Annotated in this window: 80 protein-coding genes, 1 other RNA gene and 1 pseudogene; 39 read left to right on the top strand and 43 right to left on the bottom strand. The window is 69.8% G+C overall.

From position 1 onward, the window contains the following. Together VF592_RS04750 and VF592_RS04755 are read left to right on the top strand one after the other, a co-directional pair. Positions 1 to 643 (top strand): ACT domain-containing protein (locus tag VF592_RS04750; RefSeq protein ID WP_331004466.1); only part of this gene is annotated, 643 nt, incomplete at its 5' end. A 307-nt stretch (positions 644 to 950) separates the two neighbouring features. Continuing rightward, entirely contained in the window at positions 951 to 2048 is a 1098-nt protein-coding gene (locus tag VF592_RS04755) for an ATP phosphoribosyltransferase regulatory subunit (RefSeq protein ID WP_331004467.1), read from the top strand. 23 nt (positions 2049 to 2071) lie between these two features. Here VF592_RS04755 and VF592_RS04760 read toward each other — a convergent pair whose 3' ends face one another. After that, positions 2072 to 2716, bottom strand: a complete 645-nt coding sequence (locus VF592_RS04760) for a hypothetical protein (RefSeq protein WP_331004468.1) — start codon at positions 2714 to 2716, stop codon at positions 2072 to 2074. Positions 2717 to 2971: 255 nt separating this feature from the next. Between VF592_RS04760 and VF592_RS04765 the strand changes: the two genes are divergently transcribed. Beyond that, positions 2972 to 4276: an adenylosuccinate synthase gene (locus VF592_RS04765; protein WP_331004469.1), complete on the top strand. Its 1305-nt coding sequence runs from the start codon at positions 2972 to 2974 to the stop codon at positions 4274 to 4276. A gap of 49 nt (positions 4277 to 4325) precedes the next feature. Continuing rightward, positions 4326 to 4721, top strand: coding sequence for a hypothetical protein (locus VF592_RS04770; RefSeq protein WP_331004470.1), 396 nt, complete (start codon positions 4326 to 4328; stop codon positions 4719 to 4721). 129 nt (positions 4722 to 4850) lie between these two features. Here VF592_RS04770 and aroC read toward each other — a convergent pair whose 3' ends face one another. From aroC to VF592_RS04795, 5 genes are read right to left on the bottom strand one after another with little or no spacing between them, the layout of a single operon-like run. Beyond that, on the bottom strand, positions 4851 to 5918 hold the full coding sequence (aroC, locus tag VF592_RS04775) for a chorismate synthase (protein WP_331004471.1): 1068 nt from the start codon (positions 5916 to 5918) through the stop codon (positions 4851 to 4853). Then, positions 5918 to 6331, bottom strand: a complete 414-nt coding sequence (locus VF592_RS04780; protein WP_331004472.1) for a hypothetical protein — start codon at positions 6329 to 6331, stop codon at positions 5918 to 5920. Before VF592_RS04780 ends, aroC begins: the two co-directional genes overlap by 1 nt. A gap of 20 nt (positions 6332 to 6351) precedes the next feature. Continuing rightward, entirely contained in the window at positions 6352 to 7155 is an 804-nt protein-coding gene (fabI, locus tag VF592_RS04785; RefSeq protein ID WP_331004473.1) for an enoyl-ACP reductase FabI, read from the bottom strand. 14 nt (positions 7156 to 7169) lie between these two features. Continuing rightward, a complete protein-coding gene (locus tag VF592_RS04790) occupies positions 7170 to 8099 on the bottom strand; it encodes a YihY/virulence factor BrkB family protein (protein ID WP_331004474.1) in 930 nt (309 codons plus the stop codon). An 8-nt stretch (positions 8100 to 8107) separates the two neighbouring features. Further along, positions 8108 to 9052, bottom strand: a complete 945-nt coding sequence (locus VF592_RS04795; protein ID WP_331004475.1) for a DnaJ C-terminal domain-containing protein — start codon at positions 9050 to 9052, stop codon at positions 8108 to 8110. 127 nt (positions 9053 to 9179) lie between these two features. Between VF592_RS04795 and VF592_RS04800 the strand changes: the two genes are divergently transcribed. Continuing rightward, positions 9180 to 9449, top strand: coding sequence for a hypothetical protein (locus VF592_RS04800; protein ID WP_331004476.1), 270 nt, complete (start codon positions 9180 to 9182; stop codon positions 9447 to 9449). Here VF592_RS04800 and VF592_RS04805 read toward each other — a convergent pair. Beyond that, on the bottom strand, positions 9446 to 10330 hold the full coding sequence (locus VF592_RS04805) for a transglutaminase family protein (RefSeq protein ID WP_331004477.1): 885 nt from the start codon (positions 10328 to 10330) through the stop codon (positions 9446 to 9448). The two genes, VF592_RS04800 and VF592_RS04805, sit on opposite strands and share 4 nt — an antisense overlap. Then, positions 10331 to 12679 (bottom strand): circularly permuted type 2 ATP-grasp protein, encoded by a 2349-nt coding sequence (locus tag VF592_RS04810; protein WP_331004478.1) that lies wholly within the window; start codon positions 12677 to 12679, stop codon positions 10331 to 10333. Positions 12680 to 12777: 98 nt separating this feature from the next. On the opposite strand from VF592_RS04810, the gene pdxH reads away from it, so the two are divergent. From pdxH to VF592_RS04840, 6 genes are all read left to right on the top strand, one after another. Next, entirely contained in the window at positions 12778 to 13371 is a 594-nt protein-coding gene (gene pdxH, locus VF592_RS04815; RefSeq protein WP_331004479.1) for a pyridoxamine 5'-phosphate oxidase, read from the top strand. Then, positions 13368 to 14315 carry a cation diffusion facilitator family transporter gene (locus tag VF592_RS04820; RefSeq protein ID WP_331004480.1) on the top strand — a complete coding sequence of 316 codons (948 nt, stop codon included), beginning with the start codon at positions 13368 to 13370 and terminating at the stop codon, positions 14313 to 14315. The genes pdxH and VF592_RS04820 overlap by 4 nt, the downstream gene beginning before the upstream one ends. 17 nt (positions 14316 to 14332) lie before the next feature. Then, complete coding sequence (locus tag VF592_RS04825; RefSeq protein ID WP_331004481.1) at positions 14333 to 15130, top strand: PhzF family phenazine biosynthesis protein; 798 nt, start codon at positions 14333 to 14335, stop codon at positions 15128 to 15130. 189 nt (positions 15131 to 15319) lie between these two features. Next, a complete protein-coding gene (locus tag VF592_RS04830) occupies positions 15320 to 15970 on the top strand; it encodes a hypothetical protein (RefSeq protein WP_331004482.1) in 651 nt (216 codons plus the stop codon). Positions 15971 to 16048: 78 nt separating this feature from the next. Then, on the top strand, positions 16049 to 17923 hold the full coding sequence (locus VF592_RS04835) for an AI-2E family transporter (RefSeq protein WP_331004483.1): 1875 nt from the start codon (positions 16049 to 16051) through the stop codon (positions 17921 to 17923). Further along, positions 17920 to 19182, top strand: a complete 1263-nt coding sequence (locus tag VF592_RS04840; protein ID WP_331004484.1) for a YihY/virulence factor BrkB family protein — start codon at positions 17920 to 17922, stop codon at positions 19180 to 19182. Before VF592_RS04835 ends, VF592_RS04840 begins: the two co-directional genes overlap by 4 nt. Here VF592_RS04840 and mscL read toward each other — a convergent pair. Next, a complete protein-coding gene (gene mscL, locus VF592_RS04845) occupies positions 19148 to 19597 on the bottom strand; it encodes a large conductance mechanosensitive channel protein MscL (protein ID WP_331004485.1) in 450 nt (149 codons plus the stop codon). The genes VF592_RS04840 and mscL overlap by 35 nt on opposite strands. Before the next feature lie 104 nt (positions 19598 to 19701). Here mscL and VF592_RS04850 point away from each other — a divergent pair, with 104 nt between their 5' ends. The 4 genes from VF592_RS04850 to VF592_RS04865 are packed head-to-tail and all read left to right on the top strand — an operon-like array spanning position 19702 to position 22316. Further along, on the top strand, positions 19702 to 20274 hold the full coding sequence (locus VF592_RS04850; RefSeq protein WP_331004486.1) for a LemA family protein: 573 nt from the start codon (positions 19702 to 19704) through the stop codon (positions 20272 to 20274). Positions 20275 to 20314: 40 nt separating this feature from the next. Next, positions 20315 to 21133, top strand: a complete 819-nt coding sequence (locus VF592_RS04855; RefSeq protein WP_331004545.1) for a TPM domain-containing protein — start codon at positions 20315 to 20317, stop codon at positions 21131 to 21133. Then, positions 21133 to 21801: a TPM domain-containing protein gene (locus VF592_RS04860; protein ID WP_331004487.1), complete on the top strand. Its 669-nt coding sequence runs from the start codon at positions 21133 to 21135 to the stop codon at positions 21799 to 21801. The genes VF592_RS04855 and VF592_RS04860 overlap by 1 nt, the downstream gene beginning before the upstream one ends. After that, a complete protein-coding gene (locus VF592_RS04865; protein WP_331004488.1) occupies positions 21798 to 22316 on the top strand; it encodes an NUDIX hydrolase in 519 nt (172 codons plus the stop codon). Before VF592_RS04860 ends, VF592_RS04865 begins: the two co-directional genes overlap by 4 nt. Here the strand turns inward: VF592_RS04865 and VF592_RS04870 are convergent. Next, positions 22309 to 22596: an NADH dehydrogenase ubiquinone Fe-S protein 4 gene (locus VF592_RS04870; RefSeq protein WP_331004489.1), complete on the bottom strand. Its 288-nt coding sequence runs from the start codon at positions 22594 to 22596 to the stop codon at positions 22309 to 22311. The two genes, VF592_RS04865 and VF592_RS04870, sit on opposite strands and share 8 nt — an antisense overlap. Positions 22597 to 22606: 10 nt before the next feature. Beyond that, entirely contained in the window at positions 22607 to 25090 is a 2484-nt protein-coding gene (hrpB, locus tag VF592_RS04875; RefSeq protein WP_331004490.1) for an ATP-dependent helicase HrpB, read from the bottom strand. Between the two features lie 166 nt (positions 25091 to 25256). On the opposite strand from hrpB, the gene VF592_RS04880 reads away from it, so the two are divergent. Both VF592_RS04880 and VF592_RS04885 read left to right on the top strand, forming a co-directional pair. After that, positions 25257 to 26192 carry a cation diffusion facilitator family transporter gene (locus tag VF592_RS04880; RefSeq protein ID WP_331004491.1) on the top strand — a complete coding sequence of 312 codons (936 nt, stop codon included), beginning with the start codon at positions 25257 to 25259 and terminating at the stop codon, positions 26190 to 26192. Beyond that, entirely contained in the window at positions 26189 to 26506 is a 318-nt protein-coding gene (locus tag VF592_RS04885) for a helix-turn-helix transcriptional regulator (RefSeq protein WP_331004492.1), read from the top strand. Before VF592_RS04880 ends, VF592_RS04885 begins: the two co-directional genes overlap by 4 nt. A gap of 342 nt (positions 26507 to 26848) precedes the next feature. On the opposite strand, the gene VF592_RS04890 is transcribed toward VF592_RS04885, so the two are convergent. Further along, positions 26849 to 27859 (bottom strand): polyprenyl synthetase family protein, encoded by a 1011-nt coding sequence (locus VF592_RS04890; protein ID WP_331004493.1) that lies wholly within the window; start codon positions 27857 to 27859, stop codon positions 26849 to 26851. A 108-nt stretch (positions 27860 to 27967) separates the two neighbouring features. Between VF592_RS04890 and VF592_RS04895 the strand changes: the two genes are divergently transcribed. Then, on the top strand, positions 27968 to 28246 hold the full coding sequence (locus VF592_RS04895) for a chorismate mutase (protein WP_331004494.1): 279 nt from the start codon (positions 27968 to 27970) through the stop codon (positions 28244 to 28246). Positions 28247 to 28369: 123 nt separating this feature from the next. Here VF592_RS04895 and VF592_RS04900 read toward each other — a convergent pair whose 3' ends face one another. Then, on the bottom strand, positions 28370 to 30169 hold the full coding sequence (locus tag VF592_RS04900) for a DUF885 domain-containing protein (RefSeq protein WP_331004495.1): 1800 nt from the start codon (positions 30167 to 30169) through the stop codon (positions 28370 to 28372). A 65-nt stretch (positions 30170 to 30234) separates the two neighbouring features. After that, complete coding sequence (locus VF592_RS04905; RefSeq protein ID WP_331004496.1) at positions 30235 to 30666, bottom strand: Rrf2 family transcriptional regulator; 432 nt, start codon at positions 30664 to 30666, stop codon at positions 30235 to 30237. A gap of 40 nt (positions 30667 to 30706) precedes the next feature. Here VF592_RS04905 and ssrA point away from each other — a divergent pair. After that, positions 30707 to 31078, top strand: a transfer-messenger RNA (tmRNA) gene (gene ssrA / locus VF592_RS04910). Positions 31079 to 31185: 107 nt separating this feature from the next. On the opposite strand, the gene VF592_RS04915 is transcribed toward ssrA, so the two are convergent. Then, positions 31186 to 32607, bottom strand: a complete 1422-nt coding sequence (locus VF592_RS04915; RefSeq protein ID WP_331004497.1) for a hypothetical protein — start codon at positions 32605 to 32607, stop codon at positions 31186 to 31188. Positions 32608 to 32679: 72 nt separating this feature from the next. After that, positions 32680 to 33129, bottom strand: a complete 450-nt coding sequence (locus VF592_RS04920; RefSeq protein ID WP_331004498.1) for a hypothetical protein — start codon at positions 33127 to 33129, stop codon at positions 32680 to 32682. Positions 33130 to 33300: 171 nt separating this feature from the next. Between VF592_RS04920 and VF592_RS04925 the strand changes: the two genes are divergently transcribed. Next, entirely contained in the window at positions 33301 to 34242 is a 942-nt protein-coding gene (locus tag VF592_RS04925) for a cell wall hydrolase (RefSeq protein ID WP_331004499.1), read from the top strand. On the opposite strand, the gene VF592_RS04930 is transcribed toward VF592_RS04925, so the two are convergent. From VF592_RS04930 to rimP, 12 genes are all read right to left on the bottom strand, one after another. Beyond that, on the bottom strand, positions 34194 to 35750 hold the full coding sequence (locus tag VF592_RS04930) for an aminotransferase class I/II-fold pyridoxal phosphate-dependent enzyme (protein ID WP_331004500.1): 1557 nt from the start codon (positions 35748 to 35750) through the stop codon (positions 34194 to 34196). The two genes, VF592_RS04925 and VF592_RS04930, sit on opposite strands and share 49 nt — an antisense overlap. Positions 35751 to 35872: 122 nt before the next feature. Beyond that, a complete protein-coding gene (pnp, locus tag VF592_RS04935; RefSeq protein WP_331004501.1) occupies positions 35873 to 38269 on the bottom strand; it encodes a polyribonucleotide nucleotidyltransferase in 2397 nt (798 codons plus the stop codon). Positions 38270 to 38428: 159 nt separating this feature from the next. Then, complete coding sequence (gene rpsO / locus VF592_RS04940; RefSeq protein WP_331004502.1) at positions 38429 to 38698, bottom strand: 30S ribosomal protein S15; 270 nt, start codon at positions 38696 to 38698, stop codon at positions 38429 to 38431. Positions 38699 to 38714: 16 nt separating this feature from the next. Continuing rightward, positions 38715 to 39620 carry a tRNA pseudouridine(55) synthase TruB gene (gene truB, locus VF592_RS04945; protein WP_331004503.1) on the bottom strand — a complete coding sequence of 302 codons (906 nt, stop codon included), beginning with the start codon at positions 39618 to 39620 and terminating at the stop codon, positions 38715 to 38717. A 5-nt stretch (positions 39621 to 39625) separates the two neighbouring features. Next, complete coding sequence (locus VF592_RS04950) at positions 39626 to 40309, bottom strand: site-2 protease family protein (protein WP_331004504.1); 684 nt, start codon at positions 40307 to 40309, stop codon at positions 39626 to 39628. Between the two features lie 24 nt (positions 40310 to 40333). Beyond that, on the bottom strand, positions 40334 to 40912 hold the full coding sequence (locus tag VF592_RS04955) for a thymidine kinase (protein ID WP_331004505.1): 579 nt from the start codon (positions 40910 to 40912) through the stop codon (positions 40334 to 40336). Between the two features lie 10 nt (positions 40913 to 40922). Next, the gene (locus VF592_RS04960) at positions 40923 to 41675 is read right to left on the bottom strand and encodes a hypothetical protein (RefSeq protein ID WP_331004506.1); all 753 of its coding nucleotides are present in this window, start codon (positions 41673 to 41675) and stop codon (positions 40923 to 40925) included. Between the two features lie 240 nt (positions 41676 to 41915). Further along, the gene (gene rbfA, locus VF592_RS04965; protein ID WP_331004507.1) at positions 41916 to 42302 is read right to left on the bottom strand and encodes a 30S ribosome-binding factor RbfA; all 387 of its coding nucleotides are present in this window, start codon (positions 42300 to 42302) and stop codon (positions 41916 to 41918) included. A gap of 87 nt (positions 42303 to 42389) precedes the next feature. Then, the gene (infB, locus tag VF592_RS04970; RefSeq protein ID WP_331004508.1) at positions 42390 to 45140 is read right to left on the bottom strand and encodes a translation initiation factor IF-2; all 2751 of its coding nucleotides are present in this window, start codon (positions 45138 to 45140) and stop codon (positions 42390 to 42392) included. A gap of 9 nt (positions 45141 to 45149) precedes the next feature. Further along, positions 45150 to 45899: a DUF448 domain-containing protein gene (locus VF592_RS04975; protein WP_331004509.1), complete on the bottom strand. Its 750-nt coding sequence runs from the start codon at positions 45897 to 45899 to the stop codon at positions 45150 to 45152. Beyond that, positions 45880 to 47547, bottom strand: a complete 1668-nt coding sequence (nusA, locus tag VF592_RS04980; RefSeq protein WP_331004510.1) for a transcription termination factor NusA — start codon at positions 47545 to 47547, stop codon at positions 45880 to 45882. Before nusA ends, VF592_RS04975 begins: the two co-directional genes overlap by 20 nt. After that, positions 47547 to 48119, bottom strand: coding sequence for a ribosome maturation protein RimP (gene rimP / locus VF592_RS04985; RefSeq protein ID WP_331004511.1), 573 nt, complete (start codon positions 48117 to 48119; stop codon positions 47547 to 47549). Before rimP ends, nusA begins: the two co-directional genes overlap by 1 nt. A 178-nt stretch (positions 48120 to 48297) precedes the next feature. Between rimP and VF592_RS04990 the strand changes: the two genes are divergently transcribed. From VF592_RS04990 to VF592_RS05000, 3 genes and pseudogenes are all read left to right on the top strand, one after another. Next, a complete protein-coding gene (locus VF592_RS04990; RefSeq protein WP_331004512.1) occupies positions 48298 to 49437 on the top strand; it encodes a PQQ-dependent sugar dehydrogenase in 1140 nt (379 codons plus the stop codon). A 227-nt stretch (positions 49438 to 49664) separates the two neighbouring features. After that, a pseudogene (locus tag VF592_RS04995) lies at positions 49665 to 50637 on the top strand (PQQ-dependent sugar dehydrogenase). A gap of 150 nt (positions 50638 to 50787) precedes the next feature. Then, positions 50788 to 51270 carry a hypothetical protein gene (locus VF592_RS05000; RefSeq protein ID WP_331004513.1) on the top strand — a complete coding sequence of 161 codons (483 nt, stop codon included), beginning with the start codon at positions 50788 to 50790 and terminating at the stop codon, positions 51268 to 51270. Between the two features lie 185 nt (positions 51271 to 51455). On the opposite strand, the gene VF592_RS05005 is transcribed toward VF592_RS05000, so the two are convergent. Next, positions 51456 to 51848: a PaaI family thioesterase gene (locus VF592_RS05005; protein ID WP_331004514.1), complete on the bottom strand. Its 393-nt coding sequence runs from the start codon at positions 51846 to 51848 to the stop codon at positions 51456 to 51458. Continuing rightward, positions 51845 to 52267, bottom strand: a complete 423-nt coding sequence (locus VF592_RS05010; RefSeq protein WP_331004515.1) for a PaaI family thioesterase — start codon at positions 52265 to 52267, stop codon at positions 51845 to 51847. Before VF592_RS05010 ends, VF592_RS05005 begins: the two co-directional genes overlap by 4 nt. Positions 52268 to 52360: 93 nt before the next feature. Between VF592_RS05010 and VF592_RS05015 the strand changes: the two genes are divergently transcribed. Beyond that, positions 52361 to 53140: a crotonase/enoyl-CoA hydratase family protein gene (locus VF592_RS05015; RefSeq protein ID WP_331004516.1), complete on the top strand. Its 780-nt coding sequence runs from the start codon at positions 52361 to 52363 to the stop codon at positions 53138 to 53140. A gap of 193 nt (positions 53141 to 53333) precedes the next feature. On the opposite strand, the gene VF592_RS05020 is transcribed toward VF592_RS05015, so the two are convergent. The 3 genes from VF592_RS05020 to VF592_RS05030 form a co-directional block, all read right to left on the bottom strand. Further along, complete coding sequence (locus tag VF592_RS05020) at positions 53334 to 53780, bottom strand: acyl-CoA thioesterase (protein ID WP_331004517.1); 447 nt, start codon at positions 53778 to 53780, stop codon at positions 53334 to 53336. Positions 53781 to 53904: 124 nt separating this feature from the next. Further along, on the bottom strand, positions 53905 to 54699 hold the full coding sequence (locus VF592_RS05025) for an SDR family NAD(P)-dependent oxidoreductase (RefSeq protein WP_331004518.1): 795 nt from the start codon (positions 54697 to 54699) through the stop codon (positions 53905 to 53907). A gap of 22 nt (positions 54700 to 54721) precedes the next feature. Then, the gene (locus VF592_RS05030; RefSeq protein WP_331004519.1) at positions 54722 to 55891 is read right to left on the bottom strand and encodes an acetyl-CoA C-acetyltransferase; all 1170 of its coding nucleotides are present in this window, start codon (positions 55889 to 55891) and stop codon (positions 54722 to 54724) included. Positions 55892 to 55963: 72 nt separating this feature from the next. On the opposite strand from VF592_RS05030, the gene VF592_RS05035 reads away from it, so the two are divergent. Further along, the gene (locus VF592_RS05035; protein ID WP_331004520.1) at positions 55964 to 56629 is read left to right on the top strand and encodes a nitroreductase; all 666 of its coding nucleotides are present in this window, start codon (positions 55964 to 55966) and stop codon (positions 56627 to 56629) included. 1 nt (position 56630) lies between these two features. Here the strand turns inward: VF592_RS05035 and VF592_RS05040 are convergent, their stop codons facing one another. The 4 genes from VF592_RS05040 to VF592_RS05055 all read right to left on the bottom strand — a co-directional run bounded on the left by VF592_RS05040 (position 56631) and on the right by VF592_RS05055 (position 60639). Then, positions 56631 to 56897: a hypothetical protein gene (locus VF592_RS05040; RefSeq protein ID WP_331004521.1), complete on the bottom strand. Its 267-nt coding sequence runs from the start codon at positions 56895 to 56897 to the stop codon at positions 56631 to 56633. Between the two features lie 48 nt (positions 56898 to 56945). Next, the gene (locus VF592_RS05045) at positions 56946 to 58307 is read right to left on the bottom strand and encodes a DEAD/DEAH box helicase (RefSeq protein WP_331004522.1); all 1362 of its coding nucleotides are present in this window, start codon (positions 58305 to 58307) and stop codon (positions 56946 to 56948) included. A gap of 176 nt (positions 58308 to 58483) precedes the next feature. Further along, complete coding sequence (locus tag VF592_RS05050) at positions 58484 to 59344, bottom strand: ATP-grasp fold amidoligase family protein (RefSeq protein ID WP_331004523.1); 861 nt, start codon at positions 59342 to 59344, stop codon at positions 58484 to 58486. Then, positions 59341 to 60639 carry a NupC/NupG family nucleoside CNT transporter gene (locus VF592_RS05055; protein WP_331004524.1) on the bottom strand — a complete coding sequence of 433 codons (1299 nt, stop codon included), beginning with the start codon at positions 60637 to 60639 and terminating at the stop codon, positions 59341 to 59343. Before VF592_RS05055 ends, VF592_RS05050 begins: the two co-directional genes overlap by 4 nt. 394 nt (positions 60640 to 61033) lie before the next feature. Here VF592_RS05055 and VF592_RS05060 point away from each other — a divergent pair, with 394 nt between their 5' ends. From VF592_RS05060 to VF592_RS05095, 8 genes are all read left to right on the top strand, one after another. Then, a complete protein-coding gene (locus VF592_RS05060; RefSeq protein WP_331004525.1) occupies positions 61034 to 61684 on the top strand; it encodes a queuosine precursor transporter in 651 nt (216 codons plus the stop codon). Then, positions 61681 to 62475: a thymidylate synthase gene (locus VF592_RS05065; RefSeq protein ID WP_331004526.1), complete on the top strand. Its 795-nt coding sequence runs from the start codon at positions 61681 to 61683 to the stop codon at positions 62473 to 62475. Before VF592_RS05060 ends, VF592_RS05065 begins: the two co-directional genes overlap by 4 nt. A 74-nt stretch (positions 62476 to 62549) precedes the next feature. Continuing rightward, the gene (locus VF592_RS05070; protein ID WP_331004527.1) at positions 62550 to 62681 is read left to right on the top strand and encodes a hypothetical protein; all 132 of its coding nucleotides are present in this window, start codon (positions 62550 to 62552) and stop codon (positions 62679 to 62681) included. Positions 62682 to 62685: 4 nt separating this feature from the next. After that, positions 62686 to 63156 (top strand): dihydrofolate reductase, encoded by a 471-nt coding sequence (locus VF592_RS05075; protein WP_331004528.1) that lies wholly within the window; start codon positions 62686 to 62688, stop codon positions 63154 to 63156. Positions 63157 to 63219: 63 nt separating this feature from the next. Continuing rightward, positions 63220 to 64146 (top strand): bifunctional riboflavin kinase/FAD synthetase, encoded by a 927-nt coding sequence (locus VF592_RS05080; protein ID WP_331004529.1) that lies wholly within the window; start codon positions 63220 to 63222, stop codon positions 64144 to 64146. Between the two features lie 171 nt (positions 64147 to 64317). Then, positions 64318 to 67209 (top strand): isoleucine--tRNA ligase, encoded by a 2892-nt coding sequence (gene ileS / locus VF592_RS05085; RefSeq protein WP_331004530.1) that lies wholly within the window; start codon positions 64318 to 64320, stop codon positions 67207 to 67209. Then, positions 67202 to 67702: a signal peptidase II gene (gene lspA, locus VF592_RS05090; RefSeq protein WP_331004531.1), complete on the top strand. Its 501-nt coding sequence runs from the start codon at positions 67202 to 67204 to the stop codon at positions 67700 to 67702. The genes ileS and lspA overlap by 8 nt, the downstream gene beginning before the upstream one ends. Next, positions 67695 to 68144 carry a DUF3035 domain-containing protein gene (locus VF592_RS05095; protein WP_331004532.1) on the top strand — a complete coding sequence of 150 codons (450 nt, stop codon included), beginning with the start codon at positions 67695 to 67697 and terminating at the stop codon, positions 68142 to 68144. The genes lspA and VF592_RS05095 overlap by 8 nt, the downstream gene beginning before the upstream one ends. Positions 68145 to 68185: 41 nt before the next feature. Here the strand turns inward: VF592_RS05095 and VF592_RS05100 are convergent, their stop codons facing one another. The 4 genes from VF592_RS05100 to VF592_RS05115 form a co-directional block, all read right to left on the bottom strand. Beyond that, positions 68186 to 69079, bottom strand: coding sequence for a TorF family putative porin (locus VF592_RS05100; RefSeq protein ID WP_331004533.1), 894 nt, complete (start codon positions 69077 to 69079; stop codon positions 68186 to 68188). A 161-nt stretch (positions 69080 to 69240) separates the two neighbouring features. Continuing rightward, complete coding sequence (gene metC, locus VF592_RS05105) at positions 69241 to 70440, bottom strand: cystathionine beta-lyase (protein ID WP_331004534.1); 1200 nt, start codon at positions 70438 to 70440, stop codon at positions 69241 to 69243. Next, positions 70437 to 71276: a sulfurtransferase gene (locus tag VF592_RS05110; RefSeq protein ID WP_331004535.1), complete on the bottom strand. Its 840-nt coding sequence runs from the start codon at positions 71274 to 71276 to the stop codon at positions 70437 to 70439. Before VF592_RS05110 ends, metC begins: the two co-directional genes overlap by 4 nt. A gap of 28 nt (positions 71277 to 71304) precedes the next feature. Then, the gene (locus VF592_RS05115; protein ID WP_331004536.1) at positions 71305 to 72867 is read right to left on the bottom strand and encodes a cryptochrome/photolyase family protein; all 1563 of its coding nucleotides are present in this window, start codon (positions 72865 to 72867) and stop codon (positions 71305 to 71307) included. A gap of 21 nt (positions 72868 to 72888) precedes the next feature. Here VF592_RS05115 and queF point away from each other — a divergent pair, with 21 nt between their 5' ends. From queF to VF592_RS05145, 6 genes are all read left to right on the top strand, one after another. After that, the gene (queF, locus tag VF592_RS05120) at positions 72889 to 73335 is read left to right on the top strand and encodes a preQ(1) synthase (protein WP_331004537.1); all 447 of its coding nucleotides are present in this window, start codon (positions 72889 to 72891) and stop codon (positions 73333 to 73335) included. A gap of 114 nt (positions 73336 to 73449) precedes the next feature. Further along, positions 73450 to 75708, top strand: a complete 2259-nt coding sequence (locus VF592_RS05125; RefSeq protein WP_331004538.1) for a glycosyltransferase family 4 protein — start codon at positions 73450 to 73452, stop codon at positions 75706 to 75708. A 36-nt stretch (positions 75709 to 75744) separates the two neighbouring features. Beyond that, the gene (locus VF592_RS05130) at positions 75745 to 77028 is read left to right on the top strand and encodes a glycoside hydrolase family 130 protein (RefSeq protein WP_331004539.1); all 1284 of its coding nucleotides are present in this window, start codon (positions 75745 to 75747) and stop codon (positions 77026 to 77028) included. Between the two features lie 153 nt (positions 77029 to 77181). Continuing rightward, entirely contained in the window at positions 77182 to 77904 is a 723-nt protein-coding gene (gene gntA, locus VF592_RS05135) for a guanitoxin biosynthesis heme-dependent pre-guanitoxin N-hydroxylase GntA (protein ID WP_331004540.1), read from the top strand. After that, positions 77901 to 78497, top strand: coding sequence for an urea carboxylase-associated family protein (locus VF592_RS05140; RefSeq protein ID WP_331004541.1), 597 nt, complete (start codon positions 77901 to 77903; stop codon positions 78495 to 78497). Before gntA ends, VF592_RS05140 begins: the two co-directional genes overlap by 4 nt. A gap of 118 nt (positions 78498 to 78615) precedes the next feature. Next, positions 78616 to 79905, top strand: coding sequence for a homoserine dehydrogenase (locus VF592_RS05145; RefSeq protein WP_331004542.1), 1290 nt, complete (start codon positions 78616 to 78618; stop codon positions 79903 to 79905). 10 nt (positions 79906 to 79915) lie between these two features. Here the strand turns inward: VF592_RS05145 and VF592_RS05150 are convergent, their stop codons facing one another. Beyond that, on the bottom strand, positions 79916 to 80302 hold the full coding sequence (locus VF592_RS05150) for a hypothetical protein (protein ID WP_331004543.1): 387 nt from the start codon (positions 80300 to 80302) through the stop codon (positions 79916 to 79918). Between the two features lie 84 nt (positions 80303 to 80386). After that, on the bottom strand, positions 80387 to 81148 hold a 762-nt coding region (locus VF592_RS05155; RefSeq protein ID WP_331004544.1), incomplete at its 5' end, for a PDZ domain-containing protein.

Genomic DNA, 81148 nt, shown 5'->3' on the forward strand with positions numbered 1-81148 from the left:
CATGCCGTCGCTGTCGGCGGAGGAAGCGCCCAAGCTGAAGCCGTACATGGCGCTCGCCGAGAAGCTGGGGTCGCTGGTCGGCCAGCTGACCACGGGTGCGATCCCGCGCATCTCGATCCACAGCGAGGGCGCCGCCGCCGAACTGAACCAGAAGCCGCTGTCGAGCGCGGTGCTGGCGGGCTTCCTGCGCACCCAGACCGACACGGTGAACATGGTCAACGCCCCCGTGCTCGCGCGCGACCGCGGCATGGAGGTCCGCGAGGTCCGCACCGAGCGCGAGGGCGACTATCACACGCTGGTCCGCGTCTCGGTCCGGACCGACGCGGGCGAACGCTCGGTCGCGGGCACGCTGTTCGGCGACCAGGCCCCGCGCCTGGTCGAGCTGTTCGACATCAAGGTTGAGGCCGATCTGGCGGGCCCCATGCTCTACGTCGTCAACGAGGACGCGCCCGGTTTCATCGGCCGCCTGGGCACGGCGCTGGGCGAGGCGGGGGTCAATATCGGCACCTTCCACCTCGGCCGCCGTCAGGCGGGGGGCGAGGCGATCGTGCTGTTGTCCCTGGACGAGCCCGTCACCCCGGAACTCCTCGCCCGCGTCAAGGCGCTGCCAGGCGTGAAGACCGCGATGGGGTTGTCGTTCTAGGGTGTCACGCGAAGGCGCTAAGCCGCAAAGAAGTCTGGTTCACGCGGAGGCGCGGAGGCGCGGAGAAGAAGGGGGAGGCGGAGCTTCGGGTCGTGCCCCGCCGCGCGAGCGGGCTTCCTCATATGATCGCCGGATCGAATGCTGCCGCGGACGCGGCGGGTATGCGTCCGGCCGGGCGCGCACCCCCTCCGCGTCTCCGCGTGAACCAGACTTCTTCGCGCCTTCGCGCCTTCGCATGAACAAATTTCCTAACCAGCCGCCAAGCCGGGCATGACGGGAACGAGATGCCGCACTACGACCCGCCATCATGACCGCTCTCCTCCCCGAAGGTTTTCGCGACCGCCTGCCCCCCCACGCGGACGCCGCCGCCGCCGTGGAGCGCCAAATGCTCGAGGTCGCGCGCCTGCACGGCTATGAGCGCGTCGACCCGCCGCTCGCCGAGTTCGCCGAGGCGCTGGGTACCCGGCTCAAGGCGGGGGCGCTCCGCGACGCGGTGCGCTTCGTCGACCCGGTGTCGCAGCGGACGCTGGCGATCCGGCCCGACCTGACGGCCCAGGTCGCCCGTATCGCCGCCACGCGCATGGCCCATCACCCGCGCCCCGTGCGGCTCAGCTATGCCGGCCCGACCCTGCGCCTGCGCGCGCCGGAGCTGAGCCCGGCGCGCGAGCGGCGGCAGATGGGCGCGGAGCTGATCGGCCTCGACACCGTCGCCGCCGCGCGCGAGCTGGTCGGCGTCGCCGCCGAGGCGCTGGCCGCGGCGGGCGCCACCGGTTTGAGCATCGACTTCACCCTGCCCGACCTGGTCGAGACGCTGGCGCGGGGGCCGCTGCCCGTCGATCCGGGCGCGGTCGCGGCGCTGCGCGACCGCCTCGACGCCAAAGACGCGGGGAGCGTCGCCGCCATCGCCCCCGCCTATCTGCCGCTGATCGAGGCGGCTGGCCCGTTCGACGCCGCGCTCGTCCGTCTACGCGCCTTCGACCGCACCGGCATCCTCGCCGCGCGGCTCGACGGCCTCGCGGCGATCGCGCGGGGGCTGTCCGGCCTCGCCCAGCTCACCCTCGACCCGACCGAGCGCCACGGCTTCGAATACCAGTCCTGGCTCGGCTTCTCGCTCTTCGTCGCGGGCGCCGCCACCGAGGTCGGGCGCGGCGGCACCTACATGATCGTCCACGAGGACGGCGCGGAGGAGGCCGCCACCGGCTTCAGCCTCTACGCCGACGCGCTGACGGGCGCAGCCCCCGATCGCCGCCGCCTCTTCCTGCCGCTCGGCACGCCCGCCGGAGAGGGCCGTACCCTCCGCGCCCAAGGCTGGGTCACCGTCGCCGCGCTGGAGCCGGAGGACAGCCCGCAAGCGCAACTCGCGACGCATCTGTGGCGAAACGGTGCGGTGGAGGCGATCGGATAGGGTGCGTCGGCGGAGGCACGACCTCAGTCCATGTCGAGGCCGAGCAGCGTGAAGCGAGCGGGACCCGTCGTGTAGACACCATGGCTGCGGCGCGGGGACGAACCGAATGCCAGCCCGATACGCGCGGTGTTCCGCAGCGCGGCGGCATATTCCTCGGGCACCTGGCTGTTCGGCTGGCCGTTCACGTTGGTCCAGGTCTCGTCCAGCCGCACGGTGACGCTGTGCTCGCCCGCGGTCAGCGGGATCACCGCTCGCCCGGGCGCATACCAGCGATAGGAGGCGAAGCGACCCCGCCCGCTCCAGCTGTCACCCGCCTGTTGGAAATATAGCGACACAGTGGCCGGCTCGTTCGGCGTCTCGTCCGCGACGAACCGCGTACCGCGGGCGGCGGCAACCCGGTATCGCAGCGTGATCCGCCGCGCGTCGGCCAGCGGGCGGATGGCGGTGGTCAGCGCATCCACCTGTCCCGAGCCGGCGATCGGGAAGTCCATCACCACCGAACCGCCAGGGCCGGGTCGCGGTCGCGCCGGCATGCCCACCGAATAATTTCGTCCCCGCACCCAGGGTCCGATCTCCCATGCGCTGGCAGGCGGCATGGCGGCGAGCCCAACGGGTAGCGCGGCGGCGGCCAGGAGCGTCCCGGCGAGAAGGGCTGTCTTCGGCTTCATGACACCCGTATAGACCGGGAATCATGACACCGACCTGAACTCGCGCGCAAGGTGACGGAAAATCCCGGCTTCCAGGCGAACGGCCGCGCGCGAGGCGGTCGGTGGCGACATGGTCCCGGACCGGCTTGCGGTGGCAAGCGGACGGCCGATGAAATCCTGTCCTACACGGACGGCTTCCGATCCGCACGCCGCCAAACCCGTGGACCCCCCGGCCGTCCCGTCCTAACGCCCACCCGAACGGCATGGAGTGTGTAAGTGGCCAATGTAGCGGTGATCGGCGCGCAATGGGGCGACGAGGGCAAGGGCAAGATCGTCGACTGGCTCGCCGAGCGCGCCGACATGGTGGTGCGCTTCCAGGGCGGGCATAATGCCGGCCATACGCTCGTCGTGGGCGACCAGACGTACAAGCTGTCGCTGCTCCCCTCCGGCATCGTGCGCGGCACGCCCTCGGTGATCGGCAACGGCGTCGTGCTTGACCCCTGGGCGCTCAAGGACGAGATCGCGCGGCTGTCGGGGCAGGGGGTGTCGGTCACCCCCGAGACGCTGCGCGTCGCCGACACCTGCGCGCTGATCCTGCCCTTCCACCGCGATCTCGACGCGCTGCGCGAGGACGCGTCCGGCGCGGGCAAGATCGGCACCACGCGACGCGGGATCGGCCCCGCCTATGAGGACAAGGTCGGCCGCCGGGCGATCCGCGTCTGCGACCTGGCGCATCTGGACGATCTCGAACCCCAGCTCGACCGCCTCTTCGCGCATCACGACGCGCTGCGCGCCGGCTTCGGCGTCGATCCGGTCGACCGCGCCGAGCTGCTGGCCGAGTTGCGCGGGATCGCCGATTTCGTGCTGGCCTTCGCCAAGCCCGTGTGGCGCGACCTGAACGAGGCCCGCGGGCGCGGGCGGCGCATCCTGTTCGAGGGGGCGCAGGGCGTGCTGCTCGACATCGACCACGGCACCTACCCCTTCGTCACCTCGTCGAACACCGTCGCGGGCGCGGCGGCGGCTGGGTCGGGGATCGGCCCGTCGGGGGTGGGTTTCGTGCTCGGCATCGCCAAGGCCTATACGACGCGCGTGGGTTCCGGCCCCTTCCCGACCGAGCTGGCCCCGGGAACCGAACATGGCGCGGTGGGCGAGCGACTGGGCGTCACCGGGCGCGAGTTCGGGACCGTCACGGGACGCAAGCGCCGCTGCGGCTGGTTCGACTCGGTGCTGGTGCGCCAGTCGGCTTCGGTGTCGGGCATCACCGGCATCGCGCTCACCAAATTGGACGTGCTCGACGGCTTCGACGAGGTGCGCATCTGCACTGGCTATCGCCTGCGCGGCGCCGATCTCGACTATTTCCCCGCCCATGCCGCCGACCAGGCGGCGGTCGAGCCGGTCTACGAGACGATGGAAGGCTGGGGCGAGACGACCGCCGGCGCGCGCAGCTGGGCCGAGCTGCCCGCTCAGGCGATCAAATATATCCGCCGCATCGAGGAGCTGATCCGCTGTCCGGTCGCGCTGGTGTCGACCAGCCCGGAACGCGCGGACACCATCCTGGTCCGCGATCCCTTCGCGGACTGAGGCAGAGCTGACGGGCCGGGATCGCTGTCCCGACCCTTCAGGAACTCAGTTGGGCGTAGTGCCCATCGGGGGCGTGGTGCCGGTCGTCCCCATCGTCGTGGTGCCGGTCGTGCCGCCAAGGGTCGACCCGGGGGTCGTGCCCAGCCCGCCGCTCGCCGTGCCGGTCGTGCCCGGTGTCCCGGTGCCGAAATCGTCGCCGGTGGTGCCCGTCGTGCTGGTGGTGTCGCCGCCGACCGTGGTGCTCGTCGAACCCGTCGTGCTCGTGGTCGAGCCTGCCGTGCCGCGCGTCGTCCCGCGGCTGCGCGTCGTGCTGCCGCGCGTGGTGGTCGTGGTCGTGCTCTGGGTCCCCGACGCGCCGGGGCTCGTCTGCGCGCCGGTCGTGGTGCCCGTGCCGGTAGCCGACCCCATCGACCCGCCGGCGGTGCCGCCGGTCGTGCCCGTCTGAGCGATGGCGGCGGTGGCGAACAGGGTGGATGCGGCGATCGAGAACATGATCTTCATGAATGCTACTCCGTTGGAATATAGTGAATTGCCAACGGCTTGCTTCGGCGCTCGTTCCTCCACCCGTCCCGAATCAGCCACATTGCGCCCGGTGCAGCAGCGCCTGATCGGCGAGCACCAGCGCGACCATCGCCTCGATCACCGGGGCCCCACGAATCCCGACGCACGGGTCGTGCCGCCCCTTGGTGGCGATCTCCGTTTCCTCGCCCGTCCGCGCGATCGTATCGACCGGGATCAGGATCGAACTCGTCGGCTTGAAGGCGACGCGCAACCGGATCGGCTGCCCCGTCGCGATCCCGCCCGCGATCCCGCCCGCATGGTTGGCCAGGAACATCGGCCCCTCCGCGCCGCTACGCATCGGGTCCGCATTGGCTTCCCCCGACGAGGCCGCGGCCGCGAAGCCGTCGCCGATCTCCACGCCCTTGACCGCGTTCACCCCCATGCACGCCGCCGCCAGCTCGGCGTCGAGCTTGGCGTAGAGGGGCGCCCCCCAGCCGGCGGGCACCCCCGTAGCCTCGCACGCCACGACGGCGCCGAGCGAGGAGCCGCGCTTGCGGGCATCGTCGACCAGCCGCTCCCACCGTGCCGCCGCGCCCGCATCGGGGCAGAAGAACGGGTTGCGATCGATCTCCGCATCGTCGAACGCCGCCGCGTCGATGCCGTCGCCGCCGATCGCCTCCACCCAGGCGCGCACCCGCACTTGCGGAATCACCAGCCGCGCCACCGCGCCCGCCGCGACCCGCGACGCCGTCTCGCGCGCGGAGGACCGCCCGCCGCCGCGATGGTCGCGAAACCCGTATTTCGCGTCATAGGCATAATCGGCATGGCCCGGCCGATAGGCGCGCGCCACTTCCGAATAATCCTTGGACCGCTGGTCGACATTGTCGATCATCAGGCTGATCGGCGTCCCCGTCGTCCGCCCCTCGAACACGCCCGACAGGATGCGGACCTGGTCGGGCTCGCGCCGCTGCGTCGTGAAGCGCGACGTGCCCGGCCGGCGCTTGTCGAGCCAGGGCTGGATGTCCGCCTCCGACAAGATGATCCCCGGCGGGCACCCGTCCACCACCGCGCCGATGGCGGGGCCATGGCTCTCCCCCCAGGTCGTGAAGCGGAAGACGCGGCCGAAGCTGTTCCAGCTCACTAAATGCCGTTCATAGCGTTAATCATGCGCTTCGTTAGAGCTTCAAACTCGCGATACAGCCAGTCGCAGTTCGCTCGTGAGTTGAAGCACGCAATTGAAGTCTGGATTGTTGATCCACCGCTTTGCGTCGCGACGACCTGACGACATGCTACTGCCGGATGAGCGCGATTACTCTTTCTTGTAAATGTTATTTGACGCATTTTGCCGATGGCATACGCTGAGTATTCCGCCGTCTGATCGAGAGCCTCGACGTCGCTCCGAGATTTAATCTGATTTTCAAGCTCCGTGACGCTTGACGCTTGAAGGCCACAGACATCGGGCCTGCCGTCGCCACTGGAGTGAATACCTTCCGGAACCGGCTTTAACTTCTGAGCCGGCGAAGCGACGGGAGCGAAGGTGGTCGCGAGCATCACGACGGCTGCTATGAAACGCCTCACGCCAGCGCGATGTCCGGGGCGTCCTCCGCCTTCATGCCGATCACGTTGTAGCCCGCGTCGACATGATGGACCTCGCCCGTCACGCCGCTCGCCAGGTCCGACAGCAGGTACAGCCCGGCGCCGCCGACATCCTCGATCGTGACGTTGCGGCGCATGGGCGAATTGAGCTCGTTCCATTTCAGGATGTAGCGGAAATCACCGATCCCGCTCGCCGCCAGCGTCTTGATCGGCCCCGCCGAGATGGCGTTCACGCGGATCTTCTCCGGTCCCAGATCCATCGCGAGATATTTGACGCTCGCCTCCAGCGCCGCCTTGGCCACGCCCATGACGTTGTAATGCGGCACGACCTTTTCCGCGCCGTAATAGGTCAGCGTCAGCAGCGATCCGCCCTCGGGCATCATCGCGCGCGCGCGCTTCGCCACCGCGACGAAGCTGTATGCCGACACGTTCATCGTCAGCAGGAAATTGTCGAGGCTGGTGTCGACGAACTTGCCGCGCAGTTCGTTCTTGTCGGAAAAGCCGATCGCATGGACCACGAAATCGAGCGTCGGCCAGTCCGCGGCGAGCGTCTCGAACGCGCGGTCGAGCGCGGCCATGTCCGACACGTCGCAATCGATCAGCCGCGCCGTGCCCAGGCTTTCGGCGAGCGGGCGTACCCGCTTCTCGAGCGCTTCGCCCTGGTAGGAGAAAGCGAGTTCCGCGCCCGCTTCGCCCAATTTCCTGGCAATGCCCCATGCCAGCGAGCGGTCGTTGGCGAGCCCCATGATGAGCCCGCGTTTCCCCGCCATCAATCCCGTCACCAAGCTCAGCTCCTCTACGTCGCGTCGCTCTCTAGCGCCGGTTCGGGCGGTTCCGCCAGCGCCGCGTTTAGATGCGCGCCGAACACCAGCCCCAGCCCGATGAGATAAAAGAAGGTCAGCAGCACCACCACCCCGGCCAGGCTGCCATAGGTCAGGTCGTACCCGCCGAGCTGCGCCAGCGCGAGCGGCAGGCCCTGCGTCATGCCCACCCACCAGGCGGCGGTGAAGGCGGCGCCCGGCCAGACGGGGCAACGGCGATATTTGCCGGGCGTGACCGAATAGAAGAGCGCGAACAACGCCCCGAACATCACCAGCGCCGGCACCAGCCGCGACAGCCCGACCCAGCCCGCCACATCCTCGGCGAAGGGGAACAGCCGGTAGATTATCTGTTCGGCGGCGGTCATGACGCCCTGGATCAGGAAGGACAGCAGGGCGAGGATCACCGACGCGACGATGACGAGCGACGAGCTGAGCCGCGTCTTCCAGAAGGGCGCGGCGCTGACATAGCCGTAAGCCTGGCGCACGATCTCGCGGATCGTCTCGACGAAGCTGCCGACCGTCCAGAGCCCGACCAGCGCGCCCAGCCACAGCAGCGACCCGGTGCGCGCCGCGATCACGTCCGCCAGCGGCTTGCGCAGCAGCTCGGCGGTGTCGGGGGGCAGGGTGCGCAGGAACGACATGACGGTGCGCTGCGTCTCGTCGTCCTGCCCGAACAGCGCCAGGATCGCCGCGGCGACGATGAAGAAGGGAAAAAGGGCGGTCAGCGCCAGATAGGCGAGGTTGCCCGCATGGATGAAGCCGACATTGTACACGCCCAGCAGCGATCGCTTGAGCACCTCCCAGGCGCGTTCGCTCGGCCGCATCCGGTCGAGATAGGCGCGGGCACGGCCATGTCGGCGTGCCAGGGCACGTGCTTCGGGGGTGAGACCGTTGGGATCGTCCATGCCCGGCGTCAGACGCCCATGGACGCTCTGGGGTTCCGGTGCTCGCGACCCGCCCAATTCTCTACGAAGCGCTCCAGCTCGGCATCGTCCGCCGGCAGGTCGACCATCAGGGTGACGAGCTGGTCGCCGCGCCCGCCGCCTTTCTTGTGGAATCCCTTGCCCTTCAGGCGCAGCACGCGGCCCGAACTGGTGCCCTTGGGCACGGTGAGCATCACGGGCTTGTCGACGGTGGGCGCGCGCACCTGGCCGCCCAGCACCGCCTCCGCCAGCGTCAGCGGCAGGTCGACGCGCACATCGTCGCCGTCGCGCACGAAGAAGCGGTGCGGCTGGACGTCGATGGTGACGATCGCATCGCCGGGGCCGCCCGGCCCTTCCTCACCGCGCCCGGCCAGGCGCATCTGCGTGCCCGTCTCTACGCCGGCGGGCAGTTTCAGGTCGAGCGACTTGCCGTCGGCCAGCGTCACGCGTTGCGGGGCCAGCGTGGCCGCATCGACAAAGGGCACCGCCAGCCGGTAGGCGATGTTGGCGCCCTTGGCGGCGGTCCGGCGGCTGCCGCCGAACCCGCTCGCAAAGCCCCCCCCGCCCGAGCGCGCACCGCCGAACAGCCCCTCGAAGATGTCGCCCATATCCGCCGTGTCGCCGCCGAACTCGAATCCCTGCGACCGGAATCCGCCGCCGCCGGCGCCCCGTGCGCCCCCGCCGCCTTGGCCGAAGCCGAAGGGCGAGGCGGGGTTGCCGTCGCCATCGATCTCGCCCCGGTCGAAGCGCGCGCGTTTGTCCTTGTCGGTCAGCAGGTCATAAGCCGAGGTCACCTGGCTGAAGCGTTCGGACGCCTTGGGATTGTCCTTGTTGCGATCGGGGTGCAGCTCCTTGGCGAGCTTGCGATACGCCTTTTTTATGTCCGCCTCGTCGGCGCCGCGCGCCAGCCCAAGCGTCGCATATGGATCGGCCATCATTCCCCCATACGGTGTGTTACCCGCCTATGTAGGTCGCGTCCGACCCGGCGCAATCGGGCCTAGCGCAATTGCGATTGAACGTCACCGCCCCCTGCGCGTTACCCGGGCGAAGAGGAGCGCGACGATGAGCGACAAGCAACCACAGCAGGCGATGCCGAGCGACGGCCGCAAGGGCGCTCCCGACGGCGTCTCGACGGCGCCCAGCGGGAAGGACGCGGCGGGCGAGAGCGGGGGCGGGGCCTATCCCAACCCGCAGACGGGCAAGGAGCCCGAAGGCGGCGGCTTCATGGGTCATGGCGGGCAGACGAAGGTCGCCTATCACGGCACCGGCCAGGGCGGGACGGACGTCGACGCGGACGTGGGCAACGCGAACGCGGTCACCAAGCAGGATTAGCCCTCCTCGACCGGCTCCATGTCCACCGCCACCGACATCTGCTGGGCGCCGGAGCCCAGGACCACCCCGTCGACGGGCGCGATCTCCCCATAATCGCGGCCGACCGCGATGAGCACGTGGTCGCCCGCCATCCAGATGCCGTTGGTGGGATCGAGACCGACCCAGCCCAGGGTCGGGCCGCACCATAAGAGCACCCAGGCATGGGTCGCGTCGGCACCCTCCAGCCGCGCCTCGCCGGGCGGGGGCAGGGTGCGGATATAGCCCGACGCATAAGCCGCAGGCAGGCCGACGGCGCGTAGCCCGGTGATCATGATCTGCGCGAAATCCTGGCACACGCCGCGGCGGTGCCGGAACGCCTCGGCGGGCGGGGTGTCGACCAGCGTCGCGGCGCCGTCGAAGGTGAAATCGCGCTGTATCGCGCGCGCCAGCGCGATCCCCGCCTCCAGGCTGCCGCGGTCGGGATCGAGCTCGACGCGGCACCAGTCGCCGATGTCGGGATCGAGGGGGATCAGCGCGGACGGGTAGATATAAGGCGCGGGCCCCGCCGCCGAGGGGTCACGGCTCTCGCGGGCCCAGGCGGCGATCTGGCGCAACGTCGGATCGTCGGCGGCAGGAAAAGGGATCAGCCGGTCGACCGCGACGCGCGCGCGACTTTCGATCGTCAGCTCGCGTACCGGCGTGTCGACCAGCAGACGCGTCACGTGCGCCAGGCCGCTCCCGGTCCGCGCGGGGGCCATGCGTCCGCCCGGCGCGACCGTCAGCGCGTGATGTTCGACCCGCTGGCCGGGCCAGTCGATCGGCTTGAGCCGCAGATTGCACCGCGCGAAGCCGACCGGATCGGCATAGCTGAAATGCGTGACGTGGCGGATATCGTACAACATTCAGGCGAACAACACGCGGCCGGCGCGCATCGGCTCCGCCCCCTGGAGGAAATAGCGCCGCGCGACGAGGTCGGACAGATCGTGGAGCCGCGCCATCGCCTCGCCCAGCGCCGCCGCGTCCAGGGTCTCGGCCCGCGCGCCCGCCATCAGCGCGACGAGCGCCCCCGCGGCCACCTGTTGCGGTTCGGCCATGCCGTCATCCGCCAGCACCGGCAGGCGCAGCAGATGCTCGCCGATCCGCGCGAGTTGAAACGCCAGCCCGCGCGGGTTGCCCGCATCGAGCGCGACGAGGTCGACGACGGCGACGCGCGCGATGCCGGTCTGGTAACGCTGGCGATAGCTGATCTGGCTGTCCGACAGGTCGAGCAGCGTCTGGAGGTCCTCCGCGTCCGCCCCCGCCATGCCGAACCGCGCCGCCAGCCGCGCGGCCGACAGCGCGCGCTCCACCCGGCGTCCCAGGTCGTGAAAGGCCCAGGCATCGGTGCGGCTCATATGCTCGGCGGCGAGCCCGGCCAGCGCGGCATAGCGCCGCTGGAGCGATCCCGCCCGATCGAGCAGCCCCGGCCGGTGCGGAAAGGGCGCTTCCAGCAGCCGCATCGTGTCGGCCGACAGCCGGTCGCGCGCGCCGTCGCCGATCCGCCGCGCCCGCGCGTTGATCGCCGCCACCGATTGCCGGTCGGGGTCGCCCATCGCCGCCTCGGCAAAGGCGTGAAGCTCGGTGCGCGCATGGCCGGGGGGCCAGGGCGCCGCGCCCGCTTCGGCGATCAGCGCGACGAGTTTGGCGGTCGTGCCCGCCCGCGCGCCCGATCCCTCGTCGACGGTCGCGCCGCCGAGCACGCGGATGGCGGCGAGCAGCGCCTCGCCGCGTTCGAGATAGCGCCCCAGCCAGAACAGATCGTCGGCCGCCCGGCTGGGCAAGGTTCCCGGATTGCGCCGGACGCGAACCCCTTGGGCGGCGGGGAGCAGGGTGGCGGGCGCGACCGGTTCCGGCCCGTGAACGCAGACGTCCGCCGACCAGCTTTCTCCACCCCGCTCCCCGATACGCGCCCAGCCGCCGGGCAGCACCCGCCATCCGCCCTCGGCATCGCGCGCGGCGAAGACCCGCAGGGCGAAGGGCCGCGCGACCAGCCCGCCCATAGCCGCGACCGGCATCGTCGACGGCGCCGCGATCGCGCGGACGACATGATCCTGCGGCCGCGCGTCGAGATCGGGGGGCATCGGCGCGGCCCCGAAGGCGGGCGCGACCTGGAGGTCGGCCGATCGCGCGGCCAGCACCGCGGCCGTCCCCGGATCGCCGCACCACCATGTCGGTATGCCGGGCAGCAACAGCTCCTCGCCCAGCAGCGCAGCCGCGACTTCCGGCAGGTAGGCCGCCATCGCCGCGGCTTCCAGCGCCCCCGCGCCCGGCGCGTTGGCGAGGACGAGTTCGCCCGCCAGATAGGCGTCGATCGATCCCGCCACCCCGCAAGTCGATCGGCTGTCAAAGGCGAGCGGATCGAGCAGCCGGGCGTCGCCGCGTCGCCACAGCGCGTCCAGCCGTTTGAGGCCGCCGATCGTGCGCACGTAAAGCCGCTCGTCCAGTGCCGTCAGGTCCGCCGGCTCGACCAGCAGAAAACCCAGATAGCGCGCCAGATGCGCCTGTTCGGCATGATCGGGATCGTGACGGCCGGGCGTCAGCAGGCCGATGCGCGGGTCCGCGCGACGGCAGGAGCGCGCCAGCCCCTCGCGAAAGGCGGCAAAGAAGGGCGCGTGCCGCTCCACGTTCAGCCTGGCATGAAGCCCGCCTGCGACGCGTCCCATCGCCAGCCGGTTCTCCAGGGCATAGCCCAGCCCGGCGGGCGCGTTCAGATCGTCGCGCGTCACCCGCCAACCACCCCCGGCGTCACGCTGCAGGTCGAAGGCCACCAGATGGAGATAGCGTCCGTTCGGCGGCGGCAGGCCGACCAGGGGCCGCAGGAAACCCGGGCTTCCCGCCACGACCGCCGCAGGGAGCAGCCCTCGATCGACCAGGGTCGCCGAACCGTATAGATCGGCCAGCACCAGTTCCAGCAGCGCCGTCCGTTGCGCGATCCCGGCTTCGATCCCGCGCCACTCGGCCGCGTCGATAAGCAGGGGTATGGGCGACAGCGACCAGGACCGCGGCGCCACCTCGCCCGTGACGCGGCGTCCCAGTCCTGCCTCGGCGGCGTGACGCTCCGCCTGTTCGCTCAGCGTCGCCAGATCGCCCTGGCCCGCCAGCTCGACCAGCGCGGCGCTCCAGGCGGGGTCGGCGCGGACCACGTCTTCGCACCCCGCGCCCGCGCGATAGGCGGCGATCCAGTCGCGGGCGGTTTCGTCGGGCGGGGTCACCGGAACAGGGTTCGCGGCGCGGACGGACGAAAGCAAGCCCCCCAAGCTCGTCGCGCATCCGAAACGGCCGGATGTTCCCCTCCCCGGTCGCATCCGCTATGACCGGGCGCGTGAACGAAGACCCCCATGCCCTGTTCGAGTCCTGGTTCGCCGAGGCCAGGGCCAGCGAGCCGAACGATCCGGAAGCCGTCGCGCTCGCCACGGCGGATGCCGATGGGCATCCTTCGGTCCGCATGGTGCTTCTGAAGGGGCATGACGCGCGCGGCTTCGTGATCTACACCAACCGCGAAAGCCGCAAGGGCAACGAGCTAGACGCGCGAGGCCGGGCCTCGCTGCTGTTCCACTGGAAGAGCCTGCGTCGCCAGGTCCGCATCGAGGGCGCGGTGACGCGCGTCTCCGACGCCGAGTCGGACGCCTATTTCGCGACGCGGGGCCGCGACTCGCGTCTGGGGGCCTGGGCGTCCGACCAGTCGCGCGATCTCGATTCGCGCGCGACGTTCGAGGCGCGTTTCGACGAGGCTGCCCGGCGCTTCGAGGGCGGCGACGTGCCCCGCCCGCCGCATTGGGGCGGATACCGCGTCGCACCCGAGCGGATCGAGTTCTGGCGCGACCGCGAGCATCGGCTGCACGAGCGGCGGCTGTTCACGCCGGACGGGCAGGGCGGCTGGCGCGAAGGATTGTTGTTCCCATGACGCTCGACGAACGCCGCCGTTTCCTGCCGCTGGCGACCCGCGCCGCGCTCGCCAGCGTCGCGGTGGCGGGCTTCCTGCTGCTGCTCAAGGCCTTCGCCGCCTGGCATACGGGGTCGGTGGCGATGCTGGGGTCGCTCGCCGATACCGGGCTCGACCTGCTCGCCTCGCTGGTGACGCTCTACGGCGTCCGGCTCGCCGCGACGCCCGCCGACGACGATCACCGTTTCGGGCATGGCAAGGCGGAGGCGCTGGCCGCCTTGTTCCAGGTCGCCCTCATCACCCTGTCGGCGGCGGGCATCGCCTGGCGTGCGATCGAGCGGTTCGGCAATCCCGTGCGCAACGAGGATGCGGGCTTCGGCATCCTGGTGTCGCTGATCGCGATCGCGGTGACCTTCGCGCTGCTCGCCTATCAGCGCTCGATCGTGCGGCGGACCGGGTCGGTCGCGATCTATGCCGACAATGTCCATTACCAGTCGGACGTGCTGCTCAACTGCGCGGTGATCGCCGCGCTGGTGCTGGAGCAATATGCGGGGCTGGCGGGCGCCGATCCGGTGTTCGGCATCGCCATCGCGCTGTGGCTCGCCTGGGGGGCGTTCAAGGCGTCGTCCAATGCGATCGATCAGTTGATGGACAAGGAATGGCCCGAGCAGCAGCGCGCCGCCTTTCTCGACATCGCCGCGCGCGAGCCGGGCTTGCGCGGCATCCACGATTTCCGCACGCGCCGCTCGGGCACGCACGACTTCGCGCAATTCCACATGGAGGTGGACCCGACCATCTCCGTCGCCGCCGCGCATGATCTGGTCGAAGGGGTGGAGGCCAATCTGAAGCGCGCCTTTCCCAAGGTCGAGGTGCTGATCCATCTCGACCCCGAGGGTCATGTGGATACCGATAACCCGTTGGTCGAGGCCGATGTCACGCCGCATTGGTTCGGCAAGAGAGTTTAGGGGCGCGGCAAGCGGGTATGAGAATCCCCTTCACCCAGGTCGACGCGTTCGCGAGCGCGGTGTTCGGCGGCAATCCGGCGGCGGTGATGCCACTTGCCGCATGGCTGCCCGACGCGACGCTCCAGGCGATCGCGGCCGAGAACAACCTGTCGGAAACCGCGTTCATCGTCCCCGCGACCGGCGGCGAGGTCGATTTCGAGCTGCGCTGGTTCACCCCGGCGGTGGAGGTCGCGCTATGCGGCCACGCCACGCTGGCGAGCGGGCATGTGGTGCTCGAGTCGGAGCCGACGCGCGACCGCGTGACCTTCGGCACGCGCAAGGCGGGAATGCTCGCGGTCGCGCGCGACGGGCTGGGCTACCGGATGGCGCTGCCGGCCTATCCGGCCGACCCCAGGCCGATGCCCGCCACGCTCGCGGCGCTCGGTATCCACCGGGCGGTCGACACGCGGTGGCACCCGAACGACTATTCGCTCATCGTGCTCGACGACGAGGCGGCGGTGCGCGCGCTGCGTCCCGACTTCGTCGCCCTGACGCGCGCGGGGGACGTGCTGACGATCGTCACCGCGCCGGGATCGGACACCGATGTGGTCAGCCGGGTCTTCGCCTGTGGGGCGGGGATCGACGAGGACCCGGTGACCGGCTCCGCCCACTGCGTGCTGACGCCTTATTGGACCGAGCGCCTATGCCGGGACCGCTTCACCGCACACCAGGCGAGCGCGCGGGGCGGGCGGCTGACCTGCCGGGCGGAGGGGGACCGGGTGATGCTCGGCGGTTCGTGCGTGACGGTGATCGAAGGGACGTTCCTGCTGCCATAGCGGGCGCAGGCGCGGCGGCGTCCGCGCCGCCCGGCGCCCGCTCGGCCGACGGGGAACCCGTTCGACGTCCACGCCGGCGGCTTTGCCGTCGGCCGGGCTCCCCCCAGCGAATTTCCCTTCCTTTAACGCCCGATGGTCCAACGCTGCGACCGGGGTCGCCGAACCGGGCGACCGACGGGAAGGCGGCGCATGAACAAGGACGAGATCAAGGCGATCATCCTGGACCAGGTGCGCGCCGCCGCCGAGCCGGTCCGTCCGGTCGTGATCGCGGACTTCCCCTTGCCGCCCGGCGCGATCACGGCCGACCTGGCCATCGTCGAGGACGAGTTCATCGGGGTCGTCGTCGGCGACGCGGCCGACCCGCTTCATGGCCTGCCGCGACGGCTTGTCGTCCTGGCGCGCTATTTCGAACGGGTGATCCTGGTTGTCGCGCCCGCACGGCTGCCCGATCTCGATCCGGGCACCCTGGCCGGGGCGACGGTCTGGACCTGCGACGGGCGCGGGCGGCTGGCCGAGCGGCTGGCGGGCGCGGACAACCGCATCGGCCTGAGCGCGCGCTTCGACCTGCTGACGGTCGACGAGCGGCGCTGGTTCCTGGAGCAGCTCATCGTCTCGGGCGCGATCGCGCCGCGCGGCCCGCATTCGGTGTCGACCGGACGGCTGCGCGAACTCTTCGCCGCCGCCCTGACCGCGCGTCACGGCGCGGCGAGCGCGGCATTCTGGAGAGCGGTGTCGGGCCGGGCAATCGCGCCGGACGACCTGACGGTCGCGGGTCGCGCCGGGAATGACGACCCTGTTCACCCGCGCTCCTTCATCGAGGGCCGCCGCGCGCTGGGCTGATCCGTCCGGCACGAAAACGGAGGCGCCGCGTTACGCTCATCACCGGTCATCATGGCCGGGGTGAACAGGGGTGTTCCGTTGATCGCAGACCGCGAGCCGATCCTGCCGGGATCGCCGCTCCCATATGGGCCGCTCGCCGTCCCGCCCGCCAATGTGCCGGGTTTACGGGGGCTGCTCGGGCTCGCCATCGGGGTGGTGGTCATCGCGGGGCTGTATCTGGGCCAGGAGGTGCTGATCCCGGTCACTCTGGCGATCCTGCTCTCCTTCGTGCTGTCGCCGGTGGTGGCGCTGCTCCGCCGGTTGCGCATTCCCCGCGCGCCCGCCGTGCTGGTGTCGGTGTTGTTCGCGCTGGGCGTGCTCGGCGGCATCGGCACCGTGGTCGGAACCCAGGTCGCGAGCCTCGCCGACGAGGCGCCCGCCTATGCACGCACCATCGAGGGCAAGATCGCCCGCGCCCGCGCCTATGCGCTGGAACGCGCCGCCATCTTCACCCGCGAGGCCCCGCTCCGTTCGGCGGAGCCGGCCGCGCGCGGGGCCGCGGGACCGACCCCGGTCACCGACGCGGTGGTGTCGCGCGCCCGCGCCGTGACCTCGGTGCGCATCGTCGGCGAAGAGCCGAACACGCTGACGGTCGCCCGCGACGTGCTCGCCCCCGTGCTGGCGCCGTTCGAGACCTTCGTGATCGTGCTGGTGGTCGCGATCTTCATCCTGCTGCAGAAGGACGATCTGCGCGACCGCATGATCCGGCTGTTCGGATCGTCCGACCTGCACCGTACCACCACGGCGATGGACGACGCCGCCGATCGGCTGGGCCGGTATTTCCTGTCGCAGCTGGCGGTCAACACCGCGTTCGGGCTGGTGGTGGGCATCGGCCTGTGGCTGATCGGGGTGCCCGTGCCGGCGGTGTGGGGCATCCTGGCGGGGGTGCTGCGCTTCGTGCCCTATATCGGGGCGGTGCTCGGCGCGGTGCTGCCGATCGCGGTGGCCGCCGGGGTCGATCCGGGCTGGACCATGCCGCTGATGGTCGTCGCGCTGTTCCTCGTCGTCGAGCCGCTGGTCGGTTATGTGATCGAACCCTTTCTCTACGGCCATTCGACCGGGCTCTCGCCGCTGTCGGTGATCCTGGCGGCGGTGTTCTGGACCTGGATATGGGGGCCGGTCGGGCTGGTCCTGTCGATGCCGCTGACGCTCTGCCTCGTCGTGCTCGGGCGACACGTCCCATCGCTCGAATTCATGGAAGTGCTGCTCGGCGACCGCCCCGCGCTGACGCCGGTCGAGAGTTTCTACCAGCGGATGCTCGCCCATGATCCCGAAGAGGCGCTCGATCAGGCGGAGCTGCTGCTCGCCGACCGTTCGCTGGTCGATTATTATGACGAGGTGGCGCTCGCCGGGCTCAAGCTCGCCGCCTTCGACGCCCAGCGCGGCGTCGTCGACCGCGCCCGCGCGACGCGGATCGTCGATTCGATGCTGGCCGTCATCCACGAGCTGGACGACCGCGCGGTCCAGGGCGAAGCGCTCCCGCCCGAGTGGCGCGCGCCGGGTGCGGTGACCTGCGTCGCGGGGCGCGGCGTGCTCGACGATGCGGTGACCGCGATGCTCGAGCAACTGCTCCGCCATCGCGGCTTCGGGGTGCGGCGGATCACCAACGAGGAGGTCGGGCGCGACCGCATCGGCGGGCTGGACTTCACCGGCACCCGGCTCGTCTGCCTGTCCTATCTGGAGCTGGGCGGCACGCCGAGCCATCTGCGCTTCCTGGTCCGCCGCCTGCGCCGATCCGCCGGCGCCGCGCGGATCATGGTCGGCCTGTGGCCCGAGGGCGAGGCGGCGCTGACCGACAGCCAGATCCAGCAGACGCTCGGCGCCGACCTGTATGTCGGATCGCTGCGCGCGGCGGTCGATGCCGGCCTGGCGCTGGCCGACGAGACGACGATCGAAGAAAGGGAAATCGCATGACCGACCCCAAGGGTCGCGACGCGCCCAGCCCGTGGCAGATCCCCGCGGGCGGCTGGTGGGCCGCGCTGAAACGGACGCGGACCGAGATGAACGACGACAATGTCGGGCTGATCGCCGCGGGCACCGCATTCTACGCCTTCGCGTCGATCGTGCCCGTGCTGGCGGCGGTGGTGCTGAGCTATGGCCTGTTCGCCGACCAGCAGACGGTGGTGAGCAACATCGAGGCGCTGTTCGGGTCGCTGCCCCAGGACGCGGCCAAGCTGATCAGCGATCAATTGCTGACGGTGGTCCAGACGGAAGGCGGCAAGAAGGGTCTGGGGCTGCTCGTCGCGCTGGCGCTGGCGCTGTACGGCGGCACCAAGGCGGCGGGCGCGATCGTGACCGCGCTCAACATCGCCTATGAGGAAAAGGAGACGCGCGGCTTTGTCAAGCTGACGCTCCTCAACCTCGCGATCGTCGTCGGCGCGGTGCTGCTGATCTTCGGCGCGATCGCGGCGACCGGGGTGCTCGCCTTTCTGGGCAGGCTGATGCCCAACGCGCCGGGGATCGTCGTCGCGCTGATCCGTCTCGCCGGCTACGCCGTCATCGCCGCGCTGGCCGTGTCGGCGGGGGCGGCGCTGTATCGCTACGGCCCGAACCGGCAGAACGCGAAGTGGAAGTGGCTGACACCGGGTTCGGCGGTCGCGACGCTGTTGTGGCTGGTCGGCACGGCGCTGTTCGGCGTCTATGTCGCCAATTTCGGCAATTACGGCGCCACCTACGGCGCGCTGGGATCGGTGATCGTGTTGCTGACCTGGCTGTGGCTGTCGGCCTATGTGTATCTGTTCGGGGCCGAGCTCAATTCGGAGCTGGAACGCCAGACCGCGCGCGACACGACGTCCGGGGCGGCCCGGCCGATGGGTAGTCGGGGCGCGGTGGCGGCCGATACGGTGGCCGGGGAAGGCGACGAACACGCGACGGCGCGGACCCCGGCGGCGCCGCGCGACCGGGCTTCGGACAGCCAAAGTCGTAGCGGATCGGGCGTGGCCGCGACCGCGTTCGGGCTGCGCGCCGCGGGCCGGGTGACGGGTCGCAAGCCGGGGCTGCTGCCGACTTTGCTCACCGCCTTCGGGCTATCGAGGCTGGAGGCCGGGACCCGTGCGAGCGGCGCGGCGCTGGTCGCGGCCGGCGCCGCGCTCGCCTGGTTCGGTCACGACAAGTCCAGGGCGAAGCCTCGCCCCAAGGCTAGGAAGAAGGCCGTGCCCGCAATTCGTCCCTGATCTCGCGGAGCAGCGCGACATCGGTCGGCTCGGGCGCGGCCTGGTCGGCGGTCCTGGCTTCGCGTTCGAACACCCCCGCCATGCGGTTCACGGTGCGCACCAGCATGAAGATGATGAAGGCGACGATCACGAAATTGACCGCCTGGGTCAGGAAGGCGCCGTAGCCGAGCAGCGGCACCCCGGCCTTTTTGAGCGCCAGGTAATCGGTCGAGCCCGCAAGCGCGGCGGGCACGGGGCCGAGCGCGACGAAATAGGAGGAGAAGTCGAGCCCGCCCAGCACGCGCCCGATGATCGGCATGATGACGTCCTCGGTCAGCGAGGTGACGATGCGCCCGAACGCCGCCCCGATGATGACCGCCACCGCCAGGTCGAGCACGTTGCCGCGCGCGATGAACGCCCGGAATTCCTTCACCATCGATCGCTCCCCGAACCGGCCCGCGCGACGGCTAGGGAACGATTGGGCTTTCGCCAAGTCGGTCGGACAATCTATATCGCGTCCGTCATCATCTGGAGGTCCGCATGTTCCGTGCTCTCGCGCCGCTTTCCGCCGCCATCGTCCTTGCCGGGTGCGGGCTGAACAGCGTGCCCACGTCGGAGGAGAACGCCAAGGCGCGCTGGGCCGACGTCCAGGCCGCTTACCAGCGCCGCGCCGACCTGATCCCCAACCTGGTCGCGACGGTGCGCGGCGCCGCCAAGGCGGAGAACGAGACCCTGTCCAACGTCGTCAACGCCCGCGCCCGCGCCACGTCGGTGCAGCTGAGCGGCGACGACCTGACCGATCCGGCCAAGATGCAGCAATTCGCGGCGGCGCAGGGCGCGCTGAGCCTGGCGATCCGCCCGCTCCAGGAAGCCTATCCCGAGCTGCGCAGCCAGGCCAATTTCAGCACGCTGATGAGCCAGCTCGAAAGCACGGAGAACCGCGTCACGATCGCGGTGCGCGACTACAACAGCGCCGTGCAGGAATATAACACGCGCATCCGCACCTTTCCCGACGCGATCGGGGCGCGGGTGATCCACGGGGCCAAGCCGCTGACGCCCTTTCAGGCGGTGACGCCGGGCGCCGAGCGCGCGCCCCAGGTGAATTTCGGCTGAGGTGACCAGCCAGCGCGTCGCCCTGCTGCTGTTCCTGGCCATGGTGGCCGGGACGGCGCGGGCGCAGACCTTTCCCAAATTCACGGGCTTCGTCGTCGACGCGGCGAACGTGCTGCCGCCCGCGACCGAGGCGGCGCTGACCGCCAGGCTCGACGCGCTCCAGCGCGACAGCAAGCGCCAGCTGGTGGTCGCGACGGTGCCCGACCTGCAGGGCTATCCGATCGAGGATTACGGCTATCGCCTGGGCCGCGCCTGGGGCGTCGGCCTGCGCGACGTGAACAACGGCGCGATCCTGCTGGTCGCGCCCGGCGAGCGCAAGGTACGAATCGAGGTCGGTTACGGGCTGGAGCCGGTGGTCACCGACGCGCTGGCGAGCGTTATCGTCAGCGAGCGCATCCTGCCGCGCTTCAAGGCGGGCGACCTGCCCGGCGGCATCGTCGCGGGCGCCGATGCGCTCGCCGCCCAGCTGCGCGCCGGCCCCGACGAGGCCAAGGCGCGCACCGACGCGGCGATCGCGCAATATGACCGGACGCACCGGCGGCAGGCGCAAGGCGGGGGTGGGGGCGGGGGCGGGGTGCCGGCGTCGCTGATCTTCTGGGTGATCGTGTTCGCGGTCGTCGTGCTGCCCATGCTGCGCGGGCGCGGCGGGCGGGGCGGGCGGCGTTATCGCGGCGGCGGGGGGAGCAGCCTGCCGATCGTGCTGTGGTCGATCGGCAACGAGCTGGGGCGTGGTGGTGGCTTCGGGGGTGGCGGTTTCGGGGGCGGCAGCTCGGGCGGCGGTGGTGGCTGGGGCGGCGGCGGGTTCGGCGGCGGCGGCGGCGGGTCCTTCGGCGGCGGCGGGGCGTCGGGGAGTTGGTGATGCGGTTGAGCGAGGCCGATCACGCGGCGGTCAGCGCGGCGGTCGCGGCGGCGGAGGCGCTGAGCGACGGCGAGATCGTGACGATCGTCGCCGGGCGGTCGGACGCCTATCACGACGTGGCGCTCCACTGGGCGGTGCTGGCGATGCTGGGGATGCTCGCGCTGCTGGCGGCGTTCCCCCGGATCGCCGAGCGGGGATGGGCGCTGGTCGATCCCTGGGCGACGCGGTCGCCGACGGGCGGGCTGCTGGCGGCGGCGCTGGTGCTGGTCGCGGCGACCTTTCTGCTCATGCGGCTGCTGCTCGCCTGGATGCCGCTCCGGCTCGCGCTGACGCCGGGCGCGACCGAGGCCAGGCGGGTGCGGCGGCGCGCGGTCGAGCTGTTCCGGGCCGCGGCCGAGCATCGTACCAAAGCGCGGACGGGCGTGCTCCTCTATCTGTCGCTGGCCGAGCGCCGGGCCGAGATCGTCGCGGACCAAACGATCCATGCGCGGGTGACGCCCGAGGTCTGGGGCGAGGCGATGGCAGTGCTGCTGGCGGCGACCCGCGACGGGCGGCCGGGCGCGGGGATGGCGGCGGCGGTGGAGCGGATCGGCGCGGTGCTCGCCGAGCATTTCCCGCGCACCGCAGGCGACGCGAACGAGTTGCCCGACCGGCTGGTGGAGCTGTGAGCGCGCGCGTCTGGGCGGGGCGCTACCTCGCGGTCGAGGTCGAGGGGACATGGGAGTACGCGGTCCGCGCCCGGGGCATCGAGGCGGCGGTGATCGTCGCGATCGACGAGGGTCACCTGCTGCTCGTCGAGCAATATCGCGTGCCCGTCGGGCGGCGCTGCCTGGAGCTGCCCGCGGGGCTGATCGGCGACGACGGCGCGGGCGAGACGATCGAGGCCGCGGCGGCGCGCGAGCTGGAGGAGGAGACGGGCTACCGCGCCGCACGGGTCGAGCGGCTGGGGCGGTTCCACTCCTCGCCGGGGATGACGTCGGAGGCGTTCACGCTGGTGCGCGCGACCGGGCTGACGCGGGTCGGCGCGGGCGGGGGCGTGGACGGCGAGGCGATCACCGTCCACCGGGTCGCGGTGGCGGCTCTGCCGGCCTTCGTCGAGGCCAAGCGGCGCGAGGGGCTGGCGATGGACGCCAAGCTGCTCGTGGTGCTCGGCGGCGCCCTGCTGGGAAGCGGCCTTATTTGAAGTTGTCGGCGTAGCTTTGCAGCTGGAGGCGACGGGGCGGGTCCGGCACGACCTCGAACTGCAGGCCCTGGCGTTCGCAATAGGCGATCGCCTCCTCGGGCGAGTTGAAGGTCAGGCGCACCTGGTCGGCGCGGGTGTCGCCCCCGCCGCCGGCCCAGCCGGTCAGCGGATCGGCGCGGAGCGGCTGCGCCCGGTCGAAGGAGAGCTGCCACTGGCCGACGCGGCTGCCGCCATGTTCGGTGCCGAGCTGGGGGCGCTTCTGGATGATCGCGACGGACATGCCGACCCGTCTAGCGCGGTCCGGCGCCGCGCGCATCCGCCTTTTTGGTGCGGAGCGTCGCAGGGGCGGCGGCGGGATCGTCGGGCCAGGGATGCTTGGGATGGCGACCGCGCATCTCCTTGGCGACGGAGGCCCAGCTTCCCGTCCAGAATCCGGGCAGGTCGCGCGTGGTCTGGATCGGGCGCCCGCCGGGCGAGAGCAGGCTGAGGACGAGGGGCACGCGGTCGGTGCCGACCACGGGGTGGACGGCGAGGCCGAACAGCGCCTGGGGACGGAGCTCGACGCGCGGGCCACCCTCCGCCAGCCAGTCGATCGGGTGACGAGACCCGGCGGGGCTGACGAAGTCGGGCGGGGCGAGCGCGTCGAGCCGGCGCTGGCCGTCCCGGCCGAGCAAGGCGCGTAGCGCGTCGGTCAGCGCGGCGGGCGGTAGCTGGTCGAGGCGGCGGCGGCCGGCGAGCAGCGGGGCGAGCCATTCGTCGAGTCGCGCGAGCAGCGTCGCGTCGTCCAGGCCGATCCCGGCAAAGGTGCCGCGCGTCCGCAGCTCGGTCGCCGAGGCGGGCCAGGGCAGGAGCGCGAGGCCGTGGTCGCGGACGCCTTGCCCCAGCGCGGTGGCGACCGCCGCCGGATCGGCGTCGCCGTCGGGACCGGTGGTCAGGCGCAGGCTGCCCAGGCGCCGTTCGCGCCGCGCCTGGACCGCGCCGGTGGCGGGATCGAAGGCGAGCGTGCGGCGGAGTTCGATGCGGTCGGCGAACAGCGTCTCGACCTCGGCTTGCGTGATCGGCGCGGCGGCGAGGATACGGGCGCCGGCGGCCGACCCCTGCGTCTCCGCGACCGCCAGCCAGTCGGCGCGGGCGAGCGCGGCGGCGGCGTCGAGGCGGAAGCCGCGTCCGCCGACCGAGGCCCAGTTCTCGCCCGAGGCGTCCCGGCGGCGCGCGACGCGGTCGGGATAGGCGAGGGCGAGGCAGATGCCGATCTTGCTTCCAGATTCACCGTATCCCGTCCACCCACCCCCGACCCCTCCCTTTCCAGGGAGGGGAGATGTGAGACGTTCCCAGCGCTCGGCTAGCTTGCGCGCGGCCTGGGCCTTGGCGCCGCGATCGGTGTGCCAGCGGCGCAGGCGTGTTTCCAAGTCCGCGTCGGGGCCGCCGAGTCCGCGTTCGGCGAGGAGCACGGCGGCCCGGGCGGCGGTGTCGGCGAGGCCGAGCGCGCCCGCGCGCAGCAGCATATGGGCGAGGCGGGGCGGCATGGGGAGCGCGGCGACCGCGCGGCCGTGCGGGGTGGGACGGTGGTCCGCGTCGATCGCGCCCAACGTCGCCAGGCGGGAGCGCGCCTCCGCGACCGCGGCGGCGGGGGGCGGGTCGAGCCAGCGCAGGTCGCGCGGGTCGAGCACGCCCCAGATCGCGGTCGCCAGGGTCAGCGCCGACAGATCGGCTTCGAGGATCTCGGGCGGGTCGAAAGCGGCCAAGCCAGCGGTCGCCGCCTCCTCCCACAGGCGATAGGCGACGCCGGGCCCCTGGCGCGCGGCGCGGCCGGCGCGCTGGACGGCGGCGGCCTGGCTCGCCCGTTCGGTGTGGAGGCGGGTCAGCCCGGCGGCGCGGTCGTAGCGGGGGCGGCGCGCAAGGCCCGAATCGACCACCACGCCGATACCGTCGAGCGTCAGGCTGGTTTCCGCGATCGCGGTGGCGAGGACGAGCTTGCGACGGCCCTGCGCGTCGGGCGCCACGGCGGCGCGCTGCGCGGCGGGGTCGAGCTGGCCGTGGAGGCGGTGGAGGACGATGTGGTCGGGCAGGCCGGCCAGCCGCTCCGCCACGCGCTCGATCTCCGCGACGCCGGGGAGAAAGGCGAGAATGCCGCCCGCGGTCTCGGCCAGCGCGCGGCGGATCGCCCCGGCGACCGAATCCTCGATCCTGAGCTCGGCGGCGCGGCCGAGGTGGCGCAGCTCGAGCGGGTAGCTGCGGCCCTCGCTCTCGATCAGCGGCGCGTCCCCCATCAGCGCGGAGAAGCGCGCGCCGTCCAGGGTGGCGGACATGGCGACGAGGCGCAGGTCTGGGCGGAACCCGCCCTGCGCGTCGAGCGCGAGCGCGAGGCCGAAATCGCCGTCGAGGCTGCGCTCATGCACCTCGTCGAACAGCACCGCCGACACGCCTGCCAGTTCCGGGTCGGCGCCGATGCGGTTGGCGAAGACGCCTTCGGTCAGGACGGTGACGCGGGTCGCGGCGGAGCGTTTCGAATCGAGGCGGGTGGCATAGCCGAAGGTGCGCCCGACCGGCTCGCCCGCGAGGGCGGCCATGCGCTCGGCGGCGGCGCGGGCGGCGAGGCGGCGCGGGGAAAGGAGCAGGATCTCGCCGGCGCACCAGGGCTCGGCGAGCAGGGCGGGGGCGATGGCCGTGGTCTTGCCCGCACCGGGCGGAGCGACGACCACCGCATTGGGGCGATCGCGCAGGGCGGCCAGGAGGTCGGGGAGAACCTGTTCGATCGGCAGGATGGCGGTCATGGAGATCGTAACTTCACTGGAAGTTCAGGCGAAACGGTCGATTCCGGTTGCGAACGAGTAGCGATAGCGGGTTCGCCGACGGACATGATCCGCTCTTGTCAGAAGCGGGGCTTGTAGGACAGCCTGCGCGACGGTGCCGCGCGGGGCGGTGGCCGGGAGGTGGCGATTGAGCGCGCATCACGATCATCATGCCCATGGCCATCATCACGGGCCCGCCGACCACGACCGCGCCTTCGCGATCGGGATCGGGTTGAACATGGCCTATGTCGTCGCGGAGACGGGAGCGGGGCTGTGGACCGGATCGGTCGCGCTGCTGGCGGATGCGGGACATAATCTGTCGGACGTGCTGGGGCTGGCGGTCGCCTGGGGCGGGGCGGCGCTGGCGCGGCGGCCCGCATCGGGTCGGTACACCTATGGGTGGAAGGGGTCGACGATCCTGGCGGCGCTGCTCAACGCGGTGCTCCTCATGGTCGCGTTAGGCGCCATCATTTGGGAAGGGGCGCGGCGGCTGGCGGAACCCGCGCCGGTGATGGGCGGGGTGGTCGCGGGGGTGGCGGCGGTCGGCATCCTCGTCAACGGCGCGACCGCCCTGCTGTTCGCGCGGGGGCGGCACGGCGACGTCAACGTCCGTGGCGCCTTCCTGCACATGGCGGCGGACGCGGCGGTGTCGGCGGGGGTGGTCGTCGCGGGGCTGGTAATCTGGCGCACGGGCGCGCTATGGATCGACCCGCTGTCGAGCCTGGTCATCGCGGCGCTGATCCTGTGGCGGACGGGCGGGCTGCTGCGCGAGACGGTCGAGATGGCGCTCCATGCGGTGCCGCGCGGCATCGACCCCGAGGCGGTGCGGGCCGCGCTCATGGCGATGAAGGGGGTCGCCGGGGTCCACGACCTGCATATCTGGCCGATCTCGACCACCGAGCCGGTGCTGACCGCGCATCTGCTGATGCCGGGCGGGTCGCCGGGCGACGGCTTTCTGGAGGAGGCGCGCGGGGTGCTGCGCGACCGGTTCGGGATCGGCCATGCGACCTTGGAGGTGACGGTGGGGCAGGTGGAGGCGTCGGCACTGTTGAGCAATCATCCCGCGTCCGGTATCGATCGATGATGCAGACGCATGTGACGCCCCCGGCACATAGCGTCTTGGACGAGCTGCGGCTGGAGCCGGGCTATGTCGTAAAGGCCAAGCTCGCGCTCCGTATTCAGAAGACGATCGCGGAAATGGGACTGACGCAGCGCGAGGCCGCGGCGATGATGCCGATCTCGCAGCCCAAGCTGTCGCTGCTGACCCGGGGCAAGCTCGACGACATCAGCCAAGTCAAGCTGGAGGAATGTCTGCGGGCCTTAGGGCACGACATCGAGGTGGTGATCGAGCCGCGTCATGGTGGGGCGGGGCGGATCGAGGTTCGCGAGGCGGCTTGATCCGGGGCTAGGCCGGATCGACATTCATCCGAGCCGTCGGGCGGGTATCGTCGTCGGCCGAAATGTTCACGCGAAGGCGCAAAGGCGCGAAGAAGACTCGGGCCGCACGGAGGCGCGGAGGATGCCGGGATTTACCGATTATCGGGCGCGCTCAAGCCGCGATGCCGTTCGCCTTCCATCTTCGCGGCTTCGCGTGAACCTCGTCACGACACCATGCCGAATGTCGATCGGTCCTAGCACGACAACGGCAAAGCCGCCGTCGTGACGTCGAACGGGATCGGCTGCGCCGACCCGTCGGCCGAGCCGGGCCTTGCGCGTCGCGCAACTTAGCGGGCCTGGCCGCTAATAGGCCCGGCTGACCGCGAACTCCACAGCCTCGACCATCGCGTCCTTGGCCCGACCTCCGCCGAACCCCGCAATCGCGTCGATCGCGCGCTGGCCGTAATGGCGCGCGCGGGCGAGCGTGTCGTCGACGGCGCGGGACTTGCGGACCAGGTGGACCGCGTGAAGGAAATCCTCGTCGGAGGCGCGGCGGCCCTCGACCGCGTCCTTCCAGAAGCGGCGCTCCTCGGCGTCGCCGCGCGCGTGCGCCAGGATGACGGGGAGCGTCATCTTGCCTTCGCGGAAATCGTCGCCCGCGTCCTTGCCCATCACCCCCGCCTCGGAGACATAGTCGATCGCGTCGTCGACGAGCTGGAAGGCGATGCCCAGGTTGCGGCCATAGGCGTCGAGCGCGCGCTCCTCCGTTTCCGGGCGCTCGGCGACGACGGCGGCGATGCGGCAGGCGGCGGCGAAGAGCGCGGCGGTCTTGGCGCCGATGATGTCGAGATAGCGGTCCTCGCCGATGTCGATCCGCCGCGCGGCGGTGAGCTGGTTGACCTCGCCCTCCGCGATCACCGCCGACGCGTTGGACAGGATCTTGAGGACGGTCAGGCTGCCGTCCTCGACCATCAGCTCGAAGGAGCGCGAGAAGAGGAAGTCGCCGACCAGCACGCTGGCGGGATTGCCCCAGATGATGTTGGCGGTGCGCTTGCCGCGCCGCAGGTCCGAGCCGTCGACCACGTCGTCGTGGAGAAGGGTCGCGGTGTGGATGAACTCGACCGCGGCGGCGAGCCGGTGGTGGCGGGTGCCGGTATAGCCGATCAGCCGGGCCGAGCTGAGCGTCAGCATGGGCCGCATCCGCTTGCCCCCGCCCGCGATCAGATGGCCGGCGAGTTCGGGGATGAGCGGGATTTCCGACTGCATCCGGTCGAGGATGACGGTGTTGACCGCGTTCATGTCACCCTGGACGAGCGCCATCAGGGGATCGAGCGAGGGCTGGCCCGGGCGGAGGCGGTGAACGGCGGCGGTCATGGCGTGGCCGCGATGTGGCGGGCGCGGGCGGCGAACGCAAGCCTTGCGCGGTGCACGCGCACGGGCGCAAAGCGCATGCGAGTGTCATGTGTCACCGGGAGGGACGGGATGAGCGACGAGCTGTTGCGCGGATATCGCCGGAGCATCGACAATATCGACGCGGCGCTGGTCCACCTGCTCGCCGAGCGGTTCAAGGTCACGCAGGCGGTCGGGCGCCACAAGCGCGAGGCGGGGCTGCCCGCCGCCGATCCCGGCCGCGAGGAGGCGCAGATCGCGCGGCTGCGGCGGCTGGCGGAAGAGGCGGAGCTGGACCCGGCCTTTTCCGAGGCGTTCCTGCGCTTCATCATCGAGGAGGTGATCCGCCACCACGAGCGGATGCGGGGGTGATGTTTTCTCCTCCCCCGCCAGGTGGGGGGGGACCGCTCGACGTCGGGGAGTCCTCTCCCTCCACCACTCGCGTGAAGAACGCGAGCGGTCCCCCTCCCCCTGGCGGGGGAGGAGAAAGGGAAGTCACACCATGCGTTCCGCCGCCAGGCGTTCCAGGATCGACAGCGGCATCGCGCCCTCCTTGATGAGCGCGTGGAAGCGTTTGGCGTCGAAGCGCGGACCCATCGCCTTTTCGGCGTTCCGGCGCGCGCGGACCCAGGCCATGTGGCCGACCTTGTACGAACAGGCCTGGCCGGGCTGGGTGCAGTAGCGCTCGACCTCGCGCTGCGAGCGGGGCTCGGCGAAGCCGGTCGTGTCGACCATGTAGCGCGTCGCCCGTTCGCGGCTCCAGCGTTTGGTGTGGATGCCGGTGTCGACCACCAGCCGCGCGGCGCGGAACAGGAAGCTCTGGAGATAGCCGGCGCGCTCCAGCGGGGTCTTGTAGGCGCCCAGTTCGGCCGCGACCTCCTCGGCATAAAGCGCCCAGCCCTCCGTATAGGCGCCGAAGAAACCGATCTTGCGCAGCGTCGGGATATCCTTGGACAGCTGCGAGGTCGAGATCTGGAGGTGATGCCCCGGATCGCCCTCGTGATAGGTGAGCGCGGGCAGGCTGTATTTGGGCCAGTCGCCCGTGTCCTTCAAGTTGATGAAGTAGATGGCGGCGCGCGACCCGTCGAGCGCGGCGCGGCGGTAATAGCCGTTGGACGCACCGTCCTGGATCTCGACGGGCACCGCGCGGATTTCGAGCGGCTGGTTCGGCAGCTCGGAAAAGGCGCGCGGCAGGCGGGTGGTCATGTCGCGCACCCCCTCGTTGAGCGAGGCGATCAGCGCGGCGCGGCCTTCCGCGGTGTTCGGATAAAGCTGGTCGGGGCGCTTGTTGAGCTGGGCGAGCCGCTGGCCGACGCTGCCCTGGGTCAGCCCCTCGGCGCGCAGGATCGTGTCGAGTTCGGCGCTGATCTGCGCGACCTGTTCGAGGCCCATCTTGTGGACCTGATCGGGGGTGAAGTCGGTGGTGGTCGCCTGTCTGAGCGCGGCGGCGTAGATCGCGTCGCCGCGCGGCACCCGCCAGACGCCGTCGCCCGCCTGGGTCTTGCCCATGAGGTCGCGGATCAGCGCGATCTGGCGGTCGAGCGCGGGGTGGACCCGCGCCTCGACGATGCGCGCGGCGCGGCCGGCCCAGTCGCCCGCGACATTCTTCGCGGCGGCGCGGCGCGCGAGCGAGGTGACCATGTTGCTGTCGCGCGCGGGCACCCCGCGCAGCTTGGCGATCTGGCCCAGGGTCAGCTCCAGCGACCAGGCCGGCGCGACATAGCCGCGCGCGGCGTCGGCGCGCTGCACCTCGATATCCTGGTCGAGCACGCGCGCGAACTGGTCGAGCCGCGCCAGATAGGCCTCCGCGTCGGCGCCGTTCTCGATCGTGTGGGTGTCGTTGAGGAAATCGGGGGTCTCGAAATAGGCGCCGCCCTGCTGGAAGATACGATAAGGGCGGATCACCGAGTCGAGGCCGAACTCGCCCGACGCGACGGTGCCCGCGCGCAGGCCGTAAAGCACGATCTCGCGGTTGAGGGCCGCCGCCGGGGTCAGGCCGGCCGCGGGGAACCGGTCCAGCTCGGCCAGCCAGCGTCGCGTGCGGGCGAGATCGGCGGCGCGCTCGGCCAGCGAGGCGTCGTCGAGACGGCTCTTGAGCCCGGCGCGGGCACCCTTGTCGAGGCCCAGCCCGGTCGCGAATTCGGGGCTCTGGTCGACCGTGTCGTCGAAGATGCGCTGGAACAGCGCGTTCAGCCGCGCATCGGGGCTGCCCTGCGCGGAGACCTGCGCGAGAGCGACCTTGCCGAGACACAGGGCGGCGGCGGTTCCCGACAGGACGAAGGTACGACGATCCATGAACAAGCTCTCCGATTTTCTATCGGACGGCTTGTTCCACGCGGAGAAGAGGGTGGCAACCGCGCTCAGGCGGCGACGAGGTCGCTCGCGGTGGCGTCGGCCAGGCTGGTGCCGTCGAGGATGCGCGCGGTCTCGTCGCGCACCCGCATCATGGCGACGCGGATGGCGCAATCGGCCTCCGACTTGCAGTCGAGGCAGCGGCGATACGCGGTGCGGCTGACGCAGGGGACGAGCGCGAGCGGCCCTTCGATCACGCGGATGATCTCGCCCATCGAGATGAGGTGAGAGGGCTTGGCGAGGCGGTAGCCGCCCATCTTGCCGCGGGTGCTAAGCAGGAACCCGGCCTCGCGCAGATCGGCGAGGATGAGTTCCAGGAACTTGCGCGGAACGGTGGCGCCGGCGGCGATCCGCGTCATCGCCACGGGCGCGCAGCCGGCCGGCTGTTCGGCGAGGAACAGCATGGCGCGAAGCGCGTAGCGGGAACGCTGGGTCAACATCCACGATCCTTTAAACCCGCAAGATGGCAGGGAAAAGGCGGGAATTGCGGCGCGGGCGATCCTGCCCTATATCGACGGGTGCCGGGTTCGCCCGGCTATGGCGATAAAATATTGCGTGAACTAGGCGCAGCGGACCCGGGGGCAGTACCCGGCGGCTCCACCAGGTGAGCCGCTAAGCCAGCACGCTATCCAAGCGTGCCGGCCGAGCGGCTCAGCTAGAGGGGCCGAACTAGGATCGACGTGTGTTGAAAGGCGCAGTTTTCGCTCGGAATGGGACCACCGCGACGGCCCATTACACAAGTGCCAACGATAACGAAGCACTCGCGATTGCCGCGTAACCCGAACCTCACGGTTTAGGTTACATCGGACAAAAGCACGGTAGGGACCACACCGGGTAACAGAAGTGGAAACCGGCGGCCGCCGGGGGGGCCGAGCAACAGAATCCCCCCGGACTTCTCCGAGAGCTTAGGGCACCGAGCAACAGAAGCTCCCCACTCATGATCCGGCGGCGAACCCAGGCTAGTCGATCCGCCGGACCGCGAAGGCGCGGTCGGGGCCGATGGGGGCGGGGGTGAAGCGCAGCCGCCCGCCCTTCGCATCGGCGGTGAAACGGTCGACCTCGCAGCCGGTGGTCGTGTCCCAGCCGACGACCGCGCACCGGCCGTCGGCCAGACCGGGGATGGTGACGACGGGAGCGATCGGCTCGATGTCGGCGCGGACGCGACCGTCCGCGCCCAGCGCGCGACGGCGGAGCAGCCACAGGAGCGCCTGATTCCCGTCCCCGCAGGCGAAGCGGTGGAAATGGGTGGCGCCGACCGCGCCGGAGACGTTGCGCCGGGCGAAGCGCGACCAGTCGAGCAGCGGCAGGAAATCGGCCATGGCGCGCTGCGCCTCGCGCATTCCGTGGGTCAGCGTGTGCGGGCGGCGATTGGGCCAGCGCATCCCGCCGCCGACCCCGCCGGACGCCAGGTGCGCCCAGCTCATATGGCGGAAATATTCGTCGTCGAAGGGCGCGGGCAGCGTCTTCTTCTTGTCCTTGAAGCTGTGGATCGGGCCGTGTTCGGTGTCGAGAAAGGGGCGACCGTCGGTGATCTCGTTCAGGCAGTCGCGCACCACCTTGCCCATCGCGACCGCGGGCGCGACGGTATCGCGCGGATGGTCGATCGCCCCGCTGCGATAGATGTGGATCGACGCGAAATCGAGATCGGGGTGGCGGAAGATCGGGTCGGCGAGCGGGAGCTCGGGCCGCCACCAGAGTTCCGGGCCGAAGAGCGACACCGTCTGCGGATGCGCGCGGCCGTGGAGCTTCACCTCCAGCGCGCGGACATGGTGCGACAGGTCGGCGATGAATTCGGGAAAGCAGTCGGCGCTGTCGCCCGCCTGGGCCGGGTGGATCTCGTTCCACAGATCCCAGGCGAAGAGCGCCCCCGACCCGCCCCAGCGTTCGACCATGAAGCTCAGCCGCGCCTTGATCGCGGTGCGGGTATCGCCGCACAGCAGCATCCGCGAGGGATGGGCGAGCGGGCCGCCATTGGCGCGGTTCCAGGGATGGTGACGCCAGTGAAGCCACATCCAGAAGGTGTCGACGGGCGTGAGCAGGATGCGCATCCCGACGCGCTCGCACATCGCGAACAGATCGTCCCACAGGGTCACCATGGCGGGGACGAACACCCCCGCCGGCCGCTCGAAATAGCGGTGCCGGACCTGGGCATATTCGACCATCAGCCGGAGGCAGGTGACGCCGTGCGCCTTGAGATAGGCGAGATGGCGTTCGACCGCGGGAAGATCGCGGCGGCGGAACAGCCCCTCGAACTCGACCCAGGAGATCGCGTCGTTCTGGCCGATCGGCGTCCAGGGAGCGCCGTGCTCGTCGATGAAATAGGGGGCATGGGGGGCCACCCCGATCCAGGGCAGGGTCGCCGCGCGGTCGTCGCGGGCCATGGTCTAGTGGGTGGGTCCGAACATGCGCGGGCCGCCCTAGCCGATTCTGGCGAACGGGGAAGGGGTAGAAGGCTAGCCCCCGCGCATATGCGACCACAGCCAACGCCAGAAGCGCGCTTCCAGCAGCATGAGGCGAGCGAGGAAGGGCGGAGCGCCAAGCCGTTCGAGCGAGGGCGCGTCGGCGCGGCCCGAGAAAATCAGGCGGAGGGTGGCCACGAACAGCGCGCCTTCGACCAGGAGCGCGGCCGCCACGCCGACATAGCGGAGCGGGCCCAGGCGGGCGAGCAGGTGCTCGGCGGTATCGGGAACGAGCAGGCCCGCGACCCACAGGCCTGCGCAGCACAGGCCGAGCGTGCGAAGCAGGACGGCGCGGCGCGGAAGGGTCCGCCACAAGGAAGCGGCGTAAAGAGCGGGAAGGAACACGCACCAGTCGAACAGGATCGTGGCCTCGCCGATACGACCCTCGGTGCGCCAGTCGAGCGAGCCGCGCAGCCTGTGCGAAGCGAGCAGCCAGAGCGGCATGAGAAGCCAGAACCAATGGCGGCGCGCTAGCGCTGGGAGCCGCGGGACCATCAAGCCTGGCATGGAGGTTCTCCCGATCGGCCGAGCATAGCGGAACCGGTCCATCTGGCCAGAGCCGGACCCCCGTAACGCTTAACCATGCTCTAACCCGCACGGCCTATCAAGGTGACGATGAAGCGGATGCGCCTTTGGACGGCGGGAGCGGTTCCGGTCTTGCTGGCGTCCTGCGTGCCGGTCGAGACGCCGCGCGCGGTCGCAGTGGAGCGGGCGATCGTGGAGGCGCGGCCGCTGCTGGAGCGGCTGGCGCTCGAGGTGCCCGGTGCGGGGCCGGCCTCGACCCGGGCGATCGTCGTGCCGCCGCGCGCATCGGGGGCCGGGGCCGCGCCGCCGCCTTTCGTGGCGGACGCGCGTAGCGAGGACGACCGGCGCCGCGCGGCGGACTGCCTGACCGCGGCGGTCTATTACGAGGCGCGGTCGGAGGACCCGAACGGGCAGCGCGCGGTGGCGCAGGTGGTGCTCAACCGGGTGCGCGACCGGGCCTTTCCCGCCAGCGTGTGCGGGGTCGTCTATCAGGGGTCGAACCGCGCCACGGGATGCCAGTTCAGCTTCACCTGCGACGGATCGATGCGGGCGCGGCGCGAGCCCGGCGCCTGGGAGCGGGCGCGGGGCGTCGCGGAGGCGGCGCTGACGGGCAGCGTCTATGCGCCGGTCGGGTCGGCGACGCATTATCACACCACCGCCGTGTCACCCTGGTGGGCGCCGAGCCTGGCGCGGATCGGACTGGTCGGGCGCCACGTCTTCTATCGCTGGCGCGGGGCGCTGGAGCGGGCGCTGACGTTCCGCCAAGCCTATGCGGGCACGGAGCCGGGCGCGGTGGCGGGCCATGCCGCCGCCACGGTGCTGGCGCGGGTGCCGATCGAGGGCGGCGGGTCGGTGACGATCCACCGGGGAAGCGACGAGGCGGCCGGTACGACGCGCGCGGTACGGACATTGGTCGCTTCGGGGGTGCGGGTGCACCTGAACCGCGCCGCGCCGGGCGAGCAGGCGCGGCCGACGCTGGGCGCCTATGCGGTCGAGGGGGCGATCGTGTCGGAGGAGTCGGAGCCGATCTGACGCTCGCGCTGCTCGGCGGCGAACATGGCCGGGCGATCGATAGCGGGCGCCTCGGCGACGACGCGCAGGCGGTGTTCCGACGGATCGGTCGGATCGAGCACGAACATGCCCGCGTCGCGATTGGCGACGAGCCAGGCGACATGGGCGGCGTCGATCCGCTGGCCCGGAACCAGACGGGGCACGCCCGGCGGCGAGGGCGCGATGACCTCGGCGGCGATGCGGCCGGTGCAGGCCTCGTAAGCGACTTCCTCGACCTGGCCGAAATAGGCGTCGGCGCCGGGCATGGCGCGCTCGAAGCCGAGCGTGGCGATGCCGGGGAGCGCGGGGGCGGGGGGCAGGATCGCGGGATCGGCGCGCAGCCTGTCGGACAGGTCGGAGAGCGCCTTGACCAAGGTGCGGACGTCGCTCCGCCCCGTGCCGAGCGAGATGACGACCAGCAGGTTCCGGGCCTCGGACAGGCCGGTGGCGATACGATGGTGCTTGTAAAGCCAGTCGTCGGCGGCATAGCCCGCGACGCCGAGCGCGGAGAGGTCGATCAGGACTTTGGTGCGGTCGAGTTCGGTGCGGGGCTCGACCCGGTCCTGGCCATAGACGCGCAGGCCGGGGATCGCCGCGATCTCGGCGCGGGCCTGCTCGGCGAGGTCGAGCACGTCGCCCCATAATTTCGCGCCGCCGGTGGCGTGGTCGCGGCGGGTCGCGTCGAGGCTGCCGAGGATGGGCACCGACGGGCTGGTCGTCTCGAACAGCTCATAGGCGAGCGCCAGCCGCTGCTGATCGACCAGATCGCCGCGCGCCAGGAGCACCGATCCTTGCGCCAGCGAGCCCATCGTCTTGTGGAGGCTGCACACCTGGATATCGGCGCCGAGCGCCAGCGCATCGGAGGGAAGGCGCGGCGAAAAGGCGAAGGCGCCGCCCCAGGCGGCATCGACGATCAGCGGCACGCCGCGCGCATGCGCGACCTCCGCCAAGCGTTCGATGTCGCAGGCGATGCCGTAATAATTGGGGGAGACCACGATCGCTGCCTTGGCGTGGGGGTGGGCGTCGAGCGTGGCGGCGAGGGTGGCGGGGGTGACCACCGTCTGGATGTCCCAATCGGGGTCGACATCGACGGCGAGCGGCACCGCGTCGAGCCCGGCGACGAGCGCATAGCTCCATTCGGCCTTGTGCGAATTGGTCGGCAGGAGGACCGTGTCGCCCGCGCGCGCGACGGCGGCGAGCGCGGTGTGGAGGCTCTGGGTCGAGCCGCCGGTGACGAAGCGGCACAGATCGGCGCCCCAGGCGGCGGCCGCGATCTCGTGCGCGCGGTTGAGCGCCAAATCCCCCTCGGTGCGGTCCTCGACGCCCTTGACGGTCAGCAGGTCGGCCTTGAACGCCTTGGCGCCGACGAGCGCGCGCAGGCCGCGGGGCATGGCGGCGCCGCGCCCATGGCCGGGGGCGCCGAAGCCGATGACGGGATGCGCCTCGGCCTTGGCGAGCGCGTCGACGAGGGGAGCCTGGGTCTGATCCATGCGGCCCCAATCGCGCGGGCCGAGTCGCTGGTTCCCGATTCGGGGTGAGGCAGGTTACCCCGGACGCAGAAAGGGCCCGGGATCGCCCCCGGGCCCTTTCCGTTCACGCACGGGCGTGAAGCTCAGTCGCGGTCGCCGGTCAGGAAGGCGGGCGCGAATTCGGGCGCGGGGCCGTCCTCGCGATTGCCTTCGCCGCCGCCCGAACGCTCGGGACGGGGACCACGGTCGCCGCCGCCATCACGGCGGGGTCCACGTCCACCGTCGCCGTCGCGTCGGGGACCACGGTCGCGACCGCCGCCGCCTTCGCCACGGGGACCGCGATCGCCGCCGCCGTCACGGCGGGGACCACGCGGTCCACGGTCGCCGCCTTCACCCCGATCGCTTCTGGGTTCGCGCGCGGGACGGGTATCCTCCAGCTCGGCGCCGGTCTCCTGGTCGACGACGCGCATCGACAGGCGGACCTTGCCGCGCGGGTCGATCTCGAGGACCTTGACCTTGACCTCCTGGCCTTCGGACAGCGCGTCCGAAACCTTCTCGACGCGCTCGTTCCTGATCTCGGACACGTGGACCAGGCCGTCCTTGCCGCCCATGAAGTTCACGAACGCGCCGAAATCGACGAGGTTGACGACCTTGCCGTCATAGACCTTGCCGACCTCGGCCTCCTCGACCAGACCCTTGATCCACTTGATCGCGGCCTCGATCTGCGCGGGGTCGGAGGACGAGACCTTGATCACACCCTCGTCGTCGATATCGACCTTGGCGCCGGTGGTGGCGACGATCTCGCGGATCACCTTGCCGCCGGTGCCGATCACTTCGCGGATCTTCGACTTGTCGATCTGGAAGCTCTCGATGCGCGGGGCATGGGCCGACAGCTCGGTGCGGGTCTCGCCCAGCGCCTTGGCCATCTCGCCCAGAATGTGGGCCCGTCCGTCCTTGGCTTGCGCCAAGGCGGTCCGCATGATCTCCTCGGTGATGCCGGCGATCTTGATGTCCATCTGGAGCGACGTGATGCCCTCCGAGGTCCCCGCGACCTTGAAGTCCATGTCGCCCAGGTGATCCTCGTCGCCCAGGATGTCCGACAGGACGGCGAACTTGTCGCCTTCCAGGATCAGGCCCATCGCGATGCCCGAGACGGGACGCTTGAGCGGCACGCCCGCGTCCATCATCGACAGCGAACCGCCGCAGACGGTCGCCATCGACGAGGAACCGTTCGACTCGGTGATGTCGGACAGGACGCGGATCGTGTAGGGGAATTCGTCCTTGGACGGCAGCACCGGGTGCAGCGCGCGCCAGGCGAGCTTGCCGTGCCCGACCTCGCGACGGCCCGGAGCCCCGAAGCGGCCCACTTCGCCGACCGAATAGGGCGGGAAGTTATAATGGAGCATGAAATTCTCGTACGACAGGCCGTTCAGCCCGTCGATCATCTGCTCGGCGTCGCGGGTGCCGAGCGTGGTGGTGCAGATGGCCTGGGTCTCGCCGCGGGTGAACAGCGCCGAACCATGCGCGCGGGGCAGGAAATGGACCATCGCCTCGATCGGGCGCACCGTCTTGGTGTCGCGGCCGTCGATGCGGATGCCGTCGGTCAGGATCGCGCCGCGGACGATGTCGGCTTCTAGCTTCTTCACGAGCTTGAGCGACGCCAGATATTCGGCCGGGTTCTCGTGCTTGGTGGCTTCCATTGCGGTGCGGGCCTTGGCGCGCGCCTCGTTGATCGCGGTCTGGCGCTGCTGCTTGTCGCGGAGCTTGTAGGCGGCGGCGAGGTCGTCGCCGATCAGCGCCTTGAGCTTGGCCTTGACGGCGCTCGGGTCGATCTCCTGCTTGAGCTCCCAAGGCTCCTTGGCGGCCTGTTCGGCGAGCTTGATGATCGCGCCGATGACTTCGCCCGACGCCCGGTGCGCGAACATGACGGCGCCGAGCATGACGTCCTCGGACAGCTCCTTGGCTTCCGATTCGACCATCATCACCGCGTCGTGGGTGGCGGCGACGACCAGGTCGAGCTCGCCTTCCTTGATCTGGTCGAGCGTCGGGTTGAGGATGTACTCGCCGCCCTGATAGCCGACGCGCGCGCCGCCGATCGGGCCCATGAAGGGCACGCCCGAGATGGTCAGCGCGGCGGAGGCGGCGACCATGGCGAGGATGTCGGGCTCGTTCTCGCCGTCATAGCTGAGCACCTGGCAGATCACGTTGATCTCGTTCAGGAAGCCCTCGGGGAAAAGCGGGCGGATCGGGCGGTCGATGAGGCGGCTGGTCAGCGTCTCGCGCTCGGTGGCGCCGCGCTCGCGCTTGAAGAAGCCGCCGGGGATGCGGCCCGACGCGGAAAATTTCTCCTGGTAATGGACGGTGAGCGGGAAGAAATCCTGGCCCTCCTTGACCGACTTGGCGGCCGTGACGGCGCAGAGCACCACCGTCTCGCCGAGCGTCGCGAGCACCGCGCCGTCAGCCTGGCGGGCGACGCGGCCCGTCTCCAGGGTCAGCGTCTTGCCGCCCCACTCGATTTCCACTTTCTTGGTGTCGAACATGTCGTTTCCTTCACTCCGGCGGCCGGATGCCGGCCGGGGCCTGTCTGCGGACGAAGCCGGTCCGCGGCGGTTTGGAGCGCGTTGTCGCTCCCTGCCCCAAGCGCCGGATTGCGCGGGGGCGGATATGAGAAGGGCGCCGCTGGGGCGCCCTTCGGGTTTTTACTTGCGAAGGCCGAGCTTCGCGATGAGATCGAGATAGCGCTGGCCGTCGGTCTTGCGGAGATAGTCGAGCAGCGTGCGCCGCTTGTTGACCATCATCAGCAGCCCGCGGCGGCTGTGATTGTCCTTGGCATGGCCTTTGAAATGGCCCGTCAGGTTCTTGATGCGCTCGGTGATGATGGCGACCTGCACCTCGGGGGAGCCGGTATCGCCTTCCTGGCGCGAATGTTCGGTGATCAGCGCCTGCTTGCGCTCGGGAGTGATCGACATCGTGATACCTTTCAGATCAGAGGTTGAAGCCCCGGATGACGCGGACCTCCTGGGTCCTGACCTCGACCAGCGCCACCGGCGTTTCATCCAGCATCGCGAAGCAGTGGCCGTCAGCGGCGGCGATCCCGGCCAGAACGCGCCCCTGTCGGAGCGCCCCTGCCTGGTCGGGGGTGAGGGATAGAGCCGGGATGTCGTCCAGCCCCGCCCTCAGCGGCAGGAGATGATGTTCAAGCGCGCGCCCATGCCCCAGTTCGGCCAGTTCGTCCAGCGTTATCGCGGCCGACAGGTCGAACGGGCCCGCCCTGGTCCGGCGCAGCATCGTCACATGCCCGACCGTGCCGAGCGCGTGGGCGATGTCGCGCGCGAGGCTGCGGATATAGGTGCCCTTGGAGACATGGGCGGCGAGGGTGATCTGGCTTACTCCCTCTCTCGCCGTTTCGCTGCGGGAGAGCGGGAACAGGGTGAGCGCGTGGATCGTCACGTTCCGGCTGGCGAGCGTCACCGTCTCGCCCGCGCGCGCCAGGTCATAGGCGCGCTTGCCGTCGACTTTCAGCGCGGAATAGGCGGGGGGCGTCTGGGCGATCGGGCCGGTGAAGCGGGGGAGGACGGCTTTCACATCCGCGGCGGTCGGGCGCACGTCGGAGGTGGCGACCACCGGCCCTTCCGCGTCGAGCGTCGCGGTCTCCGCGCCGAAGCGGAGCGTGAAGTCGTAGATCTTGTCGCTGTCGAGCAGGCGCCCGGCGAGCTTGGTCGCCTCGCCCAGCGCGATCGGCAGCACGCCCGTCGCCAGCGGATCGAGCGTGCCGCCATGGCCGACCTTGAGCTTGGGATAGCCCCCGGCGCGCAGCGCCCGCTTGACCGCGGACACGGCGTCGGTCGAGCCGACCCCGAGCGGCTTGTCGAGGATCAGCCAGCCATGCATGCGCCTCAGCCGACCCAGCGCGCGATGTCGAGGAAGAAGCCGGTCACCGCGCGCGCCGGCGGCGCGACGATCCGCTCGACGATATTGGCGCCCGGCACCAGCATCGGCAGCAGGACGAGCAGGCCGATGAGGAACAGGAAGCCGTAGCGCCCGATCTTCGCATATTGGCGCGCTAGCGGGCGCGGGAGCATTCCCTCGACCAGATGGCCGCCGTCAAAGGGGGGCAGCGGGAGCAGGTTGAACAGCGCGAGGAACACGTTCACGACGATGAACGAGAAGAGCAGCTCGGCCGCGAAGCGCGCAGCGCCCGCGCTCTCGCCGCCCAGGCCGAAGACCAGGCCCAGCGCGACCGCGCCGACCGTGGCGAGCAGCATGTTCATCCCCGGCCCGGCGAGCGCGACGAGCATCATGCCGGTGCGCGGCTCGCGCAGGCGGCGCGCGTCGACGGGCACGGGCTTGGCCCAGCCGAAGACGGGCGCCCCCGCGATCGCGAGGCTGAGCGGGAGGACGACCGTGCCGACCGGATCGACATGGCGGACGGGATTGAAGCTGAGGCGCTTCTGATCGGCCGCGGTCGGATCGCCGAGCCATTTGGCGACCCAGCCATGCGCGACCTCGTGGAACACGATCGCGACGATGAGCGGCACGATCCAGATCGCGGCGCGGTAGAACAGGCTGTCGGGGGTCATGGACGCGATATGGGGTGGCGGGGTTCAGCCGCCTAGCGCCTCGGCGTGATGGCGACGGCAAAGGGCGAGGTAGCGCTCTTCCCCGCCGATCTCGGTCTGTGCGCCCTGCGCGACCGCGCGGCCCTGCGCGTCGACGCGCAGGTTCATCGTCGCCTTGCGGCCGCAGGTGCAGACCGACTTGATCTCAATGAGCGCGTCGGCGAGCGCGAGCAGCCGCGCCGACCCCTCGAACAGCGCGCCGCGAAAATCGGTGCGCAGGCCATAGGCGAGGACGGGGATGGCGTGGACATCGGCGATGCGGGCGAGCTGGTCGACCTGAACGGCGGTCAGGAACTGCGCCTCGTCGACGAGGACGCAGGACAGCGGCGCCTGCGCGTGGTCGGTCACCACGAGCGCGGCGAGGTCGGTGGCGGCGTCGAACATCGTCGCGGGGGCGGACAGGCCGATGCGGCTTGCGATCGTCCCTGCCGCGAACCGGTCGTCGACCGACGCGGTGAACAGCGCGGTGCGCATTCCCCGCTCCCGGTAGTTGAAGTCGGCCTGGAGGAGCGTGGTCGATTTGCCGGCGTTCATCGAGGCGTAGTAGAAATAGAGCTTGGCCATGACTTCCGGCTTAGATCCTCAGCGGCCAGACACCGAGTTGCGTCAAGCAATTGGCCGGGGTCAGGGCTGGTCCGCTCGGAGGATCGGGCATGCCGCTCCAGCGCGTGATTTCCCAATTCTCAGCACCGGGCAGCCGCTGCAATTTGAAATCGTGAGGCTGGTCGTCAAGGGGGTCCTTGGCGCGCGCATCTCTGTTAGCTCCGATCCAGGATAACGACCAAGTGACCGAAAATTCTTTCCCGTCCGGCCTCGTCAGCGTTCCGCGATATTCGTGAGTTCCGAACGGGACGATTCCCACGACTTGGGATGGTCGCTCGCCTGTCTGCCGACCGTCGCGCTTAACGTACCCCGTCATGATACGGAAGCGATAGTCGGCGCATTTGCGAACGGCGATGGCGCGTGTCTGCCGCGCGCAGTCCTCTCCTGTCGTGCACGTGCCGTTCGGTAGCATCGAATACCGCGTCCAATCCGATCCTCTGGTCACAAAGCTCTTCTGATTCGCCCATTCCGCGTCATGCGCGAAGGGCGGCGCGTATCGAGTACGGATCAGCCATGAGATCTTCTCATCGGACATGGCGGCAATGACCTTGCGCCAGTTTTCACGGTCGCGAGCGAGTTGAGGAAACTTGTCGAGGTCCGCAGAATATTCGGCGTAGGCTTGCCAATAGCGGCGAAAGGTTCTGCTTTCGCCGGTATGGATGTTCGTGGACGAACATGATCCGGCCATGACAGCGAGCAGGCCGATCCGAGCGGCCAATGCCACCAATGAACCTGCCGAAGCTCTTAAGCGATACACGATGCCTCGGTGCTCTCGGGCGGCGGCAGTGTTTCCAAGTAAAGTACATCGTCGGCGATACGCCATTGCAACGACGCCTCAGGTGTCCAGCCTAGCCCGGCAATCAACCTCTCGGGCAAGGTTATCTCGCCTTTATCGCCCATGGTCACCGTGTAAGACATAGGCCGATCATCATCGCTGCGGCGAAGCCGGTCAACCTGCCTCGCGTCAAGATTCGTCCAAGTCCCGCGCCACCTCGGGCTTGCGCAGCAGTGTATCGATGCGGGTGCCCTCGTCGAAGCTGTCGTCCGCCAGGAACTTCAGCTTGGCCGCGAATTTGGTGCGGACGCGCGCGGCGACCTCGCGCTGGAGATAGGCGGTGTTGGTGCGCAGCGCCTTCAGCACGGCTTCCTCGTCCTCGCCGAGCAGCGGCTTCACAAAGGCGGTCGCGTGGCGCAGGTCGGGGGACATGCGCACCTCGGTGACGGAGACCATGTGTTTGGCGAGCGTATCGTCATGGACGTCGCCGCGCGCCAGGATCTCGGACAGGATGTGGCGGACCTGTTCGCCCACGCGCAATGCGCGGACGGAGCGTTCGGGGGTGTCTTGCTTCATGGCTGGTTTTCCGCTTGCGACGTATCGGGCCGGCGCCCTGCCGCTTCGCAACTTTCCCCTCCCGCCGAAGCGGGAGGGGAAAGCGCGCTACAGCGTGCGTTCGCGCAGTTCGACCTCGAAGGTTTCGAGGAAGTCGCCCGGCTTGATGTCGATGTAATTGCTCGAGAAGGTCACGCCGCATTCCAGGCCGGCGCGTACTTCGGGAACGTCGTCCTTGAAGCGGCGCAAGGAGGCGATCTCGCCGTTGAAGACGATCACGTCGTTGCGGGTGATGCGGGCTTTCAGCGCCTTGCGGATCGCGCCGTCGACCACGAGGAGCCCCGCGGCCTTGCCATGCTTGCCCGCCGAGAAGACCTCGCGGATCTCGGCGCGGCCGACCACCGTCTCGAACGCCTCGGGGCCGAGCTGCCCGGCCATGCCCGCGCGGATCTCGTCGGTCAGGTCGTAGATCACGTCGTAATATTTGAGCGCGACCTTGGACCGTTCGGCGATCTCGCGCGCCTTGGCGTTGGCGCGGACGTTGAAGCCGATGATCGGCGCCCCGCTGGCGGCGGCGAGCGTCACGTCGGATTCGGTGATGCCGCCGACCCCCGAATGGAGGATGCGCGCGCGGATCAGGTCGGTCGAGATCTTGTTGATCGACTGGACGATCGCCTCGACGGTCCCCTGCGTGTCCGCCTTGACAACCAGCGGATATTCGATCGCCTGGGCGGACTTGAGCGCGGAGAACATCGATTCCAGGCTGGCGGGCGCCGAGGTGGTGCGCTTCTGGGTCAGCACGCCGCGACGATATTCCGCGACCTCGCGGGCGCGCGCCTCGTTCTCGACCACCTGAAGCGGATCGCCCGCCGAGGGCACGCCGGAGAGACCCAGCACCTCGACCGGCATGGCGGGACCGGCTTCCTTGATCTGGCGACCCTTGTCGTCGACCAGCGCGCGGACCTTGCCCGATTCGGCGCCGATGACGAAGATGTCGCCGACCCTGAGCGTACCGCGGTTGACGAGCACGGTCGCGACGGGACCGCGGCCCTTGTCGAGCTTGGCCTCGATCACCGTGCCCTCGGCGGGGCGGTCGGGGTTGGCGCGCAGTTCGAGCAGTTCGGCCTGAAGCTGGATCTTCTCGATCAGCTGATCGAGCCCGGTCTTCTTGAGCGCGGAGACCTCGACGTCCTGCGTGTCGCCGCCCAGTTCCTCGACCACGACCTCATGTTCGAGCAGGCGCTCGCGGACGCGCTGGGCGTTGGCCTCGTATTTGTCGATCTTGTTGATCGCCACGATCATCGGCTTGCCGGCCGCGCGGGTGTGGTTGATCGCCTCGATCGTCTGCGGCATCAGCCCGTCATCGGCCGCGACCGTCAGGACGACGATGTCGGTCACGTCGGCGCCGCGCATCCGCATCTGGGTGAAGGCCTCATGCCCCGGCGTATCGAGGAAGGTGATCTTCGACTTGTCCTTCATCTGCACCTGATAGGCGCCGATATGCTGGGTGATCCCGCCCGCCTCGCCGCGCACCACGTCGGTGCCGCGCAGCGCGTCGAGGAGCGAGGTCTTGCCGTGATCGACATGGCCCATGATCGTGACCACGGGCGGCCGGGGCCGGAGGTCCTCGGGCGCATCGGCTTCGGAGTCGATCGCGAGGTCGATGTCCGAATCGGACACGCGCACGATGTTGTGGCCGAATTCGGTGACCAGCAGCTCGGCGGTGTCCTGGTCGATCAGCTGGTTCATCGTGACGGGCGAGCCCATCTTGAACAAGGTCTTGATCAGGTCCGCGCCTTTTTCGGCCATGCGGTTGGCGAGTTCCTGAACGGTGATCGCCTCGGGCACCTGGACGTCGCGCACCTGCTTGGGTTGCGCGTCGCGCGGACCGAAATGGCGCTTCTCCTTTTCACGCGCGCGCTTGAGCGCGGCGAGCGAGCGCGAGCGCGCGCCGTCGTCGCCGAGCGCGCGCGTGACGGTGAGCTTGCCCGAGGTGCGGCGGTCGTCGCCCTTGCGGTCGCGCTGGGTCGGACGGGCGGGCACCGCGTTGCGCGGGGTGGCCTGGCCGGCCGGCAGCGCGCGCGCGCCGGTGGTCGTGCCGGCGGCACGCGTCGCGGGCGTCTCCTCGGCGACGGGCGCCTCGACGGGCTTGGGCGGGGGCGGCGGGCGTTCGGGACGCGCGACGGGCGAGAAGCGACGCGGGGCCGGCATGGCCGGATCGCGCGCGAGTTCGACGATCGGGGGCGGCGCGGGCGGCGCGGGCGGCACGACGGGCTGCGGCGCGGGCCGCGCCTCGACGGCACGGGCGACCTCGGGCTCCGGGCGCGGGGCCGCGACGGGCTCGGGTGCCGGCGCGGCGGCGACAGGTTCCGGGGCGGGCGGCGGGGTCGGCTCGGCGACGGGTACGGGTTCCGGCGCGGGCGGCGCGGCTCGCGCTTCGGCCTCGGCGCGGGCGCGCTCCTCGGCACGGGCGCGCTCCTCGTCGGCGGCGCGCTGGCGATCGGCTTCCTGACGACGGCGCGCTTCCTCGAGAATGGCCGAGCGGTCCTCGGCGGCCTCGCGAAGCATCCGAGCCTGGCGTTCCTGCGCGGTCTCGTTCGACGGCGCGGCGCGGGCGGGCACTGGAGCGGGCGCGGGCGTCTGCACCTCGACGGGCGCGGGTGCGGCCTCGACCTCGGGCGCCGCGTCGGGCGCGGTCTCGCCGGGGCGCACGAACCGGCGCTTCTTCGTCTCCACGATCACCGTGTTGGAGCGGCCGTGGCTGAAACTCTGCTTCACCTTGCCGGTCTCGACGGTGCGGCGCAGCCCCAGGGGCGCGCGCATGCCGAGCTTCGGCTTCTCGTTGTCGGTGTCGCTCACTCGAATTCCTCAGTTATTCGCGGCCGAAGGCACGCCCGAAGCCGGGAGCGCCGATGCGCCCTGCGAGGCCGTTTCGCAAGGTGCCACAAGGGAGTCAGGGCCGATGTAATGCAGCCAGCGGTCGAGCGCTTCGCCCACCCGCTTCGCCGCAGCGCGGTCGGTCAGACCGATATGTACAACATTCTCGCGCCCGAGCGCCATCGACAATATGGTGCGGGGAAAAGGCAGAACCAACCCCTTGAGGTCCGATCCCTCGCGGTCCGACCCGACGCGCCAGCCTTGCGCCAGCTTGCGCATCCCGTCGTCGCGCGCATCGGCGGCGTGATAAAGCGCGCGGAGCTGCCCGCCGCGCGCCGCGCCCTCGATCTTGTCGGACCCCGTGATGAGCGTGCCGCTCTTGGCCTCGAGCCCTAGCCTGTCCATCGCGTTGCGTTCCAGCGCATCGGCGATGCGCCCGGGCAGGTCAGCGTCGACGGTGAAGTCACCGCCCTTGAACGCGCGCGCCAGCGCGCCGCGCAGCCGGCCCTTGACGAGCGCGGCCTCCAGCTCGGCGCGGGTGACGCCGATCCACGCGCCCCGGCCCGGCGCCTTGGCGCGCACGTCGGGATGGACCTGGCCGTCGGGGCCGAGCGCGAGGCGGACCAGGCTGTCCCGCCCCGCCCGCTCGCCCGCCAGGATGCAGCGGCGGACGGGGCCGTCCGCCGCCTGCCCCGGGCCGTCCGCTGCTAGTCGCGGGGTGTCATTGTCCGGAGTCCGCATGCGCGTCCTCCTCGGTCGTGGCGGGCGCGGCGGGCGTAGCGTCGTCCGCCGGCTCGTCCTCGAACCAGTGCGCGCGGGCGGCCATGATGATCTCGTTGCCCTGCTCGTCCGACAATCCGTACTGGGCCAGGATGCCGCCCTTGTGCTCGGGACGCTTGGGCGCGTCCTCGTTGCGGCGGCGCGGCTCGACGCGCTTCTTCTCGACCAGCTCGTCGGTGGCGAGGTCGGCCAGGTCGTCGAGCGTCTTGATCCCCGCCTTGCCGAGCGTGACGAGCATCGCCTCGGTCAGATGCGGCATCCCGGCGAGCGCGTCCTCGACGCCCAAAGCGATGCGCTCGTCGCGAGCGGCCTGTTCGCGGCGGTCGAGCGCTTCCTGCGCGCGGCTCTGGAGCTCCTGCGCCAGATCCTCGTCAAAGCCCTCGATCGCGGCGAGCTCCTCGATCTCGACATAGGCCACCTCCTCCAGCTGGCCGAAGCCTTCCGCGACAAGGAGCTGGGCGAGCGTCTCGTCGACGTCGAGCTCGCCCTGGAACAGCTCGGTATTCTGGGTGAATTCGCGCTGGCGCTTCTCCGAGGCGTCGGCCTCGGTCATGATGTCGATCGCCTTGGCGGTGAGCTGCGACGCGAGGCGGACGTTCTGGCCGCGACGGCCGATGGCGAGCGACAGCTGATCGTCGGGGACGACCACCTCGATCCGCTCCTCCTCCTCGTCGATCAGCACGCGGCTGACGCTGGCGGGCTGGAGCGCGTTGACGACGAAGGTGGCGATGTCGGGCGACCAGGGAATGATGTCGATCTTCTCGCCCTGCATCTCCTGAACGACCGCCTGGACGCGGCTGCCCTTCATGCCGACGCAGGCGCCGACGGGATCGATCGACGAGTCGCGGCTGATCACGCCGATCTTGGCGCGCGAACCGGGATCGCGGGCGGCGGCCATGATGGTGATGATGCCGTCGTAGATTTCGGGCACTTCCTGCGCGAACAGCTTTTTCATGAAGTCGGGATGCGCGCGGCTGAGGAAGATCTGGGGACCGCGGACCTCGGGCGAGACCTTGAGGATGAGCGCGCGGATGCGGTCGTTGACGCGCACCACCTCGCGCGGGATCTGCGCGTCGCGGCGGATCACGCCCTCCGCGCGGCCCAGGTCGACGACGACATGGCCGAACTCGACGCGCTTGACGACGCCGGTGATGATCTCGCCCTGGCGGTCCTTGAACTCCTCATATTGGCGCGCGCGCTCGGCGTCGCGGACCTTCTGGAAGATGATCTGCTTGGACGCCTGGGCCTGGATGCGGCCGAATTCGATCGGGGGCAGCGGATCGACGAGATAGTCGCCGACGACGGCGCCCGCCTGCAGCTTCTGCGCGCCCGCGACATCGACCTGCTTGTAGATGTCGTCGACCAGCTCGACCACCTCGACGACGCGCCACAGGCGCAGGTCGCCGGTGGTGGAGTCCAGCTTGGCGCGGATCTCCATCTCGGCGCCGTAGCGGTTCTTGGCGGCGCGCTGGATCGCGTCCTCCATCGCCTCGATCACGATGGCGCGGTCGATCATCTTCTCGGTGGCGACCGAATTGGCAATCGCGATCAGTTCCGCGCGGTTCGCGGTGGCACTGGCGGGGGCGCCGGAATTAGCTGGGGCGGCCATTATGCTTGTTCCTCTTCTTCCCGCGGCTCTTCGTCCGCGTCCGGTTCGAATTCGTCGGCCCCCTCGATCGACAGGGGCCTGGTGGCGGCGATGAGCCGGTCGGTGAGCAGCAGCTTGGCGTCGGCGACCTGGGCGAAGCCGATCGTCATGGGGCCGTGCTTCTTCACGTCGATCGTGATCCGGTCGCCCTCGACCCCGACCAGGTCGCCGGTCAGCTGCTTGCGGCCGTCGACCGGCGCGTCGAGATGGATGCGCGCCTCGTGCCCGGCCCAGTCGGTAAAATCGTTCAACCGGGTGAGCGGGCGATCGATGCCGGGGCTCGACACCTCCAGCCGATAGGCTTCCTCGATCGGGTCGCGGCCCTCGGCCTCCAGCGCGTCGAGCCGGTCGGAGATGCGGCGCGACAGGTCGGCGCAATCGTCGATGGTCAGCTGGCGCGTGTCGGGGCGTTCCGCCATCACCTGCAGGGTCGGGTCCGACTTGCCGCCGATCATGCGCACGCGCACCAGCGCGAAGCCTAGCGACTGGGCTTCGGGTTCGATCAGCCGGTGGAGATGGGCGAGGTCGGTCAAGCGGGTGGTCCGGATGCGGGTGGGCGCCGCCGCGGAGCGAGCCCCGCAGCCTCTTCACCGCTGACGATGTCGAGAAAGCTCTCGCGATATACGGCGAAGCGGCCCGCCGGGCAAGGGTGCATCCTTCGGGCGGCTCCACGCGTTGGCGGGTTGACCCAGATCAGGAGTATGATCCCCGATGCGCCGTTCCCTGTTCGCCGCCATTCCCTTCGTGCTGATCGCCTGTTCGGGGCCCGCCGAATCGCAACGGGCGGGCGGGCAGGCGGCCGGCCGGCCCTTCACCGCCACCCCGGTCGCCGATTTCGACGCGCCCTGGGCCATGACGTTCCTGGCCGACGGGCGGATGCTGGTGACCGAAAAGGACGGGCGGCTGCTGCTCGTCGCGGCCGACGGCAAGTCGCGCATGACGGTGGCGGGTACGCCCGCGGTCGACGACGCGGGGCAGGGCGGGCTGATGGACGTCGTCCTCGCGCCCGATTTCGCCCGGTCGAACCGGGTATATTTCAGCTATTCCACCGGTGGGCCGGGCGGCAAGGGCGTGGTGCTGGCGCGCGGGCGGCTGGCGGCGATCGGCACGACCGCGCGGCTGGACGGCGTCGAGACCTTGTTCACCGCGCGGCCCTTCGTGGAGGGGGACGGCCATTATTCGGGGCGCATCGCCTTCGCCCCCGACGGCCGGCACCTGTTCTTCACCAATGGCGAGCGGCAGCAATTCACCCCCGCGCAGGACCCCAAGGCCACGCTGGGCAAGGTGCTCAGGCTGACGCTCGACGGCAAGCCCGCGCCGGGCAACCCGCTCGCGGCGAAAGGTTTCGCGCCCGAGGTGTGGAGCTATGGCCATCGCAACCTGCTCGGCATCGCCTTCGACGCGCAGGGCAATCTGTGGGAGCAGGAAATGGGTCCCAAGGGCGGTGACGAGCTCAACCTGATCCTGCCGGGCCGCAATTACGGCTATCCGCTGGTGTCGGACGGCGACCATTATGATGGACGCCCGATCCCCGACCATGCCACGCGCCCCGATCTGGAGCGGTACAAGGTCAACTGGACGCCCGTCATCTCGCCGGGCGGGCTGATGATCTATTCGGGGTCGCTGTTCCCGCAATGGCGCGGCGACGCCTTCATCGGCGGGCTGTCGTCCAAGGCGCTGGTGCGCGTCGACCTGAACGGGACGAACGCGGCCAAGGGCGATCAGTGGGACATGGGCGCGCGCATCCGCGAGGTCGAGCAGGGCCCCGACGGCGCGATCTGGGTGCTGGAGGATGGCGGGCGCGGGTCGGCGGGCCGGCTGCTGAAGCTGACGCCGACCGCGGCGCGGTGAGCGGGCGCCGGCGCCTCGCCCTGGCGGCACTGGCCCTGACCATGCCCCTGACCTTGGCGGGGTGCGGCGGTGACGAGGGCGCGGCGCCCGATCCGGTGTCGACGCCGGGGCCGACCCCCTCGCCCAGTCCGTCGCCGAGCCCCTCGCCCAGCGGCACGCCGTCGCCGACCCCCGTCACCGGCGCGGTGACGCGTACCGTTGTGGCGACGTTCGGCAATCCCTGGGCGATGGTGTTCCTCCCCGACGGACGGCTGCTCGTGACCGAGCGCGGCGGGCGGTTGCGCGTGGTGACCACCGCCGGGCAGATATCGGCGCCCGTAAGCGGGGTGCCCGCCGTGGCGACGCAGGGGCAGGGCGGGCTGCTCGACGTGGTGCTCGACCCGGATTTCGCCGCCAATCGCCGCGTCTATCTGAGCTTCGCCGAAGCCGGGACGGGCGGCGCGGCTGGCGGTGGCGCCCGGCACACTGACGCTGGACGCGGCCGGCGGCGTGCTCGGCGGCGTCGAGGTGATCTGGCGGCAGGGGCCCAAGGTCGTCGACGACCGGCATTATGGCGGGCGCATGGCCTTTTCGCCCGACGGCCTGTTGTTCGTGACGGCGGGCGAGCGGCACCAGGGCGCCCCGGCGCAGGATCCGGGAGGCACGCTCGGCAAGATCGTGCGGATCAACCCGGACGGGACGATCCCGGCGGGCGGACCGTTCGCCGGGACGGCGGGCGCCCGCGCGGAGATATGGTCGCTGGGCCATCGCAACCCGTACGGCCTAGTCTTCGCCGGCGACGGGCGCCTGTTCGAGAGCGAGATGGGGCCGGAAGGCGGCGACGAGTTCAACCTGGTCGAACGCGGGCGCAATTACGGGTGGCGCGTGGTGTCGGAAGGCGATGACGGCGAGGTGCTGCCACGCCATACGACCCGCCCCGACTTCGCGGCGCCGCTGTTCAGCTGGACCCCGGTGATCGCGCCGGGCGGGATGATCCAATACACCGGCACGCGCTTTGCCGGGTGGAACGGCGATTTCGTGCTGGCCGGGCTGACCGCGCAGGCGATCGTCCGGGTGCGCGTGTCGGGCGCCACCGCGACCGAAGCGGCGCGCATCCCGCTCGGCGCGCGCATCCGCGAGGTGGAGCAGGGGCCCGACGGCGCGATCTGGGTGCTGGAGGATGGCGGCGCGGGACGGCTGGTCCGGCTTGATCCGGCTTAGGGAGGGGAGATCATAGTCGGCAATGGCGGCTCTCGCTTCAAACTCGGACGCTTATGCGGTCGGGAGAACCCGCTAAAACTCGACTCGCCTTTACGATCCTGGGACGGCGAAAACTTTCCCAAATATCGAAGCCATGGGAGTTGCAGAAACGTGTCGGGGAAGAACAAGGTAAAAAAGCCGAAGCCGCCTTTCGAGGAGGGTGAATTGACCGAGCGTATCGCGGAAGCGTTTTGCCGGGCGGTCGCTGTTCCCACGTTTAAAGAGTATCGAATTGGTCTTACCGACCTTTCAATAAAGCAAGAAGCATTTGTTAAATGCTGGATCGAGGAGGCGCTGCGTTATGCGCATAGTCCATCTGGTAATCAGATAGCGCGTGCGAAATTCGAAGAGGAAAGGAAGTCGCAGTTGCACCTGTCACTTACATCCGCACAGCAGCGAGAGTTGGTTCGCGTCTTTGATGAGCCTTTTCCCGACGATCGGATAGCCCGTAGAACACGAAAGCGGATACCCCATGCAACATTTCGAGTTCTTCACGCTGCTGGACTGGTATCCACAACACAAACCGTCACCGAGGTAGGCAGTCGCGTTGCTCTTAACATAAAACGGCTGCAGGTGCAGAGCAAATCAGATTAGCCTATCGGGAGATCGAGACCTCGTGCGTCGCGTGAACAGGGGAGCTCCTGGCCGTCTGCGATTACCGCCATGATCAGGTGGTCTCTCGCGTCCCAAGCCGAGGCCGGCAGCTCCAGCCATCTCAGGCTGGAGCTGCCGGTCTGCAAACCACCACTTCCCGCCGCTCCATGCACGACCTTCCCCATCTACGGCCGGACGAGCAGGTAGTTCATCCGCGCGGAGGCGATCGGGCGGGTGGGGTCGTCCTGCCAGGCGGTCGCCTCGACATTGGCGACGCGGCCGCCCAGCCGGGTGACGCGGCCGGCGGCGCGGGTGGGCTTGTCGCGGCCGCCGCGCATGAAGTCGACCGTGACGCCCACCGGCTTGATCCGGCCGCCGCCTTCCTCGCGCAACGCATGGGTCAGCGCGGCGATGGCGGCCATTTCCAGCAGCCCCGAAATCGCGCCGCCGTGGAGGAAGCCGGGTCGGCCGACCACATCGTCGGTGAAGGGCATGACCAGCACCGGGGCGCCATCCGCGTCGTCCGATCCGGGCTCGACCACGATCCCGAGCACATCGGCATAGGGGGGCAGCGTCATGGCTGGGCGTCCAGGGTCATGTAGGTGCCCGCGACATGCGCGATCGGGTCGTCGGGATCACCGTCATGCGCCTGCCCGCGCACGAACGCGATGGCGCGGGTGAGGCGATAGCATTCGCCGCGCCCGATCACGGTGCGGCCCGGCGTCGCGGGGCGGAGATAGTCGATGCGCAGGTCGAGCGTCGCGTGCGGCACGAAGGCGCCCCGCTTCGCCCAGGCCGACAGGCTGGTCGCCATGTCCATCAGCGTGATGATCGGCCCCGAGGCGAGCACCCCGCGCTCGACATCGCCGACCAGGTCGAGCGCATAGGGGAGGGCGAGTTCGGCCCAGTCGGGGCCGTGATCGTGATAGCCGATCCCCAGGCGGCCTCCATGGCCGCCGAAGCGGTGCGAGGCGAAGGCGCGTACGTCGAAGCTCATCCGCTCGGGCTCTAGCGGGTGGCGGGGCGAGAGCAACCGCCGCGATTGCGGGCGCTCCGCCCTGCGTCTACCAACGCCCCCGAGGAGAGCGGAATGACCGATCGCGTGACCATCGCCGTGGCGGACGGTATCGCCGATGTGCGGCTGAACCGGGCCGACAAGATGAACGCGCTGGACCCCGCCATGTTCGACGGGATCGTGGCGGCGATCGACCGGCTGGCGGGAATGGACGCGGTGCGCGTCGCGGTGCTGTCGGGCGAGGGGCGGGCTTTCTGCGCGGGGCTCGACATGGCGAGCATGACGGGCGGGTCGGGGCTCGACCTGGTGGACCGCGATTGGGGCGTGGCGAACAAGGCGCAGCAGGTGAGCTGGGGCTGGCGGACGCTGCCCATGCCGGTGATCGCGGCGGTCCACGGCGTCGCGTTCGGCGGCGGTTTCCAGATCATGTCGGGGGCGGACATCCGCATCGCCGCGCCGGCGACGCGCTTCGCGATCCGGGAAAGCCATTGGGGGCTGGTGCCCGACATGGCCGGCGTCGCGCTGTGGCGCACGCTGGCGCGCGACGACGTATTGCGCGAGCTGACCTATACGGGCCGCGAGTTCGACGGCGCGGAGGCGGCGCGGCTGGGCTTCGTGACGCGGGTCGCGGACGACCCGCTTGGCGAGGCGTTCGCGCTGGCGCGGGCGATCGCGGCGCGCAACCCCCATGCGACGCGCGGGGCCAAGCGGCTCTACAATCTCGCGGCGGACGGCGACGCGGCGGCGGTGCTGGAGGCGGAGACGGTCGAGCAACTCGCGGTCATCCGCAAACCCAACCAGGTCGAGCAGGTGCGCGCCAACATGGAGAAGCGCGCGGCGGTGTTCGAGGACTGAGTTCTCGCCGTCGATCGGGACGAAGTCGGGGTCGCGCGGAGGCGCGGAGAGATCGCGCGAGGCAGCTTTATCCTGATCGTTTCAGCGGTCCGTATCTTTGTTCACGTCGGTTCCGTCGAAGGCCGCCGACGCGGCGGGCCGCCCTCTTCGCGCCTCCGCGTCCTCGCGTGAACTTGTCTGCCGTTCGACGAACTTACCGCGGTCGGCCCTCGCGGACCCTGAACTCCATGAGCCGTTGCTTGAAAAGGTCGGGCAGGCCGCCCCCCGCCTCGTCCTTGTCCATGACGATCACCACGTCGCAGGTGGCGATGGGGCGGCCCTCCTGGAACATGCAGGCCAGGATCGCCCAGCTGCGCCCGCCGATGTCGCCGATGCCAGTCGCGATCTCGACATCCTCCGGGTAGCTGCCCTCGGCGAGATAGTTGATCTCCATCTGCGCGACGACCGCGCGCCGGCCGCTGAAGCGCTTGCCCCAGAGCTCGGCTTCGCGATTGAACTTGGTGCGCGCGGTCTCGAACAGCGCGGCGAAGGCGACGTTGTTGAGGTGGCCGAGCACGTCCATGTCCTGGAAGCGCGTCTGGATCGGCCCGCTATGGGGGTAGGCGGCGGGGTCTAGGCGCCAGGGGGCGGGACGGGGCAAGGACTTCCTCTCAAGCGTGGGTTGCCGACTCGGGAGTAAATCCCGAGTCGTCGGACGCGGCAGGGCCGCGCCGGCCGGCCTTGGGCGAGTCTTGCGCCGAGGCGACACAAACCCGCCCTGCGGCTTACCGCGGCGCCATCCGAATGGCACCATCCAACCGCACGTCCTCGCCGTTGAAATAGCCGTTCTCGATCATCGTCAGCGCGAGATGGGCATATTCGGCGGGGATGCCGAGCCGCTTGGGGAAGGGCACCGACGCCGCGAGCGCGTCCTTCACCGGCTGGGGGGCGCCGTTCATCAGCGGGGTCTCGAAGATGCCGGGCAGGATGCAGTTCACGCGGATGCCCTCGCCCATCAGGTCGCGCGCGATGGGGAGGGTCATGCCGACCACGCCGCCCTTGGACGCGGAATAAGCGGCCTGGCCCATCTGGCCGTCCTCCGCCGCGACGCTCGCGGTGTTGACGATCGCGCCGCGTTCGCCGCCCCCGTTTTCAGTATCGATCGGGTCGAGCGTGAGCATTCCCGCCGCCGATTTGGCGATGCAGCGGAAGGTGCCGACCAGGTTGATCTGGATGATCCAGTTGAACGCGTCGAGCGGGAAATGCTTGATCGAGCCGTCCTCCTTGGAGCGGCTCGCGGTCTTGATCGCGTTGCCCGTGCCCGCGCAGTTGACGAGCACCCGCTCCTGGCCATGCGCCTGTCGCGCGCGGGCGAAGCCGGCGTCGACGCTCTCGTCGGAGGTGACGTTCACCTCGCAGAAGATGCCGCCGATGTCCGCCGCGACCGCCTCGCCCTTTTCGCGCTGCAGGTCGAAGATGGCGACCTTGGCGCCCTTGGCGGCGAGCGCGCGGGCGGTGGCCTCGCCGAGCCCCGACGCGCCGCCGGTGACGACGGCGGCGACATTGTTGTCGATGACCATTCCGGTATTCCTCGCGTGAAAGTCAGAGCCGCTCGACGATGGTGACGTTGGCGATGCCGCCGCCTTCGCACATCGTCTGGAGGCCGTAGCGCAGCCCGCGCTTGTGGAGCGCGTGGACAAGGGTCGCCATCAGCTTGGTCCCCGACGCGCCGAGCGGATGGCCGAGCGCGATGGCGCCGCCGTTGACGTTCAGTTTGGCCGGATCGGCGCCGACATGCTTCATCCAGGCCAGCGGCACGGAGGCGAAGGCCTCGTTCACCTCGTACAGGTCGATCTCGTCGATGCGCATGCCCGCGCGCTTCAATGCCTTGTCGGTCGCGAATAGCGGCTCTTCCAGCATGATGACCGGATCGCCGGCGGTGACGGTGAGGTTGTGGACGCGCGCCAGCGGCGTCAGCCCGTGCTCCTTGAGCGCGCGCTCCGACACGACGAGCACGGCCGAGGCACCGTCGCAGATCTGGCTGGCATTGGCGGCGGAGATGACGCCGCCTTCCTTGAGGAGCTTGACCGCGCCGATCGACTCCATGGTGGAATCGGCGCGGATGCCCTCGTCACGGTCGTGGATGATCATGCCCTCGGGCGTCTCGATCTCGAGCCCGACGATCTCGTCCCGGAAGTCGCCGCGTGTCGTGGCGGCGGCGGCGCGGCGGTGCGACTCGAGCGCATAGGCGTCGAGCTGTTCGCGGTCGAAGCCATGCTTCTTCGCGATCATCTCGGCGCCCATGAACTGGCTGAACTCGATGTCGGGATAGCGTTCGTGCTGGCGCGGCGACTTGGCGCGGCCGAGCCCGGCCTCGCGGAAGAGCATGCCGGTCGATCCCATGGGCACGCGCGTCATCGATTCGACGCCCGCCGCGATCACCACGTCCTGGGTGCCCGACATCACCGCTTGGGCGGCGAACTGGATCGCCTGTTGCGACGATCCGCACTGGCGGTCGATCGTGACGGCGGGAACGCTTTCGGGCAGCTTGGACGACAGCACGGCATTGCGGCCGATCTGAAAGCTCTGCTCGCCGCCCTGGCTGACGCAGCCCATGATGACGTCCTCGACCGCGGCCGGGTCCATCCCCGTGCGGTCGACGATCGCATTGAGCACCGCGCCCGCCATGTCGCTGGGGTGCCAGCCCGCGAGCCGGCCGCCGCGACGGCCACCGGCGGTGCGTACCGCCTCGACGATATATGCTTCGGCCATGAACCCGCTCCGTAACAGTTGTTATCCCGCCCCGTTTCGCGCAGATCGGCGCGAACGGCAAGGGGTGAGGATATGCAGCTTTCGGAAGCGGTCGCGGCGCGGCGGTCGGTGCGCGGGTTCCTGGACCAGGCGGTCCCGCTGGCGATGCTGCGCGACCTGGCGCTGAAGGCGGCGCGGGCGGCGACGGGGGGCAATCTGCAACCCTGGCATGTCGACATCGTCCAGGGCGGGGCGATGGCGCGGCTGAAGGCGATCATGGCCGACACGCTGGCGAGCGGGCGGCTGGAGCAGGCGGCATACGACATCTATCCGCGCGAGCTGGGCGGCGCGTATCGCGACCGGCGCTTCGCGGTGGGCGAGGCCATGTATGGGCACATCGGCATCCCGCGCGGCGACAAGACGGCGCGGCTGCGCTGGTTCGCGCGCAATTTCCAGTTCTTCGGGGCGCCGGCCGCGTGGTTCGTCACGGTCGACCGGGGGATGGGACCGCCGCAATGGGCGGACCTGGGCATGTACCTGCAGAACCTGATGCTGCTGAGCGTCGAGGCGGGGCTGGCGACCTGCCCGCAGGAATGCTGGGCCATGTATCCCGACACGGTGACCGCGTTCCTGGGCACGCCGGCCGAGCGGATGCTGTTCTGCGGGGTGGCCGTCGGCCATGAGGACCCGGACGAGCCCGCCAACCGCCTTCGCAGCGAGCGGGCCCCCGAGGCGGAGTGGCTGACGGTGGTCGCCTAGATCAGAAGGTCGAGCCCTGGGGCTTGGTGTCCTCGATCGCGGTGAGGATCATGCGTTCCCAGACCGCGACGTCGCCGGCGGCCGCCATGCGGGCATCGGGTTCGCGCAGCGTGCGGAGCACGGCGGCGGCATCGGGGAGATATTCGCGCCAGACCTGTTCGACCTGGGGGCTGGCCGATTCCTCGGTCCCCTCGGCGTTGATGCTGATGCGCTGGCCGGCGAGGACGCGGGCGATGCGTTCGGCGACGGGTCGGTTGCTGACGTCCATGGGGGTCCCTCTTTTCGGTTCAGGAGAGGAACCCCCAAGCGCGCACTTTTATCCCTGCGCGCTCGGACGGGCGCCCCCGGGACGACTGCCACCGCTGCGGCCGTTGCCGCCGCCGCTGCGCGAGGGACGGCCGTACTGGCGCGACTGGGCGCTGGGCACGGGCGAGTGGGTGGCGCGGGGACGGGCGGGCGGGCGCTGGCCGCGCTGACGCTCGTCGCGCGGCGCCGGATCGGCGCCGATCGCCTTGACGCGCTCGGCCTTGATGCGGTTGGCCTGGGCGAGGAAATCCTCCGGCAGCGCGACGACCGCCACCTTCTGGCGGGTCAGCTTCTCGATGTCGCGCAAGTAAGGCCGCTCGTCCTCGGCGCAAAAGGCGATGGCGATGCCCGACTTGCCCGCGCGGGCGGTACGGCCGATGCGGTGGACATATTGCTCGGCGACGTTGGGCAGCTCGAAATTCACCACATGGCTGACCCCCGACACGTCGATGCCGCGCGCGGCGATGTCGGTGGCGACGAGGATCTTGACGCGGCCGTCCTTGAACTCGGCCAGGGCGCGCTCGCGCTGGGGCTGCGACTTGTTGCCGTGAATGGCATTGGACGCGATGCCGTTGCCCGCCAGCAGCTTCACGACGCGGTCCGCGCCGTGCTTGGTGCGGGTGAAGACGAGCGCGCGCTCGACCGCCGGATCGGCGAGGGTGAGCGTCAGCAGCGCCTGCTTTTCCGCCTGGTTGACGAAAGTCACCGACTGGTCGACGCGCTCGGCGGTGGTCGCCGCGGGCTTGATCGACACGGTGACCGGATCGCGCAGGAACTGGTCGGCCAGCTCGCGGATCGCGGCGGGCATCGTGGCCGAGAAGAACAGGGTCTGACGCGCCTTGGGCAGCATCCGGGCGATCTTGCGGAGCGCGTGGATGAAGCCGAGGTCGAGCATCTGGTCGGCCTCGTCCAGGACGAGGATCTCGACCATGGTCAGGTTGACGAAACGCTGCTCGACCAGGTCGAGGAGGCGGCCCGGCGTGGCGACGAGGATGTCGACGCCCCGGCTCATGTCCTGGCGGTTCTTGTTGATCGAGGTGCCGCCGAAGACGGTGGCGACCGCCATCTTGGAGAATTGGCCGTAGCCGCGCGCGGACTCGGCGATCTGCGAGGCGAGCTCGCGGGTGGGCGCGAGGACGAGCATCCGGCAATGATAAGGCAGGACGCGCTTGGGCTCGGCGACGAGGCGCTGGATCGAGGGCAGCACGAAGGCCGCCGTCTTGCCGGTGCCGGTCTGGGCGATGCCGAGCAGGTCGCGGCCCTCGAGCAGGGTCGGAATCGACTGCGCCTGGATGGGCGTGGGGGTGGTGTAGTTGCGCGCGGCGAGCGCGCGAACGAGGGGCTCGGCCAGGCCGAGTTGCTGAAAGTTCATTGGAATGGCACTCATAGGAACGGCCGTCATGCGTCGGACGCACGGGCGGCGGGGGTTGGTGACGCCCCGCGTGATTTGGGAAGCCTGAAGCAACGACCGAGGCGGAGCCTGGACAAGCGAACTCGTCCGATCACGCTGCATTACGCCTCGATGGGCAGCGATATGCCCCGGAACCGCTAGAAAGTCAAGGTCCGCGCCCGCAGCCAGCGCGCGCCCATCTCGCTGTCGAGCGCGGGCGGATCGAACCGGTCGAGCCCCGAGCCGGGATAGAAGGTCATCTCGCCGAAACGCGGGCCACCCGGCAGGTCGTAGAGATCGACCCGGACGAAATCGAAACCGGTGCTCAGCGACTCGGCGGCGGCGATCATCGAGGAGAGCGAGGCGGGGCAGGGCGGATCGGCGTCGGCGGTCCGGGTGGAGACGCGGCGCCAGTCGCGGTCGAACACGATCCAACGGTGATCGCCCGCCCGGTCGAGATGGACCTGAACATATTCGACCCGCCCGCCGAACGCGAAGAGCTTGTAGTCGACGGGCAGCGCCGGGCCGGGGCCCGCGAATGCCTCGACCAGCAGCCCGAGCGGGATGCGGGTGTAGAGCCATTCGTCGAGCCACAACCCATAGGGTCGCCGCATCCAGCGATGCGCCTCCTCGCGGATCGTCGCCCAGTCGTCGCCGTCCCGCACGACGCGCACCTGCTTGCAGCCATGGCGCGACTTGAGCACGAAGGGGCGCGGCCAGGGCGCCTCGTCGGGCAGCACCGTTCCCGACCACAAAGTGGGGGTTATCCAATGGTCGCCGAGCCGGTCGGCGACCAGCGCCTTGGCGCGTACCTTGTCGGCGAGCGGGGGCATGCGCAGATCGCGGTCGTGGAGCTTGCGATGCTGGACCAGCTCGGTGAACAGGGTCGGGTCGTTCAGGTCGGGCAGCCGGCGGTGGCGCCAGATATAGCAGAGCCGGACGCGCAGCCGTTCCAGCGCGCGTGCCGGGTCGATCGCGGCGCCCGGCGACCGCGCGGCGTCGAACGGACGCGTGCTCACGCGATCAGCAGTCCCGCGAGCGCGGCCGACATCAGGTTGGCGAGCGACCCGGCCGCGAGCGCGCGCAGGCCGAGCCGGGCGATGGTGGGCCGCTGATTGGGCGCCAGCCCGCCCGTCACCGCCATCTGGATGGCGATGGAGGAGAAATTGGCGAAGCCGCACAGCGCAAAGGTGATGACCGCGACCGTGCGGGGGGAGAGCTGCCCCGCCTGGGCGCCGAGCGAGATATAGGCCACGAACTCGTTCAGCACGATCTTCTGCCCGAACAGGCCGCCAGCGATCCCCGCCTCGTTCCAGGGGACGTTGAGGAGGAACATGACCGGCGCGAAGACATAGCCGAGCAGCCCCTGGAAGCTGAGCTGGGGATAGCCGAACAGCCCGCCGACCGCGCCCAGCAGCCCGTTGGCGAGCGCGACCAAGGCGACAAAGGCGAGCACCATCGCGCCGACCGCGACCGCAAGCTTCACCCCGGTCTGCGCGCCTTGCGCGGCGGCCATGATGATATTGGCGGGCTTTTCCTCGTCGAGCACGGCGTCGGGCAGGACGACGGTCGCGTCCCGTGCCGTCGGACCGGCTGCGCCGGCCATACGCGACGACGTCGAACCGACCGCGCCGGCTTCGCCGACGCCGCCGGTCGGCCGATCAGGCATGATTATCTTCGCCATCAATATCCCGCCGGGCGCGGCCATGAAGCTGGCCGCCAGCAGATACTCGATGCGGATGCCCATGGATGCATAGGCGGCGAGAATCGTCCCCGCCACGCCCGCCATGCCGCTGGTCATGACGGTGAAGAGCTGGGGCGGGGTGAGCCCCGCCAGATAGGGGCGGATGACGAGCGGCGATTCGCTCTGCCCGACGAAGATGTTGGCGGCCGCGCAGAGCGATTCGACCTTGGAGACGCCGATCACGCGTTCGATCGCGCCGCCGATCCAGCGTACCACGAACTGCATGATGCCCAGATGATAGAGGATCGACACCAGGCTGGCGAAGAAGATGATGACGGGGAGCGCGGCGATGGCGAAGCTGTTGCCGCCGATGGCGGGCGAGGCGAGCGGACCGAACAGGAAATCGGTCCCGGCCTTGGCATAGCCGAGCAGCGCCGAGACCCCCGCCGAGGCGGTCGACAGCGCAGTCACGCCCCAGGGGACGTAGAGCACGAGCACCGCGATCGCGACCTGAAGCGCGAAGGCCGCGCCGACGACGCGCAGGGAGATCGCGCGGCGATCGGTGGACAGGAGAAAGGCCAGCGCGAGGATCACGGCGATGCCGGCCACGCCGATCAGTAAGCGGGTCACCGGGTCGCGGCCCGACTTTGACGACCTTTACACGAAACGCGCAATGAACTTACCCCGCCCTGAAACATCGTTGCTCGATCGGCGCATCCGACGGAGCGCGGCGTGGCCGTTATGGCGGAGCGCACGCGTGTAGGACAGTCCCTTCGAAGGGGCATTTCCGGGCGGATCGGTTCAAGCGATGGCGCAAAGGAAAAGAAGGGGATTCACGCGGAGGCGCGGAGGCGCGGAGAAGAAGTGCCGCTCGCGATCCGACGGCCGCCGCGCCAGCGGCAGGCATCGACGGACAGGCACGATCATGAAAAGCCGCTTACGCGGCGGGCCGGCCTCCTCCGCGTCTCCGTGCCGTCGCGTGAACCACCTTCCGCCGCCGCGGCGCCTCCGCTAGCAATCTGCGATGCACGCCGAATCTCCATCCATCCCCCCGTCCCTTTTCGCCTTCTCGATCTTCTACGGGGGAATGGTGTGCATCGCGGGGGTGCTGGGGAACAAGCAGGTCGCGCTGGGGCCGCTCGCCGTGGAGGCGGGGATCTTCGCATTCCTGCTGCTCGTCGTGGTGTCGAGCGCGGTGGCCGAGCTGCACGGGTCGACCGTCGCCAACCGGCTGGTGCGGATCGGTTTCGTGCCGCTGATCGTGTCGATCCTGTTGTCGGTGGTGGTGCTGGCGGTGCCGGCCGCGCCCGACATGGACCCGGCGCGGGCGGACGCGTTCGCGCTGATGATGAGCGGAACGCCGCGCATCTGGGCGGGGGGCATCGTCGCCTATGGCATATCGCAGACGTTGAACGTCACGATCTTCTCCGCGCTCAAGGGCCGCGAGGGCGGGCGTTTGCTGTGGCTGCGCGCGGGGGTGGCGAGCGTGCTGAGCCAGATCGTCGACACGCTGCTGTTCGTGTCGATCGCGTTCTACGGGGTGTTTCCGATCGGCCAGCTCCTGCTGGGGCAGATGCTGGCCAAGGTGGTGCTGTCGGCGCTGCTGGTGCCGCCGCTCATCTATCTGTTCGTGGCGCTGGGGCGCAGGCTGGACCGGGGGCCGGACCGGGCGTGAGGCAATATCTGGACCTGATGGCCCGCGTGCTCGACCACGGAGTCGAGACCGCCGACCGGACCGGGGTGGGAACGCTGTCGGTGTTCGGCCACCAGATGCGCTTCGACCTGTCCGCCGGCTTTCCGGTGCTGACGACCAAGAAGCTGCACCTGCGATCGATCATCGTCGAGCTTCTATGGTTTCTGCGCGGCGACACCAATGTGCGATGGCTGCAGGAGAACCGCGTCGCGATCTGGGACGAATGGGCCGACGCGAACGGCGATCTGGGCCCCGTTTACGGCAAGCAATGGCGCGACTGGGAGACCGCCGACGGGCGCCATGTCGACCAGATCGCCGAGCTGGTCGCGCTGATCCGGCGCGATCCGGCGTCGCGGCGGCAGATCGTGACGGCGTGGAACCCCGGCGAGCTGGGCGCGATGGCGCTGTCGCCCTGCCATTGCCTGTTCCAGACGCATGTCGCCAACGGCCGGCTGTCGATGCAGCTTTATCAGCGGTCGGCGGACATATTCCTGGGGGTGCCGTTCAACATCGCCTCCTATGCGCTGCTGGCGCATATGCTGGCGCAGCAATGCGGGCTGGAGGTGGGGGAATTCGTGTGGACGGGCGGCGATTGCCACCTGTACCTGAACCATCTCGACCAGGCGCGGCTCCAGCTGGGGCGGGAGCCGGGGCCGCTGCCGCGGCTGGAGATCGCGCGCCGCCCCGACGCGATCGACGGCTATGCCTTGGAGGATTTCGTGCTCCACGGTTATGAGGCGCAGCCGCATATCAAGGCGGCGGTGGCGGTCTGACCGCGCCGGTTCAGGAAGCGTTCAGCGCGTCGACTACACTTGTTTCCGTAACGAACTGGACGGGAGCGAGCGTGATGGAGGACGTGATGCGGCTGATCGTGACGGCGGTGCTGGCGGCGATGCTGATGGGGCTGGCCGAGCGGACGACCCTGGACGAGCGCGGCCTGCGGATCGCCGCCGTGCCGAGCGCGACGGCGGCGGTCTGAGGCGTTGGGCGAGATCGTCTTCCATGTCGCGCGCGCCGACAATGGCGTGATCGGGCGGGACGGCGGGCTGCCCTGGCGGCTGCCGGCGGACCTGAGGCGGTTCAAGGCGCTGACGATGGGACGCCCGATGATCATGGGGCGGCGGACCTTCGAGAGTTTCCCCGCGCCTTTGCCCGGACGGCGCCACATCGTGCTGACGCGCGACCGGGGTTGGGCGGCCGCGGGCGCGGAGGTGGCGCATTCGGTCGAGGACGCGCTGGCGCTGGTGGGGGGCGACGCGTCGGTGATCGGCGGGGCGGAGATATTCGCGCTCTTCCTGCCCCGCGCGACGCGCGTGGAACTGACCAAGGTTCACGCCGCGCCCGAGGGCGACACCGTGATGCCGGGGTTCGACGGGTGGCGCGAGGTGGCGCGGGAGGATCATGCCGCGGAGGGGGAGCGGCCGGCGCATAGTTTCGTGACGTTGGTGCGGTGACCTGTCTCCTCTCCCTTTCCAGGGAGGGGAGACAGGGAGGAAGGTAGCTTTTATACCCGCCCCATGCAGCGCCTGGACGGGGGGCTGGCTGTCCCGGCCCATCTCGCGGGCGGGATCGTCGCGCTCGGCAATTTCGACGGCTTTCATCTTGGGCACCAGGCGGTGGTCGGGCGGGCGGTGGCGCGCGCGCGGGGCGAGGGGCGGCCGGCGCTGGTCGCGACCTTCGATCCGCATCCCCGACGGTATTTCCAGCCGGATGCGCCGCCCTTTCGCCTGACCACGCTCGACCAGCGCGAGCGCTTGTTCGCCGCGGCGGGGGCGGACGCGATGGTGGTGTTCCGCTTCGACGACGCGCTCGCCTCGCTCGATGCGGGGGCGTTCGTGGACGAGCGGCTGGTCGGGGGGCTCCGGGTCGCCGGGGTGGTAACGGGGGAGGATTTCACTTTCGGGGCCAAGCGGTCGGGGAATGTCGACGTGCTGCGCGCGCTGGGCGCGGCGGCGGGCTTCGCGGTCGAGACGGTGGGGCCGGTGCTGCTCGACGGGGCGCCGGTATCGTCGAGCCGCATCCGCGACGCGCTGAAAGGCGGCCGGCCCGAGATCGCGGCGGGGCTGCTGACGCGGCCCTTCGCGGTCGAGGGCGCGGTCGCGCATGGCGACAAGGTGGGGCGGACGATCGGCTATCCGACCGCGAACATCGACCTGGGCCGGTATCTCCGGCCCGCTTACGGCATCTATGCGGTGCGCGGGCGGCTGGCGGATGGGCGCGTGCTCGACGGGGCGGCGAATCTGGGGGTCCGGCCGATGTTCGACCCGCCCAAGGAGCTGCTGGAGGCCTATTTCTTCGACTTCGCGGCGGATCTGTACGGGCAGATGGTCGAGGTGGAGCTCCACGCCTTTCTTCGGCCCGAGGGGCGGTTCGACGGGCTGGACGCGATGGTCGCCCAAATGGACGCGGATTGCCGGGCGGCGCGCGCGATCCTGCGCCCGTGACCCTATTTCCGTTCGTCCTGAGTAGCCGCTGAGCGTAGTCGAAGCGGCGTATCGAAGGACCGGGGGCGGGAGCTGCCCTTCGATACGGGTCTTCGACAAGCTCAGCCCCTACTCAGGGCGAACGGGCAGGTTTGTGTCATCGGGCACACGCGGCTAGACGCCTGCGCACCCATGACCGACGCACCCGAAACCGCGCGCGACTATCGCGACACCGTCTTCCTGCCGAAGACCGATTTTCCGATGAAGGCGGGGCTGGCCGCCAAGGAGCCCGCGATCCTGGAGCGCTGGGCGCGCACGGGGCTGTACGCGCGGCTGCGTGAGGAACGCGCGGGGCGCGAGCGGTTCATCCTCCATGACGGCCCGCCCTATGCGAATGGCGACATCCATATGGGCCATGCGATGAACAAGGTGCTGAAGGACATCGTCGTGCGGTCGCGCACGCTGATGGGCCATGACGCGCCGTACGTGCCCGGCTGGGACTGTCACGGGCTGCCGATCGAATGGAAGGTCGAGGAAGCGTATCGCGCGAAGAAGCTGAACAAGGACGACGTGCCCGTCGCCCAGTTCCGCGCCGAATGCCGTGCCTATGCCGAGAAATGGGTCGCGGTGCAGCGCGCGCAGTTCGAGCGGCTGGGCGTGATGGGCGACTGGGACGAGCCGTACCTGACCATGAACCACGATGCGGAGGCGGCGATCGTGGGCGAGCTGCTGAAGTTCGCGGAGTCCGGCCAGCTCTACCGGGGCGCGAAGCCGGTGATGTGGAGCCCGGTCGAGAAGACCGCGCTGGCGGAGGCCGAGGTCGAATATGAGGACGTGGTGTCGACACAGATCGACGTGGCGTTCGAGATCGTGGAGGCGCCGAACGCGCCCGATCTGGTCGGCGCGCACGCGGTGATCTGGACGACGACGCCGTGGACGATCCCGGTGAATCAGGCGCTTAGCTATGGGGAGGAGATCGAGTACTCGCTAGTTCACCTTAACCGGGTCGATGCGAAAACAGGTTCTGGATGGGGGCGGGTAAGCCATATCCTCGTTGCCACGCTGCTAATCGAGCAGGTCTGCGGTCGCCTCGGCATCAGCGAGCACAGCATCGAATGGTCTGGTAGAGGTGTAGAACTAGCGGGCGCGACTGTCCGCCATCCGATGCACCATCTCGGCGGGTTCTTCGCCAAGCCTCGGCCGATGCTCCCCGGCGAGTTCGTCACGACCGATGCGGGGACGGGGCTGGTCCATATGGCGCCCGACCACGGCGAGGACGATTTCCTGCTGTGCAAGGCGCACGGCATCGATCCGGTGTTCGCGGTCGACGGGGCGGGGATGTACCGGGCGGACTGGGCTTGGCTGGGCGGCCAGGGAAGCGTCATCAACAAGAAATTCGTGAGCGCGGAAGGGCCGATCTGTTCGGATCTGCGGGCGGCGGGCGCGTTGCTGGCGGCGTCGGACGATTACGCGCATTCCTATCCGCATTCGTGGCGATCGAAGGCGAAGGTCGTGTTCCGGGCGACGCCGCAATGGTTCATTCCGATGGATCAGACTTCTCTCTCCCCCCGCTCGCGGGGAGAGGGGCAGGACGGGTCGCAGGCGTCCGCGCTCGGTACAGCCCCTCTCCCCGGCCCTCTCCCCGGAGGAGAGAGGGAGAGTAATGCGCCTACCCTGCGCGACCTCGCGCTGGACGCGATCGAGCGGACGCGGTGGGTGCCGGCGCGGGCGCAGAACCGGATCACCGCGATGGTGGCGCAGCGGCCCGACTGGGTGATCTCGCGCCAACGGGCCTGGGGGGTGCCGATCGCGCTCTACGTCCACCGGCAAACGGGCGAATATCTGAACGATCCGGCGGTCAATGCGCGGATCGTCGCGGCGTTCGCGGCGGGCGGGGCGGATGCGTGGTTCACGGCGGATCACCAGGCGCTGCTCGGCGACGCTTACCGGGTCGACGATTACGAGGTCATCACCGACATCCTCGACGTGTGGTTCGATTCGGGGTGCACCTATGTGTTCACGCTGGAGCAGCGCTACGGCGAGGGCGTGCGCGCGGACCTGTATCTGGAGGGGTCGGACCAGCATCGCGGCTGGTTCCAGTCGTCGCTGCTGGAGAGCGCGGGGACGCGCGGGCGGGCGCCGTACGGCGCGGTGCTGACGCACGGCTTCGCCCTCGACGACAAGGGACGCAAGATGTCCAAGTCGATCGGCAACGTCGTCGATCCGCTCAAGATCATCGGCGAGAGCGGCGCGGACATCCTGCGCATGTGGGCGGCGTCGACCGATTATTTCGAGGATGTGCGCATCGGCAAGGAGGTGCTCGCCACCTCGTCCGACGCCTATCGCAAGCTCAGGAACAGCTTCCGTTACCTGCTCGGCGCGCTGGACGGGTTCACCGAGGCCGAGCGCGTCGCGCCCGCCGACATGCCCGAGCTGGAGCGGTACGTGCTCCACCTGCTGGGCGCGCTCGACCGCGAGCTGCGGTCGGCGGCGGAGGCATATGAGTTCAACCGCTATCTGCGCGCGCTGACAGATTTCGCAAACGAGGACCTGTCGGCCTTCTTCTTCGATATCCGCAAGGATTCGCTCTATTGCGACGCACCGGACGAGTGCAAGCGGCGGAGCTATCGCACGGTGCTCGACCTGCTGTTCCACGCGCTGGTGCGCTACGCCGCGCCGGTGCTGTGCTTCACCGCCGAGGAGGTGTGGCAGGCGCGCTTCCCGAGCGAGGACGGGTCGGTCCACCTGCTGGAATGGCCGGAGGTGCCGGCGGTCGACGACGACGCGCTCGCGCGGCGATGGCGGGAGGTCCGGGCGACGCGCGCGCGGGTGACCGACGCGATCGAGCCGCTGCGCCGCGCGAAGACGGTGCGGTCGAGCCTGGAGGCCGAGGTGCGGGTGCCCGACATGGCGCTGGACGCGGACCTGCTGGCCGAGACGTTCATCGTCGCCAGGGTCGGGGAGGGGACGCTCGACGTGGAGCGTACCGCTTATCTGAAATGCGGGCGCTGTTGGCGGCATCTGCCCGAGGTCGCGGAGGACGGATCGCTCTGCGGAAGGTGCGAGGGGGTGGTTCATGCGTGAGCTTCCCCGCGCGGGTCTCGCGGTCGCCGCCGTCACCTTCCTGGTCGACCAGCTCAGCAAATGGGTGGTGACGGGGCCGCTCGGCATCCGGGCGCTGGGCGATGCGCGCGAGCTGTTGCCGATATTCGACCTGCGGTTCGTGCCCAATGTCGGGGTGTCGTTGGGGCTGTTGCCCGCCGACAGCCCGGCGACGCGCTGGGCGCTGGTCGCGCTAACCGCGATCATCGCGACCGCCGTCGCAGTGTGGATGACGCGGGAGAAGAACCGCGTCGACCAGATGGCGCTGGGCCTGGTGCTGGGCGGGGCGCTGGGCAACATCCTCGACCGGGCGCGGTTCGGTTATGTGGTCGATTTCGCCGATCTGCACTTCGGGAGCGTACGTCCTTTCCTGGTGTTCAACGTGGCCGACGCGGCTATTACGATCGGCGTGGTCATCCTGCTCGCGCGCGCGCTGTTCGTGCGCGACGAGCAAAAGGAGAAGGTTAATGCGTAAGTTCTTGGGCATGGCGGGCGGCGCGGTCGCGCTGCTGCTGGCGGGATGCGGGTCGAGCGGGTTCGACCGCGACCGGCCCGACGAGTTCGCGGTCGCGCGCCAGGCGCCGCTGGTGATTCCGCCCGATTATTCGCTGGTCCCACCCCAGCCCGGCGCCGCGCGCCCGCAGGACGCCAATACGCGCGGCGCGACGCTCGACGCGCTGTTCGGCGGATCGGCGCAGCGGTCCGCGTCGGAGGCCGCGACGCTCCAGGCGGCGGGCGCGGGAACGGCGGATGCGGGCATCCGCTCCACGGTCGGCGATCCGACGACCAACGTCGTCGACAAGGGATCGACCACGCGCGACATCGTGGCGGCCCCGGAGGGCGACGGCCAGGACGCGCGCGCGGCGGCCGGCGCGGGGACGACCCCGGCACCGGCCGCGACGCCCGTGCCGAGGTGACCTGATCTTCTCCTCCACCCTGGTGGGGGAGGAGAGGTCGGTCAGAAGGCGGCGGTGAGGCTGAACAGGACCGTCGCGTCGGCGATCTGTCCCGTGCCGTCCTGGCCGCGCGAGAAGCTGGGCTGGAGATAGGCGGCGTCGCGGCGGGAGATGTCGGTGTCGACATAGGCGACGCCCAGCGTCAGCGGGGTGTTCGGGACGGTGAAGTCCACGCCCACCAGCCAGTCCCAATATTCGCCGGTCGGCGCCACGCTGGTCGCGAAGGGGCCAAGGCCGCCATTGCCGTTCGAATAGCCGAGGTGGGCCTTGGCGGTGAGCGGCAGGCCGGGCACGCCGGCGGCGGCGTCGCCCCAGACATACAGATTGTCGTTCTTGTCGCCCTCGTCGTCATAAACGCCGGCGGCGGCGGACGCGCCGTTGAGATAATAATTGCCGAGCGCCTGCTGCTTGGGCGCATAGGCGACGCCCGCGGTCAGCGAGAGCGGCCCGGCGGTGCCCGACAGCTTGGCATAGGGTTCGAAGAAGTCGGTGTTGTTGAACCCGCCCGGATACATGTACCAAGTCACGCCCACGTCGACCGTCGCGGCTTCGCTGGGCTTGAACTTGAACCCGGCCAGCAGGTCAAGCTCCATATTGGCGCCGCCGAACGTGCCCCAGCCGGCGAGGTTCGATGCCCAGAAGCCGCCATAGACGCCGCTTTCGTGCGCGACGGTGACGCCGCCCTGGACGGCGAGCTGTTCGTCCGACTGCGACACGCCGCGAAAGCGATAATCGGACGCTAGCGCGACCGAGCCGGTGACGGTGATGGGCGAGGGCGGCGCGGTCTCGCCCGTCGTGTCGGTGGCGACGCCAGGCGGGGCGGGGATGTCCTGGGCAAGCGCAGGCACGGCAGCGAAGGCCAGCGCGAGGCCGGCGGCGGTGGTGGTGAGACGCATCGTAGTCCTTTCGGAATGAAACGAGGTCCCCGCCTGCATGATCGCGCGGTAGGCGCGTCTGAGAAGCCAAGGCTTCCCGCGCGCCGGATCGAACGACGGCGGGAATGTGACAGGGGTTGCTGCGATGCACAACCCCGATTCTCGTGCGGCTCCGGGGCCGGTCAGCGCGCGGCGGCGAACCTCGCCAGCCCCGCCTCGAGATCGGCGAGGAGGTCGTCCGGGTCCTCCAGCCCGATCTGGAGGCGGACCATCGGGCCCGCCTGGGGACGCTTGGTCACGCTGCGATAACGGTGCGGGTCGACGGGGAGCGCCAGGCTTTCATAGCCGCCCCAGCTGTAACCGATGCCGAACAGCCGCAGCCCGTCGATTAGCGCCGCGCGCGCCGCGTCGGTGCCGCCGTCCAGCGTGAAGGAGAAGAGCCCCGACGCGCCGGTGAAGTCGCGGCGCCACAGGTCGTGGCCGGGGCAGGCGGGGAGGGCGGGGTGGAGCACCTCAGCGACTTCCGGGCGGGTCTCCAGCCACCGGGCGATGCGGAGCGCGGAGGCTTCGTGCTGCTTCAGGCGGATCGCCATGGTGCGCAGGCCGCGGCTGGCGAGCCAGCAATCGTCGGGGCTCGCCACCTGGCCGAGCTGGCGGCTGGTGCTCAGCAGGCGCGGCCAGAGCGCGAGCGTGGCGGTGACGCTGCCCAGCATCGCGTCCGAATGACCGACGACATATTTGGTGCAGGCGAGGACCGCGAGATCGACGCCGTGTTCGATCGCGCGGAAATGGAGGGGGGTGGCCCAGGTGTTGTCGAGCAGCGTCACGCAGCCGCGCGCGCGCGCCGCCGCCGCGATGGCGGGGACGTCCTGGATCTCGAAGGTCAGGCTGCCGGGCGATTCGAGGAAGACGGCGCGGGTGCGATCGCCGATCAGGTCGGCGATCCCCGCGCCGATCAGCGGATCATAATAACGGGTCGCGACGCCCATGCGCCCGAGCAATCCGTCGGCCAGCGCGCGGGTCGGGTCATAGGCCGAGTCGACGAGGAGCAGCTCGTCGCCGGGCGAGAGCACGGCCAGCAGCGCGGCGGCGACCGCCGCGACGCCCGAGGGGTAGAGGAAGGTGCCGCCCGAACCGGGCTCCAGCTCGCATAAGGCGTCGGCGAGCGACCACTGGGTGGGCGTGCCGCGGCGTCCGTAGAAGAGACGGTGATGGCTGTCGCCGACCACCCCGGCGCGCAGATCGGCGACATTGTCGTAGAGGATCGTCGACGCCCGCCAGACGGGCGGGTTGACGATCCCGCCCGTCCATTCGGGCCGACGCCCGGCGGTGACGACGCGGGTCGCGTCGCCGACCGCCGGATGATCGGCGTTATCGCTCACGCGGCTCCCATGGCCTTGGGGGTGGAACGGTCGGCGCCCCATTCGGACCAGGAGCCGTCATAGACCGCCGCCTCGTTGCCGAGCAGGTGCGCCCCGAAGGCGAGCACCGAGGCGGTGATGCCCGAGCCGCAGGTGGTGACGAGCGGCTTGGCCAGATCGATCCCCGCGCCCTCGAACGTGGCGCGGAGCGCGTCGCCCCGCTTCCAGCTGCCGTCGGGTTTGAAGAGCTCGCCGACGGGCAGGTTCTTCGAACCGGGGATGTGGCCGGCATGGGTGGCGGGGCGGGGATCGGGTTCCTCGCCCGAAAAGCGCGCGGCGGAACGCGCGTCGAGCACTTGCTCCGCGCCCGTATCGAGGTTCGCCTTCATCTGGTCGAGCGTCCGGACGCCTTTGCTGTCGGCCCAGACGGTGAAGTGGCGATGGCGGAGCTGTTCCTTGCCGCTCGCGGTCTCGCGGCCCTCGGCCTGCCATTTGGCGAAACCGCCGTCGAGGATCGCCACGTCATGCGCCCCGAAGGTCCGCAGCATGAACCAGGCGCGCGCGGAGGTGCGGTAGGGCGAGCTGTCGTAGAGCACGACGCGGCTGCCGTCGCCGAGACCCAGCGACTGCATCCGGCTGGCGAACTTCTCCGGCGTGGGAAGCATCATCGGCAGGTCGGTGGAGGTGTCGGCGAGCTCGGCCAGGTCCATGAACACCGCGCCGGGAATGTGCGCGGCCTCGTACGCGGCGGCGGCGTCCTTGCCGTCGGAAGGCAGGAAATAGGTGGCGTCGACGACGCGCAGATCGCTCGCCCCCAGCTCGCCGGCCAGCCACTCGGTCGAAACCAACGCGTCCATGTTCAAACTCCCTTGTCCAGTCGGAGTGTCAGTAGCCAGCCCCGCCGCCTTCGTCGAGGGACGCGAGATGGTTCGCCGCCTGGACGCGTGTCGCCGCGCGTTCGGCCGGGTCCATCCGATCCCAGGTACGATACGGCATGGCGAGCCGTCGGTTCCCGCGCAATTTGTCCTCGTTGCGCGCCAGGAAGTCCCAATAAAGCGCGTTGAAGGGACAGGCGCCCTCGCCGGTGCGCCGGGACACGTCGTAGCGGCAGCGCCCGCAATAATCGGACATGCGGTCGATATATTTGCCCGACCCGGCATAGGGCTTCGACCCGAGCAGCCCGCCATCGCCATATTGGCTCATCCCCAATGTGTTGGGGAGTTCCACCCATTCATAGGCGTCGAGGTAGACCTCCAGATACCATATATGGACCTGGTAGGGATCGGCGCCGATCAGCAGCGCGTAATTGCCGGTGACCATCAGCCGCTGGATATGATGGGCGTGGGCGGTCGCGAGCGTCTGACCCAGCGCCTCCTTCATGCAATGCATGTCGGTGTCGCCGGTCCAGTAGAAGCCGGGCAGCTTGCGCGTGTTGGCGAAGAAGTTGCGGTGGACATAGTCCGGCCCCTCGCGCCAGTAGATGCCGCGCATATATTCGCGCCAGCCGATGATCTGGCGGACATAGCCTTCGACCGAATTGAGCGGGGCGCGGCCCGCGCGGTACTCGGCCTCGGCGCGGCGGCACAGGTCGAGGGGGTCGAGCAGCCCGGCGTTGAGATAGGGGGAGAGGATCGAATGCCAGAGGTGGCGCTCCCCCGTCAGCATCGCGTCCTCGTAATCGCCGAATTTGGGCAGGGCGTGGGCGAAGAAATTGGCGGCCTGCGCATCGGCCTGGTCGGCGGTGACGGCGTAATCGAAACGGTCGAGGCTGCCGGGGTTGGTCGGGAAACGGTCGGCGACGAGCGCCAGCACCTGCTGGGTGATCGCGTCGGGCGAAAAGGAGAGCGGGCGCGGCATGAACAGGTCGGCGACGGCGGGCTTGCGGTTCTCCTTGTCGAAGTTCCAGCGGTCGCCGGCAGGCTTCTTGCCGTCCATCAGCAGCCCGGTGCGGCGGCGCATGTCGCGATAGAAGAACTCCATCACCAAGGTCGACCGTCCCTCCGCCCAGGCATCGAATTCGGCATGGGTGGCGACGAAGCGGTCGTCGGAGAGGATGGCGACGGGGATGCCGAACAGCGTCTCCCACGCGTCGAGCATCGCCATCACGCGCCACTCGCCCGCCTCCGTCACCGCGATCCGGGCGGGGGCGTGGCGGCTCACCGCGCGGGCGACCTCGCCTGTGAAGGAGCCGCTATTGTCGGGGTTGTCGAGGCGGACATAGTCCACCGTCCAGCCATCGCCGCGCAGCCGCTCGGCGTGATGCCGCATCGCCGACAGGATGAAGGCGAGCTTGCGCTTGTGGTGGCGGACATAGGTCGTTTCCTCGACCACCTCCATCATCAGCACGACACTGGTCGCCTTGTCACGGTCGCGCAGGGATGACAGGTCGGCGGAGAGCTGATCACCCAGCACGGGGATGAGCGTATCGCAAGCTGGCGGGGTCGGCATGGCCGCCTATATGGAGCGGCCATGACCCCATTGCATCTAGGCCAGACCAGCGCGCTGCCCCGTTCCCCGGAAGAGGCGACGCTGGATTACGTTCCCAATCCGCGCCCCGGCCGCGCCTATCTGGTGCGGTTCGCGGCGCCCGAATTCACCTCGCTCTGTCCCGTGACGGGGCAACCCGATTTCGCGCATCTGGTAATCGACTATGCGCCGGGCGACACGATCGTCGAATCGAAGTCGCTCAAGCTGTTCCTGGGGTCGTTCCGCGACCATGCCGCGTTCCACGAGGATTGCACCGTCGGCATCGGCGAGCGGTTATGGACCGAGATGCGGCCCCTATGGCTCAGGATCGGGGGCTATTGGTATCCGCGCGGCGGCATACCGATCGACGTGTTCTGGCAATCGGGGGCGCCGCCCGCCGATCTGTGGCTGCCCGATCAAGGCGTTCCGTCCTATCGCGGGCGCGGCTGACCCGGATATTTGCGGCGATGCAGCAATTTCCTGCAACCTTTCTCCCTGATGAATGTTATGGTTCCAAGCCAGTCCCGGACCTCGCGGACGGCCGGACCAACATAAGGTAGGGGTATGGGCGAGTCGGCGAATGTCGGGCGGATTGCGCTGATCGGCAACTACCTGCCGCGCCAATGCGGACTGGCGACCTTCACCACCGACGTCCACCATGCCCTGTGCGCGCGCTATCCCGACCTGCTCGTCGATGTGTACGCGATGGACGACCATCCCGGTCGCTACGACTATCCCGCCGCGGTCACCGCCGCCATCACCGAGGGCGACCCGAGCGCCTATGCCGAGGCGGCGCGCGCGATCGAGGCGTCGGGCGCGCGCGCGATCATGGTTCAGCATGAGTTCGGCATCTATGGTGGGCCGGCGGGCGACTATCTGATCGCGCTGCTCGACCGTACGACGCTGCCGGTGATCGTCACGCTCCATACCGTGCTCGATCAGCCCAATCCCGACCAGCGACGCGTGATGGAGGCGCTGCTGCGACGTGCGGCGCGCGTGATCGTCATGGCGGAACGCGGGCGCGAGATATTGGAGCGCGTCTACGGCGCCTCGCCGCGCCAGGTCGTCGTCATCCCGCACGGCGTCCCCGACCGGCCCCTTATCGATTCCGACATGCTGAAAGCCTCTTTCGGCTGGGCGGGGCGCGAGGTGGTGCTGACCTTCGGCCTCTTGTCGCCGGGCAAGGGCATCGAGACGGTGATCGAGGCGCTGCCCCGGCTCGTCGAACGCCATCCCGACATGCTCTATGTCGTGCTCGGATCGACCCACCCCAATCTGGTCGCGCATGAGGGCGAGGCATATCGTGAGCGATTGCAGGCGCTGGCCGTCCGGTTGGGAGTGGAGCGCAACCTGGACCTGATCGACGGCTTCGTCGAGTACGAGGCGTTGCTCGACCGGCTGCAAGCGGCCGACATCTACGCCACGCCCTATCTGAACCCGGCGCAGATCACCTCGGGAACGCTCGCCTATGCGGTGGGGGTGGGCAAGCCGGTGGTGGCGACCCCCTATGTGCACGCGACCGAGATCCTGGCCGATGATCACGGCGTGCTGGTCGGGTTCAACGACGCGGAGGGCTTCGCGCGCGAAATCGACCGCCTGCTGACCGACGATGCCGGGCGAGCGGCCCTGTCTGCGCGTGCCTATGCGCGCGGGCGGACGATGATCTGGCCCAAGCTGGCCGAGGCGACGATGCGCGAGGTGGAGCGAGCGATTGCCGCCCACCCTAGCCGGATCGCCGTGTCGCCCGCGACACGGCCGCTCGCCCCCGATTTCGCCGCGGTGGAACGGATGAGCGATGCGACAGGCATGTTGCAGCACGCCATCTATTCCATCCCCGACCGGCGACACGGTTATTGCATAGACGACAATGCGCGCGCGCTGATCCTGATGAGCCAGTTGCCCGATCTGGAGGCGGCGACGCGCGATCGCTGGACCACGATCTACGCCGCCTTCGTCCAATATGCCTGGAATCCCGATAACCGGCGCTTCCGCAACTTCATGCGCTTCGACCGGAGCTGGTGCGAGGATATGGGCTCGGAGGATTCGAACGGGCGGACGCTCTGGGCGCTGGGCGTCACCGCGCGCGACGCGCAATTCGGCAAGCACCGCGACTGGGCGGTATGGATGTTCGACACCACCGCCAGCCTCGCCTTCGAGCTGGGCAGCCCGCGCGCCCAGGCCTTCGCGATGCTGGGCGCGGCGGCGATGCTGGAGGCGAGCCCTGGCCACCGTCTGGCGCTCGAGATATTGCAGCGTTTCCCCGACGCGCATCTGGCATTGCTGGAAAAGGCGCGGCGTCCCGAATGGCGCTGGTTCGAGATCGTGCTGGCCTATGACAATGCGCGCCTGCCCCAGGCGCTGATCCGCGCCGGCATGGCGCTGGGGCGGGGCGATCTGGTCGCGTGCGGGATCGACACGCTGGACTGGATCCTGGCCAAGCAGACCGGGCATGAGGGGCGCTTCCGTGCAGTGGGGTCGGAGAGCTTCGGCCGCGTCTATGCCGAGCCCCTGCCTTTCGACCAGCAGCCGCTGGAGGCACAGGCGACGATCGACGCGTGCGGCGCCGCCTTCGCCGCGACGGGCGATCGGCGCTGGATCGCGGAGGCGGAGCGTGCCTATCGCTGGTTCCTGGGCGTGAACGACCTGGACCTGCCGGTCGCGTCGACGGGCGACGGAGGGTGTTTCGACGGATTGATGCCGACGGGGCTCAACCGCAACCAGGGCGCGGAGTCGATCCTGGCGCTGCAATTGGCGAACTGCGCGATTTCAACGCTTTCCTTGAGCGATGCAGACGTGGCACAGGCACCCCGCGCCGCCGCCTGAACCGGGCGGCGCGGTTTCAGGGGGCAGGGGCGCGCGATGGATCTGATCAACCACCGCATCAGGCTGCATGCGGACCCCTCGCGCGTCGTGGTGCGCCCTTTTCACATCGCCTGGCAGAAGCAGGGCAGCGGCCCCAGCCGCACCGAGCGGCTGGTCGCCGAGGTGCTGGCGATGACCGAGGTCGAGGCGCACGACCAGCTGGAGGCGGTGCTCAAGGACTTCGAGGCGCGGCACTGGCAGACCCGGCGCGTGTTCATGACGCGATACGACGAAATCGAGGAGCTGATGACGCTCGACGGCTCGGCGATCAGCGACGAGAAGCGCCAGCTGATCGGCGCTTATTTCTGCCACGAATACAGCTATGCCGCCGCCGCGCTGATGAACCCCAGCGCGGTGCCGCATTTCGACCAGACGGGGATGCAGGCGGGATCGATGCGTATCCTGATGTCGCTGCGCGCGGTGGGCGAGGGGCATATCTCGTCCGTCGCGTTCCGCGAGGCGATCATCACCGACGATAAGGACCTGCTCTTCGCGCCCGAGCCGCCCTTCGCTACCGCCACCGACACCGACGGCCCGCACGACGCCGACGAACTGCCGAGCGGACCGGTGGTCGTCCATCGCCACCGCGACTCGACGCTGTCGGGCACCGTCATCTTCCCGATCACGCAGGCGCAGACCAAGGGGCTGGAGGATCTGCGCATCGTCCAGTTCACCCATGACGACGGCGAGCGCGAGTGGATCGGCACCTATACCGCTTATAACGGATCGACCATCCAGTCGGAGCTGATGCGCACCCGCGACTTCCGCGCGTTCGACCTGGTGCCGATGACGGGCGGAGCCGCGCGCAACAAGGGCATGGCGCTGTTCCCGCGCAAGATCGGCGGCCGGTACATGATGATCGGCCGGTCGGACGGCGAGAATCTGTTCCTGCTGCGGTCGGACGACCTGACGCATTGGGAGGATGGGGAGATGATCCTCAAGCCCAAATTCGGTTGGGAGCTGGTCCAGATCGGCAATTGCGGGCCGCCGATCGAGCTGGACGAAGGGTGGCTGCTGCTCACCCACGGCGTCGGGGCGATGCGCAAATATTCGATCGGCGCGGCCCTGCTCGACAAGAACGACCCGTCCAAGGTGATCGGGCGCATGAAGGAGCCGCTGCTCGCCGCCAAGGACCAGGATCGCGAGGGTTATGTCCCCAACGTCGTCTATTCCTGCGGCGCGATCCGGCATGGGGGCACCTTGTTCATGCCATACGGCATCGCCGATTCGTCGGTGGGCTTCGCGTTCGTACCGATCAAGGACCTGCTCGCCGCGATGTAGGGCGACTCGCGCGGGCCTGGCGAGTCGCGCGGAAATGACGGCGTGAAAGGGGCCGCTTTCGTGCCGTCCCAATCGGTTACATGGTTTGCATCCGTCCCGGATTCATCCTGGAACAAGGGAACGCGCATCCCTATCTGACGTTCTTCCGGTCCCATGCTCAACCGCGCCACCCCCATGTTCCCCTGGAGCCACCAGGCGCAGGATGATCTGGAGCGTCTGCTCCACGGCCATGTCGAAGCCGCCGCGTTTCCATGCGTCGGTGCCAAGGCGGCGCTGGCCAAGGGCACGCTGGAGGTGCTGGCGTGCAACAACATCGAATCGGCCTGGGACGATCTGCGCATCCATGACGGCCTGCTGCGTTTCGCCGAGGAATATCGCCGCGACCGCGCGCTGTTCCGCAGCTTCGCGGTCGTGTTCGAGGGGCCGGGCGGCATGAACGAGTTCGCGTTCGAGCAGGCGTTATGGGCGCGCGCGCAATCGCTGTCGGATAAGGACGTCTGGCGCGGGCAATCCTATGACGGCAATGTCAGCCCCGATCCTGACAGCCCGCATTTCTCCCTCAGCTTCGGTGGGGAAGCGTTCTTCATCGTCGGGCTCCATCCGAATGCGAGCCGCCCCGCACGGCGCTTCGCCCGGCCTACCATGGTGTTCAACCTGCACGACCAGTTCGAGATTCTGCGCGCGCAGGGGAAATATGAGGGAATGCGCGAGAAGATCATGATGCGCGACGAGGCGCTGGCCGGATCGCGCAACCCCATGCTCCAGCGCCACGGCGAGGCGAGCGAAGCGCGGCAATATAGCGGCCGGGCGGTCAACGCCGATTGGGCCTGCCCCTTCGCCTATTCCGGTAAGTCTCGTTCCGGCCAGAGCGAATGAGCGGCACGATCGAGATTCCCGAGCGGAGCGGGACGGCGTTCACGCTCGGGCCCGGTGACCTGCTGACGGTGATCGATCCGCGCGGCGAGCAGGTGGCCGACCTACTGGCGTTCGACGCTGGCGATATCCGTGAGGCGATCTCGTCGGGGCGTACGCTCGATTATGCCGAACGCATCTATCTGACGACGGGCGACAAGCTTTATTCGAACCGGTCCAACGTACTACTCGAAATCGTCGAGGACAGCGTCGGGCGGCACGACTTCCTGCTCACGCCCTGTTCGTTCGCGACGTTCGACCATTTCTATCCGCAGTTGCCCCGGCATCGCGGCTGCTTCGGCAACCTCGCCGCCGCGCTGGCGCCGTACGGAATCGAACCGGACGCGATTCCAACCGCGTTCAACTGCTTCATGAACGTGCCGGTGGACAGTGAGACGGGCCGCCTGCGGGTGCTGCCGCCGATCTCGAGGGCAGGGGACAGCATCGTGTTCCGCGCGGCCCGCGACCTGATCGTCGGGCTGACGGCGTGCTCGGCGCCCGATTCGAACGGCGGGACGTTCAAGCCGATCCATTACCGGGTGGATTCTCCGGCATAGTCCATTTCTTCACCCCGGACTTGTTCCGGGGTTCATCGTTGGGCATCCCCTCCCCCTGCCGACTCCGCACCGCGATGGATGCCGGAACCAGTCCGGCATGACGGATCGAAGGTGAAGGATGACCGAACCACTGCGCATCGCCCTGGCCGGGCTCGGCACCGTCGGCGCCGGGGTCGTCCGGCTGCTCGATAGGAATGCCGACCTGATCGCCAGGCGCGCGGGGCGGGCTATCATAGTGACTTCGGTGTCGGCGCGCGATCGGCACAAGGATCGCGGGGTCGACCTAGCGCGCTTCGCCTGGGAGGACGACACGAGCGCGCTGGCCGAGCGCAGCGATGTCGACGTGGTCGTCGAGTTGATCGGCGGATCGGACGGGCCCGCGCTGGCGCTGGCGCGCGGCGCGTTCGCGGCGGGCAAGGGGCTGGTCACCGCCAACAAGGCGATGCTGGCGCATCACGGGATCGAGCTCGCGGGGCTGGCCGAGCGGGCGGGGGTCGCGCTCAAATTCGAGGCCGCGGTCGCGGGCGGGGTGCCGGTGATCAAGGGTCTGCGCGAGGGGGCGGCGGCGAACCGCATCGCACAGGTCTACGGCATCCTCAACGGCACCTGCAATTTCATCCTGTCACGGATGGAGACAGAGGGACGCGACTTCTACGAGGTGCTGGCGCAAGCGCAGGCGGCAGGGTTCGCCGAGGCCGATCCGAGCTTCGACATCGACGGGGTCGATGCAGGGCACAAGCTGGCCATCCTGGCGTCGATCGCTTTCGGGACCTTGCCCGCATTCGGCGACCTGGCGCTGGAGGGTATTCGCCACGTTCTGGGAGCCGATATCGCCGAGGCCGCGGCGCTGGGTTACCGGGTGCGATTGCTGGGGATGGCGGAGGCGGGGGCTGCGGGGCTGTTCCAGCGCGTCCATCCCTGCCTGGTGCCGGTGTCGCATCCGCTGGCGCATGTGACCGGCGCGACCAATGCGGTCGTGGCGGAGGGCGACTTCGTCGGGCGGCTGCTGTTCCAGGGCGCCGGTGCCGGGGCGGGGCCGACCGCGAGCGCGGTGGTCGCCGACCTGATCGACATCGCGCGCGGTGTCGTCGGGCCGCCGCTGTCGATGCCGACGGACCTGCTGACGCGGGCCGCCCGGGCGGAGCCTGGCGAGCGGCGCGGGCGGGCTTATCTGCGCTTCACCGTCGCCGACCGAGTAGGCGTGCTCGCCGAGATCGCTGCGGCGATGCGCGATGCTGGCGTGTCGATCGAGAGCCTGATCCAGCGCGGGGTGCAGGCGGACGGGAGCGTGCTCGTCGCGATCGTCACCCATGACGGCCCGGAACGCTGCGTGGCCCAGGCGCTGGAGCGCTTGCGCGGATCGCAGAGCCTGGCGGGGCGCCCGATGCTGATGCACATCCTGGACTGAACCGGGCGGGTCAGTCGATCGGGATCGGCACGCGTTTCGACTTGTCGGGCCGGGGCCGGGCGGCGTCCTTAACCAGATCGACGAGCGCGCCGACGGCCGCGGCGATGACGGGCTGGCCGAAGCCCACCTGGCATCCGCCCTGCAGCGCCGCGCAGGGCGTCCCCTCGGCGGCGAGCGCGGCCCGGCCCGTCAGATGCGGGTTGGACGCGAGCGGGCCGATGGGCAGCGCGTCGTCGGGCAGCGGCAGTCGCTGGCTCCCGGCCGGGTCGGCGCACACCAGCACATCGCCCGACGCTTCCGTGCGTGCCCAAGCCTCCGGGCTGCACGCCTCCGGGATCAGGATCGAAAAGCGCTCGGGCACGGGCTGCTGGGCCAGAAAGAGCAGGATCAGGAACATGGTGCCTCCATGAACGGGTCGGACATGAAAAAGGCCGCCGCCCGGGATGCGGGCGGCGGCCTGTCCATTCTTTGATGCCCCCGCTCAGCCGCGGAGGCGAACGGCGGTGAACACGCCGGCGCGCTGGCGCTGGACAAAGAGCAGCACCTGCTCGCGCCCGCTTGAGCGCGCGGCGGCGACCGCCGCGTTGAGTTCGGCGGCGGTGCGGACGGGCTGACGGTTGACGGAGACGATCACATCGCCCCGGCGTACCTTCTGCGCCGCGTCGCTCGATGGATCGACGCTGGCGATAGCGACGCCGGTGACGGTCGAATCGACCCCGATCGACCGTGCGATCTGCGGGGTGAGCGGTACGACGCTGAGCCCCAGCGGATTGGATGCGGGCGCGCGCTGGGCGGGACCGTCCTCCTCGGGCAGGCCGTCGGATCCCGGACCGCCGTTGAGCGCGGCGATCTGCTCCTGCGACGGACGGGTTCCCGCCGTCGCGTTGATGGTCAGCGGTTTGCCGTCACGGATCACGTCGAGGCGCACCGCCGTGCCGGGCGCGGCGGCGGCAACGAGATAACTGAGCGTCTGGTCGGGCGACACGTCGCGACCATTGACGCGGGTCACGACATCGCCCGCGCGCAGCCCCGCGCGCTGCGCGGCCTCGCCCGGCTCGACGCGGCTGATCAGCTCTCCGCGATCCTTGGGAAGACCAAGCGCCCCCGCGAGATCGTCGTCGAGCGGCTGGATACCGACGCCCAGATAGCCGCGACGGACCGCCGCGCCCTTCATCAGCGTGTCGATGATCGGCTTGGCTTCCTCGGCGGGAATGGCAAAACCGATGCCGATATTGCCGCCCGA

The organism is Sphingomonas sp., from assembly GCF_036388435.1.
In the GTDB taxonomy this organism is placed as follows: domain Bacteria; phylum Pseudomonadota; class Alphaproteobacteria; order Sphingomonadales; family Sphingomonadaceae; genus Sphingomonas.

Bases quoted from the DNA above. Each gene is read 5' to 3' on its own strand.
- VF592_RS04755 (WP_331004467.1), top strand. From the start codon at position 951: ATGACCGCTCTCCTCCCCGAAGGTTTTCGCGACCGCCTGCCCCCCCAC.
- VF592_RS04760 (WP_331004468.1), bottom strand. From the start codon at position 2,716: ATGAAGCCGAAGACAGCCCTTCTCGCCGGGACGCTCCTGGCCGCCGCC.
- VF592_RS04790 (WP_331004474.1), bottom strand. From the start codon at position 8,099: ATGGACGATCCCAACGGTCTCACCCCCGAAGCACGTGCCCTGGCACGC.
- VF592_RS04795 (WP_331004475.1), bottom strand. From the start codon at position 9,052: ATGGCCGATCCATATGCGACGCTTGGGCTGGCGCGCGGCGCCGACGAG.
- VF592_RS04800 (WP_331004476.1), top strand. From the start codon at position 9,180: ATGAGCGACAAGCAACCACAGCAGGCGATGCCGAGCGACGGCCGCAAG.
- VF592_RS04805 (WP_331004477.1), bottom strand. From the start codon at position 10,330: ATGTTGTACGATATCCGCCACGTCACGCATTTCAGCTATGCCGATCCG.
- pdxH (WP_331004479.1), top strand. From the start codon at position 12,778: ATGACCGGGCGCGTGAACGAAGACCCCCATGCCCTGTTCGAGTCCTGG.
- VF592_RS04820 (WP_331004480.1), top strand. From the start codon at position 13,368: ATGACGCTCGACGAACGCCGCCGTTTCCTGCCGCTGGCGACCCGCGCC.
- VF592_RS04825 (WP_331004481.1), top strand. From the start codon at position 14,333: ATGAGAATCCCCTTCACCCAGGTCGACGCGTTCGCGAGCGCGGTGTTC.
- VF592_RS04830 (WP_331004482.1), top strand. From the start codon at position 15,320: ATGAACAAGGACGAGATCAAGGCGATCATCCTGGACCAGGTGCGCGCC.
- VF592_RS04840 (WP_331004484.1), top strand. From the start codon at position 17,920: ATGACCGACCCCAAGGGTCGCGACGCGCCCAGCCCGTGGCAGATCCCC.
- mscL (WP_331004485.1), bottom strand. From the start codon at position 19,597: ATGGTGAAGGAATTCCGGGCGTTCATCGCGCGCGGCAACGTGCTCGAC.
- VF592_RS04850 (WP_331004486.1), top strand. From the start codon at position 19,702: ATGTTCCGTGCTCTCGCGCCGCTTTCCGCCGCCATCGTCCTTGCCGGG.
- VF592_RS04855 (WP_331004545.1), top strand. From the start codon at position 20,315: ATGGTGGCCGGGACGGCGCGGGCGCAGACCTTTCCCAAATTCACGGGC.
- VF592_RS04860 (WP_331004487.1), top strand. From the start codon at position 21,133: ATGCGGTTGAGCGAGGCCGATCACGCGGCGGTCAGCGCGGCGGTCGCG.
- VF592_RS04870 (WP_331004489.1), bottom strand. From the start codon at position 22,596: ATGTCCGTCGCGATCATCCAGAAGCGCCCCCAGCTCGGCACCGAACAT.
- hrpB (WP_331004490.1), bottom strand. From the start codon at position 25,090: ATGACCGCCATCCTGCCGATCGAACAGGTTCTCCCCGACCTCCTGGCC.
- VF592_RS04885 (WP_331004492.1), top strand. From the start codon at position 26,189: ATGATGCAGACGCATGTGACGCCCCCGGCACATAGCGTCTTGGACGAG.
- VF592_RS04890 (WP_331004493.1), bottom strand. From the start codon at position 27,859: ATGACCGCCGCCGTTCACCGCCTCCGCCCGGGCCAGCCCTCGCTCGAT.
- VF592_RS04895 (WP_331004494.1), top strand. From the start codon at position 27,968: ATGAGCGACGAGCTGTTGCGCGGATATCGCCGGAGCATCGACAATATC.
- VF592_RS04900 (WP_331004495.1), bottom strand. From the start codon at position 30,169: ATGGATCGTCGTACCTTCGTCCTGTCGGGAACCGCCGCCGCCCTGTGT.
- VF592_RS04905 (WP_331004496.1), bottom strand. From the start codon at position 30,666: ATGTTGACCCAGCGTTCCCGCTACGCGCTTCGCGCCATGCTGTTCCTC.
- VF592_RS04915 (WP_331004497.1), bottom strand. From the start codon at position 32,607: ATGGCCCGCGACGACCGCGCGGCGACCCTGCCCTGGATCGGGGTGGCC.
- VF592_RS04920 (WP_331004498.1), bottom strand. From the start codon at position 33,129: ATGCCGCTCTGGCTGCTCGCTTCGCACAGGCTGCGCGGCTCGCTCGAC.
- VF592_RS04925 (WP_331004499.1), top strand. From the start codon at position 33,301: ATGAAGCGGATGCGCCTTTGGACGGCGGGAGCGGTTCCGGTCTTGCTG.
- VF592_RS04930 (WP_331004500.1), bottom strand. From the start codon at position 35,750: ATGGATCAGACCCAGGCTCCCCTCGTCGACGCGCTCGCCAAGGCCGAG.
- pnp (WP_331004501.1), bottom strand. From the start codon at position 38,269: ATGTTCGACACCAAGAAAGTGGAAATCGAGTGGGGCGGCAAGACGCTG.
- rpsO (WP_331004502.1), bottom strand. From the start codon at position 38,698: ATGTCGATCACTCCCGAGCGCAAGCAGGCGCTGATCACCGAACATTCG.
- truB (WP_331004503.1), bottom strand. From the start codon at position 39,620: ATGCATGGCTGGCTGATCCTCGACAAGCCGCTCGGGGTCGGCTCGACC.
- VF592_RS04950 (WP_331004504.1), bottom strand. From the start codon at position 40,309: ATGACCCCCGACAGCCTGTTCTACCGCGCCGCGATCTGGATCGTGCCG.
- VF592_RS04955 (WP_331004505.1), bottom strand. From the start codon at position 40,912: ATGGCCAAGCTCTATTTCTACTACGCCTCGATGAACGCCGGCAAATCG.
- rbfA (WP_331004507.1), bottom strand. From the start codon at position 42,302: ATGAAGCAAGACACCCCCGAACGCTCCGTCCGCGCATTGCGCGTGGGC.
- VF592_RS04975 (WP_331004509.1), bottom strand. From the start codon at position 45,899: ATGCGGACTCCGGACAATGACACCCCGCGACTAGCAGCGGACGGCCCG.
- nusA (WP_331004510.1), bottom strand. From the start codon at position 47,547: ATGGCCGCCCCAGCTAATTCCGGCGCCCCCGCCAGTGCCACCGCGAAC.
- VF592_RS04990 (WP_331004512.1), top strand. From the start codon at position 48,298: ATGCGCCGTTCCCTGTTCGCCGCCATTCCCTTCGTGCTGATCGCCTGT.
- VF592_RS05005 (WP_331004514.1), bottom strand. From the start codon at position 51,848: ATGACGCTGCCCCCCTATGCCGATGTGCTCGGGATCGTGGTCGAGCCC.
- VF592_RS05010 (WP_331004515.1), bottom strand. From the start codon at position 52,267: ATGAGCTTCGACGTACGCGCCTTCGCCTCGCACCGCTTCGGCGGCCAT.
- VF592_RS05015 (WP_331004516.1), top strand. From the start codon at position 52,361: ATGACCGATCGCGTGACCATCGCCGTGGCGGACGGTATCGCCGATGTG.
- VF592_RS05025 (WP_331004518.1), bottom strand. From the start codon at position 54,699: ATGGTCATCGACAACAATGTCGCCGCCGTCGTCACCGGCGGCGCGTCG.
- VF592_RS05030 (WP_331004519.1), bottom strand. From the start codon at position 55,891: ATGGCCGAAGCATATATCGTCGAGGCGGTACGCACCGCCGGTGGCCGT.
- VF592_RS05035 (WP_331004520.1), top strand. From the start codon at position 55,964: ATGCAGCTTTCGGAAGCGGTCGCGGCGCGGCGGTCGGTGCGCGGGTTC.
- VF592_RS05040 (WP_331004521.1), bottom strand. From the start codon at position 56,897: ATGGACGTCAGCAACCGACCCGTCGCCGAACGCATCGCCCGCGTCCTC.
- VF592_RS05045 (WP_331004522.1), bottom strand. From the start codon at position 58,307: ATGAACTTTCAGCAACTCGGCCTGGCCGAGCCCCTCGTTCGCGCGCTC.
- VF592_RS05060 (WP_331004525.1), top strand. From the start codon at position 61,034: ATGCACGCCGAATCTCCATCCATCCCCCCGTCCCTTTTCGCCTTCTCG.
- VF592_RS05070 (WP_331004527.1), top strand. From the start codon at position 62,550: ATGGAGGACGTGATGCGGCTGATCGTGACGGCGGTGCTGGCGGCGATG.
- VF592_RS05080 (WP_331004529.1), top strand. From the start codon at position 63,220: ATGCAGCGCCTGGACGGGGGGCTGGCTGTCCCGGCCCATCTCGCGGGC.
- ileS (WP_331004530.1), top strand. From the start codon at position 64,318: ATGACCGACGCACCCGAAACCGCGCGCGACTATCGCGACACCGTCTTC.
- lspA (WP_331004531.1), top strand. From the start codon at position 67,202: ATGCGTGAGCTTCCCCGCGCGGGTCTCGCGGTCGCCGCCGTCACCTTC.
- VF592_RS05095 (WP_331004532.1), top strand. From the start codon at position 67,695: ATGCGTAAGTTCTTGGGCATGGCGGGCGGCGCGGTCGCGCTGCTGCTG.
- VF592_RS05100 (WP_331004533.1), bottom strand. From the start codon at position 69,079: ATGCGTCTCACCACCACCGCCGCCGGCCTCGCGCTGGCCTTCGCTGCC.
- VF592_RS05110 (WP_331004535.1), bottom strand. From the start codon at position 71,276: ATGGACGCGTTGGTTTCGACCGAGTGGCTGGCCGGCGAGCTGGGGGCG.
- VF592_RS05115 (WP_331004536.1), bottom strand. From the start codon at position 72,867: ATGCCGACCCCGCCAGCTTGCGATACGCTCATCCCCGTGCTGGGTGAT.
- queF (WP_331004537.1), top strand. From the start codon at position 72,889: ATGACCCCATTGCATCTAGGCCAGACCAGCGCGCTGCCCCGTTCCCCG.
- VF592_RS05125 (WP_331004538.1), top strand. From the start codon at position 73,450: ATGGGCGAGTCGGCGAATGTCGGGCGGATTGCGCTGATCGGCAACTAC.
- VF592_RS05130 (WP_331004539.1), top strand. From the start codon at position 75,745: ATGGATCTGATCAACCACCGCATCAGGCTGCATGCGGACCCCTCGCGC.
- gntA (WP_331004540.1), top strand. From the start codon at position 77,182: ATGCTCAACCGCGCCACCCCCATGTTCCCCTGGAGCCACCAGGCGCAG.
- VF592_RS05140 (WP_331004541.1), top strand. From the start codon at position 77,901: ATGAGCGGCACGATCGAGATTCCCGAGCGGAGCGGGACGGCGTTCACG.
- VF592_RS05145 (WP_331004542.1), top strand. From the start codon at position 78,616: ATGACCGAACCACTGCGCATCGCCCTGGCCGGGCTCGGCACCGTCGGC.
- VF592_RS05150 (WP_331004543.1), bottom strand. From the start codon at position 80,302: ATGTTCCTGATCCTGCTCTTTCTGGCCCAGCAGCCCGTGCCCGAGCGC.